Origin of the sequence: Streptomyces sp. NPDC048584 (assembly GCF_043199595.1) — a bacterium.
Taxonomy (GTDB): domain Bacteria; phylum Actinomycetota; class Actinomycetes; order Streptomycetales; family Streptomycetaceae; genus Streptomyces; species Streptomyces edwardsiae.
In genome coordinates, this window is record NZ_JBICWF010000018.1 from 1 (window position 1) to 114411 (window position 114411).

The following is a 114411-nucleotide window of genomic DNA, read 5'->3' on the forward strand; positions in this document are numbered from 1 at the left end:
CCGCTACGACAAGACGGCCACCATTTACCTGGCCGGACTGCACCTCGCCGCCATCTTCATCTGGTCGGCGAGGTGATCCGAAAGAAACGGCCTAGGGGGCGATCCCCGCGGCCTCCGGGACGGGTAGGGCGTGCGGAGCGTGAGGGGCGCACACAAGGTGACGAGTGCTCTGCTTTTTGCCTGGCCTTGACCGAAGCCCGTACAACCTTCCGCGACTTCCGTGCTGCCTCTGGCGCGCCTGTGACCTGCGGTCTTTCAATGGTCGGCACCATGGCTCTGATGGACGCGTTCACCCGGACCTCCCGGGGGCGAGGAAAGACGGCGGGCACCGCTCCCCCCGTCTCCGTCGTGCTGCCTCCCGACGACGAGGTGCTGCTCGACGCTCCCGACGACCTGCTGGGCCCGGCGCTGGTGGAGGCAGCCGGCGGTGACCCCGCGCCGGTCGCCGCACTGCTCGCCGCCACCCGGCGCGGCGGCTCCTGGGAGCAGCGGGACCGGTATGTGCGGCAGGTGGCCGCCTTCGCGCGTGCGCGGCCCGAGTGGCTGGATTTCTGGCGGGCCCGCGACCCGCGCGACCCCGACGGGCTGCTGGTGGACGCCCAGCGGGCGGTGGACCGCGCCTGGGAATCGCCGGCCCGGGCCGAACTGCTGCGTGAGGTGAGCCCGCGGATCACGGCCGCCGCGCGGGCGGACCACGGCGACCCGGTGCCATGGCGGCTCGCCCTGGACCACGCCCGTGGCGCGCGCGCCGGGCACACGTATTTCGAGGAGCTGTGGGAGGCGGCGGTCCGCCGCGCCCCGCACCACTACGGCTGCCATGTGGCGGCCCTGCGCTATCTGGCGGCCTCGTGGCACGGCTCGCACCGCGAGTGCTTCGACTTCGCCGATCTGGCCGCGCAGGACGCGCCGGAGGACTCGCTCACCCAGACGCTGCCGCTGCGGGCGGCGTTCGGCTATCTCACCGACCGCTGCGGTCCCGAGGTGCCGCGCGCCCGGCTGGACGTGGCCGCCGACCGCGCCGCCGCGCTGTCCGGCCGGCTGCCGGAGGGCCGGCCCTCACTGGCCGAGCCGCGCAATCTGCTGACGTACGTCCTGGTGCGGCTGGAACGCCGGCGGGACGCCCTGGAGCAGCTGAGGCTGACGGGACCGTACGCCACGTCCTTCCCCTGGGACCGGGAGGCGGACGATCCCCTGGGCCGATTCCTGGAGGTCCGGCAGAACGTGCGGGCGGCGGTCGCGTCGGGCTGTCCCGAGCGGGGTTCCGGCGCCCCGCCGGCGGCCTTCGACCGGCCGGGGAGTGAGTGGGGCGGTCGACTCCGCTTCGGCGCCCATTAGGCTCTTGGTTCGTGACGACCGTCCGGCTCCCGCTCTTCCCCCTGAACACGGTGCTGTTCCCGGGGCTCGTGCTTCCGCTCAACGTCTTCGAGGAGCGCTATCGCGCCATGATGCGCGAGCTGCTGAAGACCCCGGAGGACGAGCCGCGCCGGTTCGCCGTCGTGGCGATCCGCGACGGGCACGAGGTGGCGCCGAGCGCGCGCGGCCTGCCCGACCCGACGGCCGTGCCCGAGCGGGGCGCGGCGGCGGGCTTCGGCACGGATCCGCTGCGCGCCTTCCACAAGGTGGCCTGCGTCGCCGACGCGGCGACGGTCCGGGAGCGGGCCGACGGCACGTTCGAGGTGCTGGCGACCGGTACGACCCGGATCAGGCTGTTGTCCGTGGACGCCTCCGGGCCGTATCTGACGGCCGAGGCGGAGCCGCTGGAGGAGGATCCGGGCGACGAGGCGGGGGCGCTGGCCGAGGGGGTGCTGCGGTCCTTCCGCCAGTACCAGAAGCGGCTGGCGGGGGCGCGGGAGCGGTCGCTGACGTCCGGGGCGGACCTGCCGGACGAGCCCGGGGTCGTCTCCTACCTGGTCGCCGCCGCGATGATGCTGGACACGCCGACGAAGCAGCGGCTGCTGCAGGCGCCGGACACCGCGTCCCGGCTCCGTGACGAGCTGAAGCTGCTGCGGGCGGAGACGGCCGTCATCCGTCATCTGCCTTCACTGCCCGCGGTGGAACTGACAAGGGGGCCGACCAGCCAGAATTGACGCGAAACCGATGGGGTGCGCGGTGATCATCTGCCTAAGATCACTACGGCCATGATCATGGCCATGATCACGCGAATGCAGGAGGAACAACCCCATGAACCTTCGTAGCATCCTGACCGTCACCGCGGCCGTCGCGGCTGGTTCCGCACTGATGATCGCTCCCGCGCAGGCGTCCACGGGGGACGCCGTCCCGGCCTCGGAGACGGGCATCCAGGCCCGAGTCGAGTGCACGAGTCTGAGCAACGGCCAGCTCTGCATCTCCCTGGGCGCCGCCCCCCAGGACATCGCGGTCTTCTACACGAAGTCGGGCGGCTCGACGATCTCGGCGCAGCTGGGGTTCCGCAACTCCGCCGGAACCACCACCTGGGGACCGACCAAGAGCATCAGCGTGAACGAGCGGGCCAACAGCACGTGGACCATGAGCTACCCGTGCTCCCGTGACTACAAGGGCCTGATCAAGGTCTCCGGGCAGGGGACCTTCGAGACCCCCTGGGCGACCTGCTGACCCCGGGACGACCCCGGCGGTAGCACCCGCGGCCGCCTCCACCGGACACCTTTCCGGACGGAGGCGGCCGTCTCCCGTCGCGGCCCGTCTGGAAGGATGCGGCGGGTGGCGAAGAAGTCGAAGAAGCACCGGCGGGACGACGGCGCGCACGAAGCGCGCCCCCACACGGGGGGCGGCGGGCGACGGGCGGGAACGCCCGCGACGGTGGCGCTCACCACGGCCGGGGTGCCGTTCACGGTGCACTCCTACGACCACGATCCCGCCCACCCGTCCTACGGCGAGGAGGCGGCCGAGGCGATGGGCGTCTCACCGGACCGGGTCTTCAAGACACTGGTGGCGGACGTCGACGGCGCGCTGACGGTGGCAGTGGTCCCGGTGGCGGGGCAGCTGGACCTGAAGGCGCTGGCGGCGGCGGTGGGCGGCAAGCGGGCGTCGATGGCCGACCCGACCCTGGCAGAACGCACCACGGGCTATGTCCGGGGCGGCATCTCCCCCCTGGGCCAGCGCAAGAAGCTCCCCACGGTCGTGGACGAGTCGGCCACGGCCCACCCCACGATCTGCGTCTCAGCGGGCCGCAGGGGCCTGGAAGTGGAACTGACCCCCACAGCCCTGACCACCCTCACCGCAGCGACCCTGTCCCCGATCGCCCGCCCCTGACGGCCGCACTCCCCGCACCCCGCACTCCGCACTCCGCATTCCGCACTCCGCACTCCGCACTCCGCGGGCAATCGTGCCGCAGGGCGGCACGGGTGGGCGCGACGGCACCCCGTCAGCGCCGGGCCGCGCGAGCACCCCCCGCCCGGCACCGACACGCGGCACGCGACCCGACGCGCCCCGCCCCGACACGGCGCACCCGCCAGAGACCTACGCGCCCGGAATCTCGTACGGCCCCGCAGGGAACGGCTCAGGATCCCGGGGCCCGAACAACGCCGTCAGCCCGAGGTGCACCACCAACGCCCCGAACGGCCAGGCCAGCAACGCCCCCTTCGCCCCCAGCTTCAACGGCGCGTCGAACGTGACCCCCTTGCCCGCACTCCGCGCCTGCGCGACCACGTCGGACCCCGGCCCCAGCCACACCCCCAGCCGCCAGGCCAGCACCGACCCCAGCAGCCCCCCGACCGCCAGCGCCACCACCAGCGGCACACCTCCGCGCCGCCGCACCAGGAACACCACGACCGCGCTCACCGCCCCGAACGCCAGCGCCAGCAGCGAGAACGTCCCGTCCACGCCGATGCCCTGCTCGCCCTCGGAGTCCTTGAGGTAGACGACCCAGTTGCCGTCGAGCACCTCGCCCACCAGCGGCACGCGCGGCGCCAGCCACCACCACAGCACCCCGAGCAGCGCCCCGAGCGCCGCCACCGCCACCGCGGTCACGGCGGCCTCCCGCAACTCCGTCTTCATCCCGGGGCCGTCCTTCTCGTACCACCCGTCCTGCCGGGGGTATGCGGCGTGGCCGTTCCACCCGTACGGGGAGGAGGCCGCCGCCTGCTCGTGCGGAGGTGTCGGAGGCGTCGGTGGTGTCAAAGGAGCGCTCACCCCGCCATCGTGCCAGGCCCGGCTGTGTGGCGCGTCACCGGACGGCTGCCCTGCGGTACGCCCGGGTCGCGACGGCCAGCGAGAGCACGCCGACGACCCCGCACACGGCGAGGTCGGCGAGCACCCGCGTCCAGTCGGGGTGCGGTCCGAAGGTCCGTGCGAAGGCCTCGACGCCGTACGTCGACGGCAGCAGGTCCCGGGCGAGACGCACCACCTCCGGCATCCGCTCCGCGGGCAGGACGCCCAGCAGCAGCGCCGCCGACATGCCGAGCTGGCCCAGCAGTGTGGCGACCTCCGCGCGCGGCGCGAGCAGGCCGAGCGCCGCGCCGAGTCCGGCGAGCGCGGCCCCGGCGAGCGGGATCACGGCGGCGAGGACCCACAGGTTCGCCAGCGGCAGCCCGAACAGCACACAGCCGAAGACGGCGGTCACCACGGTCCCCGGCACGGTGAACGAGGCGTACGCGCCCGCCGCGCCGAGCACCACCGCCGCCGGCGGCACCGGCAGGGTGGCGTAGTGGTCGAGCCCGCCGCTGGCCCGCAGCTGCCCGAAGTACTGGGCGAGCAGGTTCAGCGCGACGAAGGCGACGACCAGGACCGCCGAGCCGGCGACCACGGCCTGCGCCTCGCCGCCGCCGTCGACGACCCCGCGCATCAGGATCATGATGCCGACCGACTGGAACGTGGCCACGAACAGCAGCGGGATCCGCGCGACCCGGGCCCGGGACAGCTGTGCCCGGTACACGGCGGCCATGGACGGCCACAGCCGCGCGCGGGGGCCGAGTCCGGCCGGCTCCGGCGCGGTCTCCTCCACGGCCAGGACACTGCCCGGCACGACTTCGGCGGGTACGACACTCACGTCGTGCTGCTCCCCTTCGTTCGGAGGTTCGCCCAAAACCACTGCGGCCCTGTTCCGTACGGATGCGGCGGACCGCGTGCTCACGCCTTCACCAGTCCCTGTCGTACGGCCCCGCCCAGGGCCAGGTAGACGTCCTCCAGGCTGGGCGTGGCGAGGGTGAAGTCGTCCAGGGCGGCGAAGGCGGCACCGCCGGTGACGGTGGCGACCACCGTACGGGCCTCCTCGGGCGCGAGCCGCAGGGTCCAGCGGCGGCCGGACTCGACGACGCGGTCGCGCAGCGCGGCGACCTCGGGTACGTGCAGGGGGGCCGCCTCGCGCCACACCAGGTCGACCCGGACCTCTCCGGCGACCTGTTCCTTGAGACCGGCCGGGGTGTCGCAGGCGATGACCCGGCCGCGGTCGAGGACGGCGACCCGGTCGAGGACGGTCTCGGCCTCGATGACGTTGTGGGTGACCAGCAGCACGGTGGTGCCGTGTTCGGCGCGGCGCCGGTCGACGGCGGACCAGACGGCGCGCCGGGCCACCGGGTCCATGCCGGTGGTGGGTTCGTCCAGGACGAGCAGGGGCCGCTCCCCCACCAGGGCGGCGGCGAAGCAGGCGAGCCGGCGCTGGCCGCCGGAGAGCTTCTTCAGGGGGCGTCCGGCGATCGGGGTGAGGCCCAGTTCTTCCAGGACGTCGTCCCGTTCCGCACGTGCCCGCCGGATGTCGAGTCCGCGCAGCCGGCCGGTGGTCTCGGCGGCGAGGGACACGGTCAGTTCGTCGAGGGCGCTGGACTCCTGCCCGAGGTAGGCGAGGATGCGGGCGGCGCGCTCGGGGTGGCGCACGATGTCGTGGCCGAGGATCTCGACGCTGCCGCGGTCGGGCCGCATCAGTCCGGTGAGCTGGCGGACGAGGGTGGACTTCCCGGCGCCGTTCGGCCCGAGCAGTCCGAAGATCTCACCGCGCCGGATGTCGAGCCCCACGTCATCGGTGGCCCGGACCTCGGGCGTCGCGGGCACCCCGCGCCGGCCGCGCACCGCCGGATACGTCTTGGTCAGCCCGCGCACCGCACACACGACGGCACCTCCGTGCCGAAACCCCTGTGCCGCGCGCATACTCACAAGCCCCGAGCCTACGGTGTCCCGCCCCCCACCCCACCCCCGGGTCACCCCACGGACCAAAGCCTCACTCCCCCGCGGGAGCCCTCTCCGTACCCGTACGGAGATCCAGCTCACGCCAGAACCCCGCCCGAATGGCGTAGCGATCCCGCTCATCGATCTGATCGTCCTTGTGCGCGAGCAGCCCGAACCGCGCCGCGTACCGCAACAGCTCCCCGTCCACCCGGTGCGGAATCCGCGGATACATCCCCGACAGCTTCTGGATCTGGCTCGGGTCCCCGAGCCGCTCCACCCACCGCCGCGCGAACACCTGGCCCACCTCGAAGGGATCCCCACCGACGGTGGTGATGTCCTCCTCCCGGTCCGCCCACCGCTGCTCCGCCGTGGTCAGTTGCGCGAGCGTCGGCATGGACGCCGCATCGGGCGGCTCCGCGGCCGGCCGGTCGACCCACCCCTTGTCGGACGACCACCGCAGCGTGGCGGAGGCCGGCTGCTGCGGCGGATGCGGCCCCCGCAGGGCGGCCAGGTCCTTCGGCGTGGGCACCCCCTTGCCCGCCCTCTCCGAGGTCCCGTTGTGCCCGGCGGCGGTGGGATGTTCGGGCTCCCGCACCGTCCGCTCCGCCGCCGCCCCCATCCCGGCGTCGGGCAGCGGCGCGGAGAGGATCGCGGCGATCTCCGGCCGGGGCACCGGCGGCGGCGCGCACACCCCGCCGAACTCCTTGGCCCGTACGGCCTGGGTGATCCACGCCCGGTCCAGCACCCGCCGCTCGTCGGCCTCGGCGACCAGATCCTCGGACTGGTTGTAGTCGCCGTCGGCGGCCTGCACGGCCCATAGGTGTACGGCGACGCCGTGCTCCTTCGCGGCCATCATGCCGGGCAGCAGATCACCGTCGCCGGTGACGAGCACGATGTCGGAACAGGCGCGGTTGCGGGCCAGTTCGGTCAGCTCGGCGTGCATGGCGGCGTCGACGCCCTTCTGCGCCCAGCGGCCGTCGCTGCGGGTCAGCGCGCCGAGCCGGACGGTGACCCGGGGCATCACGCGCAGCCTGCGGTGTTCGGGCTGCGGGACGCGGTCGGGGGCGCCGTCGAACCAGTAGATGCGCAGCAGCGGCTGCCGCGTGTCGGACTCGGCGCGCTCGCGCAGCCCTTGGATGAGAGCCGCGTGGTCGACGGTGATGCGGGACCGCGACGGCTCCCCGGCGAGGAGACTGGCGGCGGCCCCCAGCAGATACCCGGCGTCCACCAGGACGATGCAGCGGTCCACGCGATCCACCCTCTTTCCGGGAGGTTTGCTTCGGGCTTCCTTCGAGTCTGCCCGACCACACCGGGGTTAACGGCCGGAACTCGATCTTCGGCGTGGCGTTTCCACACTTCCTCCCCGATCACGCCGGTCACACACGGTAATTGTCCAACATGCGGCTGTGATTCGGCCGTGTGAATCTGGTCCCGGCCCTGGCCCCTAGTCCCCCTCAGGAGGCATCACCATGGCCAAGAACAAGAACCGTGAGCGTAAGCAGCCGCAGACCGAGCGCTCCCCGCGGTCGGCGCAGCAGTCGACGGTGGAGACGGCGGACGAGCACCGTCCCACCCAGGTCCTGCCCGGCGAGTCCGGCCAGGGCAGGGGCCGTCAGAAGCGCTTCGGCCACAACTGACCCGTAGCGGAACCCGGGCACACGACGAGGGGCGCACCCATCACAGGGTGCGCCCCTCGAGCGCGTCGGCCGGGCGCGGGTTCTCAGCCCGCCAGACAGGCCGGCCCGAGAAGGACCTTCAGATCGCCGAACAGGGCCGGGTCCGGCTTCACGCGGTGCCGGTCGAGGCGCAGCACGGTCGTCTTCGTCGGCCCCTGGAGCTTGATGCGGACCTCGCTGTCGCCCTTGTGGTGCGTGAGGATCTCGCCGAGCCGGCTGACCATGGGCGGGGTCACGCGGGTGGCCGGGATGGTGAGCACGACGGGCGCGTTGGTGCCGGCGTTGGACAGGTCGGGGACCATCAGTTCCATCGCGACCAGCCGCGGCACGTCCTCCCGCTTGTCGAGCCGGCCCTTGACGAAGACCACGGCGTCCTCGACGAGTTGTGTGGAGACGAGCTGGTACGTCGCCGGGAAGAACATGCACTCGATGGAGCCCGCGAGGTCCTCCACGGTGGCGATCGCCCAGGCGTTGCCCTGCTTGGTCATCTTGCGCTGGAGTCCGGAGATGATGCCGCCGATGGTGACGACCGCGCCGTCGCCGAAGTCGCCGCCGGTGAGCTGGGAGATGCCCGCGTCGGCCTTGTCGGACAGCACGTGCTCCAGGCCGAACAGCGGGTGGTCGGAGACGTAGAGCCCGAGCATCTCGCGCTCCTGGGCGAGCAGATACGTCTTGTCCCACTCCTCGGTGGTGAACTCCACGTCGAGTCCGAAGCCGGGCTCGTCGCTCGCCTCCTCGCCCATGCCTCCGAAGAGGTCGAACTGTCCCTCGGCCTCCTTGCGCTTGACCGCCACCACGTTGTCGATCATCGGCTCGTAGTGGGCGGTGAGGCCCTTGCGGGTGTGGCCCATCTCGTCGAAGGCGCCGGCCTTGATCAGCGACTCGGTGGTCCGCTTGTTGCAGGCGACGGCCTCGACCTTGTCGAGGTAGTCGGGGAAGGAGGCGTACTTTCCCTTGGCCTTGCGGCTCCTGATGATCGACTCGACCACGTTCGTACCGACGTTGCGCACGGCCTCCAGGCCGAAGAGGATCACGTCGTCGCCCTGGGCGGCGAAGTTGTGCACCGACTCGTTGACATTGGGCGGGAGGACCTTGATGCCCATGCGGCGGCACTCGTTGAGGTAGATCGCCGACTTGTCCTTGTCGTCCTTCACCGAGGTGAGCAGGGCGGCCATGTACTCGGCGGGGTAGTTCGCCTTGAGGTAGGCGGTCCAGTAGGAGACGAGTCCGTACGCGGCGGAGTGCGCCTTGTTGAAGGCGTAGCCGGCGAAGGGCACCAGGACGTCCCAGAGGGCCTGGATGGCTTCGTCGCTGTAGCCGTTCCTGCGGGCGCCGGCCTGGAAGATGGTGAAGTTCTTCGCCAGTTCCTCGGGCTTCTTCTTGCCCATCACACGGCGGAGGATGTCGGCCTCGCCGAGCGAGTAGCCGGCGATGATCTGGGCGGCCTTCTGCACCTGCTCCTGGTAGACGATCAGGCCGTAGGTGACCGCGAGGACCTCTTCGAGCGGTTTCTCGAGCTCCTTGTGGATCGGGGTGATCTCCTGGAGCTTGTTCTTGCGCAGCGCGTAGTTGGTGTGCGAGTCCATGCCCATCGGGCCGGGACGGTAGAGCGCGGAGACGGCGGAGATGTCCTCGAAGTTGTCCGGCTTCATCAGGCGCAGCAGGGAGCGCATGGGGCCGCCGTCGAACTGGAAGACGCCGAGGGTGTCGCCGCGCTGGAGGAGTTCGAAGGTCGTGGGGTCGTCGAGCGGCAGGCTCAGCAGGTCCAGGTCGACGCCCTTGTTGGCCTTCACCATCTTGACGGCGTCGTCCATGATGGTCAGGTTGCGCAGGCCGAGGAAGTCCATCTTCAGCAGGCCCAGCGACTCGCACTGGGGGTAGTCCCACTGGGTGATGGTCACGCCGTCGGTGTGCCGCACCCAGATGGGGGCGTGGTCGACGATGGGCTCGCTGGACATGATGACGCCGGCGGCGTGCACGCCCATCTGCCGCACCAGGCCCTCGACACCCTTGGCGGTGTCGATGACCTTCTTCACGTCCGGCTCGTTCTCGTACATCCCGCGGATCTCGCCGGCCTCGCCGTAGCGGGGGTGCGAGGGGTCGGTGATGCCGTTGAGGTCGATGCCCTTGCCGAGGACGTCGGCGGGCATGGCCTTGGTGAGACGATCGCCCATCGCGTACGGGTAGCCCAGCACGCGCGCGGAGTCCTTGATGGCGTTCTTCGCCTTGATCTTGCCGTAGGTGCCGATCATGGCGACCTTGTCGGCGCCGTACTTCTCCGTCACATAGCGGATCACCTCGACGCGCCTGCGCTCGTCGAAGTCGATGTCGACGTCGGGCATGGAGACGCGCTCGGGGTTGAGGAACCGCTCGAAGATCAGGCCGTGCGGGATGGGGTCGAGGTCGGTGATGCCCATGGCGTACGCGACGATCGAGCCGGCCGCGGAGCCGCGGCCGGGGCCGACCGCGATGCCGTTGTTCTTGGCCCACATGATGAAGTCGGCGACGACGAGGAAGTACCCCGGGAACCCCATCTGGATGATGACGTCCATCTCGTAGTCCGCCTGCTTCTGGCGGTCCTCGGGGACCTGGCCCGAGAAGCGGCGCTCCATGCCGCGGCGGACCTCCTCCTTGAACCAGCTGACCTCGGTGTAACCCTCGGGGATGTCGAACTTGGGCATCAGGTCGCGCTTCTCGAACATGCCCGTCGTGTCGACCATCTCGGCGATCAGGCGGGTGTTGGCGCAGCCCTGCTGCCAGGCGTCCGAGGAGTCGATGGCGTACATCTCGTCGGTGGACTTGAGGTAGTAGCCGGTGCCGTCGAACTTGAAGCGGTCGGGGTCGGAGAGGTTCTTGCCGGTCTGGATGCACAGCAGCGCGTCGTGGGCGGTCGCCTCGTGCGCGTATGTGTAGTGGGAGTCGTTGGTGACCAGGGGCGGGATGCCGAGCTTCCGGCCGATCTCGAGGAGGCCGTCGCGGACCCGGTGCTCGATCTCGATGCCGTGGTCCATCAGCTCCAGGAAGTAGCGGTCCTTGCCGAAGATGTCCTGGTAGTCGGCGGCGGCCTTGAGGGCCTCGTCGAAGTGGCCGAGGCGCAGCCGGGTCTGGACCTCGCCGGAGGGGCAGCCGGTGGAGGCGACGATGCCCTCGGACCACTGGCTGATGGTCTCCTTGTCCATCCGGGGCCACTTCTGCAGCCAGCCCTCGGCGTACGCGTCGGAGGAGAGCCGGAAGAGGTTGTGCAGACCGGTGCTGTTCACCGCCCACATCGTCTTGTGGGTGTAACCGCCGGAACCGGAGACGTCGTCCCGCTTCTGGTGCGGCTGGCCCCACTGGATCTTCCGCTTGTTGCGCCGGGACTCGGGCGCGACATAGGCCTCGATCCCGATGATCGGGGTGACTCCGGCCTTCTGGGCGGAGTGGAAGAAGTCGTACGCCCCGTGCAGGTTGCCGTGGTCGGACATGGCGATGTGCGACATGCCCATCTCGTTGCAGGCGTCGAACATGTCCTTGAGCCGCGCGGCACCGTCCAGCAGCGAGTACTGGGTGTGGACGTGCAGGTGCGTGAACGGCGGCTTCGACACGGTGCGGCCTCCAAGGAGAACGGTCGGCGACGGGGGAGCGGACAGTCCGGGGGACAGCGTCGAAGTCTATGCCCCGGCACTGACACTCCGGGCGTCCGCGGACGTACCTTCGGGCGGGGCGCGGGCACTCCCGCGCACCGTCACACGTTAGGCAGGCGACGGATCAGCCGTCCCGCAGACTTTTGGCACCAGGAGGCACTCAGCGATGTCGGTACCGCAGCTCAACGACGAGCACCGCGGTGAGGAGATCCTCGCCGTTCTCGACACCGCGTTCGGCGAACTGCTGGCCGCCGACCCGGCCGCGTTCCGCGTGAAGTTCCGCAAGATGGCGGCCTCGGCGTTCGCCTTCTACCGCGGTACGGCGTGCCTCTTCTACCACGACCTCACCATGTCCGGTCAGTTCGGCTCGAAGCGGGGCGGACCGTACCTGGACGACCGCACCTCGCGCGTGTGGATCCACGGCGATCTCCACGCGGAGAACTTCGGTACGTACATGGATTCGAACGGCCGGCTGGTCTTCAACGTCAACGACTTCGACGAGGCCTATGTCGGCCCCTTCACCTGGGACCTCAAGCGCTTCGCGGCCTCCGTGGCGCTGATCGGCTACGCGAAGGCCCTCAGTGACGAGCAGATCACCGAGCTGGTCACGATCTACACGGCCGCCTACCGGGAGCGGATCCACGCGCTGGCGACGGGCGCGAAGAGCGACGAGGTGCCGCCGTTCACGCTGGACACCGCGCAGGGGCCGCTGCTCGACGCGCTGCGCGACGCGCGTTCGCTGACCCGGTTCGGGCTGCTGGACTCGATGACGGTGATCCGTGACTTCGAGCGCCGGTTCGCCTCCGGCGGCGGCGCGGTCGAGCTGGACGCCGCGACCCGTTACAAGGTGCTCGCGGCCTTCGACGGCTATCTGGAGACCCTGCCGGACTCCTCGCTGGCCCGCCCGGACTCCTACCGGGTGAAGGACGTCGTGGGCCGCCGGGGCATCGGCATCGGCTCGGCGGGGCTGCCGTCGTACAACATCCTCCTGGAGGGTCACAGCGACGCCCTGGAGAACGATGTGGTGATCTACATCAAGCAGGCCCAGACCCCGGCCGTCTCCCGGCACATCACGGACCGGGCGATCCAGGAGTACTTCCGGCACGAGGGGCACCGCACGGTGATCTCCCAGCGCGCCCTCCAGGCGCACGCCGACCCGTGGCTGGGCTGGACCGAGCTGGACGGCGCGGGCCAGCTGGTCGCCGAGGTGTCGCCTTACGCCGTGGATCTGGACTGGGGCGACATCGACGACCCGGAGGAGATCGCCCTGGTCGTCGCCGACCTCGGCCGGGCGACGGCGACGATGCACGCGGCGGCGGACGACACGTCCGGCGAGTCCCTGGTGCCGTTCTCCACCGAGCGCGCCATCGACGCCGCGATCGCCGCGGACGAGGAGTCCCTGGTCCCCCTCCTGGTCGAGTTCGCGCACGACTACGGGGCCCGCGCGCGCGGCGACCACCAGATCTTCCTGGACCTGTTCCGCAACGGCAGGATTCCGGGCCTGTAACCATCCGCACATCCACAGGAACCCTTTAGGGATCCCTTACCGGAGCACGTGACACACTCGTTCCCGCCATGGACATATCCGGAACCCAGCTCAGAGCCGTTCGCGCGGCGCTGTTCACGGCCGTCGTCGTGACGCTCAGCGCCGCGTCGCACGTGCTGCTGTCCGGGGTTCCGCTGCCGCTGAACACGGTGGCCGTGATCGCCGCCGCCGTGTTCGCACTGGCGTACGCCCTGGCGGGGCGGGAGCGTTCCTTCGGGCGGATCGCCGCCCTGCTGATCCCGCTGGAACTGGCCGCCGACACCGTCTTCACCACCGGCCAGCACGTCTGTTACGGCCGGATGGGCGGCCCGGTCGCGGGCCCGCTGCGTTCCTTCGGCCTCGACGTGCTGTGCGGTGACGGAACCGGGGTGGGCGTGCCGCTCGCCCAGGTCACCGGCTCCGCCGCCGGGGGCGGCGACCGCCTGGCGGTGCTCCTCGCCCAGGCCGACCCGGCGGTCGCCTGGGCGCTGCTGGGCGCGCACATCGGGGTGGGGCTCTTCGCCGCCGCGTGGCTGCGCCGTGGCGAGCGGGCGCTGGTGCAGGTGCTGAGCGCGGTGGCGGCCACGGCTTCGACGGCGGTCCGGCCGCTGCTGCTGGCGGTCGCGGCGGTGACCGTGCGCCGCGCCCCCGAGGTCCGCCGTCCGGCCCGGACCCCGGCCCGTACCGCCACGGCGCGGACCCTGGTCCTCGCCCACTCCCTGGGACGCCGCGGACCGCCGTGCTCCGTCACCTTCGCCTGAGGCGCTCCCGCCCCGGCGAACACCCCGAGCACCAGCAGTCCCCCCTTACGTCATCCCGCACACGACCCGTGTGCGCGTCCCCGTGGAGACATCACCATGAGCAAGCGGAACAGCCAGGCGGCGAAGTCGGCGGCCCGAGAGCGGCTGCGCGTGGAGCGCGAGCGCCAGGCGAAGAAGTCGAAGATCAAGCGGCAGCTCGTCGTCGCCGCGTCGGTCGTCGGTGTGCTGGCCGCGGCCGGCGGCATCGGCTACGCGGTCGTCCAGGCCAACAAGCCGGACTACTGGGAGGCGGCGAAGAACGACAAGCTCGTCAAGCCGGCCAACACCAGCGGTGAGAACGGCACGACCGTCGTCGTCGGCAAGTCCGACGCGAAGAAGACCCTGGAGCTGTACGAGGACCCGCGGTGCCCGGTCTGCGCCTCGTTCGAGCAGACGGTCGGCAAGACCATCGAGAAGGACGTCGAGGACGGCAAGTACAAGATCCGCTTCATAGGCGCCTCGTTCCTGGACCGCGGCCTGACCGGTGAGGGCTCCAAGAACGCCCTGAGCGCGCTGGGCGCCGCGCTGAACGTCGGCCCCGACGCGTTCCTCGCCTACAAGAGCGCGCTCTACTCGGCCGAGTACCACCCCGAGGAATCGGACGACAAGTTCGCCGACGACGCGTACTTGATCAAGGTCGCCGACACGGTCGACGCCCTGAAGAACAACAAGGCCTTCCAGACGGCCGTGAAGGACGGCACCTACGACAAGTGGGCGCTGGAGATGTCCGACGTGTTCGACAACACCGAGGGCGTCCGGGGCACCCCGACGCTGATGATGGACGGCAAGAAGGTCACCGGCTCCGACGGGGAGAACGCGCCCATGACGGTGGACGAGTTCAACACGGCCGTCGACGCGGCGCTGAAGGCCTGAACCCCGGCCGTTCGACCGTGTGACGGTTCCCTGGTTCAGTCGTCCAGCGAGTCGAGGAAGCCGAGCGCCACCCGCCAGGTGGCCTCGGCGGCCTCCTCGTCGTAGTCCGGCAGATCGGAGTCCGTGTAGAGGTGCCCCGCGCCCGCGTACCGGTACACCTCGACGTCCGCGCCGGCCCGGCCCATCCGCAGATACCAGGCGCTCAGCCAGTCGTCGGTCTCGAACGGGTCCGGCTCGGCGACGTGCAGCTGCACCGGCAGTTCGTCCACCGAGGCGGTCTCCGCGATGTCCGACGTCCCGTGCAGAAGCAGCAGTCCGCGCGCCTTGCCGTCGCCCAGAGCCAGCGTCTGCGCCACGGCGGCGCCCAGGGAGAAGCCGGCGTACACCAGCCCGCGCTCCGAGTAGGGCGCGGCGGCCAGCACGGCCCGCTTCAGCAGCTCCTCCTTGCCGATCCCGTCCTTGTACGCCCTGGCTTCCTCGACCTCGTCGAACGTGCGGCCCTCGAAGAGGTCGGGCGTCCACACCTCGTGTCCGGCGGCACGCAGCCGGTCCGCGGCCCGGTGCACCGCGGGCCGCAGACCGAAGGTCGAGTGAAAGAGCATGATGTTCATGAGGCCATGGTGCCAGCCCGGTGTGACGGGGACGGATCGCGGCACTACCCGGGATCGTGCGGAAGTCACATGTTCAGACCCGGCCCGGGGCGGTTACGTTCGGGGGCATGGATGACGTGCTCCGCCCATTGATCGTGGTCGGCGGCTCGGTCGTGCTCACCCTGCTGCTCGGCTGGGCCACCGACCTGCTGCTGCGCAAGGCCGACGAACGCCACCACGAGACCCCGCTGTGGGGCCTGCTGCGCCGCGGCCGGATCCCCTACCAACTGGTGCTGTTCGCGGCGCTGCTGAGAGGTTCGTACGACGAGGCACAGCTGCTGGAGGACCACGAGGCAGGCCTCGGGCGTGCCCTGACGCTGGTGCTGATCGGATCGGCCGCCTGGCTGGCGATCAGGATCGCGGCCGCCGTCGTGGAGACCACGTACACGCGCTACGCCAGCAACCACCGCGAACGCGATCCCGCCCGGGTCCGCCGGGTGCGCACCCAGGTGACGCTGATCCGGCGGGTGGTCTCCGCCGTCGTCGGTGTGGTGGCGGTGGCCGCGATGCTGCTGACCTTCCCCGCGATGCGCGCGGCCGGGGCCTCGCTGCTGGCCTCGGCCGGAATCCTCGGCATCGTCGCCGGTGTGGCCGCCCAGTCCACGCTGGGCAATATGTTCGCCGGGCTGCAGATCGCCTTCGGCGACATGGTGCGCATCGGCGACACGGTGGTCGTGGACGGCGAGTGGGGCACGGTCGAGGAGATCACGCTGACCTTCCTGACCGTGCGCACCTGGGACGAGCGCCGGATCACCATGCCTGTGTCGTACTTCACGTCCCAGCCGTTCGAGAACTGGTCGCGCGGGACACCGCAGATGACGGGCACCGTCTTCTGGCATCTCGACCACTCGGCCCCGCTGGACGCGATGCGCGTAAGGCTCCGGGACATCCTGCGGGAGTGCCCGGCCTGGGACGGCCGCGCGTTCAACCTGACCGTGACGGACAGCACCCCCAGCACCATGGAGGTGCGGGCGCTGGCGACGGCCAAGGACGCGGACGACATCTGGACGGTACGGGTCACGGTCCGCGAGCAGATGCTCCGCTGGCTGGCCGCCGAACACCCCTACGCCCTGCCCAAGGTCAACGCGTCCGACGCGGTGCCGCCGCCCGGCCGGCGGGAACACCGCTCGTCCGACGGCGTACCGGCGGCCCGCCGCGTGCACCCGCATCCGCGGGAGCGCTGACCGCCGCTCAGTGTCCGCGTTCGGCGCCGCCGTTGACCTGAATGATCTGCGAGGTGATGTGTCCGGCGCCCGGGGAGGCGAGCCAGTGCAGGGTCGCTGCGACGTCCCCGGGCGTTCCCGCGCCCCCTTCTCGAGCGGCCGAGACGGGCGGTGCGGGGGGGAGAGAGAACCCCCGGAAAGGATCAGCGCAAGCTGCGCACATCCAGATGCCGCAGCACCCGGTCGACGACCTCCGGATCCGCCCCCGCCTCACTGCGCGCCGCGAGCACCTCGTGCCGCGCCGCGCTCAGCATCTCCCGCTGAATCTCCCGCACCCGCTTCAGCCGCCGCGCCCGCTGCCGGTGCGCCTCCCGCCGTTCGTCCGCCGCGAGGTCGGGGCTGATCCGCACTCCGATGTCGAACGCGCTGCGCAGCATCTGCTCGGACAGATCCTCCGGCAGGTCCTCGACCTCCTCGATCTCCCGCAGCCTGCGTTTCGCAGCCTTGGCCGCCCTTACGGCCAGGTCGTGCTCGAACTCCTTCTCGCGCCCGGAGTCGGCGCGCACGCCCAGCTTCCCCACCAGCCACGGGAGGGTCAGCCCCTGCACCAGCAGGGTCGCCATGATGACGCCGAACGCGATGAAGACGATCTCGCCCCGGCCGGGGAAGTCCGCTCCGGCGTCGGTCTCCAGCGGGATGGCGAGCGCCAGTGCGACCGAGGCCACCCCGCGCATCCCGGCCCACCACATCACCACCGTCTCGCGCCAGCTCACCGGGATCTCCTCGGCGGTGTCCCGCGCGGCGTGCAGCCGTTGCGTCAGCCAGGTCGCCGGCAGCAGCCACAGCAGCCGTACCAGGACGACCACGCCCACGATCGCGGCCGCCCAGGCCAGCAGTTCGCCCCAGTGGCCGGCCGCGGTCTTCACCGCGTTGTGCAGTTCGAGCCCGACCAGCCCGAACGCGACGCCGGTGACCAGGGTGTCGACGATGTCCCAGAAGGTGTGCCCGGCGAGCCGGGTCATGACGTCGTCGGCGTCGGTGGCGTACTCGACGAGGAACAGCGCCGTGGTGAGCACGGCCAGCACACCCGAGCCGTGCAGCTCCTCGGCCAGCACGTAGGAGGCGTACGGCACCAGCAGGCTGAGCCCGATCTGCAGGGTCGCGTCCCCGAGGAGGTCCATCAGCTTGTTGGCGCCCCAGCCCAGCGCGAGCCCGACCGCCACCGCCACCACGGCCGAGAGCACCAGGTCGAGTCCGGCGTCCCAGGCGGAGAAGCTGCCGCCGACGGCGGCGGCGATCGCCACGTTGTAGAGGACGATCGCCGTGACGTCGTTGAACAGTCCCTCGCCCTCGAGGATCGACACCAGCCGGCGGGGCAGTCCCAGCTTCCCGGCGACGGCGGTCGCCGCGACCGGGTCGGGCGGCGCGACCAGGGCGCCGAGGGCGAAGGCGGCGGCGAGCGGCAGCCCCGGCACGATCGCGTGGGCGACGGCGGCCACGCACAGCATGGTGACGAAGACCAGCGCCACCGCGAGCAACAGGATCGGTCTGACGTTCGCCGCGAACTGCCGCCAGGAGGTCCGCCGTACGGCGGCGTAGAGCAGGGGCGGCAGCAGCAGCGGGAGGATCAGGTCGGGCGGGATGTCGACGTTCGGTACGAACTCCACCAGCGCCAGTACGGCCCCGAGGACCGTCATCAGCACCGGCGCGGGCAGCCCGAGCCGCTCCCCGACCGGGACACTCACCACGGCCCCGAGCAGCAGGGCGAACAGCAGGGTCAACTGATCCACGGTGAGGTCTCCGGGCGGATCGACGGACGGCGGGCGGATCTCCAGCGTGCCATGCCGACGCCCCCGCCCGGCCGTTCGCGCCCTCCGCTACAGAACGCGCCGCATCGCCCGGTGCGGCATCCCCGCGTCCGGGAACTCGGGCCCGTAGGCCTTGTAGCCCAGCCGCTCGTAGAAACCGAGGGCGTGGGTCTGGGCGTGCAGGTCCACGGCGGTGAGGCCCCGCGCGCGGGCGGCCTCCTCGATGGCGCGCACCAGCGCCGCGCCGACGCCCAGGCCGCGCGCCTCGCGGGTCACCGCGAGCCGGCCCAGCGAGCCGACGGCCGGGTCGCCGCCGTTCTTCGCCGCGGCGGCCTCACCGTGCAGCAGCCGGCCGGTGCCGAGGGGGATGCCGTCCTCCCCCATCGCCAGCACATGGACGGCGTCGGCGTCGTGGGCGTCGTACTCGATGTCCTCGGGGACGCCCTGCTCGGCGACGAAGACGTCCTTGCGGACCGCGAAGCAGGCCTCACGGTCGGCGGGCGCCCCGGCCACACGGACGGTGTAGGTCCCGCTCACGCGTAGGTCTCCTCGCGGACCTGGTCCAGCGCCTGCCGCAGGTCGTCGGGGTACTCGCAGGAGAACTCCACCCACTGGCCGTCGCCGGGGTGCTCGAAGCCGAGCCGTACGGCGTGCAGCCACTGGCGGGTCAGGCGCAAGCGCTTGGCGAGGGTCGGATCGGCGCCGTAGGTCAGGTCGCCGACGCAGGGGTGCCGGTGGGCGGCCATGTGGACGCGGATCTGGTGGGTGCGGCCGGTCTCCAGCTTGACGTCGAGGAGGGACGCGGCGCGGAACGCCTCGATGAGGTCGTAGTGCGTGACGGACGGCTTGCCCTCGGCGGTGACCGCCCACTTGTAGTCGTGCTGCGGGTGGCGGCCGATGGGGGCGTCGATGGTGCCGCTGGTCGGGTCCGGGTGGCCCTGGACGAGGGTGTGGTAGCGCTTGTCGACCGTGCGCTCCTTGAACTGGCGCTTCAGCGACGTGTACGCGCGCTCCGACTTGGCGACGACCATCAGTCCCGAGGTGCCCACGTCGAGGCGGTGCACGATGCCCTGGCGCTCGGCGGCGCCGGAGGTCGAGATGCGGTACCCGGCTGCGGCGAGACCGCCGATCACCGTCGGGCCGTTCCAGCCGGGCGAGGGGTGGGCGGCGACGCCGACGGGCTTGACGATCACCACCACGTCGTCGTCGTCGTGCACGATCTCCATGCCCTCGACCGGCTCCGCGACGACCTGCACCGGCGCGGGTGCCTGCGGCATCTCCACCTCGAGCCAGGCGCCGCCGCTGACCCGCTCGGACTTGCCGACCACCGACCCGTCGACCGTGACCTTCCCCGCGGCGGCGAGTTCGGCCGCCTTGGTACGGGAGAAGCCGAACATGCGGGAGATGGCGGCGTCGACACGCTCGCCCTCCAGGCCGTCGGGCACGGGCAGGGTACGGATCTCGGGAATCGTGCTCACCCGTCGAGTATGCCGGACGGGCCGGACGGCGCCGTACGCGCGTTCAGTCCTTGTGGACGGTGCCGTCCGGATCGAGGCCCCGGAACGACAGCAGCACGATCAGGATGCCGCCGCACACGATCGCCGAGTCCGCCAGGTTGAACACGGCGAAGTGCTTGGGCGCGATGAAGTCGACCACCGCGCCCTCGAAGACGCCCGGCGAGCGGAAGATCCGGTCGGTGAGGTTGCCGAGGGCGCCGCCGAGCAGCAGGCCCAGCGCGATCGCCCACGGCAGGCTGTAGAGCTTGCGGGCGAGGCGGATGATCACCACGATCACGGACGCGGCGATCACCGTGAAGATCACGGTGAAGGCCTCGCCGAAGCCGAAGGCCGCTCCCGCGTTGCGGATCGCCTCGAACCTCAGCCAGTCGCCGACGATCTCGATGGGCTCCTGGTGCTCCAGCTCGGCCACCACGATCATCTTGCTGATCAGATCGAGGGCGTACGCGAACACGGCGACGGCGAACAGCACGGCGATCCGCCGCTTGCCGCGGGGCCGCGCGGTCTCCGCCGCCGTCTCCTGGGCGCCGGCGGCTTCCTGTTCCTCCCGGTCCGCGTCCGGGGTGTCCGGCGTACCGATGATGCGCTCCGCCTCTGCCACGTGAGTCCCTCAACCCTAGGTACCTGACTGAAGGACGAGGGTACGGCACGTCCCGCGCGTGCGCCGATCAGTACCGGCGCTCCTGCTTCTGCTTGCACTCGACGCACAGGGTGGCCCGGGGAAATGCCTGCATACGGGCCTTTCCGATGGGGTTGCCGCAGTTCTCGCAGAGGCCGTAGGTACCGGCGTCGAGGCGCTGCAGGGCGCGCTCGAACTGGCTGAGCATCTCGCGCGCGTTCGCGGCGAGCGCTAGTTCGTGCTCACGCGTGATGTTCTTGGTGCCGGTGTCGGCGTCGTCGTCGCCCGCGCCGTCGCCGGAGTCCCGCATCAGGCCGGCCAGCGACCGCTCGGAGGCGGCGATCTCCTCGCGCAGCCGCAGCACCTCGGAGGTCAGCTCGGCCCGCGCCTCCTCGACCTCGTCCGTGGTCCACGGATCCTCACCCGGACGTACCGCGAGGTCGCCGGGATCCACCACACCGATCCGGGCCTTGGGTACGGGGCTCTTCGCCGCCGTGGCCGTGCCAGGAGTCTTCTTCGCACTCACCGTCGTCGCTCCCGTCTGCGCCGCGGCATCCGCCGCGCCCGCGTCCTCGGCCGCGCTGTGCCCGGCCACATCCTGTACGCCCCCGCCCCGCCGCCCCGCCCCGGCCGCCTTCTCGGCGGCAGCCGTCCCGGCGGTGCCCTTCGTCGTTCCGCTCGCCCCTTCACCGGACGCTTCCGCCACCGCCTTCTTCGCGGACGCCTCCCGCGTGGGCGCGGTTCTCGCGGACGTCTTCTTCGCGGAGGTCTTCCCACGCGACGCCTCGCGCGCGGGCGCCCTCTCGGCGGGGGTCTCCCCGGCCTGTGCCTTGTCCGTCGGCGGGGTCCGCCGGGTGGGGGACCTCTTCGGCGCCGGCTCGGCGCCGGATGCCGCAGTCTCCAGTGGCACGTCCGGGCTTCCGGCCCCGCCGGTGTGAGCGGGTCCGGGCCTGCCGGACGGTGCCGGCTGCTGTACGGCGGGCTTCTTCGCCACCATGGCCGCGGCCCCTTCACATATTGTGATCTTGCACGCGAATCGTGCTGGGACGATAAATCGACTCGAGTCCCACGGCAACGGGGCGCACCGCCCGATTCCCCCTCCCCGCGGACGCCGCGCGGCGAGCATGCATGCGTTGTGCCCAGCTCCCCGCCGGGTATGCCGCCGAGGGGCACGTCCCGCCATTCGGGGCAGAATCCGGTCGGCCGCCGCCCGCGCCGCGCCGTACACTGGGCGGAGCGAAAAGCGTGGATGGGGACGAGTAGCGGCGTACGCAGCCCAGAGCGACCCGGGGACGGTGTGAGCCCGGGGGCGAGCGCGATGTGAAGATCACCCCGGAGCCGCCGGAGGAAACCCCTGCCCAGGGGCGTAGAACCGGTATCGCGACCCCAATGAGGGGGCTCACCGGAGCACACGACGCACCGGGGGGCCAAGGAGGGTGGTACCGCGGGAGCGCGCCGTCGGAGGCGCAGGATCGACACAGCTCTCGTCCCTCCGGACGGAAGGCAGCAAGTCCGCCGGAGGAAGCCCGCTGATGACAACGCCGACGTACCGCCAGGTACCCGCCCAGGTCGACCTGCCCGCCCTCGAGCACGCGGTGCTCGACTTCTGGCGCGAGCAGAAGATCTTCGCCAAGAGCCTGGAGCAGTCCGAGGGACGCCCCGAATGGGTGTTCTACGAGGGCCCGCCCACGGCCAACGGCATGCCCGGCGCCCACCACATCGAGGCCCGCGTCTTCAAGGACGTCTTCCCCCGCTTCCGCACCATGCGCGGCTACCACGTGGCCCGCAAGGCCGGCTGGGACTGCCACGGCCTGCCCGTGGAGCTGGCCGTCGAGAAGGAGCTCGGCTTCTCCGGCAAGCAGGACATCGAGGCGTACGGCATCGCCGAGTTCAACGCCAAGTGCCGCGAGTCGGTGACCCGCCACACCGACGCCTTCGAAGAGCTCACTACGCGCATGGGCTACTGGGCGGACCTCCAGGACCCGTACCGCACGATGGACCCGGAGTACATCGAGTCCGTCTGGTGGTCGCTGAAGGAGATCTTCGCCAAGGGCCTGCTGGTCCAGGACCACCGCGTCGCCCCCTGGTGCCCCCGCTGCGGCACCGGCCTGTCCGACCACGAGCTGGCGCAGGGATACGAGACGGTCGTCGACCCGTCCGTCTACGTCCGCTTCCCGCTGACCTCCGGCCCGCTGGCCGGCGAGGCCGCGCTCCTGGTGTGGACGACCACGCCGTGGACCCTGGTCTCCAACACGGCCGTCGCCGCCCACCCGGACGTCACCTACGTCGTCGCGACGAAGGGCCCCGGCGGGGAGAAGCTGGTCGTCGCCGAGCCGCTGGTCGCCAAGGCGCTCGGCGAGGACTGGGAGACCACCGGGCAGTCCTTCACCGGCGCCGAGATGGAGCGCTGGACGTACCGGCGCCCCTTCGAGCTGGTGGAGTTCCCGGAGCCGGCCCACTACGTGGTCAACGCCGAGTACGTCACCACCGAGGACGGCACGGGTCTGGTCCACCAGTCCCCCGCCTTCGGCGAGGACGACCTCAGGGTCTGCCGCGCCTACGGCCTGCCCGTCGTCAACCCCGTCCGCCCCGACGGCACCTTCGAGGAGGACGTCCCCCTGGTCGGCGGTGTCTTCTTCAAGAAGGCCGACGAGAAGCTCACCGCGGACCTCGACGAGCGCGGCCTGCTGTTCCGGCACATCCCGTACGAGCACAGCTACCCGCACTGCTGGCGCTGCCACACCGCGCTGCTCTACTACGCGCAGCCGTCCTGGTACATCCGCACCACGGCCGTCAAGGACGCGCTGCTGCGGGAGAACGAGAACACCAACTGGTTCCCGGACACGGTGAAGAACGGCCGTTACGGCGACTGGCTGAACAACAACATCGACTGGGCGCTGTCCCGCAACCGCTACTGGGGCACCCCGCTGCCCATCTGGCGCTGCGAGGACGACCACCTCACGGTCGTCGGCTCCCGCGCCGAGCTCACCGAGCTGACCGGCACCGACCAGTCGGGGCTGGACCCGCACCGCCCGTACATCGACGAGGTCACGTTCGCCTGCCGCCACGACGGCTGCGGGAAGACGGCCACGCGCGTGCCGGAGGTCATCGACGCCTGGTACGACTCGGGTTCGATGCCGTTCGCGCAGTGGGGCTACCCGTACAAGAACAAGGAGCTGTTCGAGGCCCGCTACCCGGCGCAGTTCATCTGCGAGGCCATCGACCAGACCCGCGGCTGGTTCTACACGCTGATGGCCATCGGCACGCTGGTCTTCGACAAGTCGTCGTACGAGAACGTCGTCTGCCTCGGTCACATCCTCGCCGAGGACGGCCGCAAGATGTCCAAGCACCTGGGCAACATCCTGCAGCCGATCCCGCTGATGGACCAGCACGGCGCGGACGCGGTCCGCTGGTTCATGGCAGCCGGCGGTTCCCCCTGGGCGGCCCGCAGGGTGGGCCACGGCACCATCCAGGAGGTCGTCCGCAAGACCCTGCTGACGTACTGGAACACGGTCGCCTTCCAGGCCCTGTACGCCCGTACGTCGAACTGGGCGCCGAGCGAGGCCGACCCGGCCCCGGCCGACCGCCCGGTCCTGGACCGCTGGCTGCTCTCCGAACTGCACGCCCTCACCGACCAGGTGACGCAGGCGCTGGACGGCTACGACACCCAGCGCGCCGGCAAGCTGCTGTCCGCGTTCGTCGACGACCTGTCCAACTGGTACGTCCGCCGCTCCCGGCGCCGCTTCTGGCAGGGCGACAAGGCCGCGCTGCGCACCCTGCACGAGGTCGTGGAGACGGTCACCAGGCTGATGGCCCCGCTGACCCCCTTCATCACGGAGCGGGTCTGGCAGGACCTGATCGTCCCGGTCACCCCGGGCGCCCCGGAGTCGGTGCACCTGTCCTCGTGGCCCCGGGCGGACCTGTCCGCGATCGACCCGGCGCTGTCCAAGCAGATGGTGCTGGTGCGCCGGCTCGTGGAGCTGGGCCGGGCCACGCGCGCCGAGTCGGGCGTGAAGACCCGCCAGCCGCTGAAGCGCGCGCTGATCGCGGCGGGCGGCTTCGGCACCCTCGGCCCCGAGCTGCACGCGCAGATCACGGAGGAGCTGAACGTCGAGTCGCTGGCGTCGCTGTCCGAGGTGGGCGGCTCGCTGGTGGACACCACGGCGAAGGCCAACTTCCGTGCGCTGGGCAAGCGGTTCGGCAAGCGGGTCCAGGACGTGGCCAAGGCGGTCGCGAACGCGGACGCCGCGGCCCTGTCGCTGGCGCTGCGCGAAGGCACGGCCTCGGTGGACGTCGACGGTGAGACGGTCGCCCTCGCTCCCGACGAGGTGATCATCACGGAAACCCCGCGCGAGGGCTGGTCGGTGGCGTCCGACGCCGGTGCGACGGTCGCGCTGGACCTGGAGATCACGGAGGAGCTGCGCCGGGCGGGCCTCGCGCGTGACGCGATCCGCCTCATCCAGGAGGCCCGCAAGAACAGCGGGCTCGATGTGGCGGACCGGATCGCGCTGCGCTGGACGGCCACGGACCCGGCGACGGTCGCCGCACTGTCGGAGCACTCCGCGCTGATCGCCGACGAGGTTCTCGCGACGGACTTCGCCCAGGGCGAGGCGGACGACGCATTCGGCACCCCGTTCACGGACGAGCCCCTGACCCTCACCTTCCAACTCCGCAAGGCATAACGCCGTCAAGGGGCGCGGGGCCGTATCGACATGCGGCTCCGCCGCGTGGGCGCGACCAGCCACACGCGACCCGCGGTCGCCCGGCCACCTGCCCCCCAGACGGGAAGGCGCACACACCGACGGCCGGGGTCCACCAAGAATCTTGGTGGACCCCGGCCGTCGGCATTGCGTACGTCGGACACAACACCCGGGCCCGAACAAACACCCCGAACCCGCCTCAACCAAGCGTAGCGAAAGGGCGGGGCCCCGGGTTCGTGAACCCGGGGCCCCGCTCCTGAACACTGCCGACTGCTACGCCGTACTCATGGCCACACGGCCGTCAGTTGTCGTCCTCGTCAATGAGGAACCCGCGCATCGGCGAGGGTGCCTGACCCATCGGCGACGGCCCCTGCGGACGCACGGGCGCCATCGGCTGGGTCATCGCCGGCTGCATCTGCTGCTGGCCGCCGTACGACGGGCCGGGCTGCCCGGGGCCGCCCATCCCCTGGTTGCCGCCGTAGGACGGCGCACCGGCGCCGGCCGGAGCCATCGAGGGCGCCGGGGACGGCGGCAGCGACGGCGCGGCGCTCGCGGGCTGACGCGGCGGGGCGAGCGAGTCGTCCGCCTGCGTCTCCAGCTGGCGCAGCTGCGACTCCAGGTAGGACTTCAGGCGCGTGCGGTACTCGCGCTCGAAGCCGCGCAGGTCCTCGACCTTGCGCTCCAGCGTGGCGCGGGCGGACTCCAGGGAGCCCATCGCGACGCGGTGCTTCTCCTGCGCGTCCCGCTCCAGGGCGTCGGCCTTGGCACGGGCGTCCCGCTCCAGACCCTCGGCACGCGAACGCGCCTCGCCCACGATCTTGTTGGCCTCGGAACGGGCCTCCGCGATCGCCTGGTCGGCCGTCTGCTGGGCCAGCGACAGAACGCGCGCGGCGCTGTCGCCACCGGGGCCGCCCTGACCGGGACCGCCCATGGGGCCGCCCTGACCGGGTCCGCCCATGGGACCGCCCATGGGACCACCCATCGGGCCGCCAGGGCCCATCTGCCCCTGCATCGGGCCGCCATGGCCCATCGGCCCGTGGCCCTGGCCCATGGGGCCGGGACCCTGCGGGCCGCCCTGTCCGCCGGGGCCGGCGGGCAGTTGAGGAGCACCGCTCGGCAGCTGGGGCGGGCCACCCATGGGGCCACCCATCTGCTGCTGCGGCGGGCCCGATATGCCGGCGGGCACAGGAGCGCCGGGACCTCGCATGCCCTGCTGCGGCATGCCCTGCTGCGGCATCCCCTGTCCGGGCATCCCCTGCTGGGGCATCCCCTGCTGAGGCATGCCCTGCTGGGGCATCCCCGGGGGCGGGCCCTGCTGTTGCTGCTGGTCCTGAGGCTCGGGGGGCTTGCGCATGTTCTGCTGGTTCTGGGCAGCGGCGCGCGTGGCCGCGGCCAGCTTGGCGCGCAGGTCCTCGTTCTCGCGGAGCAGGCGCGTCAGTTCGGCTTCGACCTCATCGAGGAAGGCATCGACCTCGTCCTCGTCATAGCCTTCTCGGAGGCGGACGGTCGTGAACTGCTTGTTCCGCACGTCCTCGGGGGTCAACGGCATCTCTTCACCTCAACGTAGTCATCGGCAGTCGGCAAGACCGTATCGTCCACAGTCACCCCACGAACTTGCCCACGAGCATGATCAGGATGTAGACGATGATCATCAGGACGAAGAACGACAGGTCGAGCGCCACGCCCCCGAGACGCAGCGGCGGGATGAACCGCCGCAGAAGCTTCAGCGGTGGATCGGTGACAGTGTAGGTGGCCTCCAGGACGACCACCATCGCCTTGCCGGGTTGCCATGAGCGGGCGAACTGGAACACGTAGTCCATGACCAAACGGAAGATGAGCACGATGAGGAACACCATCAGCGCGATGTAGATCACCTGCGCGAACACGCTCATGGCCTGCTTTTCCCTCTCCCCTGTACTGCTGCGTCCGGTCCTGCGTCTCAGCTCTGGTTGAAGAACCCGCCCTCTGCGATGCGGGCCTTGTCCTCCGCCGTGACATCGACGTTAGCAGGAGACAGCAGGAACACCTTCTGCGTCACCCGCTCGATACTGCCGTGAAGACCAAACACCAAACCCGCCGCAAAGTCGACAAGTCGCTTCGCGTCCGTGTCATCCATCTCGGTCAGATTCATGATCACCGGAGTGCCCTCACGGAAGTGTTCCCCGATGGTACGGGCCTCGTTGTAGGTCCGGGGGTGAAGTGTGGTGATCCGGTACGGCTCTCGTTCCGACACGACCTTGGGCATGATCACCGGTGCGTTCTTCTCCAGGCTGGCACGTTCTTGTGTGATGGATGCCACGGGCGCGATCCGCGCCGGGCGTGGCGATTCCGCGGGGAGCGAAGCGGATCGGGCGATCGGCTCGCGCGGCGCGGGAGGATGGGCGACTCGTGCCTCTTCGCCCCTTTGGGACTGATGTGAGATGTGTGCCTGATGTGACGGCTCGTGCCGCCGGTGGTCCCGCTCGGGCTCCGGGTCGAGTTCGGGTTCAAAGTCGTCGTCTGGGTCGAATCCGCGGCCGTCGTACCCATCGTCCTCCACGAGGCCGAGGTAGACCGCCATCTTGCGCATCGCGCCGGCCATGCTCCGAGTCCTCCGCTCTGTGGTGGATCCGCTGACGACCGCCAAGTGCCCGCGATCCACTAGGTCTTTATGTCCGCTGTTCGGCGGAACTGACCATATTTTCTGCTGTGGTCCGACTTCTTGGCGACGTTACCCGAGCCCGGGGCGGACTCCGAGTACCGCACTGCCGACGCGCACATGTGTCGCTCCGGCGGCAACGGCCTGTTCGAGGTCCGCACTCATTCCCGCGGAGACCATGTTCGCAGCAGGATGGGTCCGGCGCAGGTCGGTCGACAAATCCATCAACCGCCCGAACGCCGCCTGTTCGTGCCCGGCGTACTCACCGGTGAGCGGGGCGACGGTCATCAGCCCGCCGAGCCGCAGCCCTTCGGAGCCCGCGACCAGGTCCGCCAACTCCGCGACGCCGCCGGGCGCGACGCCGCCGCGTTCCCCCCGGCCGCCCTCGCCGGCGTCAAGGGCCACCTGGATCAGACAGCCGATCTCGCGCCCGGCCCGCACGGCCTCCCTGGACAGGGCCGTCACCAGTCGGGGCCGGTCGACGGACTGTACGAAATCGGCATAACCCACCACGGAACGTACCTTGTTGGTCTGAAGTTGACCGACGAAGTGCCAGGTGAGGGGCAGATCCGCACATGCGGCCGCCTTGGGGGCGGCGTCCTGGTCCCGGTTCTCCGCCACATGGCGCACCCCGAGTCCGGACAGGATCCGTACATCGCTCGCCGGGTAGGTCTTGGTGACCACGATCAGGGTCACCTCGTCCCGGCCACGGCCGGCGGCCGCGCACGCGGCGGCGATCCGGCCCTCAACTTTCGCCAGGTTCGCGGCGAGTTCGTTCTTACGGTCCGTCATGCCCCATCAGTCCAGCCACACATAGCCCGCGAGACGCCCGGTGGCGTGGTCGCGGCGGTACGAGAAGTGATCAGCCGACTCCCGCGTGCACACGGGCGACCGCTCCCGGTCGCGCACCCCGAGCCGTTCGAGCTGCGCGTGCACGCCCGCGGCCACGTCGACCGCCGGGGTGCCCCAGCTCGTCTCGGCGTACGCCGCGGATTCGACGGCGGCCACCTCGGCGCGCATCGCCTCCGGCACCTCGTAGCACCGGCCGCAGACGGCGGGTCCGGTGCGGGCGACGATCCGCGCGGGGTCGGCGCCGAGTCCGGCCATGGCCCGTACGGCGGCGGGGACGATCCCGGCGGTCATGCCGGGCCGGCCCGCGTGGGCCGCGGCCACGACTCCGGCGACGGGGTCGGCGAGCAGCACCGGCACACAGTCGGCGGTGAGCACCGCGAGGGCGAGTCCGCGCCGCGCGGTGACGACCGCGTCCACCTCGGGGACCGGACGGTCGCCCCAGGGTGCGTCCACCACGACCGCGTCGGCCCCGTGCACCTGGTTCATCCAGACCACCCGCTCCGGGTCCACGCCGAGGGACTTGGCCGCCAGTTCACGGTTGGCGCGTACGGCGCCCGGGTCGTCGCCGACGGCACCGCCGAGGTTGAGCTCGGCATGAGGAGCGGCGCTCACCCCGCCCCACCGGTCGGTGAAGGCGAAGTGGGCGCCGCTCACGCTCTCGCGCGGTCCTATCACTTGAGGAAGTCCGGCACGTCCAGTTCCTCGGCCGCGCTGTCGTAGGTCCGCGACGGCGGGACCGGGGGCTGGGGGGCCGGGATGTCGTGCACCGGCTCCGGGATCACCGGTTCCGGGTCCTCCTTCGGCGTGACGCTGCCGAGGGAGCCGAAGGACGGGCGGCTCTCGGACTGGCGGACCGGGGCGGGCTCCTCGCGCTTGGCGGAGGAGGAACCGAGGACGTTGTCCCGCTTGGCGGGCGGCTGGCCGCCGTCGAAGCCGGCCGCGATCACGGTGACCCGGACCTCGTCGCCGAGGGCGTCGTCGATCACGGCGCCGAAGATGATGTTGGCCTCGGGGTGGGCGGCCTCGCTGACCAGCTGGGCCGCCTCGTTGATCTCGAACAGGCCGAGGTCGGAGCCGCCGGAGATGGAGAGCAGGACGCCGCGGGCGCCGTCGATGGAGGCTTCGAGGAGCGGCGAGGAGATGGCCATCTCGGCGGCGGCCACCGCGCGGTCGTCGCCGCGCGCCGAGCCGATGCCCATGAGGGCGGAACCGGCTTCCGACATGACCGACTTGACGTCGGCGAAGTCGAGGTTGATGAGGCCGGGGGTGGTGATGAGGTCGGTGATGCCCTGGACACCGGAGAGCAGTACCTGGTCCGCCGACTTGAAGGCGTCGAGAACCGACACCTGGCGGTCCGAGATGGACAGCAGCCGGTCGTTCGGGATCACGATGAGGGTGTCGACCTCTTCGCGGAGTTCGGCGATGCCGTCCTCGGCCTGGTTCGCGCGGCGCCGCCCCTCGAAGGTGAACGGGCGGGTGACCACACCGATGGTGAGGGCGCCGAGCGAGCGGGCGATGTTGGCCACGACGGGCGCGCCGCCGGTGCCGGTGCCGCCGCCCTCACCGGCCGTCACGAAGACCATGTCGGCCCCCTTGAGGACCTCCTCGATCTCCTCGCGGTGGTCCTCCGCGGCCTTGCGGCCGACGGCCGGGTTGGCTCCGGCGCCGAGGCCGCGGGTGAGTTCACGGCCGACGTCGAGCTTGACGTCGGCGTCGCTCATCAACAGGGCTTGCGCGTCGGTGTTGATGGCGATGAACTCGACGCCCTTGAGACCGACCTCGATCATCCGGTTGATGGCATTGACACCACCGCCGCCGACACCGATGACTTTGATGACTGCGAGGTAGTTCTGCGGTGCTGCCACGTCGAAGGCCTCTCGCCTCGAGTTACGTGTCGCCCGACCGCTGAAGCACTGCTGCCCCGCGATCCGACGACTGATGCCGAATGGGACGGTCCGTAGCGCCGACCCGAACCCTAACGTTGAAGTTTAGGGTTACCAGTGTGTCTGTTCCCTGAAGTCTTCTGAACAGGACACTAAGTCGACAAGTGGCGCCCGTTCAACGAACACGCCGAACCTCCCGTTTTTCTTTTCACCCTATGTGATCAGCCGTAGCGCTGCCCAACCAGGGTGCTGGCCTGCGCTGATGTGCGTCAACTCCCGGCTGACGCGGGGGCAGTGGGAACGCTGACGTCGAAGTGCCGCGCGCCGGGCTCCGCTTTCATCAGTGCGGTGAGAGCACGGCTCTTCTCCGCGCCTTTCTCACTGCTGCCCCAGTCGACCGTGCGCCCGTCGGTCAGTTCGAGCGAGATGTCGTCGTAGGAACGGACCTTGACGCTGCGGGTGACCTGCGCGACGGAGGCCGGAATCGCGCCGGCCACCCGCACCGCCTCCCGGGTCAGCCGGTCCTCTGGGAAGCGGCGCAGGCTCGCCGCCGCGGAACCCGTCCGGGAAACGGCCAATTCCAGCGCCGGGACGCCTTTCGGCGCCTTGGAGACCGTGGCGAACCGGACACCCTCGTCGTCGACTTCGACGAACTTCCCGCCCTTGTGGACGAGCAGGACGGCGGTACGCTCCGTCACCTTCAGCGTGATTCCGTGCGGCCAGGAACGGGATACGTCGACCGTGTCGATCCGGGGCAGCCGGGAGGCCAGCCGCGCCTCGATGGCGTCGGTGTCGACGGAGACCAACTGTTCCCCGAGGGGGACGTCTGCGGCCTCGCGCACCTGCGCGGGCGTCAGCTCGCGGGTCCCGGACACCGATACGCGCTCCACCCGGACCAGATCGGAGCCGTACAGCAGCCAGAAGGTGCCGCTGCCGAGGAAGGCCAGCACCACGGCCGATGCGATGATCCGATGAACCTGTCGTCGCCCGAACCGCCGGACGGGCGGCGGCGGGCCGGACCACTCCCGCTCGCGTTCACCACGCTCGGCGGTGGTCGATCCGGCCATGGTGCCTGCCTCCCGTCATACGCCTCTAGTGATGGGCACGGGCGGCGATCGCCTCGTACACCATGCCGACGAGCAGATCGTCGGCGTCCCGGCGGCCGAACTCGGCGGCGGCGCGGGACATCTCGTACAGCCGGTGCGGATCGGCGAGCACGGGCAGCACGCTCTGCTGCACCCACTCGGGCGTCAGCTCCGCGTCGTCGACCAGCAGTCCGCCGCCGGCCTTGACCACCGGCTGGGCGTTGAGCCGCTGTTCGCCGTTGCCGATGGGCAGCGGGACATAGGCGGCCGGGAGCCCGACGGCGGAGAGTTCGGCGACGGTCATCGCGCCCGCGCGGCAGAGCATCATGTCGGCCGCGGCGTACGCGAGATCCATCCGGTCCAGGTAACTTACCGGGATGTAGGGGGGCATCCCCGGCATCTGGTGGACCTGAGGCAGTTCGTTCTTCGGGCCGACCGCGTGCAGGATCTGGATACCGGCCTGCTGCAGCCACGGAGCGACCTGCTGCACGACCTCGTTGAGCCGGCGGGCGCCCTGCGAACCGCCGGAGACCAGCAGCGTGGGCAGATTGGGGTCGAGGCCGAACGCGGCGCGCGCCTCGGGCCGTACGGCGGCCCGGTCCAGGGTGGAGATGGAGCGGCGCAGCGGGATGCCGATGTAGCGGGCGCCGCGCAGCTTGCTGTCGGGCGTGGAGACGGCGACCTGGGCGGCGTACCGGGAGCCGATCTTGTTGGCCAGTCCGGGCCGGGCGTTGGCCTCGTGGATGATGATCGGCACGCCGAGCCGCTTGGCCGCGAGATAGCCGGGCAGGGCGACATAGCCGCCGAAGCCGACCACGGCGTCCGCCTTGGTGCGCTCAAGGATCTGCTCGGCCGCCTTGATCGTGCCGCGCAGCCGGCCCGGAACGGTGATCAGTTCGGGAGTGGGCTTGCGTGGCAGCGGTACGGCGGGGATCAGCGCCAGTTCGTACCCGCGCTCGGGTACGAGCCGGGTCTCCAGGCCGCGTTCCGTGCCCAGGGCCGTGATGCCCACGGTCGGATCCTGCCTGCGCAGGGCGTCCGCGAGGGCGAGCGCGGGCTCGATGTGGCCCGCGGTTCCTCCGCCGGCGAGTACGACATGCACCGAAATTCACCGCTCTCCGGACGGACGCGCCACCGGGGCGCGCCGTCGCATCGTGTTCCATCTCCGGGGCCGCTGTGAACCCCCGTTCCGCTTTCTACCAAAGCGGGGTTGCCGCATGGCAAGCGCCATCCGTGCAGCGGGGTCCTCACGCGCGAAGGCGATCAGCAGCCCGATGGCGAACATGGTCGGCAGCAGGGCGGATCCTCCGTAGGAGAACAGCGGGAGCGGGACTCCGGCGATCGGCAGCAGACCGAGCACCGCACCGATGTTGATCACGGCCTGGGCCGTGATCCAGGTGGTCACGCCTCCCGCGGCATACCTGACGAAGGGGTCCTCCGTGCGTCCGGCCACGCGGATACCCGCATAGCCTAGAGCCGCGAACAGGGCGAGGACCGACAGCGTGCCCGCAAGGCCCAGTTCCTCACCGGTGACGGCGAAGATGAAGTCCGTGTGAGCTTCTGGCAGTTGGCCCCATTTCTCCACGCTCGCGCCGAGTCCGGAACCGAAGATCCCGCCGGAGGCGAGGGCGTAGATCCCGTGCACGGCCTGCCAGCAGTCGGCCGGTCCCGTCTGCGGCTCGGTGGCGCCCAGGCAGGCGAGCCGGGCCATGCGGTTGGGGCTGGTGCGGATGAGGATCGCGCCGAGCAGGGCGGCGATGGACAGCACGCCGACGAACAGCCGCGTGGGCGCCCCCGCCAGCCACAGCAGGCCGAACAGGATCGCCGTGAGGATGATCGCCGTACCCATGTCCCCGCCGAGCATGATCAGGCCGAGCAGCATGAAGGCGGCCGGGACGAGCGGCACCAGCATGTGCTTCCACTGGGACAGCAGCCGCTTGTCCTGTTTGCGGGCCAGGAGGTCGGCGCCCCAGAGCACCAGGGCGAGTTTGCCGAACTCGCTGGGCTGGAGCTGGAAGGTGCTGCCGAGGGCGATCCAGTTCTGGTTGCCGTTGACCGCGACCCCTATCCCGGGCACCTGCACCAGGGCCATCAGGAAGACGGCGCCCGCGAGGATCGGGTAGGCGAGGGCGCGGTGCAGCTTCACCGGCATCCTGGAGGCCGTCAGCAGCAGTACGGTGCCGATCGTGGCGGCCAGCAGCTGTTTGCGGAAGAAGTAGGAGCCCGGCAGCGACATCTGCAGCGCCGTGATCTGGGAGGCCGAGTAGACCATCACAAGGCCCAGCACGGTGATCAGCGCACTGCCGCCGAGGATCAGGTAGTAGGCGGTCAGCGGCCGGTCCCAGGCCCTGCGCGCCCGGATGATCAGGGTGCGCAGTGGGTTCTCACCCGACGGACCGGGTACGACGGGCCGGCGCACGGCCCGCTGCACGGGCGGGCGGCCGGTGCGGCTACCGCTCATCCGGGCCTCCGCTGTACGCCGTCGACGGTCCCACGCGTCCCTCCCAAGGTCGCCCGGCGCCAGGCGGCCGGGGTCAGGCGCCGAGCTCGCGCACCGCCTGTGCGAACGCGTCACCGCGCTTGTTGTAGTTGGTGAACATGTCCATCGAGGCGCAGGCCGGGGCCAGCAGTACCGTGTCGCCGGGCCGGGCGAGCCGCTGAGCCTCCTGGACGGCCTGGAGCATCGCCCCAGTGTCGGTCCGGTCGAGGTCGACGACGGGTACTTCCGGGGCGTGTCGCGCGAGGGCTTCGCGGATCAGGGCGCGGTCCCGGCCGATCAGCACGGCACCGCGCAGCCGCTTCGCCGCGCCGGTGACCAGTTCGTCGAAGGTGGCGCCCTTGGCGAGCCCGCCGGCGATCCACACGACGGGCTCGTAGGCCGCCAACGAGGCCTGTGCCGCGTGTGTGTTGGTGGCCTTGGAGTCGTCGACGTAGGCGACGCCGTCCACGTCGGCGACGTGCGCGATGCGGTGGGCGTCCGGGGTGAAGGCCCGCAGGCCGTCCCGTACGGCGCTCGCGGGCACGCCGTACGCCCGCGCGAGGGCCGCCGCGGCAAGGGCGTTGGCGATGTTGTGCGGGGCGGGCGGGTCGACGTCGGAGACCTCGGCGAGCTCCTGGGCGTTCTTCTGCCGGTTCTCCACGAAGGCCCGGTCGACCAGGATGCCGTCGACCACACCGAGTTGGGACGGGCCGGGGGTGCCGAGGGTGAAGCCGACGGCGCGGCAGCCCTCCTCGACGTCGGCCTCGCGGACCAGGTCCTCGGTGGACGGTTTGCCGGTGGCGTCCGTGTTGTAGACGCAGGCGACGCGATTGCCCTCGTAGACGCGGCCCTTGTCCCTGGCGTACGCCTCCATGGAGCCGTGCCAGTCGAGGTGGTCGGGAGCGAGGTTGAGGACGGCGGCCGAGTGGGCGCGCAGGGAGGGCGCCCAGTGGAGCTGGTAGCTGGACAGCTCCACGGCGAGCACGTCGTACTCCTCCTCGCCGAGTACGGCGTCCAGGAGGGAGACGCCGATGTTGCCGACGGCGGCGGTCCGCAGGCCGGCCGCCCCGAGGATGGAGGCGAGCATCCGGACGGTGGTGGTCTTGCCGTTGGTGCCGGTGACGGCGAGCCAGTCGGCCGCGCCGGGCCTCCTGAGCCGCCAGGCGAGTTCGACGTCGCCCCACACCGGCACCCCGGCCGCGTCCGCCGCCGTGAACAGCGGCTTGTCCGGCTTCCAGCCGGGGGCCGTGACGACGAGTTCGGTGCCTTCCGGCAGGGTCGCCCCGTCGCCGAGGCGCACGGTGACACCGAGCGCCTCCAGTTCGGCGGCCTGCTCCCGCGCGCGGGCGTCGTCGCCGTCGTTGACGACGGTGACGCGCGCGCCGAGCCCGTGCAGCACCTTGGCCGCGGGGACGCCCGAGACACCGAGTCCGGCGACGGTGACGTGCTTGCCCTGGAATTCGAAAGGCACCGAGGAGGTCACTTGTCCGCTGCCCATCCCGCGTAGAAGAGGCCGAGTCCGACGATCACACAGATGCCCTGGATGATCCAGAAGCGGACCACCACAAGGACCTCGGACCAGCCTTTGAGTTCGAAGTGATGCTGGAGTGGTGCCATCCGGAAGACCCGCTTACCGGTGAGCCGGAACGAGCCGACCTGGATGACCACCGACATGGTGATGAGGACGAACAGACCGCCCAGGATGGCGATGAGCAGCTCGGTGCGGGAGCAGATCGCGAGACCCGCGAGCACGCCGCCGAGCGCCAGTGAACCGGTGTCGCCCATGAAGATCTTGGCCGGCGAGGTGTTCCACCACAGGAAGCCCAGACAGGAACCCATCAGTGCGGAGGCGACGACCGCGAGGTCCAGCGGATCGCGCACCTCGTAACAGGCGCCCGGGTTGGTCAGCGTGTCGCCGTTGGCGCAGGACTCCTGGAACTGCCAGACACCGATGAAGGTGTAGGCGCCGAAGACGAGGACGGAGGCGCCGGTGGCCAGACCGTCCAGACCGTCCGTCAGGTTCACGCCGTTCGACATGGCGAGGATCATGAACAGCGCCCAGACCACGAACAGCACCGGGCCGATGGTCCAGCCGAAGTCCGTGATGAACGACAGCTTCGTGGAGGCCGGGGTCTGCCCGCGGGAGTCCGCGAACTGCAGTGAGAGCACCGCGAAGGTGATGCCGACGATCAGCTGGCCGGCCATCTTCGCCTTGGCCCGCAGTCCCAGCGAACGCCGCTTGACGATCTTGATGTAGTCGTCCAGGAAACCGACCATGCCCATGCCGACCATGAGGCCGAGCACCAACAGCCCCGAGAAGGTCGGGGGTTTACCGGTGATCACCTTGGACAGGAAGTAGGCGGCGAGCGTCGCGAGGATGAAGGCGATACCGCCCATCGTCGGCGTACCGCGCTTACTGGCGTGCTCGCGCGGGCCGTCGTCCCGGATGTACTGCCCGTAGCCCTTGCGGGCGAGCAGCTTGATCAGCAGCGGAGTGCCGACCAGGGTCAGGAAGAGGCCAATGACTCCCGCGAAAAGGATCTGATTCATCATCGGGTGACGACCTCACCCTCGGCACCGGTCTCGAGCAGCGCCTGCGCCACGCTCTCGAGCCCGACCGACCGGGACGCCTTCACGAGAACGACGTCTCCCGGGCGCAATTGGCTGCGCAACAGGTCGACCGCCGCCTGTGCGTCGGACACGTGCACCGACTCCTCACCCCACGAACCCTCGTTATATGCGCCCAGTTGCAGCCAGGCGGCTTCCCTGCCCCCGACCGCGACGAGCTTGCTGACGTTGAGCCGGACGGCAAGCCGCCCGACCGCGTCGTGCTCGGCGAGCGCCTCGTCCCCCAGCTCGGCCATCTTGCCGAGCACCGCCCACGTACGGCGTCCCTTGCCCATGGCCGCCAGCGCGCGCAGCGCTGCCTTCATGGACTCGGGGTTCGCGTTGTAGGCGTCGTTGACGACCGTCACGCCGTCCGGGCGCTCGGTGACCTCCATCCGCCAGCGGGAGAGGGAGCCCGCTTCGGAGAGCGCGGTGGCGATCTCGTCTGCGGACATGCCCAACTCGTGGGCGACGGCGGCCGCGGCGAGCGCGTTCGACACGTGATGCTCACCGTACAGGCGCATGGTCACATCGGATGCACCGGAGGGTGTGTGAAGCCTGAAGGAAGGCTGTCCGCTGTCCGTGAGTCGCACGTTCTCGGCGGAGACGTCCGCTTCGTCGGACTCTCCGAAAAGGATCACCTTCGCCTTCGTACGGGATGCCATGGCCCGTACGAGGGGGTCGTCCGCGTTGAGGATCGCGGCGCCGCCCTCCTCGGCCGGGGGCAGGGACTCGACCAACTCGCCCTTGGCCTGGGCGATCTGCTCCCGGCCGCCGAACTCGCCGATGTGGGCGGAGCCGACGTTCAGGACCAGTCCCACCTTCGGCGGCGTCAGACCGGTGAGGTAGCGGATATGGCCGATTCCGCGCGCCCCCATCTCCAGGACGAGGAACTTCGTCTCCTCGGTGGCGGTGAGCGCGGTGAGCGGCAGCCCGATCTCGTTGTTGAGCGAACCGGGGGTGAAGACGGTCGGCGCCTTGCGCCGCAGGACCTGCGCGATGAGGTCCTTGGTGCTGGTCTTGCCGGCCGAACCGGTCAGCGCGACGAGGGTGGTGCCGAGCCGGGCGACGACGTGCCGGGCGAGGGCGCCGAGGGCCGCCTGGACGTCGTCCACGACGATCGCGGGGACCCCGACGGGCCGGGAGGCCAGCACGGCGGCCGCGCCCGCCCCGACGACCTGGGCCGCGTAGTCGTGGCCGTCCACGCGCTCGCCGACGAAGGCGGCGAACAGGCTGCCGGGACCCGCCTCCCGTGAGTCCCGGACGACCGGTCCGGTGACCTGGACGGACGGGTCCGGTATGTCGTGCGTCTGCCCGCCGACGACTTCTGCGATCTCGGCGAGGGAGAGGGCGATCACAAGTTCATCCCTGGGTTTTCTTGATGGCTTCCCGGAGCACCTGGCGGTCGTCGAAGGGACGCACCACCCCGGCGATGTCCTGTCCCTGCTCATGACCCTTGCCGGCGACCAGCACCGTGTCACCGGGCCGCGCCCGGGCGACGGCGGCGGCGATCGCGGCGGCCCGGTCCTCGAAGACCTGCACCTCGCCCCGCTCGTGGGCGGGCACGGAGGCGGCGCCGTGGAGCATGGTGGCGAGGATCGCGAGGGGGTCCTCGGAGCGGGGGTTGTCGGAGGTCAGTACGGCGGTGTCGGCGAGCCGCGCGGCGGCGGCGCCCATGGGCACCCGCTTGGTCTTGTCCCGGTCGCCGCCGCACCCCAGCACGACGTGCACCCGGCCCTCGGTGACCTTGCGCAGGGCGCGCAGCACCGACTCCACGGCGTCGGTCTTGTGGGCGTAGTCGACCACCGCGAGATACGGCTGTCCGGCGTCCACGCGCTCCAGCCGGCCCGGCACGCCCGGTACGGCGGCGACGCCGTCGGCGGCGGCCTGCGGGTCCAGCCCGGCGGCGGCGAGGGCGACGATCGCGCTGAGGGTGTTGGCCACGTTGAACGGGCCCGGCAGCGGTGAACGGGCGGTGATCCGCTCGCCCTTGGGGCCGATGACGGTGAACGTCGAGTCCATCGGGCCGACCTCGACGTCCTCGGCGCGCCAGTCGGCGTCCGGGTGGCCCTCGGCGGAGAAGGTGACGACCGGGACGCCGGCCTCCTTGGCGAGCCTGCGGCCGTACTCGTCGTCCGCGTTGACCACGCCGAGCCTGCTGCGTTCCGGTGTGAACAGCTGCGCCTTGGCCTGGAAGTAGTCCTCCATGCCGGAGTGGAACTCCATGTGCTCCGGGCTGAGGTTGGTGAAGACGGCGATATCGAAGACACAGCCGTCGACCCGGCCGAGGACCAGGGCGTGGCTGGAGACCTCCATGGCGACCGCGTCGGTGCCGCGCTCGCGCATGACGGCGAACAGGGCCTGGAGGTCCGTGGCCTCGGGTGTGGTGCGCTCGGACTTGATGCGCTCGTCGCCGATGCGCATCTCCACGGTGCCGATCAGTCCCGTGCTGCGGACGGTCTTCAGGCCGCCCTCGACGAGATAGGCCGTGGTGGTCTTGCCGGAGGTGCCGGTGATGCCGATCTGCAGCAGATCGCGGCCCGGGTGGCCGTAGATGGTGGCCGCCAGCTCGCCCATGCTCGCGCGCGGGTCGTCGGCCACCAGCGCCGGCAGTCCGGCCGCGGCGACGCGTTCGGCGCCGGCCGGGTCGGTCAGTACGGCGACGGCGCCCAGGCCCGCGGCCTGGTTGACGAAGTCGGCGCCGTGGGCGCGGGCGCCCGGGAGGGCGGCGTACAGGTCGCCGGGGCGGACGGCGCGCGAGTCATGGGTGATCCCCGTGATCTCGGCGGCCTGCTCCGGTGCGGGGGCACCCAGCTGGCCGGCGAGTTCCGCGAGGGATGTGGCGGAGACCTGAACCGGACGGGGCGGTCCCGGATATGTCACGGGGTGGCCCTTCTGGGTGGTTTGGGACTGATCAGCGTGTGGCACGGCGGTGAGCGTACCCGGCTCACCGGTTGAGGGGCCAAGCGAGGCTCGGGACGGCTTCTGGTTCCCGGGATCGGGAGTGATCGTTGTCACGGGGTGGTTCCTGGTGGCTCGGTGCTCGGTACTGGTCAGGGTGCGAAGGTGACCGGGAGGTCGGCGGGGGCGGCGCCGGTCGGCGGCACCTGGAGGGTCTTCAGGGCGAACTCCATGACCTGCTTGTACACGGGTCCGCAGATCTGGCCGCCGAAGTAGCTGCCCTCGGTGGCGTTCTGGATGGCGCAGTAGACGGTGATCCTGGGCTTGTCGGCGGGGGCGAAGCCGGCGAAGGACGAGGTGTAGCCGTGGTACTTGCCGGTGGCCGGATCCACGCGGTTCGCCGTACCCGTCTTGCCCGCGACCCGGTAACCGGGGATGCGTGCCTTGGTGCCGGTGCCCTCCTCGTCGTCGACGACCGACTCCAGCATCCGGGCGAGCGTCTTCGCCGTCTTCTCGCTGACGACCCTGGTCTTCGCGGGTTCCGGGGCGGGGGTGAAGCTTCCGTCGGGGCCCTTGGCGCCGCGCACCAGGGTGGGTTCGACGCGGACGCCGCCGTTGGCGATGGTCGAGTAGATGGAGGCGGCCTGCATGGCGTTCACGGAGACGCCCTGGCCGAAAGGAATCGTGTACTGCTGCGAGGTGGACCAGGCGTCCGGGGCGGCGAGGATGCCCTTGGTCTCGCCGGGGAAGCCGAGGCCGGTGTGGCTGCCGAGGCCGAATCTGCGCAGGTAGTCGTAGAGGACCTTGTTGGCCCGCGCCTGGGTGCTGCCGAGCTGGCCGGTGGCGAGGATCGTGCCGATGTTGCTGGACTTGGCGAGGACGCCGTTGAGCGTCAGGTACCAGGTCGGGTGGTCGATGTCGTCCTTGAACAGCCGGTCGCCGCGGTGCAGCCGGTTGGGCACGACGACGTGGGTGCCGGGGGTGGCGGCGTTCTCCTCGAGGACCGCCGCCATGGAGAGCACCTTGGCGGTGGAACCGGGTTCGAAGGCGTCCTGGACGGCCGCGTTGCCCAGCGCCTGCGGATCGGCCTCGGAAAGGTCGCCCGGGTCGAACCCGGGCGCGTTGGCCATCGCGAGGACCTCCCCGGTGCGGGTGTCCTGGACGATGACGTAGCCGCGGTCCGCCTGGGACTCCTCGACCTGCTTGCTGATGGCGTTCTGCGCGGCCCACTGGATGTCGCGGTCGATGGTGAGCTCGACGTCGTCGCCCGGCACGGCCGGGGTCTCGGTGGAGCCCGCGGTCGGCACGAGACGGCCGCCGGACTGGGCGTAGCGGATGTTGCCGTTCTCGCCGGCCAGCCGCTTGTCGAGCTGGAGCTCGATGCCGCCGCCGCCCTTGCCCTCGGCGTCGACCCAGCCCAGTATCCCGGCGGCGAGCTCGTTGTTGGGGTACACGCGCTTGCTGGTGGGCACGGAGAAGACGCCGGCCAGGGCGTTGGTGGTGGACTTGTCGGTCTCGGCCTTCTTGGCGAGCGCGGCCTTGAGGTCCTTGATCTGCTTCCAGGTCTGAGGGGTCTGGCGGCCGGCGAGTTTGACGTACCGCAGGGCCTTGTTCTCCGGCCGCAGCTTCTCGACCAGCTTGTCCTGGTCCTGGCCGAGGATCGGGGCGAGGAGGGCGGCGGCCTGCTCGGGGCCGTCGGTGATCTCCAGCTCGTCCGGGGCGAACAGGGTGGGGTCGGCGGTGATGTCGTAGGCGTCCTCGGTGGTCGCCAGGGCCACGCCGTGGCGGTCGGTGATGCCGCCGCGCTCTGCCTCCAGGACCTGGCCGACGTAGCGGTTCCGGTCGGCCTTGGCGGCGTAGGTGCTCGCGTCGACGGCCTGCACCTGGAACAGGCGTACGACGAAGGCGAGCAGGACGAGGGTCAGGGTCACGCCGACCAGGCGGAGCCGGGGGCGGGGGCTGCCCAACCGGATGGCCTTCGGGGGCGCGGGGCGGGCGCCCGCGGGCCGGCGGGCGGGGCGGGCGCCGGGTCCGGGGCGCTGTCCCGGGGCCCGGCGCTGCTGTCCGGAGGCCGGCCGGGCGGGGCCGGGCACCCGGCGGCGGGGCGGTTCCCTGTCGGACACTTCCGTCACCTGCCGGGGGTCGGGGTCGATGCGGAGGGCTTGGGTGTGGCGGCGGGCGGGGCCGTCGCGGTGACCAGTGCCTCGGGGGCGAGGACCAGGGGCGCGCGGGCTGCGGAGGCGGGGGTCGGTACGCCCTTGACCTTGCCGTCGGGGGCGAGGAAGGCGGGGTCGCCGCCGGGCACCATGGCGAGTTCGCGGGCGCGGCGCTGGAGGGCGTCGGGGGCGGAGTACGCGTCGATGTCCCGTTGCAGGGCCTGCTCCTCGTCGGTGAGGTTCTTGGTCTCCCGCTGGAGGTCGTCGAGCTGGAAGGCGCCCTCGCTGAGCGCGGAGTTCAGCACCAGGAGGCCGATCAGTCCGCCGCCGAGGAGGACGACGACCAGGAGGACGAACGGGGTGCGCGCGGCCTGGGCGCGCCCCGTGGGCAGGAGCCGGGTGAGCCGGGCCGCCCTCCCCCTCAGCTCGGGCCGCCCCTTCGGTTCGGGTTTCCTACTCACTCACGCTCCCCTGAGTTCGCTGTTCCCACCCGCACGTCCGGCCGTCCGTCACCCGCCTCGTACGCCGTCCGTGCCTCGCCGTCCGTGCCTCAGCCGACGTCCTCCCGGATCCGCTCGGCGCCGCGCAGCCGCGCGGGGGCCGCCCGCCGGTTCTCCGCGATCTCCTCCTCGGTGGGAAGTTCGGCACCGCGCGTGAGCAGCTTGAGCCGGGGCTGGTACTGCTCGGGGACGACCGGGAGTCCGGGCGGGGCGGTGGTGGCGGCGCCGGCCGCGAACACCTGCTTGACGAGGCGGTCCTCCAGGGAGTGGTACGACAGCACGGCGATCCGTCCGCCGACCTCGAGGGCCTTCACGGCGGCCGGTACCGCCCGCTCCAGCACCGACAGTTCGCCGTTGACCTCGATCCGCAGGGCCTGGAAGGTGCGCTTGGCCGGGTTGCCTCCGGTGCGCTTGGCGGCCTGCGGGAGCGCGTCCCGGATCAGCTCGACCAGGCGCGCGCTGTTGGTGAACGGCTCCTTCTCGCGCTCGCGCACGATCGCGGAGACGATGCGCTTGGCCTGCTTCTCCTCGCCGTAGGCGCGCAGGATGCGCACGAGTTCGCCGGGCGGGTAGGTGTTGAGGACCTCGGCGGCGCTCACTCCGGTCGTCTGGTCCATACGCATGTCGAGGGGGGCGTCCCGGGCGTAGGCGAAGCCGCGGCCGGCCTCGTCCAGTTGCATGGAGGACACCCCGAGGTCGAACAGGACGCCCCGCACACGCGGGAGGCCGAGCCGGGCGAGGACGTCGGGGAGTTCGTCGTAGACGGCGTGGACGAGGGCGGCCCGCTCGCCGAAGGGCGCGAGCCGTTCGCCGGACAGGCGCAGGGCCTCCTTGTCGCGGTCCAGGGCGACGAGCCGTGCCTCGGGGAACCGCCGGAGGAGGGCCTCGCTGTGGCCGCCGAGACCGAGGGTGCAGTCGACCACCACCGCACCCGGCCGCTCCAGGGCGGGTGCCAGCAGATCCAGGCACCGCTGGAGCATCACGGGAACGTGTCGGGTCTCGCTCAACTGGCCCTCTCAGGTCCGGCACGGCGCTTCACGCACCGCCGGGTTCCCGCCCTCCCCCCGGTGAAGGGGCGGCCGGCGCCTTCGGGTGCCGGCGGCGGGAGGAGAGCCGAGCCGTGCGTACGCGCCGCGCACGCGGGGTGATCCCCGGGCCGTAGCCGGGTATCCAGGGGACATCGGTGCGGGCGACGATCACGTCTCCCGCTTCGCGTCACTTTAGTCCACGGTGTCGCCCGGTCAATCAACCGGTCTGCGCGTCGCGGCCCCCGCGACGGGTCAAGGGGTGCGACCGGCGAATCACCCGCGGGAGGGGGCTCACACCACTCCTATGGGTTACCTCACACCAAGGCTCATGGACGTTCTTTGTCGTCTCTCACAACGGGCTCGATCCCCATGTGACCAGTACCGTCATGGGTATGACGACATCCGCATCGGTTCCCACCGGCCCCCAGAACGCCACTGCCGACAAAGGCACGGTCACCGACCGTCTGGTCGACGCCAACGAGCAGTACGCGGCCGCCTTCGCCGACCCCGGCATGGACGCCCGACCGGTACTCAACGTCGCCGTCGTGGCCTGCATGGACGCCCGTCTCGACCTGCACGCCGCGCTCGGCCTCTCGCTCGGCGACTGCCACACCGTCCGCAACGCGGGGGGCGTCGTGACCGACGACGTGATCCGCTCGCTCACCATCAGCCAGCGGGCCCTGGGCACCCGCAGTGTGGTCCTCATCCACCACACGAACTGCGGCCTGGAGTCCATCACCGAGGAGTTCCGGCACGAGCTGGAGATGGAGGTGGGCCAGCGCCCCAACTGGGCCGTGGAGGCCTTCCGGGACGTCGACCAGGACGTACGGCAGTCGATGCAGCGGGTGCGCACCTCGCCGTTCCTGCTGCACACCGATGATGTGCGCGGGTTCGTCTTCGACGTGAAGACCGGCATGCTGCGGGAGATCGACCCGGCCTGACCGGGGCGGACCCGGGCGCCCTCCCCGGAGAATCCCGGACTCCGGATTTTGATCATCAACGTAAAACCTGACATACCGCTGTCAGTTATCCACAGGCGAGTGACACGAATCGGTAACGGCGGCAAGAATGCGGGAGTGGTGCCACGCGGAACTTTTCCCGCGTGGTGTCCGTGATTCGGGGTGGGCCGGTCCGCACAGCACGGCGCCGGCCCAGGACATTTGGGGTCCTCCGCTCCACGAGAGCGCGGGGAAAGGCCGAGGAGGGCCGGGTGACGACCTATGACGATCGAGCGAGCCTCACTGATCTGACCGCCGTGGTGGAACGCGTGCGGGAGTCTGTGGAAGGCGTGATCGAGGGAAAGCCCGAGGTCGTACGGCTCTCGCTGACCGTGCTGCTCGCCGAGGGACATCTGCTCATCGAGGATGTCCCGGGAGTCGGCAAGACGATGCTCGCCAAGGCGCTGGCGCGGTCCATCGACTGCTCGGTGCAGCGGATCCAGTTCACACCGGACCTGCTGCCCTCGGACATCACCGGTGTGTCCATCTGGGACCAGCAGCGCCGTGACTTCGAGTTCAAGCCGGGCGCCATCTTCGCGCAGGTGGTGATCGGCGACGAGATCAACCGCGCGTCGCCGAAGACCCAGTCCGCGCTGCTGGAGTCGATGGAGGAGCGGCAGGTCACCATCGACGGCAAGACCTACGAACTGCCCAGCCCGTTCATGGTCGTGGCGACGCAGAACCCGGTCGAGATGGAGGGCACGTACCCGCTGCCGGAGGCCCAGCGCGACCGTTTCATGGCCCGCGTCTCGGTCGGCTACCCGAGCGCGGACGCCGAACTGCGGATGCTGGACGTGCACGGCGGCGTCTCCCCGCTGGAGGACCTCCAGCCGGTGGCGCACGCGCACGAGATCCTCAAGCTCGTCGAGGCGGTCCGCGACGTGTACGTGGCCGAGCCGATCCGCCGGTACGTGGTGGACCTGGTCGCCGCCACGCGTACGCACCCCGATCTCAGACTCGGTGCCTCCCCGCGGGCGACGCTGCACCTGCTGCGCGCGGCGAAGGCGGCCGCCGCCCTCGGCGGCCGGGACTACGCGCTGCCGGACGACGTCCAGGCTCTCGCCGTGGCCGTCCTCGCGCACCGGCTGCTGCCCACCGCGCAGGCCCAGCTCAACCGCCGTACGTCGGAGCAGGTGGTCCAGGAGATCCTCCAGCGCATCGCCGTGCCCGCGGACCGCTCCCAGGCACCCGCGGGCGCCCCCCGGCCGGGCGGTGTCGGCCAGCAGCCGCCCCGGAGGCTGTGATGAGCACCGCCGGCGCCGTCCACGCGGACGGCGACACGGGCGACCGGAGCGGTGTCAGGACGGCCCTGGCGGGCCTCACCACCCGCGGGCGTTCCTTCCTCGCGGCCGGCGTGGCCGCGGCGGTCTGCGCGTATGTCCTCGGGCAGAGCGATCTGCTGCGGGTCGGGCTGCTGCTCGCTGTGTTGCCGCTGGTGTGCGCGGCGGTGCTCTACCGCACCCGCTACCGGGTCGCGGGCAGCCGCCGGCTCTCCCCCGGCCGGGTGCCGGCCGGTTCCGAGGCGCGGGTGCATCTGCGGATGGAGAACGTCTCGCGGCTGCCCACGGGCCTGCTGATGCTCCAGGACCGGGTGCCCTACGTGCTCGGGCCGCGCCCGCGGTTCGTCCTGGACCGGGTGGAGGCGGGCGGGCGCCGCGAGGTGTCCTACCGGGTCCGCTCCGATCTGCGCGGCCGCTATCCGCTGGGCCCGCTGCAGCTGCGCCTGTCCGACCCGTTCGGGATGTGCGAACTGACCAGGTCCTTCTCGACGCACGACACGCTGACGGTGATCCCGCGCGTGGTGCCGCTGCCGTCGGTGCGGCTGAGCGGCGAGGCCAAGGGGTACGGCGACGGGCGGCAGCGCGCGCTGGCCCTGGCCGGCGAGGACGACGTGATCCCGCGCGGCTACCGCTACGGCGACGATCTGCGCCGGGTGCACTGGCGCTCCACCGCCCGCTACGGCGAGCTGATGGTGCGCCGCGAGGAGCAGCCGCAGCGCGCGCGGTGCACGGTGCTGCTGGACACCCGGGGTGTCGCCTACGCGGGGGCCGGGCCGGACTCGGCGTTCGAGTGGGCGGTGTCGGGCGCGGCCTCCGTGCTGGTGCACATGCTGGAGCGGGGCTTCTCGGTGCGGCTGCTCACCGACACCGGGAACTCGGTGCCGGGCGAGGGGTCCGACGGGTTCGCGGGCGCCAGCCAGGAGTCGGCGGACGCGGCCGGACTGATGATGGACACCCTCGCCGTGGTGGACCACTCCGACGAGGAGGGCCTGTCCCGCGCCTACGACGTGGTGCGCGGCGGGAACGAGGGGCTGCTGGTCGCCTTCCTCGGCGACCTGGACGAGGAGCAGGCCGCGGTGCTCGCCCGGATGCGGCAGCGCAGCGGGGCCGCGCTCGCCTTCCTGCTGGACAGTGACACCTGGCTGGGAGAGCCGGCCGAGGTGCCCGGCGCGCCGGACAGGCGTGAGGAGCGGCTGAGGATGCTGCGGGAGGCGGGCTGGACGGCCCTGGGGGTGCCGCGGGGCGCCCCGCTGGACGAGCTGTGGCGACAGGCGGACCGGGAGCGTTCGGGCCTGGCCGCGGCAAGCGGTGGGGAGGGTCCGTGATCAGCGGGCGGGCGAGGCTGGCCATCTGCGCGTGGGCGGCCACACTGACGGCGGCGTGCGCCCTGTTGCCGTTGGTCGAACCGTCGACCTGGTTCGTGCAGGCGGCGTTCCTGCTGGCGGTCCAGTCGGGTGTGGGCGCCGCGGCGCGGCGGGTGCCGCTGGCGCGTCCGCTGACGGTGGCGGCGCAGGCTGTGGTCACGCTGCTGACGCTGACCCTGGTGTTCGCGCGGGAGCAGGCCCTCGCCGGGCTGATACCCGGCCCGGACGCCCTGGGCCACTTCGCCGACCTGCTGCGACAGGGCGGTGACGACGTCAGCCGGTTCGCGATTCCGGCGCCGCTGTCCGACGGCATCCGGCTGATGCTGATCGGCGGCGTGCTGGTGATCGGGCTGCTGGTGGACACCCTCGCGGTGACGTTCCGCAGCGCGGCCCCGGCCGGACTTCCGCTGCTCGCCCTGTACTCGGTGGCGGCGGGACTGTCCGACAACGGCACCGACTGGCTGTGGTTCCTGCTGGCGGCGGCCGGCTATCTGATGCTGCTGCTCGCCGAGGGCCGGGACCGGCTCTCGCAGTGGGGGCGGGTGTTCGGCGGGGCGCCGGGTCCCGGCGGGGACTCGCCCGGAGCCGTCGCGCCGGTGCGCACCGGACGGCGGATCGGCGCGGTCGCGCTGGGGATCGCCCTGGTGGTGCCGCTGGCACTGCCCGCGATGAACGGCGGCCTGCTGGACCCCACCGGCAGGGGGGTCGGTTCGGGCGCCGGCGGGGGCGGCACCATCTCGGCGGTGAATCCGCTGGTGTCGCTGCGTAACTCGCTGAACGTGGACGAGGACCGCCAGGTCATGTCCCTGCGGTCCGAGCTGACGGATGTGTCGGACCTGTATCTGCGGATCGTGTCGCTGGACGACTTCGACGGCACCTCGTGGAAGCCGTCGAAGCGGTCCATCACGAAGGTGCCGGACGGTGTCTTCCCGACTCCGCCGGGTCTCGGCCCGGAGGTCGGGCGCACGGAGTTCATCACGACGATCTCGACCGCCGGCTCGTTCGGGCAGCAGTGGCTGCCGATGCCGTACCCGCCGAGCGGGGTGAGCATCCGGGGTGACTGGCGCTACGAACCCGTCGGGATGACGCTGGTCGGCGACCACGGGCAGAACACCCGGGGTCTGACGTACGAGGTGCGCAGCCTTCGTGTGCAGCCCACGGCGGAGCAGCTGGCCGCAGCGCCCGAGCCGCCGCCGGCGCTGCTGCGCGAGTACACCGAGCTGCCGGACTCGCTGCCGGAGGTGGTGTCGAGTACGGCACGCGAGGTCACCGCGGGTGCGGACAACGCCTACGACCAGGCGGTCGCGCTCCAGGAGTACTTCACGCTGAACGGCGGCTTCGAGTACGACACCGAGGTCGACGTCGGCAGCGACGCGCAGGCCATCGCCCGTTTTCTGCGGGACAAGCAGGGCTTCTGTGTGCACTACTCCTTCGCGATGGCGTCGATGGCGCGTTCGCTGGGGATACCGGCGCGGATCGCGGTGGGCTTCGCGCCCGGCACCCCGCAGGCGGACGGCACGGTCACGGTGGGGCTGCGGGACGCGCACGCGTGGCCGGAGCTGTACTTCGAGGGGGTGGGCTGGACCCGGTTCGAGCCGACGCCGACGCGTGGTGCGACGCCGTCGTACACGGTGCCGGACGCGGTGGACAGCTCGCAGCCCGATCCGGCGCGGCCGTCGCAGGCGGCGCCCTCGGAGCCGTCGGCGGAGCCCTCGGCGAGCGAGAGCTGTACGCCGGAGCGCAGGAAGCTCGGGGCGTGCGAGAGCGATTCGCCGCAGGTGGCGCTGGACTCGGGCGGTGACGGGCCGAAGTGGTACGGACTGGTGGGCTGGGCGCTGGCCGGTCTGGGGGTCCTGGTGCTGCTGCTGGCGCCGATGCTGTGGCGGGTGCGGACCCGGGCGGTGCGGCTGGGCGGGCACGGCCGGTCGGAGGCGGAGGCGGCGCCGTTCATTCTGGGCGTCTGGGACGAGCTGACCGATACGGCGTGGGACCACGGGATCGCGCCGGACGAGTCGCTGACGCCGCGTGGTGCCGCGGAGCGGATCGTACGGCTGGGGCGGCTGGGCGCGGGGGCCGCGGCGTCGGTGCACCGGGTGGCCGGCGCGGTGGAGCAGGTGCTGTACGCGCCCCGGCCTCGGCCGGCGGTGGGGCTGGCGGAGGATGTGCGGGGGGCCGTGGCGGGGCTGCGGGGCTCTGCGGGGCGGCGGGCTCGGGTGCGGGCGGTGCTCTTGCCGCGGTCGGGTGTGCGAACGCTGTGGGCTGTGTCGGGGTGGTGGGGGCGGGTGCGGGAGCGTATGCCGGCGCTTCGGCCTGCCTGGCGGTGGCCTTCGCGGCAGCGGGGCTGAGGTCTGGGCTGTCGGGCGGGGCTGCCACCCCGAGCGGGTGGCGGCCTGCCCCGGGTGAGGGCTGGGCGGGGGCGTTCGCGCGGCCCGGCGCTTGCGGGGTGCCGTCGCGCCCACCCGTGCCGCCCTGGGGGTACCTCCCCGGCCTTCGAGGCACTGAGGGAGGCACGACTGCCCGCGGATCGCGGAGGGCCGCCGATCGCGGGGACGGCAAAGCTTCGGGGGCGACCACCGTTGGTGGTCGCCCCCGAGCTTCGGAGTGTGGTGCTAGTGGCCGCCCTGCTCGTCCCGGCGGCGTTGCCAGCGTTCTTCGATGCGGTCCATGACCGAGCGGCGTTGTCTGGTCTGGCGGGTCGACTGGGGTTGGCCGGGGGTGGTCGGGGGCTGCTCGCCCGGCTTGGGGGCCTTGCGCCAGCCGGTCACCGCGAGGACCGCGCAGCCCAGCATCACGAGGAATCCCACAACGCTGAGCCAGACGAGCTGGGCGACCATACCGGCCATGAGGAGCGCAATACCCACGAGGAAGCCCGCGACCGCCTGGTAGACCCGTCGCCGGGTGTACGTACGCAGCCCGCTTCCCTCGAGCGCCGTCGCGAACTTGGGATCTTCGGCGTACAGCGCTCGCTCCATTTGCTCGAGCATGCGCTGCTCGTGCTCCGAGAGCGGCACGGAGTCCTCCTCATCGTGCAGTCGCCGGGGCGACCCGGGGGGTCCCTTCAGGATAGGCAGGGAATCGCCCCCGTGAAACCCGCCCCTCTGCGCCAATTGGCCAACCGGTACCAGCCATCACGTCCCGGCCCGCCTGAGCGTTCTCATTCCCCGGCGGCCGGCCCGTCATGCCGGGCGGTCTCCCTCGATCATACGGCGCCCCGCCGCCATTCGGGGGGCCTGTGGCGCACTCCATGTACGCCAGGGGTCACCGAACGCGTCGCTGATCAGCGACGCGCCACGGACGGCCGCTCAGACCCCCGGGGTCCGACGCGTCTCACCGAGCACATGAAGTTGGGTGGCCACGGAGTGGAACGCGGTGAACTCGGCCGCCGCGGCCTCCAGCTTCAGAAGCGCCTCCAGGGCCCCCGGCTCGGTGTCCACGAGCACGCCGGGGACGAGGTCGGCGAAGACCCGCACCCCGTGCACGGCGCCGACCCGCAGACCCGCGCCCTCCACGAGCGCGGTGAGCTGGTCGGCTGTGAAGCGGTGCGGCACGGGGTCGGCGGCGCCCCATCGGCCGTTCGGGTCGTCGAGGGCCTGCCTGGCCTCCGTGAAGTGCCCGGCGAGGGCGCGGGCGAGCACGGCGCCGCCGAGGCCCGCGGCGAGCAGGCTGAGGACGCCGTCGGGGCGCAGGGCCGCCACCACGTTGCGTACGCCCTCGGCGGGGTCGTCGACGTACTCCAGGACGCCGTGGCAGAGCACGATGTCGTAGCCGCCGCGCTCGGCCACGTCGAAGAGGCCGAGCGCGTCGCCCTGGACGCCTCGCACCCGGTCGGCGACGCCGGCCTCGGCGGCGCGGCGCTCCAGGGCGAACAGCGCGTTGGGGCTGGGGTCGACGACGGTGACCCGGTGGCCGAGGCGGGCGAGGGGTACGGCGAAGTTGCCGCTGCCGCCGCCGGTGTCGAGGACGTCCAGTGCCGGCCGTCCGGTCGCCTTGACCCGGCGTTCCAGGGCGTCCTGGAGGACCTCCCAGACCACGGCGGTACGGAGGGCGGCACGGGGCCGCATCGGGTCCGACACGGTGTTGTCTCCTCGGCGCGAGCGGGAATCAGGCGGTGTCCACCCTATGGCCTGCGGCCGGCAGGGACGGGGGCGGTGGGGCCGGGCCCTGTGATTCGCCCCCGCCGCACCTCTACTCGGCCCCGCGCCCTTGTCCCGGTCCCTGGGAAGGCAGGACGGGTTGCGCGAGCAGGGTGCGTTCCACCAGGCGCAGGAACATCGCCGCGTCCCTCATGAGGTCGTCCGCGTCGCGGACCGTGGCCGCGCCCTGGATTCCTGCCTCTGCCCGGGCTCTGCGGGGGGCGCCCGAGGCGAACAGGGCGCTCCATTCGGTGAGCTCGGGGGCTATTTCGGGGAGGACTTCCCAGGCGCTGCGTATCTTGGCGCGGGCGCGCGGGGAGGTCTCCGGGCGGCCTCGGGCCGCGAGGACCGCGGCCGCTGTGCGCAGGGCCGCGAGGTGGGCCGTCGCGTAGCGCTCGTTGGGTGTGTCGAGGACGGCGGCCTCTTCGAGCCCGGCACGTGCCTGGGCGAGCAGGTCGAGGGCGGCGGGCGGGGCCGTGGCGCGGCGCAGCACGGGGTGGATGTCGCTCGCCGGGCCGTTCAGTGAGGGGGCAGGGCCGGTGGCGCGGCGCCGGTGGGCGGCGGCTGCGGACGAGTGGGCCATGACGAACCTCCTGTCGTCTGGTGACGGCACCTCCGAGAGATGCCGTATGTGCACATCGTGAGGTATGGCACTGACAATCCGTTCTGACCTGGGCTTTTGCTTCGAGCGGGCGTTCGGGCTAGTTTTTGCACTGACCAGTCAGTTCAAAAACAGTCGGTGCAAGAACAGCCGGTGCAGGAACAGCCGGTTCAAGAACAGGGGGAAACCGTGGACGGTCCGCCCGGACTCGCCGTCACCGCCCGCGACTTCGGCCTCAGGGGCCCGCGGGGCTGGGTGTTCCGCGGGGTGTCGGTCGACGCGGAACCCGGCTCACTGATCGCGGTGGAGGGGCCGTCCGGGTCGGGCCGTACCTGCCTGCTGCTCGCCCTCACCGGCCGGATGCGGCCCACGGAGGGCCGGGCCGAGGTCGGTGGGCTCGAACTGCCGAGGCGCATGTCCGCCGTACGCCGCCGCAGCGCGCTCGCGCACGTCAGCGGTGTGACCGATCTCGACCCCGCTCTCACCGTCGGCGAGCATCTGCGCGAACAGGCCCTGCTGCAGCGCCGTTTCGGCGGCCCGCCGCGTCCGTGCGCCGACCCGGCGCCGGCCACCGTCGGGCTGGACCTCGCCTCCCTCCCCAAGGCGGAGCGGACCGCCGTACGGGATCTGGAGCGGCTGGAGGCGCTGCGGCTGTCGCTCGCGCTGGCGCTGCTGGGGCGGCCCCGGCTGCTCGCCGTGGACGACACCGACCTGAAGCTCTCACCGGCCGAACGGGACGACGTCCGCCGCCTGCTGGAGTCCGTCACCGAGGCCGGCACCACCGTGCTGGCGGTGTTCGGCGAGGCACCGCGCGGCGCGGTGGTCGTCCGCACCGAGACCGGCACGCACGACGACGACGACACGAAGGAGGCGGCGGCCGATGCGCTCGCCGGGACTGGCCGCTCTTGAGCTCCGGCGCTTCGGCCGGGGCAAGCTGCCGCGTGCGGCCCTGGTCGCCCTGCTGGTGCTGCCACTGCTGTACGGCGCCCTGTACCTGTGGTCGTTCTGGGACCCGTACGGCAGGCTGGACCGGATCCCGGTGGCGCTGGTGAACGACGACGAGGGGGCGAGCGCCGACGGGGAGCGGATCACCGCCGGGGACGACATCGCCGGGGGGCTGCGCGACAGCGGCACCTTCGACTGGCGCGAGGTGAGCGCGGAGGAGGCCCGGCGGGGTGTCGAGGACGGCACGTACTACCTGTCGCTGACGGTGCCCGCCGACTTCAGCCGCCGCATCGCCTCCAGTTCGGGCGACTCGCCCGAGGCGGGCGCGCTCCGGGTGCGGACGAACGACGCCAACAACTACATCGTCGGGCAGATCTCCCGCACGGTCTTCGGCGAGGTGCGCCGGGCCGCGTCCACGAAGACCTCGCGTTCCTTCCTGGACCGGATCTTCGTCTCGTTCTCGGATCTGCACGGCGAGACGGTGAAGGCGGCCAAGGGGGCCGACAAGCTGAACGGCGGCATCGGGAAGGCGGAGAAGGGCTCCCAGGATCTCGCCGACGGCCTGACGGACGCCCGCGAGGGGAGCGGCAAGCTGTCCAAGGGGCTCAAAGGCCTTCACGAGGGCGCCGGTGACCTCCAGGACGGCTCGAGGAAGGTCGCGGACGGCACGCGTGCCCTCGCCGGCCGGGTGACCGCGGCCGCCGCGCAGGCGGGTCCGTTCCTGGAGAAGAACGAGAAGGCCATCGGCGACACCGCGCGGTTCGTCGCGGACTCGGCCAAGACGCTCCGTGAGGACCTCACCACTCTGGAGGAGGAGGCGCCGGCCGCCGCGAAGGACGCCCGCGCGGCGTCCGGCACGATGGACGGCGTCCACCGCGCGCGCTGCGAGGACCCCGCGCTGCCCGACCCCGCCTGCCCCGACCTGGAGAAGGCCCGGGTCGCGGCGGCCGAGGCGGCGGCCGTCGCCGAGGACGTCGGCGCCCTGGTCACCGGCCACCGCGACGACCTGAAGAAGCTCGACGGGCATCTCGTCACCCTGGAGAAGCAGGCGCGGACGCTCGCCGCCCGCGCCCCGCACCTCTCGGAGGACCTCGATGACACCGTCACCAGGATCAACAAGCTGGACGCGGGGGCCGCGAAGGTCGCCGCCGGCGCGAAGAGGCTCACCAAGGGCCTCGGCACCGCCGAGACCGGCGCCTCGGACCTGGACAAGGGCGTCGGCGAACTGGAGACCGGCGCGGACGATCTGAACGGCGGTCTCCTCAAGCTCGTCGACGGCTCGGGCGAGCTCGCCGGCGGTCTGCACGAGGGCGCCGGGAGGATCCCCGACTACGACGAGCGGGACCGCGACCGGCGCACCGGGGTGATGGCCGACCCGGTCCGGCTGGTCTCCCACGACCTGCACAGGGCGCCCGACTACGGCACCGGCTTCGCCCCGTACTTCATCCCGCTGTCGCTGTGGGTGGGCGCGATGGTGGCGTACATGCTGATCGCGCCGATGAACCGGCGCGCGCTCGCGGCCGGCGCCTCCGCCTGGCGGATCGCGCTGGCGGGCTGGCTGCCGGTGGTGGCGATCGGGGTGGCGCAGACGCTGGCGCTGATGTCGGTGCTGCACTGGGCGCTCGGACTGCAGATGGCGCGGGCGGCCGGGACGGTCGGCTTCCTGTTCCTGGTGACCGCGTGCTTCGCGGCGATCGTGCAGTGGCTGAACGCGCGCTTCGGCGCGGCCGGCCGGATCCTCGTCCTCGCGCTGCTGATGCTCCAGCTGACCTCGGCGGGCGGCACGTACCCCGTGCAGACCAGTCCCGGCTTCTTCAACGCGCTGCACCCGTTCCTGCCGATGAGCCACGTCGTCGACGCGCTGCGGCGGCTGATCACGGGCGGGGGTCTGGGGCCGGTGTGGCAGGCGTGCGCCGTGCTGGCGGCCTTCACCGCGGGCGCCCTCGCCCTGACCGCGCTGTCGGCGCGCCGCCGCCAGGTGTGGACGATGGACCGGCTGCACCCGGAGCTGACCTTGTGAGCGGGCGGGCCGGCGGCCCTGTGACAATCGGGGCCATGGAAAGCAGCAGCACCACGCCGGGCGGCAGCGCCCGCCGCGAGGCCACCCGGCAGAAGCTCTACGAGGCGGCCGTCACCCTCATCGCCGAACAGGGCTTCTCCGCCACCACCGTGGACGAGATCGCCGAGCGCGCGGGGGTCGCGAAGGGCACGGTCTACTACAACTTCGCGAGCAAGTCGGTCCTCTTCGAGGAGCTGCTGCGGCACGGGGTCGGCCTGCTGACCGCCTCGCTGCGGGAGGCGGCCGGGCGGACCGCGCGCGAGGGCGGCAGCCGGGTCGACGCCCTGGACGCGATGATCCGCGCGGGGCTCGTCTTCATCGACCGCTACCCGGCCTTCACCCAGCTGTACGTGGCCGAGCTGTGGCGCACCAACCGGGCGTGGCAGTCCACGCTGCTGGTGGTGCGGCAGCAGGCGGTGGCGGTGGTCGAGGACGTGCTGCGCGAGGGCGTGGCGAACGGCGAGTTCAGCGAGGAGATCGACGTCCCGCTGACGGCGGCGGCGCTGGTCGGCATGGTGCTGGTGGCGGCGCTGGACTGGCAGTCGTTCCAGCCGGAGCGCTCCCTGGACGAGGTGCACGCGGCGCTGTCCCGGCTGCTGCAGGGCAGGGCCGGCGGCCACCGCTGACGCTCGGCGGCGTACGAAAAACGCCGGTTCGGTGGTGGCCGCGTCCCCCGCGGGCCACCGGCCGGACCGGCGCCTTCCGCATTCCCCCGTACGTCCCCCGTACCTCCCCCGCGGACCCCCGTCGCGGTCGCCCCCGGGTTCCCCCGTGCCTCGCTCCCGCCGACGGTGCCGGCGGAAGGAGCGGATCGCGGGCCCCTGCCGTTCCGGCGCCCCGTGTCGCCGGTTCCGGGAGCCGAGCCCCTCTCCGTGGTCTCCACTCTCCCGTTCCCGCAGGTCGGCCCCCATCCGCGCGCGTACTCAACTCGCCCACTAGGTACGGGTACTCAGTGCTGCGCACGCGCGCCCACATCCCCGCGCCGCCGTCTGGGGCCCTGGGCGGGGGCTCCGGTGCTCGGGTACGGGTTGTCGGTGGCGGCGGATAAGGTCCCTGGCATGGCACGGATTGCGGTGATCGGCGCCGGGATGGGCGCGATGGCGGCCGCCGCCCGGCTGGCCGTCGCGGGCCACCGGGTGACGGTGTACGAGCGGACGGACACGTACGGCGGTGCGGTGCGCCGCCTGGAGCGGGACGGGTTCGCCTTCGACACCGGTCCGGGTCTGCTGCCGTTGCCGGCGGTCTACCGGGACCTGTTCGTGAAGACGGGCAGGGAGCCGCTGGAGGAGTGTGTCGAGCTGGTCCAGGTCGACCCGTCGTCGCACCACGTGTTCGCGGACGGCACCCGCGTGTCGCTGCCGAACGCCTCCCGCGCGGGGGTCGTCGCCGCTCTGGACAGGGCCCTCGGGGCGGAGCCGGCCAGGCGCTGGGGCGACTTCCTGGTCCGGGCCCGGGAGGCCTGGGATCGCACGCGCCGGCCGCTGCTCGAGGAGCCGCTGTGGCCCAACTGGCGGACGCTGGCCGAGCGTGAGCCGTATCCGGCGGTCCCCCACAAGAAGCTGCTGCGCACGCGCAGGGCGGGCACGCTCGCCGAGGTCGGTGCGTGGGAGCTGCGTGATCCCCGGCTGACCGCCCTGCTGGAGAGCCACGCGCTCGCGTACGGCCTCGACCCGCGCCGGACCCCGGCGAGCGCGGCGGTGCTGCCGTACATGGAGCACGCCTTCGGGCTCTGGTACGTGCGCGGCGGCATGCGGGAACTGGCGCGCGCGGTGTACGAGCGGTGTCTGGCCCGCGGGGTCGAGTTCGTCTTCGGTGCCGAGGTCATACGGATCGTGGAGAAGGACGGCCGGGCGGCGGGCGTCGGCTTCCGCGACGGCATGGTGGCCGGGGCGGACCATGTGGTGGCGGGCGTGGACCACCACCGGCTGGGGTTCCTGGCCGAGCACCGGCTGTACGACGACGGGGATGTGCGGCCCGACGTCCGCGGGGAATGGGCGCCTCCCGGGCGGTTCGGCGTGCTGCTGGCGCTGCGCGGCCCGCGTGAGCCGGACGCGCCGCACCGCACGGTCGTGCACACCACCGGCCGCGAGGCCGAGCTGGACTTCCTCAGCGTCGGCACCGACGCCCCGGCACCACCCACGGTGACCGTGCTGCGGCCGGACGACCCCGCCCTGCGCCCCGACGCGGAGCACGAGTCCGTGGTGGTGTCCGCCGTGGTGCCGTCGGACGCGCAGTGGGGTGAGGGCGACCTCGACGAGCGGTACGCGGACCTGGTCGTCGAAGCGGCCGAACGGGCCCTTCCCGGCCTGCGCGAGCGCGTCCTGTGGCGGGAGGTGTACACGCCCGACCACGCCGACGAGGAGACGGGCGCCGAGTTCGGGGGCGTCCCCGCCCCGTCCCTGGCGGGGGGCGGCGTCGGGTTCCTGCGTCCGGCCAATGTCACCGCGCTGCCGGGGCTCTACCGCGTCGGGGGCTGGTCGCATCCCGGCGGCGGGCTTCCGCGCGCCGGGATGTCGGGGGCGCTGGTCGCCGGACTGATCGTGGAGGGGCCGGAGTTCCGCGGGTCGCAGTGACCGCGCTCAGTAGCGGTACTGCTCGTCGTACCCGGTGCCGTTGCCGTGTGTCTGTCCGTCGCCCTGGTAGGGGTACTGCTGCTGCTCCGGCGGGAGTTCACCGCCGTACCCGTCGTCGGCGCCGCGCTGCTGCGGGACCCAGAGGCCGCCGGCCGGGGTCTCGCCGCCGCCGTAGCCCTGCTGGGCGTACGGGTCCTGGGTGTAGCCCTGCTGGGCGTACTGCTGCTGGTCGGTGTAGCCGGTGTCGTACGAGGTGTTCCCGTAGGCCGTGTTGTCGACGTACGGGTCGGAGTAGGCCGCGTACTGCTGCTGGCCCGTGGTGTCGTAGCCCTGCTGCTGGCCGTAACCGGAGTAGTCGTAGGCGTAGTTCGGGTCGGCGCCCTGGGCGGTCGCCGCGTACTGGTCCTGGGAGGGGGCCGCGTAGCCGTGCTCGCCGCCGTAGACGCCGTAGGAGCCGGTGTCGTCGGGCATGGGCTGCGGCTCGTAGACGGCGGTGCTCTCGGCGTCCGCGGGCTGGTCGGGGCGGGCGGCGGGGGTGAACACGTCGTCGCGGTCGTAGTCGTCGTCCGCGCGGTAGGCGGCCCGCTCGCGGTGGCCGCCGTCGCCCTGGTCGCCGCCGGACGGCTCCAGGTCGGAGACCTCCAGGGTCGGCTCCTCGCGTCCGCGGTCGCCCCGGCGGCCCTTGGCGGCGGCGAGCATCGGCGCGTTGACCGCCCAGCCGGCCGCGAAGCCGCGGCGGAACGACAGCGTGACGTAGGTCTGGCCGACGGCGAAGGCCGCGGCGCCCAGTCCGATGACGACGACGGACGGGATCAGCACACCGAGCACGACACCGAGGAAGCCGCCGAAGGCGAGCAGCCGCCAGCGCAACCGTGCCTTGTACTGCAGCAGCACCTCACCCAGCAACCACAGCGCGACGATGCCGAACGCGATGTAGAGGACCGTCCAGCCCATGTACGCCCCTCTCCCAGTGGTCGCTACGCAGTGTGTCGTATATCCGTGCGACCGGTCTAGGCCCGCGGTGGGTGGTGCAGGCCCAGGTTCTCGTAGATTTCCAGGGTCGCCGTGGAGTTGTTGAGCGTGATGAAGTGCAGTCCGGGCACTCCCTCGGCCAGCAGCCGGGCGCAGAACTCGGTGGCGAACCCGATTCCGATCGAGCGTACCGCCGCCGGATCGTCCTTCGCTGCGAGGATCCGCTCTTTCAGCGCCTCGGGGAACGAGGCGTTACTCAGCTTTGGCAACCTCTCCAGCATCTTCACGCTGGTCACGGGCATGATCTCGGGAATCACCGGGGTCGCGCAGCCCGCCGCGTCGACTCGGTCACGCAGGCGCAGATAGGACTCGGGCTGGAAGAACATCTGGGTGATCGCGTAGTCGGCGCCGGCCCGGCACTTGTCGACGAAGCGGGCGACGTCGCTGTCCCAGTCGGCCGAGCGCGGGTGCATCTCGGGGAAGGCGGCGACGCCGACGCAGAAGTCGCCCGACTCCTTGATGAGCCGCACGAGTTCGGCCGCGTATGTCAGTCCCTGCGGGTGCGCCACCCAGTCGCCCATGGGGTCGCCGGGCGGGTCGCCGCGCACCGCGAGCATGTTGCGGATCCCGGCGTCGGCGTACTGGCCGATGATGTTGCGCAGCTCGGCGACGGAGTGGTCGACGGCGGTGAGGTGGGCGACCGGGGTGAGAGTGGTGTCGGAGACGATCTGCTCGGTCTCCTTGACCGTGCCGGCCCGCGTGGATCCGCCCGCTCCATAGGTCACGGAGACGAAGTCGGGCGCGACCGCCTCGACCCTGCGCAGCGCGCTCCACAGGTTCCGCTCGCCCTTGGGCGTCTTCGGCGCCGAGAACTCGAAGGAGTACGTCGTCTTGCCTGCGGCGAGCATGTCACGCACGGTGCGTGCGCGATCAGTCCTGGTCGATGCGGTTCCGAGGGCCATACCGGCAGGTTAGCCAGGGGGCGGCGGTCCCCCAACCGGATGCGGGATATTTGTCTGAAATGCCGACTTGCTGTCCACCCCTTGGACAAACCTGAGACGTGCGGGGTCATTCCGCGGCCGCGGGCGCCGCCTGCCGCAGCCGCTCGGCGAACTCGGCCGCCGCCGCGCCGGGGTCGTCCGCCTCGGTGACGGCCCGTACGACGACGACCCGGCGGGCACCGGCGTCGAGCACCTCGTCGAGGTTGCCGAGGTCGATGCCGCCGATGGCGAACCAGGGGCGCCCGGCGTCGAGGGCCGCGGCGTACCGGACGAGGTTTAGGCCGGGGGCGTGGCGGCCGGGCTTGGTGGGGGTGGGCCAGCAGGGGCCGGTGCAGAAGTAGTCCACACCGGGCTGGACGGCCGCGGCGGCGGCCTCGGACTCGGCGTGGGTGGAGCGGCCGATCAGGATGTCGTCGCCGAGGATCGCGCGGGCTGCGGGGACGGGCAGGTCGCCCTGGCCGAGGTGGAGGACGCCGGCGCGGGCGGCGTGGGCGACGTCCGCGCGGTCGTTGACCGCGAGCAGCTTGCCGTGCCGGGCGCAGGCGTCGGCGAACACGGCGAGGTGCTCCAGCTCCTCACCGGCCTCCATGCCCTTGTCCCGCAGCTGCACGATGTCGACCCCACCCGCCAGTACGGCGTCCAGGAACTCGGGGAGATCGCCCTGCCGCTTGCGGGCGTCGGTGCACAGGTAGAGCAGGGCGCCGTCGAGCCGGGCGCGAGCGGTGGCGGTCATTCGAGGGTCCCCCCCGGGGATGTCGGCGGCGCACGGACCCGGCGGGCCCGAGATGTCACGGGCGGACACTCCGGGCCGCGACGACCGGCGAGACACACCCGGACGGACCTTATGCCGCCGCTCCAGCGGCCGCGAGAGCCCCCTCCCGGGAGGACGGCGACGGGGCACGGCGATGCCCGCGCCCGGGCACGCACCCGCCCCGGGCCGGCGGCCCGAGAACGGCCACACGCACCCGGCCCGCCGCGTGCGGGGCCGCGGCGGCCGAAGACCCGGCCGCCGCGGCCCCGGCGAACGCTGGGGGCCGCGTCACGCGACCGGGTCTTCGGCCGCTCCGGGTGCCGTGGCACGGCGTCCGGGGCGGGCGTGAGACCTCCCGCGTCGGACACGGCGGTCAGGCGGACTGCCGTGGCCGGGGCTCGGGGCCCCGGTCACGGGTGGTCGGGGGCGGTCAGACCGCGAGGGCCTGGGCTCGGCGTTTCACCTCCGTGCCGCGGTTCTCGCTGAGGGCCTGGGCCGGGGTGCCCGGCAGGGTGGGGTCGGGGGTGAACAGCCACTCGAGCATCTCTTCGACCGTGAAGCCGTCGTCCCGCAGGAGCGTCAGGGTCCCGGTCAGGCCCTTGACGACCTTGTCCTCGTCGATGAAGGCGGCGGGGACGTGCAGTGCGCGGTTCTCACCCCGGCGTACGGCGATGAGCTGGCCCTCCTTGACCAGCTGCCGGACACGCGTCACCTCGATATCGAGCATTTCGGCGATATCGGGCAGAGTGAGCCAGGCGGGGACGAGAGCATCGATCTTTGCGTCAATCTCGGTCACGGGACAAGCCTGCCATCTGCCACTGACAGGAGGAAGTCAGCCCCGCCCACCTGCGCCGACGCGGCGTGCCGGAACCCTCAGACGGTCGCCGCCTTCAGCGGCCGTCCCGGGTCCGCCAGCAGCTCCGCGTCCATCGCCGTGCCCGCCTCGATCAGTCTGCGCCCCTGCGCCAGATCCCGGGGCCGCCCGACCGCGAGCAGGGCGACCAGGCGGGACTCCCGCAGCCAGCAGACGCTCCACGCCGGCCCGGCGGGGTCCCCGCGCCACACGGTCCGGTCGGCGTCCGCGTGATGCCCGGCGTACTGCACGAATCGCCCGAACTGCTCGGACCAGAAGTACGGCACCGGGTCGTACACCGCCGGCTCCCGGCCGCTGAGGGCTCCTAGGATGTTCCCGGCGACCGTGCGCGGCCCCTGGAGGGCGTTGTCCCAGTGGTGGACCAGCAGCCGCTCGCCGTAGCGCCCGGACGGGAAGGACGCGCAGTCACCGACCGCGTACACGTCCGGCAGGGAGGTCGCCAGATGACGGTCGGCGACGATCTCGCCGTGCGCGCCGAGCCCGATCCCGGAGCCCGCGAGCCAGGCGGTGGCGGGCCGGGCCCCGATGCCGACGACCACGGCGCCGGCGGGCAGCCGCGAGCCGTCGTCCAGGACCACGGCGCCGGGCTCGACGCGCTCCACGCGCGTGCGGGTGCGCAGCGCGACGCCGGCCTCGGCGTACCAGGCGGCCATCGGGGCGGCCACCTCGGCGGGCAGCGCCTCCACCAGCGGACGCTCCTCCGCCTCCACGACGGTGACCGCGCAGCCCGCCTCGCGGGCCGCCGTGGCGAACTCCGCGCCGATCCAGCCGGCCCCGACCACCACGACGTCGTGCTGCCGTGCGAGCACCGGCCGCAGCCGCGCGGCGTCGTCCAGGGTGCGCAGCAGATGCACACCGGGCACGCCCTCGGCGCCGGGCAGCCGGACCGGTTCCGCCCCGGTGGCGACCACCAGCACGTCGTACGGGACGGGCCCGGCCTCCGTGTCCAGTGCGTGGTCACCGGCGCGCAGGCCGAGGGCCTCACAGCCGAGCCGCAGTTCGATGCCGGCGTCCTCGAAGTCGACGTCGAAGGCGGAGTCCTCGGCCTTGCCTAGCAGCACCGCCTTGGACAACGGGGGCCTGTCGTAGGGCTGGTGGGGTTCCGCGCCGATCAGCGTCACGGTGCCGGTGAAGCCCTGTTCGCGCAGGGCGAGGGCGGTCTGCACGCCGGCCATGCCCGCGCCCGCCACGACCACCCGCCGCGGATCGGACGGTCCCGGTTGCTGCGTCTGCTCAGTCACCCGATCACCTTAGACAGCTGACGCGGCATCACCCGGCCGGGTGCTCGACCTGTTCCACGACGCTCGTCCCGCTGCCCGGCTGGGACTCCCACTCCCAGCTCTCCTCCAGCCGCACCCGCCCGTCGGGCAGTTCGACGACCGTGGACACGCAGTGTCCCGAGGAGGTGGTGCCGTCCCGCTTGAGCTGCGCGTACCGGAAGTCCAGCCGGTCTCCCGCGCGGGTGCCCACCAGATGCCCGCGGACGACGTCGCCGCCCCCGTACTCGGCCCAGATCTCGCCGTCCCGCTCGTGGTAGACGAACCGGGTGCGGGTGCCGACCTGGCCGGGGGCCTGGTCGGCCACGGGGGCGAGGACGAGTCCGTCGAGCGATGGTGCCACGCGGGAGGCTCCCTTACAGGGTCGGTGGGGCGGGGGATACGCTGGCCAACGTACAAGCACTCGCGGGAGCCCGGACGCACCGGGCTGAGAGGGAGGCTGGCGGCCTCCGACCGTACGAACCTGATCCGGGTCATGCCGGCGAAGGGAGGGGCTGGACGCCCATGTCGCCCACACGTACCTCGGACGTCCTCGTCGTCGGGGGCGGAATCATCGGACTGGTCACGGCCTGGCGGGCCGCGCAGCGCGGTCTCTCCACGGTCGTGGTGGACCCCGAGCCGGGCGGCGGGGCCGCCCGGGTGGCCGCCGGGATGCTGGCCGCCGTCACCGAGCTGCACTACGGCGAGGAGACCCTGCTCGGTCTGAACCTCGCCTCCGCGCGGCGTTATCCCGCCTTCGCGGCCGAGCTGACCGAGTTCACCGGCCACGACCTCGGCTACCGCGCGTGCGGCACGCTCGCCGTGGCACTGGACGCCGACGACCGCGCCCATCTGCGGGAACTGCACGCCCTCCAGGAGCGGTCGGGGCTTCGGTCGCAGTGGCTGTCCGGGCGGGAGTGCCGGCGCCTGGAGCCGATGCTCGCGCCGGGGGTGCGCGGGGGGCTGCGGGTGGACGACGACCACCAGATCGACCCCCGGCGGCTGGCGGCCGCACTGGTCACCGCCTGTGAGCGGGCCGGCGTGACCCTCCACCGGGCGTGGGTGGAACGGCTCGTGGTGACCGGGGAGCGGGCGACGGGTGTCGTCACGGCCGACGGCACCGAGCTGGCCGCCGGGCGGACGGTGCTCGCGGCGGGCAGCCTCAGCGGGCGGCTGGCGGGCGTACCGGCGGACGTGCTGCCTCCCGTGCGTCCCGTGAAGGGACAGGTCGTACGGCTGACGATGCCCGAGCGGCACGGCCCGTTCCTGAGCCGGACCGTACGGGCCGTGGTGCGCGGCAGCCATGTCTATCTGGTGCCGCGCGAGAACGGCGAGCTGGTGATCGGGGCGACCAGCGAGGAGCTGGGCTGGGACACCACCGTCACCGCGGGCGGCGTGTACGAGCTGCTGCGCGACGCCCACGAGCTGGTTCCCGGGATCACCGAACTGCCGCTCACCGAGACCCGCGCGGGACTGCGCCCCTGCTCCCCCGACAACGCGCCGCTGCTCGGCCCGACGGAGCTCGAGGGGCTGCTCCTGGCCACCGGCCACCACCGCAACGGCGTCCTGCTGACGCCGGTCACCGGCGACGCCATGGCGGATGCCCTGACCGGCGGGACGCTGCCGGACGTGGCCCGCCCGTTCACCCCGCGGCGCTTCGGCGCCGCCGTCCTCACGGAGCAGTCCGCATGAACGTCTCGGTCAACGGGGAGCGGCGGGAGTTCGCGCCCGGCACCGCTCTCGACCTCGTCGTGAAGTCGCTCACCGCGGCGCCCTCGGGGGTGGCCGCCGCCCTCAACGAGACCGTCGTCCCGCGTGCGCAGTGGCCGGTCACCCCCCTGTGTGAGGGCGACCGGGTGGAAGTCCTGACCGCCGTCCAGGGAGGCTGACCATGGCCGACGATCCGTTCCTCCTCGGCGATACGTCCTTCACGTCCCGTCTGATCATGGGCACCGGCGGGGCGCCGAGCCTCGACGTGCTGGAGCGGGCGCTGGTGGCGTCCGGGACGGAGCTGACCACCGTCGCGATGCGGCGGGTGGACCCGTCGGTGCACGGGTCCGTGCTGTCGGTACTGGAGCGGCTGGGCATCCGGGTGCTGCCGAACACGGCGGGGTGCTTCACCGCCGGGGAGGCGATCCTCACCGCGCGGCTCGCGCGGGAGGCGCTCGGCACGGACCTCGTCAAGCTGGAGGTCATCGCCGACGAGCGGACGCTGCTGCCGGACCCGGTCGAGCTGCTGGACGCGGCCGAGACGCTGGTCGACGACGGGTTCACGGTGCTGCCGTACACCAACGACGATCCGGTGCTGGCGTGGAAGCTGGAGGACGTGGGGTGTGCGGCGGTCATGCCGCTGGGGTCGCCGATCGGGTCGGGGCTGGGGATCCGTAATCCGCACAACTTCGAGTTGATCGTGGAGCGGGCGGGGGTGCCGGTGATCCTGGACGCGGGGGCGGGGACGGCGTCCGATGTGGCGCTGGCGATGGAGCTGGGGTGTGCGGGGGTGATGCTGGCGTCCGCGGTGACCCGGGCGCAGGTGCCGGTGCTGATGGCCGCCGCGATGCGGTCGGCTGTGGAGGCGGGGCGGGGGGCTCGGCTGGCGGGGCGGATTCCGCGGCGGTGGTTCGCGGCGTCGGCGTCGTCTCCCGCGGAGGGGCTGGCCGAGCTGGACCCGGAACGCCCGGCGTTCCAGCCCCCACCTCCGTGAACCCGGACACCCCACCCAGGCCCCGTCCCGGCGTCCCGGCGTCCCCGTCCCGCCCGGTCGCGGGCAGGCGTGCCGCACGCGGCTGGGCGGGGCGGGGACGTCACAGGTCCGCTGCAACAGGGGTTGGGCGGGTCTGGGGTGTCGGTGGGGGCTTGTAGATTTAAGGGGTGGACACGACCCTTCAGGACCCTCTGGTCGGGCAACTGCTCGACGGCCGGTATCGCGTCGAGGCGCGGATCGCGGTCGGCGGGATGGCCACGGTCTACCGGGCCGTGGACACCCGCCTCGACCGCATCCTCGCCCTCAAGGTGATGCACCCCTCCCTCGCGGCGGACGGCTCGTTCGTCGAGCGGTTCATCCGCGAGGCGAAGTCGGTCGCCCGTCTGGCCCACCCGAACGTGGTGCAGGTCTTCGACCAGGGCACCGACGGGGCGTACGTCTACCTGGCGATGGAGTACATCGCGGGCTGCACCCTGCGTGACGTGCTGCGTGAGCGCGGCGCGCTGCAGCCGCGGGCCGCGCTGGACATCCTGGAGCCCGTACTGGCCGCGCTCGGCGCCGCGCACCGGGCCGGGTTCGTGCACCGCGACATGAAGCCCGAGAACGTGCTGATAGGAGACGACGGCCGGGTCAAGGTCGCCGACTTCGGGCTGGTCCGCGCCGTGGACTCGGTGACGAACACCACGGGCACGGTGCTGGGCACGGTCTCGTACCTGGCCCCGGAGCAGATCGAGAACGGCATCGCGGACACCCGCGTGGACGTGTACGCGTGCGGCATCCTGCTGTACGAGATGCTGACCGGCGAGAAGCCGCACGACGGCGACTCCCCCGCGATCGTGCTGTACAAGCATCTGCACGACGACGTGCCGGCCCCGTCGGCCGCCGTACCCGGCATGGCGTACGAGCTGGACGAGCTGGTCGCGTCGGCGACCGCGCGCAACCCCGAGCTCCGTCCGCACGACGCGGTGGCGCTGCTCGCGCAGGTCCGCGCGGGACGTGGCCGGCTCACCGACGGGCAGCTCGACGCGGTTCCCCCGCAGGCGCTGACGGCGGAGCACGACAACGCCGAGGACCGTACGAGCGTCATCCCCCGCTCGCTCGGCATCCCCCGCCCGCTGCCCGTGAACGAGGACGAGGGCCCGGACCCGGTGCGTCTCACCAGCCGTTTCCAGTCCCCGCCGCCGCTGCCGCCCCGGCGCCGGACCGCGCTGCGGCGCGGGCCGATGGCGATCGTCGTGGCCGTGCTCCTGGTCCTCGGGGTCGGCTCGGGGATCTGGTACATCAACTCGGGCCAGTTCACCAAGGTCCCGCCGCTGCTGGCGAAGACCGAGAAGGAGGCCCGGGACCGGCTGGCGACGGCCGGTCTCGGCGTCGGCGAGGTGACGGAGGCGTTCAGCGACAGCGTGGAGCGGGGCAGGGTGATCAGCACCGACCCGAAGGCGGGCGCCCGCATCCGCGGCAACGACTCGGTGTCGCTGACCGTCTCCAGGGGCCCGCAGACCGTGCGGGTGCCCGACCTCGACGGCTACCCACTGGACAAGGCGCGTGACGTGCTGAAGGACGACGGTCTGGAGCCGGGCATGGTCACCCGCGAGTTCAGTGACTCGGTGACCCGGGGCTCGGTGATCTCCACGGAGCCCGGCAAGGGCACCAAGGTCCGCGCGGGCTCGGCGGTGGCGCTGACCGTGAGCAAGGGCCGCCCGGTGGAGGTGCCGGACGTGACCGGCGACGGCCTGGAGGACGCGCGGGCCGAGCTGGAAGAGGCCGGACTCAAGGTGGAGGTCGCCGCCGAACGGGTGAACTCGGAGTTCGACGCCGGCCAGGTGGCCCGGCAGAACCCGGGCGAGGGCGGCCGGGCCGCCGAGGGCGACACCGTGACGCTGACCCTGTCCAAGGGCCCCGAGATGATCGAGGTGCCGGACGTGGTCGGCGACAGTGTGGACGAGGCCAGGCAGAAGCTGGAGGACGCCGGGTTCCAGGTGGACGAGGACCGCGGAATCCTCGGCCTGTTCGGCGACACGGTCAAGGGCCAGTCCGTGGACGGCGGGGGCACCGCGCCCAAGGGGTCGACGATAACCATAGAGATCCGCTGACCGGCGGCCCCCGCGCGCATGACACCCTTGACGGGTGAAGAGTCACCAGTCCGGCCCCGTCCGCAACCCGGTCGGCGGCCATGTCCCCGTGGCCGGCGGCCTGCACTCCGTCGGCCTGTCCTACGCCCGTGAGCTGCGGGCGGAGACCGTGCAGGTCTTCGTCGCCAACCCGCGCGGCTGGGCCACCCCGCCCGGCAACCCTGAGCAGGACGAGGCCTTCCGCGCCGCCTGCGCGGAGGGCTCGGTCCCGGCCTACGTACACGCCCCGTACCTGATCAACTTCGGGTCGCACACCGAGGCGACCGTAGAGCGGTCCGTGGAGTCGCTGCGCCACTCGCTGCGGCGCGGCCGGGAGATCGGCGCGCTGGGCGTGGTGGTGCACACGGGCAGCGCCACGGGCGGCCGGGAGCGGTCGGTGGCCCTGAAGCAGGTACGGGAGTACATGCTGCCGCTGCTGGACGAGCTGACCCATGACGACGACCCGTTGCTGCTGCTGGAGTCCACGGCCGGCCAGGGCTCCTCGCTGTGCTCACGGACCTGGGACTTCGGACCGTACTTCGAGGCGCTGGACGCCCATCCGAAACTGGGCGTCTGCCTGGACACCTGCCATGTCTTCGCGGCCGGCCACGATCTGACCGGGCCGAGCGGCATGCACCAGACGCTGGACCTGCTGGTGGACACGGTCGGCGAGGGCCGGCTGAAGCTGATCCACGCCAACGACTCCCAGGACGTGGTCGGCGCGCACAAGGACCGTCACGCCAACATCGGCGCGGGCCACATAGGCGAGGACCCGTTCCGGGCGCTGATGAGGCACCCGGCGACCGAGGGCGTACCGCTGGTCATCGAGACGCCCGGCGGCAAGGAGGGCCACGCCGCGGACGTGGAGCGGCTGAAGCGGCTGCGGGACGCCTGAGACCGTACGACGGTCAGAGCTCGGGGCCGTCCCCGGGCTCCTCCTGGTAGGAGTAACGCTGCTCCTGCCAGGGGTCGCCGAGGTTGTGGTAGCCGCGCTCCTCCCAGAAGCCCCGGCGGTCGGCGGTCATGTACTCCACACCGCGCACCCACTTGGGTCCCTTCCAGGCGTACAGATGGGGGACGATCAGGCGCAGCGGGAAGCCGTGCTCGGCGGTGAGCAGCTCGCCGTCCTTGTGGGTGGCGAAGAGGGCGCGTTCGGAGGTGAAGTCGGCGAGCCGCAGGTTGGAGCTGAAGCCGTACTCCGCCCAGACCATCACATGGGTGACGTCCGGGGCGGGCGGGGCGAGGTCCACGACCGTGCGCGCCGGGATGCCGCCCCACTCGGCGCCCACCATGCTGAACTTGGTCACACAGTGCAGATCGGCCTCGACCGTGGTGTACGGCAGGGCGGTGAACTCCTCGTGGTTCCAGCAGCGTTTCTCACCGTCGGCGGTGGCGCCGAAGACCCGGAACTCCCAGCGTTCGGGCCGGAACTTCGGGACCGGCCCGTAGTGGGTGACCGGCCAGCCCTTCTGCAGCCGCTGCCCCGGCGGGAGCTCGGACCGCGCCGCTCCTTCTGCTGTGCGCTCCCCCGCTTCGCGTTCCGCCGGCTGACCCATGTCTCCATCCTGACAGACCGAGGGCCATGCCCCTGAACCGGGACCGGCAGATTCGGTCAAACAGGTACATAGCCGACCGGGCATGGACTTACTTACTAAGTCCAGACTTACTGGACGATCTTCTCCGCCGGTGCAATCATGCGGCCCAACCTGCCAGTTCCCCCGCGCGGAAGGAGCCCATGCGATGCAGGGCGACCCCGAGGTCATCGAATTCCTGAACGAGCAGCTGACCGCCGAGCTCACGGCGATCAACCAGTACTTCCTGCACTCGAAGCTGCAGGACCACAAGGGCTGGACGAAACTCGCCCAGTACACGCGCGCCGAGTCGTTCGACGAGATGCGCCATGCCGAGGTGCTCACCGACCGCATCCTGCTCCTCGACGGCCTGCCCAACTACCAGCGGCTGTTCCACGTCCGGGTCGGCCAGACGGTGACCGAGATGTTCCAGGCCGACCGGGAGATCGAGCTCGAGGCGATCGACCGGCTGCGCAGGGGCGTGGAGGTCATGCGCACCAAGGGCGACATCACGTCGGCCAATGTCTTCGAGGCGATCCTGGCCGACGAGGAACACCACATCGACTACCTGGACACCCAGCTGGAGCTGATCGAGAAGCTGGGTGAGTCGCTGTACCTGTCCACGGTCGTGGAACAGTCCCAGCCGGACGCGTCGGGTCCGGGGACGGGCGGCTTCTCCACCCACTAGACCGTTCAGGCGGCTTCGGGAAGCTCCGTCGTGAGCGGCGGCTCGCCCTGGTCGATGAGCCGCCGGCGCGGACAGGAGCCGCGGCCGAGCAGTGCCTGGATGCGCCGTACGCAGCCACCGCAGTCGGTGCCCGCCTTGCAGGCGGAGGCGATCTGCCGGGGTGTGCACGCTCCGGCGTCCGCGTGGCTCCTCACCTGTTCCTCGGTCACACCGAAGCAACTGCAGACGAACACGCGGTTCACCTCCCGACGGAGTACTGGGTCGTGCCGTACCGACCCTTGATCGGTGAGGCTAACCTAACCTTACCTGTCGCCCGAAAGACACAGAAGAGGGGTGGGGCGCGATCCCCTGTGATACGCGCCCCACCCCGAAGCCGGCCGGTCGTTACTGGTCGCGGTACATCTCCGCGACGAGGAACGCCAGGTCCAGCGACTGGCTGCGGTTGAGCCGGGGGTCGCAGGCCGTCTCGTAGCGCTGGTGCAGATCGTCGACGAAGATCTCGTCGCCGCCGCCCACGCACTCGGTGACGTCGTCACCCGTGAGCTCCACATGGATGCCGCCCGGGTGGGTGCCGAGCTCCTTGTGGACCTCGAAGAAGCCCTTCACCTCGTCGAGCACGTCGTCGAAGCGGCGGGTCTTGTGACCGGAGGCCGCCTCGAACGTGTTGCCGTGCATCGGGTCGGTCACCCAGGCCACGGTGGCGCCGGACGCGGTGACCTTCTCGACCAGCTCGGGGAGCTTGTCGCGGATCTTGTCCGCGCCCATCCGGACGATGAAGGTCAGCCGGCCGGGCTCCCGCTCGGGGTCGAGACGCTCGATGTACTGCAGCGCCTCCTCGGCCGTCGTCGCCGGGCCGAGCTTGATGCCGATCGGGTTGCGGATCTTCGAGGCGAACTCGATGTGCGCGTGGTCCATCTGCCGCGTGCGCTCGCCGATCCACACCATGTGCCCGGAGACGTCGTACAGCTGCCCCGTGCGGGAGTCGACGCGGGTGAGCGCGGACTCGTAGTCGAGCAGCAGCGCCTCGTGCGAGGAGAAGAACTCGACGGTCTTGAACTCCTCCGGGTCGGTGCCGCAGGCCCGCATGAAGTTCAGCGCGTTGTCGATCTCCCGGGCGAGCTGCTCGTAGCGCTGGCCGGACGGGGACGACTTCACGAAGTCCTGGTTCCAGGCGTGCACCTGGCGCAGGTCGGCGTAGCCGCCGGTGGTGAAGGCACGCACCAGGTTCAGCGTGGACGCCGACGCGTGGTACATGCGCTTCAGCCGCTCGGGGTCCGGGATCCGGGCCTTCTCGGTGAAGTCGAAGCCGTTGACGGAGTCGCCGCGGTAGGTGGGCAGCGTCAGACCGTCGCGGGTCTCGGTCGGCTTGGAGCGCGGCTTGGAGTACTGGCCGGCGATCCGTCCCACCTTCACGACGGGCACGGAGGCGGCGTAGGTGAGGACGGCGCCCATCTGGAGGAGGGTCTTCAGCTTCGCCCGGATGTGCTCGGCGGACACCGCGTCGAAGGACTCGGCACAGTCACCGCCCTGGAGCAGAAACGCCTCGCCTCGCGCGACGGCCGCCATACGCGCGCGCAGCTGGTCACATTCGCCGGCGAACACCAGCGGGGGATACGTCTCGAGCTCCGCGATCACATCGCGCAGAGCCTCGGCATCCGGGTACTCGGGCTGCTGCGCCGCAGGCAGGTTTCGCCAGGTCGCCTGAGCGGCGACGCTTTGAGAATCAGCGTTTACGGTCACACGACCCACAGTACGCGGTCGAATCGGCCGTCCATTCCGGCGCTCAGCAAATGAGACGGGGGCCGCACGCGTCACGTCTCGCATCGTGTAGCGTGCCTGCCATGTTCGCGCACTCGACCCAGAACTGGTGGTGGCCCGCTTCTCCGGCGGCCCACTGACTGCGCGTACGCAAGACTTCGCGAAGGCCGCCCGAGGGGCGGCCTTCGGTGTTTCCCGGGGTCGTTCCTCACGCTCATGACAGCGACGAGACGAGGGACCCCCACCATGGATCTGGCACAGCTCCCGCACGACGACCGCCCCTTCGCCCTGCTGCGCCGCCGCACGCCGGGCCACGACCACGACGTGGTCGAGCTGCTGATCGGCCCGGTCGGCACACGGGACCTCCTGGCCGACCTGCCCGACGAGTGTCTGGCCGTCGTCCCCTTCCGGCAGATCCGCGAGCGCGGCTTCGACGTCCGTGACGACGGCACCCCGCTGCTGGTGCTGACGCCCGAGGAGCGGTACGAGATCCCGCTCGCCGAGGCCCTCGACCGGCTCCCCGCCCATGACGTGCGGGTGACGGGCGGCGGCTTCGACGTGGACGACGAGGAGTACGCGCGGATCGTCGGGCGGGTCCTGGACGAGGAGATCGGGCGGGGCGAGGGCGCCAACTTCGTGATCCGGCGGACGTACGAGGGTGAGGTCCCGGGGTTCGGACGGGCCGACGCGCTGGCGCTGTTCCGGCGGCTCCTCGAGGGCGAGCGGGGCGCGTACTGGACGTTCGTCGTCCACACCGGAAGCGAGCAGGGACCCGAAGAGCCTGCCTCGGAGGGGCGGGCGACGGGCGGGCGGACGCTGGTCGGGGCGAGCCCCGAGGTCCATGTCAGAGCCTCGGGCGGGACGGTCGTGATGAATCCGATCAGCGGTACCTACCGCTACCCGGCCGAGGGGCCGAGCCCCGAGCATCTGCTGGGGTTCCTCGCCGACGGCAAGGAGATCGAGGAGCTGTCGATGGTCGTCGACGAGGAGCTCAAGATGATGTGCACCGTCGGCGACATGGGCGGCGTCGTCGTCGGCCCCCGGCTGAAGGAGATGGCGCACCTCGCCCACACGGAGTACGAGCTGCGTGGCCGGTCCTCCCTCGATGTGCGCGAGGTGCTGAAGGAGACGATGTTCGCGGCGACCGTCACCGGCTCACCGGTGCAGAACGCCTGCCGGGTGATCGAGCGGCACGAGGTGGGCGGGCGCCGCTACTACGCGGGCGCGCTCGCCCTCCTCGGCCGCGACGAGGGCGGCGCCCAGACGCTGGACTCCCCCATCCTGATCCGCACCGCCGACATCGACGCGGCCGGGCGGCTGCGGGTGCCGGTCGGGGCGACCCTGGTGCGCGGCTCGGACCCGGCGGGCGAGGTCGCGGAGACCCACGCCAAGGCGGCCGGGGTGCTGGCCGCGTTGGGCGTACGGCCGGGACGCCCGCGCGAGGAGTCCGTACGGCCGAGGCTGGCCGACGACCCGAGGGTGCGGGCGGCGCTGGACGGACGGCGGGCGTCGCTCGCGCCGTTCTGGCTGCGGATGCGGGAACGGTCGGACGCGCTGACCGGTCACGCGCTGGTCGTCGACGGGGAGGACACGTTCACCGCGATGCTCGCCCATGTGCTGCGGGCGGCCGGGCTGGACGTGACGGTACGGCGGTACGACGAGCCGGGGCTCCGGGAGGCGGTCCTGGCGCACGAGGGGCCGCTGGTGCTGGGTCCCGGCCCCGGTGACCCGTCCGACACGGCCGACCCGAAGATGCGGTTGCTGCGCGGCCTGACCGCCGATGTCCTCCGGGCGAACCGGCACGGTGTCCTCGGCGTCTGTCTCGGCCATGAGCTGATCGCGGCCGAGCTGGGCCTGGAGATCGTACGGAAGGAGGTCCCCCACCAGGGGGCGCAGACGGAGATCGACCTGTTCGGGCGGCCGGAGACGGTCGGCTTCTACAACAGCTTCGTGGCGCACTGCGACGACGACACCGCGCGGGAGCTGGCCGCGCACGGCATCGAGGTCAGCCGCACGGCGGGCGGCGAGGTGCACGCGCTGCGGGGGCGCGGGTTCGGTGGGGTGCAGTTCCACCCCGAGTCGGTGCTGACCCTGAACGGGGCGGCGATCGTCGGGGAGCTGGTGGGTCAGCTGCGGGGGACGAGCACGTTCTCCGAGCGGCGGCCGGCGGTGTAGTCGAGGACGTTGTCCACCGTGGTCGCGACGATCTGTCCCACGGCGTCCACGGTGTAGTACGCCTGGTGGGACGTGACCAGCACGTTCGGGAACGTGACGAGGCGGGCCAGGGTGTCGTCGTCGACGGCCTCCAGGGACCTGTCGAGGAAGAACAGTCCCGCCTCCGCCTCGTACACGTCCAGGCCGACGCCCGTGAAGCGGCCCTCGCGCAGCTCGGCGACGAGGGCCGCGGTGTCGATGAGGCCGCCCCGGCTGGAGTTCACCAGGATGGCGTCGTCCCGCATGGTCTTCAGGGCGTCGGCGTCGATGAGGTGCTGGGTGGCGGGGAGCAGCGGGACGTGCAGGCTGATCAGGTCGGACTCGGCGAGAAGCTGCTCCTTGGGGACGTAGGTCATGCCGAGGTCCAGGCAGGCGGGGTTCTCGGAGACGTCCCAGCCGAGCAGGCGCATGCCGAAGCCGTGGGCGATCCGGGCGAACGCCTCGCCGATCTTTCCGGTGCCGAGGATGCCGGCGGTGCGGCCGTGCAGGTCGCGGCCCATCAGTCCGTCGAGCCGGAAGTCGAAGTCGCGGGTGCGGGTGGAGGCGCGGACGATCCGGCGGTTGACGGCCATGGCGAGGGTCCAGGCGAACTCGGCGACCGAGTAAGGGGAGTAGTACGAGACCCGGGCGATGGTGAGGCCGAGGCGTTCGGCGACGTCGAGGTCGATGTTGTTGAAGCCGGTGGAGCGCTGGGCGACCATGCGGGTGCCGCCGGCGGCGAGGGTCTCGAGTACGGCGGGGCCGAGGTCGCAGTTGACGCTGGTGGAGATGATCTCGTGGCCGGCGGCGATGGGGGCGGTGTCGGGGGTGAGGAAGACGTCCACGGCGTGGATGTCGTGGTGGCCCTCGAAGGCTCGCTCGATGAGGGGTTTCTCGTCGGTTTGGGCGCCGAAGGCGAGGATCTCCACGGGGTCCCTCCGGGGGTGGGCCGGGCCGGGTGTTGGTGCCGTGGTGGTGAATATACGGGTGCGGGTGGGGGTGGGCTTGGGCCCAGTGGGGTAGTCCGGGAGCGTTTTGGCTGGGCGGGGGGTGTTCGCGCGGCCCGGCGCTCGCGGGGTGCCGTCGCGCCCACCCGTGCCGCCCTGCGGCACGCCTGCCCGCGGAGGCGGAGCGCGGAGGCGGAGGGTGGAGCGCGGAGGCGGAGGTGGAGGCGGAGGGTGGAGGCGGAGGGTGGAGGTGGGGGTTAGCCGAAGAAGACCTCTGTCTCCTTGTAGAGGGTCGGGTTCACTGTTTTCAGGCGGGCTGTGGCGGCGGCCATCGGGACGCGGACTATGTCCGTGCCGTTCAGGGCGACCATCTTGCCGAAGTCGCCGTCGCGTACGCAGTCGATGGCGTGGAGGCCGAAGCGGGTGGCGAGCCAGCGGTCGAACGCGCTGGGCGTGCCGCCCCGCTGGACGTGCCCCAGGACCGTGGTGCGGGCCTCGTTGCCGGTCCGTTTCTCGATCTGCTTGGCCAGCCACTCCCCGACCCCCGACAGCCGGACGTGTCCGAAGGAGTCCAGGGACTGGTCCTTGAGCACCATGTCGCCGTCCCTCGGCACGGCCCCCTCGGCGACGACCACGATCGGCGCGTACGACGCCCGGAACCGCGAGGTCACCCACGCGCACACCTGGTCGACGTCGAAGGGCTGCTCGGGGATGAGGATGACGTTCGCGCCGCCGGCGAGCCCCGAGTGGAGCGCGATCCAGCCGGCGTGACGGCCCATCACCTCCACCACGAGGACCCGCATATGTGATTCCGCGGTGGTGTGCAGCCGGTCGATGGCCTCGGTGGCGATACCGACGGCGGTGTCGAAGCCGAAGGTGTAGTCCGTGGCGGACAGGTCGTTGTCGATGGTCTTGGGCACGCCCACGCACGGGATGCCGTACTCGTCGGTGAGGCGGGTGGCGACGCCGAGGGTGTCCTCGCCGCCGATGGTGATGAGGGCGTCCACGCCCAGCGCGGCGAGGTTGTCCTTGATCCGGCGGACGCCGTTCTCCTCGTTCAGCGGATTGGTCCGGGAGGAGCCGAGGACGGTGCCGCCGCGGGGCAGGATGCCGCGCACCGCGGGGATGTCGAGGGGGATCGTGCGCCCGTCGAGGGGGCCGCGCCAGCCGTCCCGGAATCCGGTGAAGTCGTACCCGTACTCCTGGACGCCCTTGCGGACGATGGCCCGGATGACGGCGTTGAGCCCGGGGCAGTCGCCGCCTCCGGTCAGTACTCCGACCCGCATGGAAGTGTCCCTTCGCCATGGTTGCCGAAATGCCGTTCGTTCCCACCTGGCACGGTAAGGGTGATCCGGGTCACATCAACATGGCCGGGACGGTCAATTCCTCAGCGGAAAGGGGTTGTTGGCCCTATGCGTCGTCGAGGCCGCGCTCGATGGCGTAGCGGACGAGTTCGACGCGGTTGTGCAGCTGCAGCTTGCCGAGGGTGTTCTGCACATGGTTCTGCACGGTGCGGTGGGAGATGACGAGGCGTTCGGCGATCTGCTTGTAGCTGAGACCCTTGGCGACCAGGCGCAGCACCTCGGTCTCGCGGTCGGTCAGCCGGGGCGCGCCCGGTTCGCCGTGGCCGGGGGCGGCACCGGCCGGTTCGGAGGCGAGGCGGCGGTACTCGCCGAGGACCAGTCCGGCGAGGCCGGGGGTGAACACCGGGTCGCCGGCCGCCGTACGGCGTACCGCGTCCCGCAGGTCCTCGGTGGAGGCGGACTTCAGCAGATAGCCGGTGGCACCGGACTTGACGGCCTCCAGGACGTCGGCGTGCTCCCCGCTGGCCGACAGCACCAGCACCCGTACGGCGGGGCCGGCGGCGACGACCTCCTTGCAGACCTGGACGCCGGGCTTCCCGGGCAGGTTGAGGTCGAGGACGAGGACGTCGGGTGCGACGGCCTTGGCGCGGCGCACCGCCTGCTCGCCGTCGCCCGCGGTGGCGACGACCTCGAAGCCGGACTCGGACAGGTCGCGGGCGACGGCGTCGCGCCACATGGGGTGGTCGTCGACGACCATGACCCTGATGTTCTCGCGCTCCCCTGTGGTGTCCGTCATCGCCGTTCCGCCTTCCCCCGCCGTGTGTCCGTTTCCGGCTGATTCCTGGGCAGTCTCAGTTCGACCTCCGTGCCCTGCCCCGGTACGGAGATCAGTTCGGCGCCGCCGCCGAGGTCGCGCAGCCGGCCCCGGATGGAGAGGGCCACGCCGAGCCGGCCCTCGCCCTCGGCCTGGGCGAGCCGGCCGTCGGGGATGCCGGGTCCGTCGTCGCGGACGGTGACGATCACCTCGTCCGGTTCGTCCTCGACGAGGATCCAGGCACGGGCTTGCTCCCCCGCGTGCGCGCGGACGTTGTCCAGAGCGGCTCCCACGGCGGCGGCGACCTCCCGCGCGGCGGGCGACGGCAGCCGGACCGGCGCTCCGGGCTCGGCGAGGCTGACCAGGGCCCCGGCGTAGGGGGCTAGGAGGACCCGCAGGTCGACCGGCTCGTCACCGGTGCTGTCGTCCTCGTCGACGGCCCGTACGACGGCCCCCTGGGCGGTGTCCTCACAGGCGCGGGAGACGGGGACGAGCCCGCCGGAGACCAGGGTGCGCAGGGCGACCTCCTGCTCGCCGGCCATCCGGCCCAGCTCCGCCGCCTCACCGCCGATCACCGCGCCGCGCCGCTGCACCATCGCCAGGACCTGGAGCACGCTGTCGTGGATGTCCCGCGCGAGCCGCTCGCGTTCCCTGGTCGCCGCCTCGATCTCCAGGGCGCGGGCGAGGGTGCGCTCGGAGGCGCGGGCGACCTCGACGACGTAGCCGATGGCGATGGCGGCGACCCAGACGAGGATCACGTTGTGCACGGTGTCGCGGGCGGGGCCGCCGCGTTCGATCAGGTTGGCCACGGCGACGAGGGTGGAGGCGAGGGCCGCCCAGCGCCAGCCGCCCTTGATGGCGAAGGCGAGCACCGATCCGGCGGTCCAGATCGACGGCAGGGTCGGGCCGCCCGCCTCGACGCGTGCGGGCGCGTCGGCGATCGGGGTGAGCAGGATGCCGGTGAGCGCGATGGTCAGATCGGCGGTGAGGAAGCGTTTGGTGCAGGCGGCGGCACTCGCGGTCCTGGGCAGGGTGGCCAGGGTCCAGCCCGCGAGGACGGTGTAGTAGCCGACGGCGATCCAGGGGCGGGGGAACGTCTCGTAGGCGGTGGCGAACAGGCCGATCGCGTAGAGGAGGGTGAGGATCCGGTAGCCGGTGAGCGCACGCCACAGCGGCTGCTCGACCGACATGCGCATGACTCGTTCGCGCCTGGTCATGTCCCCCACTCCCCCGAGCCCACGTCTACGGGCCGGACGGTCTCCCGTCCCGCTCCCGGCCTGTCTGCTCCATCGCGGCCTTCAGTTTGTCGGCCTGTTCCTTCTCCGCGCGGGCGAGTGCGGCCTTCGCCGCCTTCTCCGCTTCCTTCTCGGCCCTGGCCGCCTCCGTGAGCTGACGCTTCATGGCGGTGGCGTACATGTCGACGTACTCCTGGCCGGACAGCTTCATGATCTCGTACATGACCTCGTCGGTCACCGCGCGCAGGACGAAACGGTCGTGCTCCATGCCCTGGTAGCGGGTGAAGTCCAGCGGCCTGCCGATCCGGATGCCGGGCCGCATCAGCTTCGGCATGACCTGTCCGGGCGGCTGGATCTTCTCCGTGTCGATCATCGCGACCGGGATCACGGGCGCCCCGGTGGCCAGCGCCACACGCGCGAGACCGCCGGGCTTGCCCCGGTAGAGGCGGCCGTCGGGCGAGCGGGTGCCCTCCGGGTAGATGCCGAACAGCTCGCCGCGCTCCAGCACCTCTATGCCGCTCTTGATCGCGGCCTCACCGGCACCGCGCGCGCCGGACCGGTCCACCGGGAGCTGACCCGCGCCCTTGAAGAAGGCGGCCGTCAGCCGGCCCTTCATCCCCGGTGTGGTGAAGTACTCGGCCTTGGCGATGAAGGTGACCTTGCGGTGCAGTACGGCCGGCAGGAAGAAGGAGTCGGAGAACGACAGGTGGTTGCTGGCCAGGATGGCCGGTCCGTCGGCGGGGATGTTCTCCAGGCCCTCCACCCAGGGCCTGAAGGCGAGCTTCAGCGGCCCTCCGATGGCGACCTTCATCGTGCCGTACAACAACCGAGTGCCTCCCGTGCGTGTTGGTCAGACCATATCCCGGAGCACCGTCAAAGGGCCCGACGGCCCTGGTCGGTGTCAGTGCGGTCGCGTACGGTGAAGGTCCTGCACCCCTTGTGCGGCGCGTGCCGCGATCACCGTGACGTGCCAGACCTTCCTACGAACAGGAGGCCGAAGGTGCCGCTCCTGCCCGGAGCCGAGCCGTTCCGCCACGAGGGCGGGGAGACCGCCGTCCTCCTCTGCCACGGCTTCACCGGTTCGCCTCAGTCGCTGCGCCCGTGGGCGAAGCATCTCGCCGCCCGCGGTCTGACCGTCTCACTGCCGCTGCTGCCCGGGCACGGCACCCGCTGGCAGGACCTCGGGGTCACCGGCTGGCAGGACTGGTACGCGGAGGTGGACCGCGAACTGCGGCTGCTGCTGGAGCGCCGTGAGCGGGTCTTCGTCGCCGGTCTGTCGATGGGCGGCGCGCTGGCGCTGCGGCTGGCGGCACGGCACGGTGACGCGGTGAGCGGGGTGATGGTCGTCAACCCCGCCAACAAGGTGCACGGGGTGGCCGCGCACGCCCTCCCCGTACTGCGCCATCTCGTCCCGGCGACGAAGGGCATCGCGAGCGACATCGCGAAGCCGCAGAGCAGGGAGCTCGGCTACGACCGGGTGCCGCTGCACGCGGCGCACTCGCTGCGGAACTTCTTCCGGCTGGTCGACGGCGAGCTGCCCCAGGTCACCCAGCCGTTGCTGCTGCTGCACAGCCCGCAGGACCATGTGGTGCCGCCCGCGGACTCGGCGCGGATCCTCGGCCGGGTGTCGTCGACGGACACCACGGAGATCCTGCTGGAACAGAGCTACCACGTGGCGACGTTGGACTATGACGCGGAGCGGATCTTCGAGGAGAGCACCGCGTTCATCGGCCGGCTGACGCCCGGCACCGTCAGGGAGCCGGGTCTCGGCAAGGAAGGGACGACCGCAGGTGGCTGAGCACGACTCGGACCGCGAGGACCGCGAGGGCCGTGAAGGCCGTGAAGGCCGTGAAGGCCGTGAGCCGGAGGAGAAGGGGGTCCCCTTCGACGAGTCCGCCGCGTGGGAGGCGATCGTCGCCGGGTACGGCGACGAGCCGCCGGACCCGCCGGGCGCCAAGCCGTTCAAGTCCGTCGAGGATCTGGCCCTGCTGGAGCCGGAGACCAACGACGGCGAGGCGGGGACGACGACGACACGGAAGGCCGAGGAGAAGCCGGCCAAGCCGCTGGGCGGCTCCGTCTCCTTCGCGCCCGGGGTCGGCGGCCCGCGCGACTACAGCGTGCCGGAACCCTCGGACGACGACCTCGACGAGACCGACGAGGGCCACTTCGTCCCGCCGGAGCCTCCCCCGCTGCCGGACGTCGACGTCACGTCGAGGTTCGCCTGGCTGGGGGTGCTGGGCGGTCCGCTGCTGCTTCTGCTGGCGGTACTGCTCGGCTGGGAGATGTCCTGGTGGCTGACCACCCTGTGCATCGGCGGCTTCCTGGGCGGCTTCGTCACCCTGGTGACGCGGATGCGCACGGACGACGAGGACGGGGACGACCCGGGGCGCGGCGCGGTGGTCTGACGCCGGTCAGACGGCGGGCACCCGGAGGGCGGCCAGCACCGGAAGGTGGTCCGTGGCCGCCGCGAGGTCGCTCTCCCTCACCCCGGGCTGCCCGACCGGCACCCCGCACCCCAGGACCTCGACGCCCTTGCTGACGAACAGGGCGTCGATCCGCCGGTGCGGTTCGTCGCGGGTCCAGGTGTGCTCACCGCCCCAGGGCGCGGCGTCCCAGCAGTCGGTGAGCGACTCGGTGAGCCGCCGGAAGGTGGGCCCGCCCGGCCACTCGTTCAGATCACCGCCCACGACGGCGTGCTCGGCGCCCATCCCGGCGAGCCGGTCCAGCAGCATCCCGCCCTGCGCGTACCGCTCGCTCTTCTCCAGCGACAGATGACAGCTCAGCACCCCGACCCGCGCACCCCCGAACCGTACGACGGCGGTGGCGAACCCACGCCGGTGCTGCCCCGGTGTGAGCGGCAGCAGCACATCCTCGGTCCGCTCGACGGTGGCCCGCAGCGAGCACAGGATCGCGGGCCCTGCGGCGGTGGCACCCCCGGAGAGGATCACCAGCCCCGTCTCGGAGGCGAGCCGGGCCAGCTTCTTCCGCCAGCGGAAGAACCGCGGCGCCTCCTGCACGAGCACCAGATCGGGCGCACAGGCACCGATCACCCGGGCCAGCGCGTGGGTGTCGTCCCGCATCGAGCGGATGTTGTAACTCAGCACCCGGACAACGGCCGAACCGTCGGACTCCGTGTGGGAGTTGGGCAGCGGCTCCATGCCGGTCAATGTACGCCCCATGACGCGGGGCGCGGGGGTCATGTGCGACTGCCGGTGGTTCGTGGCTCGTCGCGCAGATCCCCGCGCCCCCTCAGCGGCGTGCGCCGCGGCCGTACGTCAGGACGTGGTCCTCACATCACCGGGTCGGGCTCGCGGGCCAGGTCCGCCGCGCCGACCAGACCTGCCTTGTTGCCCAGTTGCGCGGCGAGGACTTCGGCGACGGGGCGCCAGTTGCTGCCCACCAGCCAGCGCTTGTAGGACTTGCGGATCGGGCCGAGGACCAGTTCGCCCTCGTCGGAGAGGCCGCCGCCGATGATGAACGCGGAGGGGTCGAAGAGGGAGGCCAGGTCGGCGAGGCCGGCGCCGACCCAGCGGGCCAGCTCGCGGTAGGAGTCGACGGCGACCCGGTCGCCCTGGCGGGCGGCCATGGAGATGTGCTTGCCCTCGATGCCGTCGGGCGTGCCGTCGCCGAGGGAGAGCAGCGTCTCCGCGTTCTCCGGGGTGGCGTTGGCGCGCTGCTTGGCGTAGCGGACGAGGGCGCGGCCGGAGGCGTACTGCTCCCAGCAGCCCTGCGAGCCGCAGCCGCACAGCAGGCCGTCGGGCACCATGCGGATGTGGCCGAACTCGGCGGCCACGCCGAAGTGGCCGCGGCGCAGCTTGTTGCCGATGATGATGCCGCCGCCGAGGCCGGTGCCGAGCGTGATGCAGATGACGTTGCGGTGGCCGGCGCCCGCGCCGAACTTGTACTCGCCCCAGGCGGCGGCGTTGGCGTCGTTCTCCACGACGACCGGGAGACCCGTGCGGGCCTCGACCTTCTCCTTGAGCGGCTCGTTGCGCCAGTGGATGTTGGGGGCGAAGTAGACCTCGGAGCGCTGGCGGTTGACGTATCCGGCCGCGCCGATGCCCACGCCGACGATGTCGTGCCCGGCGCGCGCTCCCTCCACCGCGGAGGCGATGGCGTCCACGATGCCCTCGGGCGTACCCGGTGTCGGCACCTTGTGGGTCGAGAGGATGTTGCCTTCCTCGTCGACCACGCCGGCCGCGATCTTCGTGCCGCCGATGTCGACGCCGATGGTGAGTCCCATGAATCCCTCAGTTTCGGTCGAGCCCCGCTACCGCCAACGGTACCCGAGGCGCTGCCCAGGAGGGCCGTGCGTCCGTACGGTGAGCGGTCCGGCGGGATCATGGGAACCCCGCCGGGGACCGCGGTGTCAGTCCAGGTCGATGCGCTCGCCGGGGCCCGTTCCGGGGTCGTCGCCCCGGTCCCGGCGCTCGTCGGGGTCGCGGGGGCCGGACTCGCGGGCCGTCCAGCGGCGCTCCTGGTCCTGTACGGCGGAGCGGTAGGCGGCGAGCAGTTCGGTGCCGGCGGCGGCGAGGTGGTCGAAGACGTCCGGGTTGCGTTCGATGACGGGTTCGACGGCGGCCTTCGCCTGCTGGACGACCTGCCGGACCACCTGCTGCGCGGCCGGCCCGGCGACCGCGCCGAGCAGCGGGGACTGCAGACCGGAGAGCTTGTCCGCGATCGTGTCGACGAGCTTCCTCAGCTCCTCGGCGGCGGAGCCGGGGGGCGGTCCGTACTCGGCGCGGCGGCGGGCCTTCTCCGCCTCCAGGTCCTCGGCGGCGGCGGTCGCCCAGGCGTCGGCGTGGGTCTCGGCCGCGGCCTCGGCTTCCGTGGGGGCCTCCCGTACGTCCTCCGCCGGCTTCTCGACGATCTCGTCCCCTGCGTCGTCGGACGGGGGGAGCTGTTCGCTCATGACGGGCTCCTGACTGCGGGTGGCACTGTCGACGGTACCCGAACGGCCGGTGTCGGTTCAGCGGGTGCGCGGCCACAGTGCCGGATCCGGACGGAACCGGATACGGAGTTCGCCGTCGCGCAGGGCCGCGCCGGCGACGGTGCAGCGGCGCAGTGCGGAGGGCAGCGGGACGGTGCGGCGGAACGGTCCCGCGGTCACGACGATCTCGTCGCCGCGCCGGACCAGATCGAGTTCGTCGCGGCGGGCGCCGGGGAGGGGGAGGTGCCAGACCAGGACGCCGTCGTCGGCGAGGTGGTCGGTGACCGGCCAGGTGACGGTGCCGGGCCCGGTCGGGGCGGGGGGTACGGCGAGGGCGGCGAGGTCGTCGGCGCCCCGGGGGTCGCGGCCCAGGTGGGCGACCGGGTGGACGTCGTACGACTGACGCCACTCGTCCAGGGTCTTGCGCTGCTGGGCGACGGGGCCGGCGAGCCAGCTGTCCGGGTCGCTCTCCGGGAGGACGCGGTTCGCGATCAGCGCGTCCGTGCGCAGACCGCGCAGGGCGAGGCCGAGGGTGGCGACGCGTACGGCGCCGGCGCCGGCCGGGCCCGGTTCGGCGACCAGGCGTACGACGGTGTCGCGGTCGGCGAGTACGGCCTCGACGGCGGCGAGTTGGAGGTCGAGGCGGGCTGCCGTCTCGTACAGCCACTCGGCGGGCATGGGGACGCCGGCGAGGCGGCCGAGCATGGGGCGCAGGGCGCGGGCGGCCTGGCGCTCGGGCGGGAGGAGACGGCGGAGGTAGCGGCGGAGCTCTTCGGGGAGCGCGAGGAGGGTGAGGGCGCGGGGGGTGGGCGGGAGGTCGACGACGAGGAGGTCGTAGGAGTCGTCGAGTGCGGCGTCGCGCAGGGCGCGGAGGATGGCGAGTTCCTCGGCGCCGGGGAGGGGGGTGAATTCCTCGGGGTCCAGGCGGGGGGTGCCGAGGAGGTCGAGGGCGGGGGCGGCTCGGGCCTGGAGGGCGGTGAGGTCTTCTCTGGCGGTGGTGTCGGGGTCGATGCGGCGGGTGGTGAGGCGGGGGGTGGTCTCGGCGCCCAGTGCGGTGGGGAGGGTGTCCGCGGGGTCGGTGCCGAGGAGCAGGGTGCGGGTGCCCTCGCGGGCTGCGGCCAGCGCGGTGGCGGCGGCGGTCGTGGTGCGGCCGCTGCCGCCGGGGCCCGTGATCAGGAGGGTGCGCATGGGGGTGAACGGTAGTGGAGGAGGGGCGGGGGATGTTGTGCGGCCCGGCGAGTGCGGGGTGCCGCCGCGCCCGCCCGTGCCGCCGCGCCCGCCCGTGCCGCCCCGGCGGCACGACTGCCCGCGATGACGGGGCGCGGCGGGCGGCGCGGTTACTTCGAGCCGGACTCCACTCGTTTCTTCAGGCCTGCCAGGGCCCGGTCGATGATGACCTTTTCCGCCTTGCGTTTGATCATGCCGAGCATGGGGATCTTGACGTCGACCGTGAGGCGGTACGTGACCTCTGTGGTGCCCGGGGTGGTGGGGGTGAGGATGTAGGAGCCGTCCAGGGAGCGGAGCATCTGGGACTTCACCAGGGTCCAGGCGACCTCGTGCGCGCCGGTCCAGGTGTAGGCGAGGGTCTGGTCGTCCTTGATCGCGCCGGCGTCCATGACGAGGCGCACCTGCTCGGCGCGGCCCTCGGCGTCGGTCGCGAGGACCTCCGCCTCCTTCACCTCACCCGTCCAGTCCGGGTAGCGGGCGAAGTCGGCGATCACCCCCATCACATCGGCCGCCGCCGCCTCGATCGTGATGCTCGAGCTGGTGTGTTCCGCCATCGCCGTGGCTCCTCCAGATGCGGGCCGGTAGTCGTCGTGCGGGGGAAGGCTATCGCGCGCCCGACCGGCGCAACGCACCCGACCTGGGGCATCGTCACCATTCCAGCCGCCAGGGCCGCCCGCGGCTCGCGAAGTGGCCCACGTTGACACACTCGGTGGCGCCGATCCGCATCCGCCGTACCAGCGGCTGGTGGACATGTCCGAACAGGGAGTAGCGGGGCCGGGTGCGGCGGATGGCGTCCAGCAGGGCACGGCTGCCGCGTTCGAAGCGGCGCGCGACGGTGTCGTAGACCAGCTCGGGCACCTCCGGCGGGATGTGCGTGCACAGCACGTCGACCTCGCCCACGGCCTCGATCTTCGCCGCGTACTCCTCGTCACCGATCTCGTACGGCGTCCGCATCGGCGTGCGCAGCCCGCCGCCGACGAAGCCGAAGGTCCAGCCGCCGATCTCCACCCGCTGTCCGTCCAGCACGGTGGTGCCGGGGCCCGCGTACTCGGGCCACAGGGGCGGCATGTCGACATTGCCGTAGGTCGCGTACGTCGGGGTGGGGAACGCGGCGAACAGCTCGGCGTACTGCTTGCGCACCGCCTTCTCGACGGCCGCGGCCCTGTCCATGCCGATGCCCTCCCACAGCCCGCGCTGGAACTCGCGCGCCTCCTCGAAGCGCCGGGCGGTGCGCAGCTCCACGATGCGGTCGGCGTTCTCCCGGCCGAAGAGGTCGGGGAAGATGCCCCGGGAGTGGTCGGCGTAGTCCAGGAAGAGCACCAGGTCACCCAGGCAGATCAGGGCATCGGCGCCCTCGCCGGCCCGGGCGAGGTCACGGGCGTTGCCGTGGACGTCGCTGACCACATGGACGCTTCTTCGCCGGTTTCCGCCTGGTGTGGATGCCATGGCGATCAAGGGTAAGCGTGTGCGGCACGCGTGAACAATGGCGGGCCTACCTGCGGTTACTGGCCCGGCGGTTCAGGGGTGGACTACTGTGCGCGATGAAACACCAACCCGTGTGACGCAGCGAACATCTCGTGGGGACCCCCTGTCGTAGACGCCATACCGGCGGGTAACGTCCGGGCAGTCCAGTCGTGCTCAGGATTTCAACATGTGAATCCGCGAGCACCCGCCCGAGCCTTGGACCGCACCGTCGTCGCATTCGCACAACGTCGTGGCGCCGGCGCCCTAAGAGGAGCAGCAGTCTTGCGCGAGTTCAGCCTTCCGGCCCTGTACGAGGTCCCCGCGGACGGCAATCTGACCGACATCGTCCGCAGAAACGCCGCGCAGCACCCCGATGTCGCCGTCATCGCCCGCAAGGTGGGCGGGACCTGGCAGGACGTGACGGCGACCACCTTCCTGGCGGAGGTACGGGCGGCCGCCAAAGGCATGATCGCCGCCGGTGTGCAGCCCGGCGACCGGGTCGGCCTGATGTCCCGCACCCGCTACGAGTGGACGCTGCTGGACTTCGCGATCTGGAGCGCCGGCGCGGTGACCGTGCCGGTGTACGAGACCAGTTCGCCGGAGCAGGTGGCGTGGATCCTCAGCGACTCCGGCGCCACCGCCTGCTTCGTGGAGCTCGACGCCCACTCGGCGGACGTGGAGTCCGTACGCGACCGGCTGCCCGCGCTGAAGAACCTGTGGCAGATCGAGGCCGGCGCGATCGAGGAGCTGGGACGGCTCGGCCAGGACGTCACGGACGAGACGGTCGAGGAGCGCGGCTCCTTCGCGAAGGCGGACGACCCGGCGACCATCGTCTACACCTCCGGTACGACCGGCCGGCCCAAGGGCTGTGTGCTCACCCACCGCAGCTTCTTCGCCGAGTGCGGCAACATCGTGGAGCGGCTGCGGCCGCTGTTCCGTACGGGCGAGTGCTCGGTGCTGCTGTTCCTGCCGCTCGCGCACGTCTTCGGGCGGCTGGTGCAGATCGCGCCCATGATGGCCCCGATCAAGCTGGGCTGTCTGCCCGACATCAAGAACCTCACCGACGAGCTGGCCGCGTTCCGCCCCACGCTGATCCTGGGCGTGCCGCGCGTGTTCGAGAAGGTCTACAACTCGGCGCGGGCCAAGGCGCAGGCCGACGGCAAGGGCAAGATCTTCGACAAGGCGGCGGACACGGCGATCGCCTACAGCCGGGCGCTGGACACACCGTCCGGGCCGTCGGTCGGTCTGAGGGTCAGGCACAAGGTGTTCGACAAGCTGGTCTACGGCAAGCTGCGCGCGGTGCTGGGCGGGCGCGGCGAGTACGCCATCTCCGGCGGTGCCCCGCTGGGCGAGCGCCTGGGCCACTTCTTCCGCGGGATCGGCTTCAGCGTGCTGGAGGGCTACGGCCTCACCGAGTCGTGCGCGGCGACCGCGTTCAACCCGTGGGACCGGCAGAAGATCGGCACGGTCGGCCAGCCGCTGCCCGGGTCGGTCGTGCGGATTGCGGATGACGGCGAGGTGCTGCTGCACGGCGAGCACCTGTTCAAGGAGTACTGGAACAACCCGGCCGCGACCGCCGAGGCGCTGGCCGACGGCTGGTTCCACACCGGGGACATCGGCACCCTGGACGAGGACGGTTATCTGCGGATCACCGGCCGTAAGAAGGAAATACTGGTGACGGCGGGCGGCAAGAACGTCGCCCCGGCGGTCATCGAGGACCGGATCCGGGCGCACGCGCTGGTCGCGGAGTGCATGGTCGTGGGCGACGGGCGGCCGTTCGTGGGCGCGCTGGTCACCATCGACGAGGAGTTTCTGGGGCGTTGGTGCGCCGAGCACGGCAAGCCGGAGGGGTCGACGGCGTCGTCGCTGAGCAGGGACGCGGATCTGCTTGCCGAGATCCAGAAGGCCGTGGACGACGGCAACTCGGCGGTTTCCAAAGCGGAATCGGTGCGGAAGTTCCGGATTCTTCCGGCTCAGTTCACCGAGGAGTCGGGTCATCTGACGCCGTCGTTGAAGCTGAAGCGGAATGTCGTGGTCAAGGACTACGCTCACGAGATCGAGGCGATCTACTCCAAGTAGGGGCTTTTTGGCGCCGTGGGGGGGGCGGCTCTGGCGCCGTCGGCGGGTGCGGGTTGAGGGTGGCTGGTCTCGCAGTTCCCCGCGCCCCTGAGGGGGTTGGACTCGGCGGTGCCGGGAGAGCGAGCCTCGTCCCAGGGGCCGCGCCCCTGAAGGAGCTGCCGCCGGACGGCGTTTCCAGAGCACCCTCTCCGGAGCGGCCCCTTCAGAGAAGGTTCTTGAGGTGTTCGGCCAGTAGGTCCCAGCGCCATTTCTGTTCCACCCATTCCCTGCCTCGTTCGCCCATTCTGCGGCGGAGTTCCTTGTCGGCGAGGAGGGTTGTGACGCGGTCCGCTGTCTGGGCGGGGGAATGGCCGGGGACGACCCAGCCGGTCTCGCCGTCGAGGACCGCGTCGGGGGCGCCGCCGGAGTCGCCGGCGACGACCGGGAGGCCGGTCGCGGAGGCTTCCAGGTAGACGATGCCGAGGCCTTCGACGTCCAGGCCTCCGCGCCGGGTGCGGCAGGGCATGGCGAAGACGTCGCCGGCGCCGTAGTGGGCGGGCAGTTCGGACCAGGGGACGGGGCCGGTGAAGCGTACGGAGCCGGCGACGCCGGTGGCGGTGGCGAGCTTGCGCAGGTCCGGCTCGTAGGGGCCGCCGCCGACGATCAGCAGGACGGCGTCCGGTTCGGCGGACAGGATCGCGGGCATCGCCCGGATCAGCGTGTCCTGCCCCTTGCGCGGCACCAGCCGGGAGACGCAGACGACCACCGGGCGGTCGGTCAGCCCTAGGCGGGCGCGTACGTCGTCGCCGCCCGAGCCGGGGTGGAAGGTCTTCTCGTCGACGCCGGGCGGCAGTTGCACCATCCGGGAGGTCGCCTCGGGGGTGAGCGCGGTGGCGATCCGGGAGCGCGTGTACTCGCCCAGGTAGGTGATCGTGTCCGTGGACTCGCCGATACGGCGCAGGAGTCGGCGTGCGGCGGGCAGCTGGGCCCAGCCGGCCTCGTGGCCGTGCGTGGTGGCGACGATCCGCCGGGCGCCCGCGCGGCGCAGTGCCGGCGCCATCAGGCCGAGCGGCGCCGCCGCCCCGAACCACACCGACTGGCACCCGTGCTCGCGCAGCAGTCCCACGGCCCGCCGGGTGGCGGCCGGAGTGGGCAGCAGCATGGTCGTACGGTCGCGTACGACGGTGAAGGGCTGCTCGGCGTCGAAGGCGGCGGTCGCCTCGACACCCTCCCGGGAGCGCTTCCAGGTGGACGCGTAGACGACCACCCGCTCGGGGTCGAGCCGTAGCGCCATGTTGTGCAGGAACGCCTGGATGCCGCCGGGGCGGGGCGGGAAGTCGTTGGTCACGATCAAGGTCTTGTGCATCGCCGCCGACCCTACCGAACGGAGGGTACGCGTCCGCCACGGCGGCGCTCTGTGGCACGTGCACAGGAGTCCGGGACATCATGGCTGCGCACGGACCCCCACACCGGACGGGCAGGGAGCACATGAGGACGACGGCCGTACGGGGCTCCCTCGCCGGGCTGCTGCTTCTGTGGGGACTGACGCGGGCCGCGCTGCTGCTGTGCGTCCTGAAGGTGATCGCCTTCCCCGGGCCGGACGTCACCACCGACGTGTCGGTGATCTACCGGGGCTGGTACGACGTCCTGAGCTCCGGGACGTTTCCGCTGGAGGACGTCACCTGGCAGTATCCGCCCGCCGCGGCGCTGGCGATCCTCTCCCCCGGGCTGCTGCCGTTCCTGGAGTACGCCACCGCGTTCTTCGCGCTGGCGCTCGTCGCCGACCTGGTCACGCTGGCGTTGCTGCTGCACGGGGGGCGCGGGGCCGGGCGGTCGACGCGCGGGGCGTGGGTGTGGGTGGTGGGGGTGCCGCTGCTCGGGCCGACGGTGTACGCGCGCTACGACGTGATGGTGACCGCGGTCGCCGTGGCGGCGCTGCTGGCGGCCGTCCGCTGTCCACGGCTGGCGGGGGTGCTCGTGGGGTTCGGGGCCGTGGTGAAGGTGTGGCCGGCGCTGTTGCTGGTCGGCGTGCGGCGGTGGGGGGCGTGGGTGTGGGCGGCGGTGACCGGTGCGGGGGTGGCCGGGGTGTTCGCCGTGCTGATGCCGGGGGCGTTCGCGTTTCTCGGGTTTCAGCGGGACCGGGGGACGGAGGTGGAGTCGCTGGGGGCGCTGGTCTTTCATGTGGCCCGGCACCATGGGTGGGAGGGGCAGGTGCTGCTGAACTACGGCTCGGTGGAGTTTCTGGGGCCGTATGTGGGGTGGGTGAGTACGGGGGCGTTGTTGCTCAGCGGGGGTGCGTTGGGGTGGCTGGTGTGGTGGCGGGTGCGGGCCGGTCGGCTCGCCTCGTCCGGGGTGGCCGACGCGGCGTTCGTGGCGGTGCTGTTGTTCACGGCGACCAGTCGGGTGATCAGTCCGCAGTACATGGTGTGGCTGGTGGGGCTCGCGGGGGTGTGTCTCTGTTTTCGCGGGAGTCGGATGGGGGTGCCGGCTGTCCTCGTCCTGGGGGCTTCGCTGGTGACGGTGCTGGAGTTTCCGGTGTGGTTCGGGCATGTGGTGGCGAGCGATGCGCTCGGTGTCGCGCTGCTGGTGTCGCGTAATGGGTTGCTGGTGGCCGCGGCTGTTGTGGCGGGGCGGGTGTTGTGGTCTGCGACGGTTCCGGGGCGGGGGTCTTCCGTGCGGGCGGTCGCGCGTGCGGCGGAGTCGCCGGTGTCACCCTGACGCCGGCGTCGGTGCGGGCGGGGGGCTGGCGCCCCTGGGTTTGTGCGGTGCCGCGCGTCGGGGTGGGCCGGGGGGTGCTTGTGCGGTGCCGCGCGTCGGGGTGGGCCGGGGGGTGCTTGTGCGGTGCCGGGTGTTGGGGTGGGCCGGGGGGTCTAGTGCAGTGCCGGGTGTTGGGGTGGGCCGGGGGGTGTTCGCGCGGCCCGGCGCTTGCGGGGTGCCGTCGCGCCCACCCGTGCCGCCCCAGCGGCACGATTGCCCGCGGAGTGCGGAAGGCGGGGGGCGGAAGGCGGGGGGCGGAGGGGCGGGGGCGGGTTTGCCGGACCGGTGGGGCGGCTGCCCGCGGAGGGGGTCAGGGCAGGGTGGTTTCTATGTACTGGTGCCATTTGGCTGTGAAGGCTTCTCGGGTGGTGTCCAGGACGCTGTGCATGGCTGATTCCACCGCGCCTTCGCGGTCCTCGTGGGCGCCGACTGCCCGGTAGAAGTCGATCAGGTGCTGTTCGCTCCAGTGGGCCGCGATGAGGCGGCAGGCCAGCCAGCCGCTCTCGTACGCGCGGGCCAGGCGGTCCGCGTCGCCCGTGAAGCCGAAGTCCTCGTCCTCGGGGAGACCGGCCGGGACCTCGCCGCTGGTCACCGCGTGGGCGAGCTCCGGTGCGGTCTCGGCGGGGGTGCGGGCGCTGTCGCGGTAGCCGACCCAGTCGGCGAAGCCCTCGGACAGCCACAGCGGGGTCGCGGCGGAGGTGTGGGCGCGGGTGGCGACGTGGGTCGTCTCGTGGGTGAGGACGACCTGCCGGCCCGAGTCGCCGAGCAGTCCGAAGGCGTCCGGGTTGACGATGACCCGGTCCGCCGGTGCCGGGCCGTCCTCCCCGGTGGTGCCCGTGGTGACCGCCGCGATGCCCCGGTAGGAGGAGGGGGGCGAGCCCAGCAGGCCCGCCATGCCCTCCAGGGTCTCCGGGACGAGCACGACCACGCGCCCGGCCCACCGGGGCCCCCACGCGTCGGACACGGCGGGTACGGCGCGGTCGGCCAGCCCGGCGTACTCCCGCAGCGTGTCGTCGGGCTGCCCGACGCCCAGGACCAGGCTCCGCTCACCGCGTACCGCGCGGGCGGCGCCCTGGTCCCACAGCTGCTGGCCGGACTTCTGCGCGGGCCGGTCGGAGTCGACGTACCAGCGGCCGTCCCCGTCCCGGCTCAGGCTCAGTGAGCGGGCGGTGGTGACCGGGGACCCGTCGTAGCCCTCGACGCGGTAGCGCAGGTCGGCGGAGGCGGTGGCGGTGTCGCCGGTGCGGTCCAGGGCGGTGACCCGGTACGACCAGTCCGCGAGCGGCACGGCGCGCAGGTTGTCGAAGCCGGCCCGGGTGCCGGTACGGGCGTACGCGGCCGGGTCACGGTCGAGGACGGCCTCCGCGCGCCGGTCGAGGACGGCCTGGACCTCCGCGCGGGCGGCGTCGACGGCCGGTCCCGCCCCGCACCCCACGAGGGCGACGAGGAGCAGACACAGCGCCATCACCGACGCACCCGGCACCCGCCTTCGACCAGCCACCTTTCGAGGGTACGGGTGCCGGGCCGGTGCGGTCAGACCCTGGTGACCGACGAGACCGGCATCATCCCGACCGGGTCGTACCGCACCGGGGCGCCGGGATAGGGCGCGTGGATCACCTGGCCGTTGCCCATGTACATCCCGACATGGCTGGCGTCGGAGCGGTAGACGACCAGGTCACCGGGGCGCGCCTCGGACAGCGGGACCTGCCGGCCGGCGTACCGCTGGGCCTGCGAGGTGCGCGGCAGCGCGACCCCGGCCTGTGCGTACGACCACTGGGTCAGCCCGGAGCAGTCGAATCCGGTGGGGCCGTTGGCGCCCCATACGTAGGGTTTGCCGAGGGCGGAGCGGGCGGCGGCGACGGCGGCCGCCGCGCGGCCCGACGCGGGGACCGCGGGGCCGAGCAGGTCCGCGCGTGCGGAACGGGAGGCGCGGTCCCAGGCGGCGCGTTCACCGGCCGGGAGGGAGCCGAGCAGCCGGCGGGCCTCGGTGAGCTTGCGCTCGACGGCCCGCTTGTGCGCGGCGACGTCCTCACGGCTCTTCTCCAGCGCGCCGAGCTTCCCGGCCGCCTCCGCGCGGTCCTGGGCGAGGGAGCGCAGGGCGGCGCGCAGCCTCCTCAGCTCACCGGCCTGGTGGACGGTGATCCGGTCCAGGACGGCGGCCTTCTCCAGGTAGTCCTCGGGATCGTCGGAGAGCAGCAGGGTGAGCGCCGTGTCGAGGCCGCCGGAGCGGTACTGGGCGCCGGCGAGTGAGCCCAGCGACTCCCGCATGGTGTTGACGCGCTGCTGCTGCCGGGCGATGCCGTCCTGGGCGGCGGCGATCTGCCGGCGCAGTGCGTCGGCCCGCTCGTCGGCCTCGTTGTACGCCTCGGTCGCCTTCTCGGCCTCCCGGTACAGGCGGTCCACGTCGGCCCGGGTGACGTCGTGCGGTGCGGCCGTGGCCGGTACGGTGCCGAGGGCGGTGGCCGCCGCCGACAGCAGACCGAGGGCGACGACGGCGCCCCGGTCGGATCCGGACGAGGGTGCGGTACGGCGATGGGACCCCACGGGAAGCCGCGCTCCTTCCGCTGGCGGACAGGGAAACGCGGCAGACAGTAGCCGTCACGACGACGCCCGGAGCGTTGGCCGTGGCCGGTGCACACAGTGACGCCCCGCCTGTGACCTGCGTCAGAGGCGGGGCGCGGGGAAGATCGGCGTGGCTGCGAATCCCCCGTTCGGGGGCACGCGGACAGGTGTCAGACGCGGACGCCGAACATGAAGGGGCCGCCGATGGTGTTCATCGACTCGTAGCGGACGACGGTGCCGGTGCGGGGGGCGTGGATGATCTGGCCGTTGCCCGCGTAGAGGCCCACGTGGTGCAGGTCGTTGAAGAAGAACACCAGGTCGCCGACCTTGAGCTGGCTCACCGAGTAGATCCGGGTGCCCGCGCCGGTCTGCGCCTCGGACGTGCGCGGGATGCCGACACCGGCCTGCGCGTACGCCCAGGAGGTGAGGCCGGAGCAGTCGTAGGAGGACGGGCCGGTGGCGCCGTAGACGTACGGGGTGCCGAGCTTGCTCTGGGCGGCGGCGAAGGCGGCGGCGGCGCGGCCGGAGCCGGCCGGGACGTTCACCTGGAGGGCGTCGCGCTCGCTGGTGCGGGTGGCGCGGCTCTGCTCGTCGGCGAGCTGCTGCTTCTCCGCCGCGCTGAGCGTGTTGAGCAGCTTCTGCGCGGAGGACAGCTTGCCCTGGACTTCCTTCTTCTTCTTGCCCAGTTCGGTGCGGGTGGCGGAGAGGTCCTTGAGCTTCTCGGACGCCTCGGAGCGCTGCTGGGCGAGTTCGCGCTGCTTCGCCTGGATCTCCTTGAGCGCGTCGACCTGCTGGGTGCTCAGCTGGTCGAGCGTGGACGCCTTGTCGAGGTAGTCGTCCGGGTCGGCGGAGAGGAAGAGCTGGAGGGAGGGGTCGATGCCGCCGCTGCGGTACTGGGCGCTGGCCATCGAACCGAGGCCGTCGCGCAGCTCGTTGAGCTCCTGCTGGCCCTTGGCGACGTTGTCCTGGATCGTGGAGATCTCCTTCTGGAGCTTCTCCTGCTTCTCCTTGGCGCCGTTGTACTTCTCGGTGGCCTGCTCGGCCTGCTCGTAGAGCTTGTCGACCTTGGCCTTGACCTCGTCCTTGCTCGGCTTCTCGCTGGGCGCCGCGTTGGCGGCCTGCGAGCTCATGACGACGGCGGCAGCGGCAGCGGTGGTGAGCACAGTCACGCGTGCGCGGCTCGGCTGTTTGGGACGACGGTGGGACGCCACGGAGACGAGCTCCTTCTCGAGAGTGATCGCGCGAGCGAGGGTTCGAAGCCTGACCATAGTGATTCTCTTGTGATCAGTTCAAATCCCTGGGCACAAAATCTCCGTGACGGGGCGTTTATTCGGTCCCAACTCACCTGCAGTGACGTCTGCTTGACGCTACGTTGCGTGACGGTTCCGTCAATTCGGGCATAGATCCCGTACGTTGCACGGGTGACGGATGCGAAGGATGCGTGAGGTAAGCCGTGTGAGGGAGAGGGTTACGCGAGCCGCTTGAGGAGCATCGCGGAGGCGACCGGGCGCGCGCCGGCGCGGGCCACTCCGTCGGCGACCTCGCGGTCGGTGGAGGCGACGATGACGGGCCGGCCCGGCGGCTCCGCGCGCACCAGCCGGCGGATCAGCTCGTCGGCGGTGACACCGGGCTTGGAGAACAGCACCCGCACGCCGCGCGGCGGCGCGAGCAGCACCGGGGCGGCCAGTTCTGCGCCGTCGAAGACGCAGGTCACCTCGGCGCCGGTCTGGGCGGCGAGCTGGGCGAGCTGGCCCAGCAGCCGCAGCCGCTGCTTCTCGAGGGGCATCTGGGGGTAGCCGGTCTTGGTGACGTTGTAGCCGTCGACGACCAGATGGGCCTGGGGCAGCGCCAGCAGCTGGTCGAGGACGGCCGGGTCGTGCTCGGACAGCGCGCGGTTGGCGATGTCCTTCGGGGTCATCCGGCCGGGTTCGACGGCGTCCACGGTCTCGGCGGGCCGGACCGACACAGGGGGCAGCGCCAGCTCCCTGCGGAGCCCCTGGGCGGCGTCCAGGACGGTGTCGAGGAGCAGCCGGACCCGCATGTCCTCGACGCTGCGGCCCTCGCGGGCGGCCCGGCGGGCGGCCTCGAGGGCGGCCTCGGTCTCCCCGAGGCGGGCCTTGAGGCGCCGGCTCTCACTCTCGGCGGCCGACACCTGGGCATGGCCCTCGGCGCGAACGGTCTCCATCTCGCCGCGCAGCTTGCGCACCGCGGCCTCGCCGCGCTTGACGTCGCTGAGGGCGGAGCGCAGCTTGCGGTGCAGCGACTCGGCCTCCTTCTTCGCCGCGTCCAGCTCGGCGCGCAGCCGCTCGGTCTCGGACTTGGTGTGCTCGCGGGCGCGGGCGGCCTCGGCGCGCAGCCGCTCCAGCTCGGCCCGGGTCTCCTCGTCGGCGCGCTCGGCGTCGGCGCGCTGGGCCTCCTCGCCGGCGGCGGTGACGAGCTTGACCCAGCCGGGCGGGCGGAGCACATAGGCCGCGGCCGCCACGTCGAGCGGGTCCGCGGCCGGGGGCGGGGAGCCGGAGTCGAGGGCGCCGGTCAGCTCCGGCTGGGCTTCTCTGAGCTTCTCGCCGATGCGCTGCCGGAACAGCGGTTCGGTCTCCAGCGCGGCGGCCATGGCGTTGCCGGCGAACTTGGCGCGGCGGTTCGGGGCGAAGCGCGCGTACTGCCGCAGCTGGGCGGGCAGCTCGGCGACCGTGAGGCCGCCGAAGCCGTCGGCGACGATCTGTACGACCCTGCGGCGCACTCCGTCGGGCAGCGGACGGTCGAGCACCTCGGCGGCGCCGTCCTGCGGCCCCCCGCCCGTGGTCTCCACCATCCGTCACACCCCAATGTCTGTATGCGACCCCGTGCGCGGGGTCGGCGTCAGCGGGCCCTCCCCCGCTCTCGACTTCGCTCGAGCGGGAGGGACCCCCTTCGCTCAGGAGCCGGCACCCGGCCTGTCCACGAGTTCCACCTGGTCCACCGCGTTGCACCAGCGGCACCGCACCGTCTCAATGGTCTCATCGAGCACCTCGCGCTCCTCGACCTTGGGCTCTCCGGCCAGATCGAGGTGGACGTACTCGACAACCTTCGACGAGCGGGTCACGTCGAAGCGGGTGAGGTTGCCGCAGAGGGTGCAGCGCCACCGCGTCGAGGCGGTCGGCAGAGGAACCGTCATCGTGGCTGTTCGCCTTCCTTCCAGTGTCCGTGACACACCGGATCCCCGGTGCGTGTGGCTCGTAACCCTACGGCCTGGCGAGTCTTCGCCGCCCGCCCGTCCGGGGCGGCGAGGCGGTCTGTGCGGTTGCGTCCGGTTACGTCATGCTCTGTGTTCATGATCCGCAAGTGGAGCGGGGCGGCCGCCGGGGTGATCCGGGGGACGTCCGCGCCGGTCACCCACACCCTCATCGCGCTGTGCTGCCTGGTCTTCCTCATCGGACCGGCCTCGGGCCTGAACCCGGCGGACGGCAGCGGGGAGGAGCTGCTGGCTGCGCAAAGGGCCTATTTCCGGCGCTGGGGCGTCATTCCCGCAGACCTGTTCGATGGTTCCCCCGGGATCACCCCCGGGGCCCTCCTCACCCCCGCCACGGCACTGTTCGTGCACGGCAGCTGGGTGCATCTGCTCGGCAACATGCTGTTCCTCCAGGTCTTCGGGGCGATGGCCGAGGCCCGGATGGGCCGGGTGCGGTTCAGCCTCTGCTACGCCGGCTGCGGCTATCTCGCGCTGCTGGGGTACGCCGCCGCCAACGCCGGGTCCGAGCGGTCGCTGGTCGGTGCCTCGGGGGCGATCTCGGCGGTGCTCGGCGCGTTCCTCTTCCTGTTCCCGCGGGCGCGGGTGACCAGTCTGCTGCCGTTCCTGTTCTTCCTGCCGGTGCGGCTGCCTGCGTGGGTGGTGCTGCCGTTCTGGGCGGCGCTGCAGTGGGTGGCGGCCACGGGGCAGGCCGGTGAGGGGCCGGGGGTGGCGTATCTGGCGCATCTGATCGGGTTCGGGCTGGGGCTCGGCTACGCGTGGGTGCGGTTCGGGCGGGCGACTACAGTGAAGGGCACCCCTGCTCCGGCCCCCGAGGGAGAGAACCAGCCGTGATCACCGCGATCGTCCTCGTCAAGACCAGTGTGGACCGGATTCCCGAGATCGCGGAGGAGATCGCCGCGCTGGAGAGTGTGAGCGAGGTGTTCTCCGTGACCGGGACGTATGACCTGATCGCCATGGTGCGGGTGCGGGAGCACGAGGATCTGGCGGAGGTCATTCCGGGGCGGATCAGCAAGATCGCGGGGGTGGAGGGGACGGATACGCATGTGGCGTTCCGGACGTACTCCCAGCATGATCTGGAGGCCGCGTTCGCCATCGGGCTGGACAGTTAGGGGCGGGGCGCCGGGATTTTTTCGCCCCCGCCGCCCCTTCCCGTCCCGAACCTGGGGCTCCGCCCCGGACCCCGCTCCTCGAACGCCGGAGGGGCCGGCTTCCCTCAGACCAGCTCCCGTACCGCCCGCACGAAGCGCTCCACGTGCTCGTCGGGCGTACCCGCGCCGAAGCTGACGCGGATCGCCCCCAGCGAATCCGCGGACCCGCACTCCCCCTCCGCGCCGATCAGCACCCGCACCAGCGGATGCGCGCAGAACAACCCGTCCCGCACCCCGATCCCGTACGAGCCGGAAAGCGCCGCGGCGAAGGACGCGCTCTCCCAGCCCTCGACCACGAACGACAGCACGCCCACCCGCGCCGCGTCGTCCCCGAACAGCGACAGGAACCGCACCTCGGGCACATCCGCCAGCCCCTCCCGCACCACGCGGATCAGCCGCTCCTCACGGGCCCGCAACGCGTCGAACCCCGCCGAGCCGAGCGCCTTGCAGGCGGACGCGATGGCGTGGGCGCCGATGACGTTGGGCGAGCCGGCCTCGTGCCGGGCCACGCCCTCGTGCCACTCGACGTCCACTCCCCCGTCCTCCCGCCGGGCGACCCTACGGCTGGCGCCGCCGCCCGCCAGGTACGGCTCGGCCTCCCCCAGCCAGTCCGTACGGCCCGCCAGCACACCGGCCCCGAAGGGCGCGTACAGCTTGTGCCCGGAGAAGGCGACCCAGTCGACGTCCAGCTCCCGGACGCTCACCGGGTGGTGCGGAGCGAGCTGCGCGGCGTCCAGCACGATCCTCGCACCGTGCGCGTGCGCGACGGCCGCGAGTTCCCGTACGGGCCACAGCTCACCGGTGACGTTGGAGGCGCCGGTGACGCAGACGAGGGCGGGGCCGTGCGGGTCGCGGCCGGCGAGGGCGCGCTCCAGGGTGTCGACGGCCGCGCGGTGGCTGCGCGGGGCGTCGAGGAAGGTGACGCGGGCGTTCCGCCAGGGCAGCAGGGACGCGTGGTGCTCGGTCTCGAACACGAACACCTCGCAGCCGTCGGGGAGGGCGGTGGCGAGCAGGTTGAGCGAGTCGGTGGTGGACCGGGTGAACAGCACCTGGTCGCCGGTACGGCAGTCGAGGAACTCGGCGACGGTACGGCGGGCGTTCTCGAACAGGTCGGTGGAGAGCTGGGAGAGGTATCCGGCGCCCCGGTGGACACTGCCGTAGTACGGCGCGTACGCGGCCACGTCGTCCCACACCCGCTGGAGGGCGGGGGCGCTGGCGGCGTAGTCGAGGGCGGCGTAGGTGACCTCGCCGCCGGAGGCGAGGGGGACGGTGACGTCCAGTCCGAGGACGGGCAGCGGGGCGTGGACGGACGGGGCGGCGACGGCGGCGGTGGAGACGGCGGCGGTGGAGACGGACATGGCGGAACTCCCGTTGAGGCAGGCGGAATTCCCGTACGAGCGCGCGGCGCTCAAGCACGGAAGAAAAGGGAAAGGGGTGCGCGGAGGCGGGGCTCGGCGGCCCTATCGCATTCGCTTGCTCACGGGAGGCTCCTCGACGACCAGGACCCCTGGTGGGCGAGGGGTCCGCGCTTGCCGTGAGCCTTGCTGCCCACGGCCTGGTCTTCACCCGGGGCACCCCGCCACGGACGGAGGGTTGCCGGACAGCCGGCCGGGGCCTGATGGCTGTCACTCATGACCTGGACAGGAACGTACGCGAAATGATCGATGTCCCGCAACCCGTGTCCGGATCGCGGGACATGACGGCGTGGAACGGTTACGCGTTGCTGACCGTCACCCAGCGTTCCAGTACCCGCTTCGCCGCGCCGGAGTCGATCGCCTCGGCCGCCCGCGCCATGCCGGCCCGGATCTGGTCCGTCAGGGTGCCGGGGCCCGGCTTCAGGGCGACCAGGGCCGCCGCCGAGTTCAGCAGGACCGCGTCCCGTACCGGGCCGGACTCGCCGTCGAGGAGGCGGCGGGCGACCTCGGCGTTGTAGGAGGCGTCGGCGCCGCGCAGGGCCTCCACCGGGACCAGGTCGAGGCCGGCGTCGCGCGGGTCGAACGCCTCCTCGGTGACCTCGCCGTCCCGGACCACCCATACCCGGGAGGTGGCGGTGGTGGTCAGCTCGTCGAGTCCGTCGTCGCCGCGGAACACCAGCGAGGAGTGACCGCGCCCGGCGAACACGCCCGCCATGATGGGCGCCATCCGGGGGTCCGCGACCCCGACGGCCTGCGCCTTGACCTGCGCCGGGTTGGCCAGCGGGCCGAGGAAGTTGAACACCGTGCGGATGCCCAACTGGCCACGTGCGGCGGCGACATGGCGCAGCGCCGGGTGGAACTTCACGGCGAAGCAGAAGGTGATCCCGGCCTCCTCCGCGACCTCGGCGACCCGGCGCGGGGTCAGCTGCAGATTGACGCCGAGCTTCTCCAGGACGTCGGAGGCGCCGGAGGCGGAGGACGCGGCCCGGTTGCCGTGCTTGACGACCTTGGCGCCGGTGCCGGCCACGACGATGGAGGACATCGTGGAGATGTTGACCGTCTTGGCGCCGTCACCGCCGGTGCCGACGATGTCGACCGTCTCGCCCGGCACCTGGATCACGTTGGCGTGGTCGTACAGCGCCCGGACGCAGCCGGTGATCTCCTCTACGGTCTCGCCCTTGGCGCGCAGCGACACCGCGAAGCCGGCGATCTGCGCGTCGGTCGCCTCGCCGCGCATGATCAGGTCCATGGCCCAGGCGGTGTCGTCGGCGGACAGGTCATGGCCGTCCAGCAGACCGTTCAGCAGCGCGGGCCAGGACCGGCCCGCCGCGGTGTCGCCTCCAGCGGGGGTCACAGCGCTCATGGCCGCTCCTGATGGTCGTAGAAGAGTCCGGGATGCCGGGAGGGGTCCCGGGCTCCACCCTATCCAGGACCGGGGACGCCGAAGGGCCCCCGTCCGAAGAACGGACGGGGGCCCTTCGCCGTCGTGTGGCGACTGGGATGGTGCCTCGGGTGATCAGTGGTGGCCGTGGCCGCTCGTGATCTCCTTGTACTCCTCGACGGTCGGCTTCGGGATCTGGCCGTCGTCGCCGTAGTAGCCCTTGCTCAGCTTGGCGCGCAGCTTCTCCGTGGCCGGCACCTTGCGGCGGACGCCGTTCTCGTCGACCGCCGGGCCGATCTCGGCCGGCTGGTACTGCTCGTGCGCGGTGAGCGTGTGCAGCTGCTCCTGGCTGAGCGGCTCGTGGACCTCGATGAACTCACCGTGCGGCAGGCGCTTGATGATGCCCGACTCGCGGCCGTGCAGCACCTTGTCCTTGTCCCGGCGCTGCAGGCCGAGGCAGATCCGCTTGGTGACGATGAACGCCAGGACCGGCGCCACGAAGAACGCGATCCGGACGAACCAGGTGATGGCGTTGATCGACAGGTGGAAGTGCGTGGCCCACAGGTCGTTGCCACCGCCGACGAGGAGCACGAAGTACAGCGTGATCCAGGCGACGCCGAACGCGGTACGGGTCGGGACGTTGCGCGGGCGGTCCAGGATGTGGTGCTCGCGCTTGTCGCCGGTGACCCAGGACTCGATGAACGGGTACACCGCGATGGCCACCAGGACCAGCGGGAAGATCAGCAGCGGGATGAACACGCCCAGGACGAGCGTGTGACCCCAGAAGTTGATCTCCCAGCCCGGCATGACACGGATCAGGCCCTCGGAGAAGCCCATGTACCAGTCCGGCTGGGCGCCCGTGGAGACCATGTCCGGGCGGTAGGGGCCGATGGCCCAGATCGGGTTGATCGTGGCGATCGCCGCGACGGCCGCGAGCACACCGAAGACCAGGAAGAAGAAGCCTCCCGCCTTGGCCATGTACACCGGCATCAGCGGCATGCCGACCACGTTCTTGTTGGTCTTGCCGGGGCCCGCGAACTGCGTGTGCTTGTGGTAGACGACCAGGATCAGGTGCGCCACCACGAGGCCGAGCATGATGCCCGGCAGCAGCAGCACGTGGATCGAGAAGAACCTGGCCACGAAGTCGTCGCCGGGGAACTCGCCGCCGAACAGGAAGAACGAGATGTACGTGCCGACGATCGGCACGGACAGGATCGCGCCCTCCATGAAGCGGATACCGGTGCCGGAGAGCAGGTCGTCCGGGAGCGAGTAGCCGGTGAAACCGGTGAACATGCCCAGGACGAACAGCAGGAAGCCGAACAGCCAGTTGATCTCACGCGGCTTGCGGAACGCGCCGGTGAAGAACACCCGCATCATGTGGATGAACATGCCGGCCAGGAAGACCAGCGCGGCCCAGTGGTGGATCTGCCGGATCAGCAGACCGCCACGGACGTCGAAGCTGATGTCCAGCGTCGACTTGTAGGCCTCGCTCATCAGCTGTCCCTGCATCGGGACGTAGCTGCCGTGGTACTCCACCTCGTTCATCGACGGGTGGAAGAACAGCGTCAGATACACACCCGTGAGGATGATGATCAGGAAGCTGTAGAGGCAGATCTCACCCAGCATGAACGACGGGTGGTCGGGGAAGATCTTCCGCATGTTGGCCTTGGCCAGGGAGTAGATCCCCAGCCGGCCGTCGGCCCAGTCGGCGACGCGTTCACCGGCCGGCGCCTTCCCGCGTGAGCGGGACTCGGGGGTCGTCGTAGTACTCATCCGCGCTCCCAGAAGGCAGGACCGACGGGCTCGTCGAAGTCGCCGAGCGCTTCGAGGTAGCCCTCGTCGTTCACGCCGATGCGCAGCTGCGGCAGGGCGTGACCGGCGGGACCGAAGATCACCCGGGCTCCGTCGGAGAGGTCGAAGGTGGACTGGTGGCAGGGGCAGAGCGCGTGGTGCGTCTGCTGCTCGTACAGGGAGATCGGGCAACCGACGTGGGTGCAGATCTTCGAGTACGCGACGATGCCCTCGTGCGACCACTCGAGCTGGCGCTTGTCCTTGATGTCGTCCGGCTTGATCCGGACCAGCATCAGGGCGGCCTTGGCGATCTGGGTCTGGAATTCGTGGTCGTGCTCCTCCAGGCCCTCGGGCTTGGCGAAGGTCAGCGAGCCCACGATGATGTCGGACGGCCGCATCGGCTCGTTCGTGTTCATGTTGACCAGCAGCTTGCCCTTGGACCACAGGGTGTGGCGCAGCTTGGTCCCGGGCAGCGGCCCGAGGTCGCGCAGCAGCACCACACCGGAGAGCGGGAACAGGGCGAGCGCGCCGAACATCGTGTTGCGGATCAGCTTGCGGCGGCCGAGCGCGGACTCCTTGGCACCCTGCCGGAAGTCGTCCATGACCTGCGCCTTGGTCTCCGGGGAGGCCTCGACCGGGTGGCGCTCGTCGGTGAGTTCCTGGTCGGACATCAGCGTGCGGGCCCAGTGGACCGCGCCGGCGCCGATGGCGAACAGGGCGACACCGAGCGTCATGCCGAGCGCGAAGTTCAGCGCGCCGATGTGACCGAGCGGGAAGATGTAGACCGACTGGTCGACCGGGATCGTCACGTACGAGGCGATGAAGCCGACGGTGGCCAGCATCGACAGCGTGAACAGCAGGGCGACCGTGCGCTCGGACCGCTTGGCGGCCCGCTCGTCGATGTCCTGGATCCGGTGCTCGTGGGGCGGCAGCCCCGGGTCGGCGAACGGGTTCCGCTCGTCCGCGAGCTTCACCGCGCCGTGGGGGGTGTCCTGCGCGTCGGGCAGGTTCTCTTCGGGGATGTCGTGGCTACTCATGACTTCTTGGCCTTTGCGGTCCGAGCGGCGACCCAGACGGCGGCCGCGATCAGCGCGCCGAGTCCGAAGACCCACGCGAACAGACCCTCGGAGACCGGGCCGAGTCCACCGAGCGTCAGTCCGCCGGGGCTCTCCGTCTCCTCACCGTTGACCGCGTTCAGGTACGCGATGATGTCCTTCTTGTTCTGCTCCGACAGCGTGGTGTCGGGGAAGGAGGGCATGTTCTGCGGGCCGGTGAGCATGGCCTCGTAGAGGTGCTTGGGGGCGACGCCGTCCAGGCTCGGGGCGTACTTGCCGTGCGTGAGCGCACCGCCCTTGCCGGTGAAGTTGTGGCACTGCGCGCAGTTGTTGCGGAACAGTTCGCCGCCCTTGGCGATGTCGGCGCCCTCGGGGCCGTACTGCGCCTCGGTGGGAACGGCCGGGCCGGCGCCCAGGGAGGCGATGTACGCCGCGAGCTGGTCGATCTCGGCCTGGTTGTAGATGGCCTTCTTGCGCGGGACCTGAGCGCCCTGCGAGGTGGCGGCCGGCATACGGCCGGTGCTCACCTGGAAGTCCACGGCCGCGGCGCCCACGCCCACCACGCTCGGGCCGTCGGAGGTGCCCTGACCGCCGGTGCCGTGGCAGCTGGCGCAGCCGACCGTGTAGAGCTTCTTGCCCTCCTCGATCGTGAGGGTCTGGGCGGACTCGTCGGCCTGCGCCTTGTCCGCGGGTGCGAACACGGCGTACAGCCCCCCGGTGCATGCCAGCGCCAGGAGTAGGACGACGAGCGCCGCCAGCGGATGGCGTCGTCGTGCGGAGAGCTTTTTCACGGATTACCCCGGTGTCAGGATCTTCTGCGTCGATGCTTCTGGTTGGTGCGCTCCTGCGGAGCGCGCGGGTACGGGCCCGCCTACTTGATCATGTAGATCGTGGCGAAGAGTCCGATCCAGACGACATCGACGAAGTGCCAGTAATAGGACACGACGATCGCCGCGGTCGCCTGCTCGTGAGTGAACCTCTTGGCCGCGTAGGTCCGGCCCAGGACCAGCAGGAAGGCGATCAGGCCGCCTGTCACGTGCAGGCCGTGGAAACCGGTGGTCAGGTAGAAGACCGAGCCGTATGCGTCGGAGGAGAGGGACAGGCCCTCGTGCTTGACCAGCTCGGTGTACTCGAAGACCTGACCGCCGACGAAGACCGCGCCCATGATGAAGGTGACGATGAACCACATCCGGAGCTTCTTCACGTCACCGCGCTCGGCCGCGAACACGCCGAGCTGGCAGGTGAGGGAGGAGAGCACCAGGATCGTGGTGTTCGTCGCCGAGAACGGGAAGTTCAGGGCGTCGGCCTTCTCCGACCAGAAGTCGGGTCCGGTCACCGATCGCAGGGTGAAGTACATCGCGAAGAGGGCCGCGAAGAACATCAGCTCGGAACTCAGCCAGATGATGGTTCCGACGCTGGTGAGGTTCGGTCGGTTGACCGACGGGTGCGCGTGCCCGGTATCTACTGTCGTTGCTGTCGCCACGCCGACATTATGTCGGTCGCTTATCCCGCCCTCACTCCCGGGGGTGCCGTTCGGTGTGTTCGGCCCTCCTGGACTGCCCGGATGGCCCATGCGCGGCGCGTTGCGGACGGGTCTCGAAGGCGTGTCCGAACCAGTGTTGACAAGCGGTCGGAGGGGGTAGCATCCGCGCCATCGGTACCCGAAGTTCCCGACAGAGCCGTGCCCTCTCTCTTACGCGTGGAGGAACAATGCAGGCGACCGCCACGGTGCTGGTCTACAGCGACGACGCCAACACCCGGGAGCAGGTGCGGCTCGCCACGGGGCGACGGCCGGCGCCGGACGTGCCCGTCGTGGAGTTCGTGGAGTGCGCGACCCCGGCGGCGGTGCTGGCGGAGTTGGACCGGGGAGGCATCGACGTGTGTGTGCTGGACGGTGAGGCCGTGCCGATGGGGGGCATGGGGGTGTGCCGGCAGATCAAGGACGAGGTGTTCAACTGTCCGCCGGTGCTTTTGCTGATCGGCAGGCCGCAGGATGCGTGGCTGGCCACGTGGAGCCGGGCCGAGGCCGCGGTCACCTTGCCGGTGGAGCCGGTGGAGTTCGCCTCGGCGTTGGCCTCCCTGCTGCGGCGTAAGGCTCTCGCGGGGGCGTAAGGCTCTTCGCGAGGGCCCAGGAGCTCGGTTCCGGCCGTGGTTCGGCGACCGCGGGCCGGTGGGGGTTGGTCGCGCGGTTCCCCGCGCCCCTGAGGGTGCTGCCGGCCGCGGCGTGTTCGAGCGGGGCGTGTGGCCGGGCCCCGGGGGTGCTGCCGGCCGCGCTGGCCCGCAGCACCCCCGGGGGGTCAGGCCGCCGTCGGCCGGAGGCGTGCACCTTGTTGGGTGTTCGGGGTCTTCTGCGCGGTCAGGGCGCTGCCCGACTGCCATTGTTGCCAGTCGAGGTTCCAGTCGCCGTAGCCGTTGCCGAAGGGTTCCATCGTCTCGCCGGCCGAGTTCTCGACCTTGACGATGTCGCCCTCGCGGACGGTGTCGAAGAACCACTCCGCGTTGTCGGTGCTCATGCCGACGCAGCCGTGGCTGACGTTGTCGTAGCCCTGGGAGTCGACGGACCAGGGGGCGGCGTGCACGTACTCGCCGCTCCAGGTCACCCGGGTGGCGAAGCGGACGTCGAGGTCGTACGACTCGGAGGAGCCCTCGGCGATGCCGACGGTGGTACTGCGCATACGTACGAAGGGCTCCTTGCCGAGGACGACCTTGACGCCGTTGCGGGTCTCGAAGCCGGACTTGCCGGTGGTGACCGGGATCTCCTTGATCGCCTCGTCGTTCTTGAAGACGGTCAGCTGGTGCGTGGCCGCGTCGGTGACGGCTATCACCCGGTCGCCGGTACGGATGGTCAGCGGCTCGGTCCTGCCGCCCCGCAGCCGGTCGTTGACCTTGATGCCCTCCAGGATGCTGCGCACGCTGATGGTGGCGTGGGCGGGCCAGTAGTCCCGGGGACGGTAGTGCAGCTTCTTGTCGTCCACCCAGTACCAGGTGCCGGCCACGGCGGGCGTGGACTCGACCTTCAGCGAACGCTCCACCACGGCGCGCTGGGCGCGGTCCTTGACGGGTTCGCTGAGCTCCGCGGTGAGGGGCTGGCCGACGCCGTATGTGCCCGCCCTGGGGCCGAAGGTGACGGCCAGCCGCTTGGCGGTGCCCGGCTTGCCGGTGGTGAAGGTGAGGACCTTGCGACCGGACGCCCCGTCCTCGTCCTCGGTGCTCACCCGGACCGTGTACTGGGCGTCGGCGGCCAGCGGGGAGGTGCTGTGCCAGCGGCTGCCGTCGGCGGCCAGTTCGCCCGCCACGTGGCGCCCGGAGGCGTCCACGGCGGTGACGTCCGTGATACGGCCGTCGGAGTCCTTGGCGACCACTTCCAGGGGCTTGTCGGGGTCGGCCTTCTCGCCTGCCTCGATGGAGCCGCTGAAGGAGATCCGGTCCGCCGCGTCGTAGGGCTCGGCGGACAGCGGGCTGCCGTCCGAGGAACAGCCGGCGACGCCCGCGCCGAGGGCGATCACCAGCAGGGCGCGGCCCACGACACGGCTTCGCCCGGTGCCCGCGCCACGAGGAGGCTCTGTGCGTCTCATGTCCTCACGCTAGGAACCCGCCAGGGCGTCGGCTCACTGGACGGCCCGAACGGGTGAGGCCACGACGAAGGGCCCGGACACCCCCGATGGCGTGTCCGGGCCCTTCGTCGTGCTGGTTACTGGGTGCGGCTCTCACCGCGGTAGTACTCGAAGACCCAGCCCCACAGGCCGATCAGGAGCACCGGCAGCGAGAAGTAGAGCAGCCACCAGCCGATCGCGATGCCCATGAAGGCCAGGGCGCCGCCCACGGCCAGGGCGAGCGGCTGCCAGCTGTGCGGGCTGAAGAACCCGACCTCGCCGGCTTCGTCGGCGACGTCCGCCTCCTTGTCGTCCTGCGCGCCCGCGTCGACCCGCCGGGCCGTGAAGCCCAGGTAGAAGCCGATCATGATGCTCAGGCCGAAGGCCAGGAAGAGAGCGGTGGTGCCGGCCGGCTCCTTCGACCACACGCCATAGACACACGCCATGACGAGGAGGAAGACGCTCAGCCACATGAACATCTTGCCCTGGATCTTCACTTGCCGGCCTCCTTGCCACCCGAGAGGGCCTTCTCGCCGTGACCGGCGTTCTGGAGCTCGTCGAGCGCGGCGATCTCCGGGTGATGCAGGTCGAACGCCGGGGATTCACTGCGGATCCGCGGCAGGGTGAGGAAGTTGTGCCGCGGCGGCGGGCAGGAGGTCGCCCACTCGAGGGAGCGGCCGTAGCCCCACGGGTCGTCCACCTCGATCTTCTTGCCGTACTTGGCCGTCTTCCAGATGTTGTAGAAGAACGGCAGGATCGACAGACCGAGCAGGAACGAGGCGATCGTGGAGACGGTGTTCAGCGCGGTGAAGCCGTCGGCGGCGAGGTAGTCCGCGTACCGGCGCGGCATGCCCTCGGCACCCAGCCAGTGCTGGACGAGGAAGGTGCCGTGGAAGCCGGTGAACAGCGTCCAGAAGGTGATCTTGCCGAGGCGTTCGTCGAGCATCTTGCCGGTGAACTTCGGCCACCAGAAGTGGAATCCGGCGAACATCGCGAACACCACCGTGCCGAAGACGACGTAGTGGAAGTGCGCCACCACGAAGTACGAGTCCGACACGTGGAAGTCCAGCGGCGGCGAGGCCAGGATGACACCGGTCAGACCACCGAAGGCGAAGGTGATCAGGAAGCCGGTGGCCCACAGCATCGGCGTCTCGAAGGACAGACTGCCCTTCCACATGGTGCCGATCCAGTTGAAGAACTTCACACCGGTCGGGACCGCGATCAGGAAGGTCATGAAGGAGAAGAACGGCAGCAGCACACCGCCGGTCACGTACATGTGGTGCGCCCACACCGTCACCGAGAGACCGGCGATCGCGATCGTCGCGCCGATCAGACCCATGTAGCCGAACATCGGCTTGCGGGAGAAGACCGGGATGATCTCGGAGACGATGCCGAAGAACGGCAGGGCGATGATGTACACCTCTGGGTGTCCGAAGAACCAGAACAGGTGTTGCCAGAGCAACGCCCCGCCGTTGGCCGAGTCGAACACATGGGCACCGAACTTGCGGTCCGCCTCCAGGGCGAACAGCGCGGCGGCCAGCACCGGGAAGGCGAGCAGGACCAGCACACCGGTCAGCAGCACGTTCCAGGTGAAGATCGGCATACGGAACATCGTCATGCCGGGCGCGCGCATGCAGATGATCGTGGTGATGAAGTTGACCGAGCCGAGGATGGTGCCGAAGCCGGAGAAGGCCAGACCCATGATCCACATGTCGGCGCCGATGCCCGGCGAGCGGACCGCGTCCGACAGCGGCGAGTAGGCGAACCAGCCGAAGTCGGCCGCGCCGTCCGGGGTGAGGAAGCCACCGACCGCGATGAGCGAGCCGAACAGGTACAGCCAGTAGGCGAACATGTTCAGCCGCGGGAACGCCACGTCGGGCGCGCCGATCTGCAGCGGCATGATCCAGTTCGCGAAGCCGGCGAACAGCGGCGTCGCGAACATCAGCAGCATGATCGTGCCGTGCATCGTGAACGCCTGGTTGAACTGCTCGTTCGACATGATCTGCAGGCCCGGACGGGCCAGCTCGGCACGCATCACGAGCGCCATCACGCCACCGATGACGAAGAAGGCGAACGACGTCACCAGATACAGCGTGCCGATCGTCTTGTGGTCCGTGGTCGTCAGCCACTTCACCACGACGTTGCCGGGACTCTTGCGCCGTACCGGCAGCTCGTTCTCGTACGAGTCCTCAGCTGCGGCGGCACCCTGGGGTTCGTTGAGGATGCTCACAGGTTGTTCGTCTCCCGGTTCTTCTCGTGGCTCGTCTGCGCGATGCCGGCGGGAACGTAACCGGTCTGCCCCTTCTTCACGAGGTCCTTGAGGTGCTGCTCGTAGCGCTCGGGGGAGACGACCTTCACGTTGAACAGCATCCGGGAGTGGTCGACGCCGCACAGCTCCGCGCACTTGCCGAGGAAGGTGCCCTCACGGCTGGGGGTCACCTCGAAGGCGTTGGTGTGGCCCGGGATGACGTCCTGCTTCATCAGGAACGGCACCACCCAGAAGGAGTGGATGACGTCGCGCGAGGTCAGCACGAAGCGGACCCGCTTGCCCTCGGGCAGCCACAGGGTGGGGCCCGGGTTGTTGGTCTGCGGGTTCCGCGTGCCGGGCGTACCGCAGTCGTAGACACCGCCGGCGTCGGCCGGGAAGGCGTCCTTGTAGCGGTCCGGGATCGCCTCGAGTTCCTTGGACTTCTTGGCGTCGCCCGTGGAACCGTCGACGTTCTCGACGTAGTTGAAGCACCAGCTCCACTGGAAGCCGACCACGTTGACCGTGACATCGGGGTTCTTCTCGAGCTTCATCAGCTCGGATTCGTCACGGGCGGTGAAGTAGAAGAACACCGAGACGATGATGAGGGGGACCACGGTGTACAACGCCTCGATGGGCATGTTGTACCGGGTCTGCGGAGGTACTTCGACCTTGGTGCGGCTGCGCCGGTGGAAGAAAGCACTCCACAGGATCAGGCCCCACACCAGCACGCCGACGGCGAGCGCGGCAGCCCAGGACCCCTGCCACAGGGAGAGGATCCGCGGAGCCTCTTCCGTGGTCGGGGTGGGCATACCGAGGCGGGGGAAGTCCTCCCATGTGCAACCGGTGGCGGTCGCAAGGACCAGGCCCGCGGTCAGTGCCTGCAGCAGCTTCCGCCGCATGGGGCGCCGCGGCTTGGGGGTACCGCCCACGCCCTTCAGGCCGTGGGGGAGGTCGGAGCCGTTGGGACTCACGTAGCGCCTTCCCGAGAGTCTCGCCCGCGCTGTTTGGCTGCGGCCTGCCTTCTCGCTGGTCGGTCGCCGCCCTGCGTCGGGCAGGGGTTTGGATGTTTATGCGGACCAAACCCTAGCCGACGCCCTCCGGGGGGTTACGGGGAGGGGGGCCTACTGGGTGGAGGGGTTCGCTTATTTGGCGGGTGCGGGCCGTGGGTCGCTGGTCGCGCGGTTCCCCGCGCCCCTGGGGGAGCTGTCCTGATCCGGGTTTAGCGTTGCCTCATGCCCTACTTCGATGCCGCTTCCGCCGCTCCCCTGCACCCTGTCGCCCGGCAGGCGTTGTTGGCCTCTCTGGACGAGGGGTGGGCGGATCCGGGGCGGCTGTACCGGGAGGGGCGGCGGGCCCGGTTGTTGCTGGACGCCGCTCGGGAGGCGGCCGCCGAGGTGGTGGGGTGCCGGGCGGACGAGTTGGTGTTCACCGGGTCCGGTACCGGGGCGGTGCACTCGGGGATCGCGGGGGCGCTGGCGGGGCGGCGGCGCACCGGGTCTCACCTGATCGTGTCAGCGGTCGAACACTCTTCTGTACTCCATGCGGCGGAAGTTCACCGGGACGGCGGAGGATCGGTCACCGAGGTCGCGGTGGAGCGTACGGGTGCCGTGCGTCCGTCCGGTTACGCCGAGGCCCTTCGGCCGGACACCGCGCTGGCGTGTCTGCAGTCGGCCAACCATGAGGTGGGGACGGTGCAGCCGGTGGCCGAGGTGGCCGAGGTGTGCCGGGCGGCGGGGGTGCCGTTGCTGGTGGACGCGGCGCAGTCGCTGGGGTGGGGGCCGGTGGAGGGCGGCTGGTCGCTGCTCGCGGCGAGCGCGCACAAGTGGGGCGGTCCGTCGGGGGTGGGGCTGCTCGTCGTACGCAAGGGGGTGCGGTTCGCGCCCCAGGGGCCCCGGGACGAGCGGGAGTCGGGGCGGGCGGCCGGGTTCGAGAACCTGCCGGCGATCGTGGCGGCGGCGGCTTCGCTGCGGGCGGTACGGGCGGAGGCGGCCGAGCAGGCGGTACGGCTGCGGGAACTGACGGAACGGATCCGGGCGCGGGTGCCCGGTCTTGTGCCGGACGTGGAGGTGGTCGGGGACCCGGAGCGGCGGCTGCCCGGGATCGTCACGTTCTCCTGTCTCTACGTCGACGGGGAGACGGTGCTGCACGAACTGGACCGGGCCGGCTTCTCGGTGTCGTCCGGGTCGTCGTGTACGAGCAGCACGCTGACGCCGAGCCATGTGCTGAGGGCGATGGGGGTGCTCAGCGAGGGCAATGTCCGGGTGTCGCTGCCGTCGGGCACACGGGAGGAGGACGTCGAGCGCTTCCTGTCCGTGCTGCCGGAGGTGGTGGCGGGGGTGCGGGAGAAGCTGGGCGCACCGGTGTCCCCGCCCCCCGCCCCGGCGGAGGACGGGACCACGACCCTGGTGATCGACGCGGTGGGCCGCCGCTGCCCGATCCCGGTCATCGAACTGGCCAAGGCCATCGGAACGGTCCCCGTCGGTGCCACGATCCGCGTCCTGGCGGACGACGAGGCAGCCCGCCTGGACATCCCGGCCTGGTGCGACATGCGCGACCAGGAGTACCGGGGCGAAGAACCGGCCCCCCAGGGAACGGCCTACCTGATCCGCAGAACCAGCTGACTCCCCTGGACCCCCAGGGAAACGGCACACCTTCAGGGGCTGGCCGCGCCCCCCAGGGGCGCGGGGAACTGCGCGAGCTTTTCAGGGGCGCGGGGAACTGCGCGAGCTTTTCAGGGGCGCGGGGAACTGCGCGACGTCCAGAGAAGCGAGGCCCAGCCTCACCAGGGGGCGCGGGGGACGGCGCGTCCTTCAAGGGGCGCGGGGAACTGCGCGACCAACCAGCCCCCCGCACACCCGCCCGCTTCAGCCGAGGTGCCCCCGGACCTCCTCCGCCGCCTCATCCCCGTACGCCTTCATGAACCGCTCCATGAAGTGCCCCCGCCGCAACTGATACTCCTGCGTCCCCACCGTCTCGATGACGAGAGTCGCCAGCATGCACCCCACCTGCGCCGCCCGCTCCAGCGAAACCCCCCACGCCAGCCCCGACAGGAACCCCGCCCGGAACGCGTCACCGACACCCGTCGGATCGGCCTTGCGCTCCTCGTCCGGGCACCCGACCTCGATCGGCTCCTCGCCCGCCCGCTCGATACGGACGCCGCGCGCCCCGAGCGTGGTGACCCGGTGGCCGACCTTGCCCAGGATCTCCTCGTCGCTCCAGCCGGTCTTCGTCTCGATGAGCCCCTTCTCGTACTCGTTGGAGAAGAGGTAGGTCGCCCCGTCCAGCAGTATCCGGATCTCCTCGCCGTTCATCCGGGCGATCTGCTGGGAGAAGTCGGCGGCGAAGGGGATGCCGCGCGAGCGGCACTCCTCGGTGTGCCGGAGCATGCCCTCCGGGTCGTCGGCGCCGATGGAGACCAGGTCGAGGCCGCCGACCCGGTCGGCGACGGTCTTCAGCTCGATCAGCCGGGCCTCGCTCATCGCGCCCGTGTAGAAGGAGCCGATCTGGTTGTGGTCGGAGTCCGTGGTGCACACGAAACGGGCGGTGTGCAGCGTGTCGGAGATCCGGACGGACTCGGTGTCGACGCCGTGCCGGTCCAGCCAGGCCCGGTACTCGTCGAAGTCGAAGCCGGCGGCGCCGACGAGGATCGGCCGGGTGCCGAGCTGGCCCATACCGAAGGCGATGTTCGCGCCCACGCCGCCCCTGCGCACGTCGAGGTTGTCGACCAGGAAGGACAGCGAGACCGTGTGCAGCTGGTCGGCGACGAACTGGTCGGCGAAGCGCCCGGGGAAGGTCATGAGGTGGTCGGTGGCGATGGAGCCGGTGACTGCGATGCGCACGGCGTCGATACTCCTGAGGGAGGGGGTCTGACCCTTCACGCTACCGGCTGGGACGGGCCCGTAGAAGCAGCCGGAACTACCCGATAGTAGGTCTTTCTTCGTGACCTTGGACGTGCATACGGTGCCGGTATGACGAACCTCAAGGTCCACTCCCCCGCTCCCGGGGACCTCGAAGGCGGCCTGGCGTCGCTGCGCGGCGACTGTGCGCGGATGGCCCCCCACTGGGCGGCCCCCGACCGGGTGACCGCCCGGCCGGTCCCCCCGTCCTCGATCCATGGCGTGACCGTGCCGCCCGGATCGGCGCGGCTGCTGGACGCGATGTCGGAGTACGGCGACTGAGGCGTCGCGGCCCCCGGGGAACCGTGCGCTCCTTCGCTGCGTCCCATCGCTGTCCCCCGTAAAGGGGATGCGGGATACGACCCCGAGCAGTCCCGGCACGACCGGGAAAGGGTCCTTCCGGGACAGCTGCGCAGCCGAAGGAGCGATGCGGTGAACACCGAGCGACCCGACAACGACGACGAGGCGCGCCCGCCCACGGGCGGCGCGCCCGGTTCCGGGGGCGCATCGGAGGAGCCGACGGCGACCGGACCCGAGCCCGAGCCGAACCGGCCCGACGCCTCCCGGCCCGGCGCCGAGGGCGCTGGTGGGAAGCGGAAGGAACAACAGGACCCGGTGGCGACCGGGCACGACCCGGACGCGGCCCCGGCCTCCGACCAGCCCCACGACGCCGCCGCCGACACCCCGGCCGAGCCGGCGGCCCGGGGATCCCGTGCCGTCGACGGGCGTCGCGGTGACTCCCGCGAAGACACCGAGCCGCCCTCCCCCAACGGGCCCCACGACGCCACACCCGACCCCGCCGCCGACACCCCGGCCGAGCCGGCGGCCCAGGGATCCCATGCCGCCGACGGCCATCCCGGTGACCCCGGCGAAGACACTGAGTCGCCCTCCCCCAACGGGCCCCACGACGCCACACCCGCCGCCGCCGACACCCCGGCCGAGCCGGCGGCCCGGGGATCCCGTGCCGCCGACGGGCGTCGCGGTGACTCCCGCGAAGACACCGAGCCGCCCTCCCCCGACGGGCCCCACGACGCCACGCCCGGCCCCGAGGCCGGCCCCGGGCCGGACCCGGCACCCGACGAGCCGGTGGTCGGGGCGTCCCCCGTCCCCCGCCCGGACAGGGCCGAGCCGTCCGCCCGGCGCCGCTCCCCCGTCCTCATCGCCTCCGTCGCCGCCGCCGTACTGCTGGTCGGAGGGGGCGGGGCCTATCTCGCCGCCGGTGCCTCCGGTGGTTTCGACGGTTCCGGCGGCGGTACGACGCCGGGGGCGAACGGTGACACCTCTCCCCCGCCGCTCGCCCTGGACGGCTACTCCGAGGACGCCCCGAACGGGATCGCGCCCGGCGAGCCCAACCCGTACGGCGCCGTCTACCGCGCCGACGGCACGCTCCCGGACGGTCCCGGCGCGGCGCCGGTGTACCGGATCCGGGGGCAGGTGTCCCAGGAGCGGGTGGTGACGCTGGCGCAGTCCCTCGGGCTGGAGGGCGAGCCGGTCGCGGAGGGCGGGTCCTGGCGGATCGGCGGCAAGGACGGTTCCGGGCCCACGCTGCGGGTCGACCGGGACGCCCCGGGCGCCTGGACGTTCAGCCGGAACACTCCCGGCACCGACAACTGCAAGGGCGCGACCTGCAAGGCCCCGTCCGGCGGGGACGGACCGGTGGTGAGCGAGGACGCCGCGAAGAAGGCCGCCGCGCCCGTGCTGAAGGCGGCGGGCCAGGACGAGGCGAAACTCGACGCGGGCCAGGTCATGGGCGGCACGCGTGTGGTGAACGCCGATCCGCAGGTCGGCGGGCTGCCCACATACGGCTGGACGACCGGAGTGGTCGTCGGCGCCAAGGGCGAGGTGGTCGGCGGCAACGGCCGGCTCGGGGAGCCCCTGAAGGGCGACAGCTATCCGGTGGTGAGCGCCGCCGACGCGCTGAAGCGGATGAACGAGGCGCCGGGCGCGGGCGACCGCGCGGAGATCGGCGGCTGCGCGAGCCCCGTACCGCTGGGCGGGGAGTCGTGCGCGACGCCCGAGCCGCCGAAGGGCGACACCGTCACGGTCGGCGACGCGGTGTTCGGGCTGGCCTCGCACTCGGTGGACGGGCGTCCGGCGCTCGTACCGTCCTGGCTGTTCGAGGTACGGCCGGAGGGCACGGAGAACACCTTCACGGTGACGTATCCGGCGGTCGACCCGGAGTTCCTGGCGCCGCCGGCGGGGTCCGGTGAGGCCAGCCCGGCGCCCACGAAGCCCGGTGACGAGCCGACAGCGGCCCCGTCGGCCCGGGACGTCGACGTCGAGGGCTACACCGCCGAGGGCGACGAGCTGACCGTGACCTTCACCGGCGGTGTGTGCGCCGACTAC

The 114411-nt window shown here is 71.6% G+C and carries 103 protein-coding genes, 1 pseudogene and 2 riboswitches (1 of these 106 only partly in view); of the genes and pseudogenes, 36 read left to right on the forward strand and 68 right to left on the reverse strand.

The annotated features are described in order from the left end of the window. Nucleotides 1-258: 258 nt before the first annotated feature. The 4 genes from ACGFR9_RS31160 to ybaK all read left to right on the forward strand — a co-directional run bounded on the left by ACGFR9_RS31160 (nt 259) and on the right by ybaK (nt 3249). Nucleotides 259-1335: a hypothetical protein gene (locus ACGFR9_RS31160; protein WP_393215158.1), complete on the forward strand. Its 1077-nt coding sequence runs from the start codon at nt 259-261 to the stop codon at nt 1333-1335. Nucleotides 1336-1346: 11 nt separating this feature from the next. Next, a complete protein-coding gene (locus ACGFR9_RS31165) occupies nt 1347-2087 on the forward strand; it encodes an LON peptidase substrate-binding domain-containing protein (RefSeq protein ID WP_393215161.1) in 741 nt (246 codons plus the stop codon). A gap of 94 nt (nt 2088-2181) precedes the next feature. Beyond that, complete coding sequence (locus ACGFR9_RS31170) at nt 2182-2592, forward strand: hypothetical protein (protein ID WP_030228343.1); 411 nt, start codon at nt 2182-2184, stop codon at nt 2590-2592. Between the two features lie 105 nt (nt 2593-2697). Beyond that, complete coding sequence (gene ybaK / locus ACGFR9_RS31175) at nt 2698-3249, forward strand: Cys-tRNA(Pro) deacylase (protein ID WP_393215163.1); 552 nt, start codon at nt 2698-2700, stop codon at nt 3247-3249. Between the two features lie 207 nt (nt 3250-3456). Here the strand turns inward: ybaK and ACGFR9_RS31180 are convergent, their stop codons facing one another. The 4 genes from ACGFR9_RS31180 to ACGFR9_RS31195 all read right to left on the reverse strand — a co-directional run bounded on the left by ACGFR9_RS31180 (nt 3457) and on the right by ACGFR9_RS31195 (nt 7345). Next, nucleotides 3457-4128 (reverse strand): AAA family ATPase, encoded by a 672-nt coding sequence (locus ACGFR9_RS31180; protein WP_393215166.1) that lies wholly within the window; start codon nt 4126-4128, stop codon nt 3457-3459. A gap of 34 nt (nt 4129-4162) precedes the next feature. After that, the gene (locus tag ACGFR9_RS31185; protein ID WP_393215169.1) at nt 4163-4984 is read right to left on the reverse strand and encodes an ABC transporter permease; all 822 of its coding nucleotides are present in this window, start codon (nt 4982-4984) and stop codon (nt 4163-4165) included. An 80-nt stretch (nt 4985-5064) separates the two neighbouring features. Further along, a complete protein-coding gene (locus ACGFR9_RS31190) occupies nt 5065-6039 on the reverse strand; it encodes an ABC transporter ATP-binding protein (RefSeq protein ID WP_393215171.1) in 975 nt (324 codons plus the stop codon). A 109-nt stretch (nt 6040-6148) separates the two neighbouring features. After that, entirely contained in the window at nt 6149-7345 is a 1197-nt protein-coding gene (locus ACGFR9_RS31195) for an NYN domain-containing protein (protein WP_393215174.1), read from the reverse strand. A gap of 220 nt (nt 7346-7565) precedes the next feature. Here ACGFR9_RS31195 and ACGFR9_RS31200 point away from each other — a divergent pair, with 220 nt between their 5' ends. Continuing rightward, complete coding sequence (locus ACGFR9_RS31200) at nt 7566-7733, forward strand: hypothetical protein (protein ID WP_393215177.1); 168 nt, start codon at nt 7566-7568, stop codon at nt 7731-7733. Between the two features lie 83 nt (nt 7734-7816). Here ACGFR9_RS31200 and dnaE read toward each other — a convergent pair whose 3' ends face one another. After that, nucleotides 7817-11356 carry a DNA polymerase III subunit alpha gene (dnaE, locus tag ACGFR9_RS31205; RefSeq protein WP_030228326.1) on the reverse strand — a complete coding sequence of 1180 codons (3540 nt, stop codon included), beginning with the start codon at nt 11354-11356 and terminating at the stop codon, nt 7817-7819. 205 nt (nt 11357-11561) lie between these two features. On the opposite strand from dnaE, the gene ACGFR9_RS31210 reads away from it, so the two are divergent. The 3 genes from ACGFR9_RS31210 to ACGFR9_RS31220 all read left to right on the forward strand — a co-directional run bounded on the left by ACGFR9_RS31210 (nt 11562) and on the right by ACGFR9_RS31220 (nt 14593). Further along, nucleotides 11562-12902: a DUF2252 domain-containing protein gene (locus ACGFR9_RS31210; RefSeq protein WP_393215180.1), complete on the forward strand. Its 1341-nt coding sequence runs from the start codon at nt 11562-11564 to the stop codon at nt 12900-12902. A 68-nt stretch (nt 12903-12970) separates the two neighbouring features. Next, nucleotides 12971-13681: a hypothetical protein gene (locus tag ACGFR9_RS31215; RefSeq protein ID WP_393215183.1), complete on the forward strand. Its 711-nt coding sequence runs from the start codon at nt 12971-12973 to the stop codon at nt 13679-13681. A gap of 96 nt (nt 13682-13777) precedes the next feature. After that, nucleotides 13778-14593: a DsbA family protein gene (locus ACGFR9_RS31220; protein WP_393215186.1), complete on the forward strand. Its 816-nt coding sequence runs from the start codon at nt 13778-13780 to the stop codon at nt 14591-14593. Between the two features lie 35 nt (nt 14594-14628). On the opposite strand, the gene ACGFR9_RS31225 is transcribed toward ACGFR9_RS31220, so the two are convergent. Further along, nucleotides 14629-15204 carry a dienelactone hydrolase family protein gene (locus tag ACGFR9_RS31225; RefSeq protein WP_393215189.1) on the reverse strand — a complete coding sequence of 192 codons (576 nt, stop codon included), beginning with the start codon at nt 15202-15204 and terminating at the stop codon, nt 14629-14631. A 107-nt stretch (nt 15205-15311) separates the two neighbouring features. Between ACGFR9_RS31225 and ACGFR9_RS31230 the strand changes: the two genes are divergently transcribed. Then, entirely contained in the window at nt 15312-16427 is a 1116-nt protein-coding gene (locus ACGFR9_RS31230; protein WP_393215192.1) for a mechanosensitive ion channel family protein, read from the forward strand. A gap of 7 nt (nt 16428-16434) precedes the next feature. Here ACGFR9_RS31230 and ACGFR9_RS31235 read toward each other — a convergent pair. From ACGFR9_RS31235 to ACGFR9_RS31260, 6 genes and pseudogenes are all read right to left on the reverse strand, one after another. Next, a pseudogene (locus ACGFR9_RS31235) lies at nt 16435-16554 on the reverse strand (oxidoreductase); the annotation flags it as partial. Between the two features lie 55 nt (nt 16555-16609). Beyond that, nucleotides 16610-18196 carry a Na+/H+ antiporter gene (locus tag ACGFR9_RS31240; protein WP_393215195.1) on the reverse strand — a complete coding sequence of 529 codons (1587 nt, stop codon included), beginning with the start codon at nt 18194-18196 and terminating at the stop codon, nt 16610-16612. Between the two features lie 87 nt (nt 18197-18283). Continuing rightward, a complete protein-coding gene (locus ACGFR9_RS31245) occupies nt 18284-18751 on the reverse strand; it encodes a GNAT family N-acetyltransferase (protein ID WP_393215198.1) in 468 nt (155 codons plus the stop codon). Continuing rightward, a complete protein-coding gene (locus ACGFR9_RS31250; RefSeq protein WP_393215201.1) occupies nt 18748-19692 on the reverse strand; it encodes an RluA family pseudouridine synthase in 945 nt (314 codons plus the stop codon). The genes ACGFR9_RS31245 and ACGFR9_RS31250 overlap by 4 nt, the downstream gene beginning before the upstream one ends. A 43-nt stretch (nt 19693-19735) precedes the next feature. Then, a complete protein-coding gene (lspA, locus tag ACGFR9_RS31255) occupies nt 19736-20332 on the reverse strand; it encodes a signal peptidase II (protein ID WP_393215204.1) in 597 nt (198 codons plus the stop codon). 67 nt (nt 20333-20399) lie between these two features. Continuing rightward, entirely contained in the window at nt 20400-21347 is a 948-nt protein-coding gene (locus tag ACGFR9_RS31260; protein ID WP_393215207.1) for a TraR/DksA C4-type zinc finger protein, read from the reverse strand. A gap of 535 nt (nt 21348-21882) precedes the next feature. On the opposite strand from ACGFR9_RS31260, the gene ileS reads away from it, so the two are divergent. Further along, the gene (gene ileS / locus ACGFR9_RS31265; protein ID WP_393215210.1) at nt 21883-25032 is read left to right on the forward strand and encodes an isoleucine--tRNA ligase; all 3150 of its coding nucleotides are present in this window, start codon (nt 21883-21885) and stop codon (nt 25030-25032) included. Between the two features lie 319 nt (nt 25033-25351). Here the strand turns inward: ileS and ACGFR9_RS31270 are convergent, their stop codons facing one another. The 16 genes from ACGFR9_RS31270 to rsmH all read right to left on the reverse strand — a co-directional run bounded on the left by ACGFR9_RS31270 (nt 25352) and on the right by rsmH (nt 43158). Beyond that, entirely contained in the window at nt 25352-26599 is a 1248-nt protein-coding gene (locus ACGFR9_RS31270; protein WP_393215213.1) for a DivIVA domain-containing protein, read from the reverse strand. A 52-nt stretch (nt 26600-26651) separates the two neighbouring features. Then, nucleotides 26652-26942: a YggT family protein gene (locus ACGFR9_RS31275; protein ID WP_030228292.1), complete on the reverse strand. Its 291-nt coding sequence runs from the start codon at nt 26940-26942 to the stop codon at nt 26652-26654. Between the two features lie 47 nt (nt 26943-26989). Continuing rightward, the gene (locus tag ACGFR9_RS31280; RefSeq protein WP_030228291.1) at nt 26990-27631 is read right to left on the reverse strand and encodes a cell division protein SepF; all 642 of its coding nucleotides are present in this window, start codon (nt 27629-27631) and stop codon (nt 26990-26992) included. Nucleotides 27632-27760: 129 nt separating this feature from the next. Further along, nucleotides 27761-28480 (reverse strand): YggS family pyridoxal phosphate-dependent enzyme, encoded by a 720-nt coding sequence (locus ACGFR9_RS31285; RefSeq protein ID WP_393215216.1) that lies wholly within the window; start codon nt 28478-28480, stop codon nt 27761-27763. Between the two features lie 6 nt (nt 28481-28486). Then, a complete protein-coding gene (pgeF, locus tag ACGFR9_RS31290; RefSeq protein WP_393215219.1) occupies nt 28487-29215 on the reverse strand; it encodes a peptidoglycan editing factor PgeF in 729 nt (242 codons plus the stop codon). Beyond that, nucleotides 29212-30405 carry a cell division protein FtsZ gene (gene ftsZ / locus ACGFR9_RS31295; protein ID WP_393215222.1) on the reverse strand — a complete coding sequence of 398 codons (1194 nt, stop codon included), beginning with the start codon at nt 30403-30405 and terminating at the stop codon, nt 29212-29214. Before ftsZ ends, pgeF begins: the two co-directional genes overlap by 4 nt. Before the next feature lie 287 nt (nt 30406-30692). Then, nucleotides 30693-31490 carry a cell division protein FtsQ/DivIB gene (locus tag ACGFR9_RS31300; protein ID WP_393215225.1) on the reverse strand — a complete coding sequence of 266 codons (798 nt, stop codon included), beginning with the start codon at nt 31488-31490 and terminating at the stop codon, nt 30693-30695. Nucleotides 31491-31515: 25 nt separating this feature from the next. Further along, on the reverse strand, nt 31516-32610 hold the full coding sequence (gene murG / locus ACGFR9_RS31305) for an undecaprenyldiphospho-muramoylpentapeptide beta-N-acetylglucosaminyltransferase (RefSeq protein ID WP_030228282.1): 1095 nt from the start codon (nt 32608-32610) through the stop codon (nt 31516-31518). Between the two features lie 6 nt (nt 32611-32616). Then, nucleotides 32617-33969, reverse strand: coding sequence for a putative lipid II flippase FtsW (gene ftsW / locus ACGFR9_RS31310; RefSeq protein ID WP_030228279.1), 1353 nt, complete (start codon nt 33967-33969; stop codon nt 32617-32619). A 73-nt stretch (nt 33970-34042) separates the two neighbouring features. Continuing rightward, nucleotides 34043-35485, reverse strand: a complete 1443-nt coding sequence (murD, locus tag ACGFR9_RS31315) for a UDP-N-acetylmuramoyl-L-alanine--D-glutamate ligase (protein WP_393215228.1) — start codon at nt 35483-35485, stop codon at nt 34043-34045. Continuing rightward, the gene (gene mraY, locus ACGFR9_RS31320) at nt 35467-36540 is read right to left on the reverse strand and encodes a phospho-N-acetylmuramoyl-pentapeptide-transferase (protein WP_030228272.1); all 1074 of its coding nucleotides are present in this window, start codon (nt 36538-36540) and stop codon (nt 35467-35469) included. The genes murD and mraY overlap by 19 nt, the downstream gene beginning before the upstream one ends. Continuing rightward, complete coding sequence (gene murF, locus ACGFR9_RS31325; RefSeq protein WP_393215231.1) at nt 36537-37952, reverse strand: UDP-N-acetylmuramoyl-tripeptide--D-alanyl-D-alanine ligase; 1416 nt, start codon at nt 37950-37952, stop codon at nt 36537-36539. Before murF ends, mraY begins: the two co-directional genes overlap by 4 nt. A gap of 4 nt (nt 37953-37956) precedes the next feature. Next, nucleotides 37957-39477 carry a UDP-N-acetylmuramoyl-L-alanyl-D-glutamate--2,6-diaminopimelate ligase gene (locus ACGFR9_RS31330; RefSeq protein WP_393215535.1) on the reverse strand — a complete coding sequence of 507 codons (1521 nt, stop codon included), beginning with the start codon at nt 39475-39477 and terminating at the stop codon, nt 37957-37959. Between the two features lie 170 nt (nt 39478-39647). Next, entirely contained in the window at nt 39648-41618 is a 1971-nt protein-coding gene (locus ACGFR9_RS31335; protein ID WP_393215234.1) for a penicillin-binding transpeptidase domain-containing protein, read from the reverse strand. Nucleotides 41619-41623: 5 nt separating this feature from the next. Continuing rightward, nucleotides 41624-42112 carry a hypothetical protein gene (locus ACGFR9_RS31340; RefSeq protein ID WP_393215237.1) on the reverse strand — a complete coding sequence of 163 codons (489 nt, stop codon included), beginning with the start codon at nt 42110-42112 and terminating at the stop codon, nt 41624-41626. 89 nt (nt 42113-42201) lie between these two features. Continuing rightward, entirely contained in the window at nt 42202-43158 is a 957-nt protein-coding gene (gene rsmH, locus ACGFR9_RS31345; RefSeq protein WP_393215240.1) for a 16S rRNA (cytosine(1402)-N(4))-methyltransferase RsmH, read from the reverse strand. A gap of 413 nt (nt 43159-43571) precedes the next feature. Here rsmH and ACGFR9_RS31350 point away from each other — a divergent pair, with 413 nt between their 5' ends. From ACGFR9_RS31350 to ACGFR9_RS31365, 4 genes are all read left to right on the forward strand, one after another. Continuing rightward, on the forward strand, nt 43572-44120 hold the full coding sequence (locus tag ACGFR9_RS31350; RefSeq protein WP_393215243.1) for a beta-class carbonic anhydrase: 549 nt from the start codon (nt 43572-43574) through the stop codon (nt 44118-44120). A 269-nt stretch (nt 44121-44389) separates the two neighbouring features. Then, entirely contained in the window at nt 44390-45421 is a 1032-nt protein-coding gene (locus ACGFR9_RS31355; protein WP_393215245.1) for an AAA family ATPase, read from the forward strand. After that, the gene (locus ACGFR9_RS31360) at nt 45421-46782 is read left to right on the forward strand and encodes a DUF58 domain-containing protein (RefSeq protein ID WP_393215248.1); all 1362 of its coding nucleotides are present in this window, start codon (nt 45421-45423) and stop codon (nt 46780-46782) included. Before ACGFR9_RS31355 ends, ACGFR9_RS31360 begins: the two co-directional genes overlap by 1 nt. Further along, the gene (locus ACGFR9_RS31365; protein ID WP_393215251.1) at nt 46779-49166 is read left to right on the forward strand and encodes a transglutaminaseTgpA domain-containing protein; all 2388 of its coding nucleotides are present in this window, start codon (nt 46779-46781) and stop codon (nt 49164-49166) included. The genes ACGFR9_RS31360 and ACGFR9_RS31365 overlap by 4 nt, the downstream gene beginning before the upstream one ends. Before the next feature lie 264 nt (nt 49167-49430). Here the strand turns inward: ACGFR9_RS31365 and ACGFR9_RS31370 are convergent, their stop codons facing one another. From ACGFR9_RS31370 to ACGFR9_RS31380, 3 genes are all read right to left on the reverse strand, one after another. Then, nucleotides 49431-49832 (reverse strand): DUF3040 domain-containing protein, encoded by a 402-nt coding sequence (locus ACGFR9_RS31370; RefSeq protein WP_393215254.1) that lies wholly within the window; start codon nt 49830-49832, stop codon nt 49431-49433. Nucleotides 49833-50123: 291 nt separating this feature from the next. Continuing rightward, nucleotides 50124-50894 carry a methyltransferase gene (locus ACGFR9_RS31375; RefSeq protein ID WP_393215256.1) on the reverse strand — a complete coding sequence of 257 codons (771 nt, stop codon included), beginning with the start codon at nt 50892-50894 and terminating at the stop codon, nt 50124-50126. A 112-nt stretch (nt 50895-51006) separates the two neighbouring features. Beyond that, nucleotides 51007-51537 (reverse strand): SAV_6107 family HEPN domain-containing protein, encoded by a 531-nt coding sequence (locus ACGFR9_RS31380; RefSeq protein WP_393215259.1) that lies wholly within the window; start codon nt 51535-51537, stop codon nt 51007-51009. A 207-nt stretch (nt 51538-51744) separates the two neighbouring features. On the opposite strand from ACGFR9_RS31380, the gene ACGFR9_RS31385 reads away from it, so the two are divergent. The 4 genes from ACGFR9_RS31385 (at nt 51745) to ACGFR9_RS31400 (ending at nt 57132) form a co-directional block, all read left to right on the forward strand. After that, nucleotides 51745-52464, forward strand: coding sequence for an ATP-binding cassette domain-containing protein (locus ACGFR9_RS31385; RefSeq protein ID WP_393215262.1), 720 nt, complete (start codon nt 51745-51747; stop codon nt 52462-52464). Then, nucleotides 52436-54520: a YhgE/Pip family protein gene (locus tag ACGFR9_RS31390; RefSeq protein ID WP_393215265.1), complete on the forward strand. Its 2085-nt coding sequence runs from the start codon at nt 52436-52438 to the stop codon at nt 54518-54520. Before ACGFR9_RS31385 ends, ACGFR9_RS31390 begins: the two co-directional genes overlap by 29 nt. 35 nt (nt 54521-54555) lie before the next feature. Further along, entirely contained in the window at nt 54556-55185 is a 630-nt protein-coding gene (locus tag ACGFR9_RS31395; protein WP_393215268.1) for a TetR/AcrR family transcriptional regulator, read from the forward strand. A gap of 432 nt (nt 55186-55617) precedes the next feature. Next, entirely contained in the window at nt 55618-57132 is a 1515-nt protein-coding gene (locus tag ACGFR9_RS31400) for a phytoene desaturase family protein (RefSeq protein ID WP_393215270.1), read from the forward strand. A 6-nt stretch (nt 57133-57138) separates the two neighbouring features. Here the strand turns inward: ACGFR9_RS31400 and ACGFR9_RS31405 are convergent, their stop codons facing one another. The 6 genes from ACGFR9_RS31405 to ACGFR9_RS31430 all read right to left on the reverse strand — a co-directional run bounded on the left by ACGFR9_RS31405 (nt 57139) and on the right by ACGFR9_RS31430 (nt 62350). Further along, on the reverse strand, nt 57139-58086 hold the full coding sequence (locus tag ACGFR9_RS31405; protein ID WP_393215273.1) for a hypothetical protein: 948 nt from the start codon (nt 58084-58086) through the stop codon (nt 57139-57141). Nucleotides 58087-58142: 56 nt separating this feature from the next. Then, nucleotides 58143-59066, reverse strand: coding sequence for a methylenetetrahydrofolate reductase [NAD(P)H] (gene metF, locus ACGFR9_RS31410; protein WP_393215276.1), 924 nt, complete (start codon nt 59064-59066; stop codon nt 58143-58145). Between the two features lie 106 nt (nt 59067-59172). After that, complete coding sequence (gene thiE / locus ACGFR9_RS31415) at nt 59173-59838, reverse strand: thiamine phosphate synthase (protein ID WP_393215279.1); 666 nt, start codon at nt 59836-59838, stop codon at nt 59173-59175. Between the two features lie 448 nt (nt 59839-60286). Beyond that, entirely contained in the window at nt 60287-60652 is a 366-nt protein-coding gene (locus ACGFR9_RS31420) for an Rv2175c family DNA-binding protein (RefSeq protein WP_393215282.1), read from the reverse strand. Nucleotides 60653-60729: 77 nt separating this feature from the next. Further along, nucleotides 60730-61971, reverse strand: coding sequence for an NAD(P)/FAD-dependent oxidoreductase (locus ACGFR9_RS31425; protein WP_393215285.1), 1242 nt, complete (start codon nt 61969-61971; stop codon nt 60730-60732). Nucleotides 61972-61999: 28 nt separating this feature from the next. Next, nucleotides 62000-62350 carry a hypothetical protein gene (locus ACGFR9_RS31430; protein ID WP_393215288.1) on the reverse strand — a complete coding sequence of 117 codons (351 nt, stop codon included), beginning with the start codon at nt 62348-62350 and terminating at the stop codon, nt 62000-62002. Between the two features lie 52 nt (nt 62351-62402). Further along, nucleotides 62403-62514: riboswitch (TPP riboswitch) on the forward strand. Here ACGFR9_RS31430 and thiO point away from each other — a divergent pair. The 5 genes from thiO to ACGFR9_RS31455 all read left to right on the forward strand — a co-directional run bounded on the left by thiO (nt 62512) and on the right by ACGFR9_RS31455 (nt 67696). Next, entirely contained in the window at nt 62512-63678 is a 1167-nt protein-coding gene (thiO, locus tag ACGFR9_RS31435) for a glycine oxidase ThiO (RefSeq protein ID WP_393215291.1), read from the forward strand. It overlaps the preceding riboswitch by 3 nt. Continuing rightward, entirely contained in the window at nt 63675-63875 is a 201-nt protein-coding gene (gene thiS, locus ACGFR9_RS31440) for a sulfur carrier protein ThiS (protein ID WP_393215294.1), read from the forward strand. The genes thiO and thiS overlap by 4 nt, the downstream gene beginning before the upstream one ends. 2 nt (nt 63876-63877) lie before the next feature. Further along, on the forward strand, nt 63878-64690 hold the full coding sequence (locus ACGFR9_RS31445; protein ID WP_393215296.1) for a thiazole synthase: 813 nt from the start codon (nt 63878-63880) through the stop codon (nt 64688-64690). Between the two features lie 167 nt (nt 64691-64857). Further along, complete coding sequence (gene pknB / locus ACGFR9_RS31450) at nt 64858-66783, forward strand: Stk1 family PASTA domain-containing Ser/Thr kinase (RefSeq protein ID WP_393215298.1); 1926 nt, start codon at nt 64858-64860, stop codon at nt 66781-66783. A 34-nt stretch (nt 66784-66817) separates the two neighbouring features. Continuing rightward, nucleotides 66818-67696, forward strand: coding sequence for a deoxyribonuclease IV (locus ACGFR9_RS31455; protein WP_393215301.1), 879 nt, complete (start codon nt 66818-66820; stop codon nt 67694-67696). A 13-nt stretch (nt 67697-67709) separates the two neighbouring features. Here the strand turns inward: ACGFR9_RS31455 and ACGFR9_RS31460 are convergent, their stop codons facing one another. Then, nucleotides 67710-68357 (reverse strand): sulfite oxidase-like oxidoreductase, encoded by a 648-nt coding sequence (locus ACGFR9_RS31460; protein WP_393215304.1) that lies wholly within the window; start codon nt 68355-68357, stop codon nt 67710-67712. 184 nt (nt 68358-68541) lie between these two features. On the opposite strand from ACGFR9_RS31460, the gene bfr reads away from it, so the two are divergent. After that, complete coding sequence (gene bfr, locus ACGFR9_RS31465) at nt 68542-69060, forward strand: bacterioferritin (protein ID WP_393215306.1); 519 nt, start codon at nt 68542-68544, stop codon at nt 69058-69060. Nucleotides 69061-69065: 5 nt separating this feature from the next. Here the strand turns inward: bfr and ACGFR9_RS31470 are convergent, their stop codons facing one another. Together ACGFR9_RS31470 and ACGFR9_RS31475 are read right to left on the reverse strand one after the other, a co-directional pair. Beyond that, nucleotides 69066-69302, reverse strand: coding sequence for a bacterioferritin-associated ferredoxin (locus tag ACGFR9_RS31470; protein ID WP_393215309.1), 237 nt, complete (start codon nt 69300-69302; stop codon nt 69066-69068). 142 nt (nt 69303-69444) lie between these two features. Then, nucleotides 69445-70800, reverse strand: coding sequence for a class II 3-deoxy-7-phosphoheptulonate synthase (locus tag ACGFR9_RS31475; RefSeq protein ID WP_393215312.1), 1356 nt, complete (start codon nt 70798-70800; stop codon nt 69445-69447). Between the two features lie 101 nt (nt 70801-70901). On the opposite strand from ACGFR9_RS31475, the gene ACGFR9_RS31480 reads away from it, so the two are divergent. Further along, nucleotides 70902-70958, forward strand: coding sequence for a trp operon leader peptide (locus tag ACGFR9_RS31480; RefSeq protein ID WP_107062014.1), 57 nt, complete (start codon nt 70902-70904; stop codon nt 70956-70958). 106 nt (nt 70959-71064) lie between these two features. Next, complete coding sequence (locus tag ACGFR9_RS31485; protein WP_393215314.1) at nt 71065-72993, forward strand: anthranilate synthase family protein; 1929 nt, start codon at nt 71065-71067, stop codon at nt 72991-72993. Here ACGFR9_RS31485 and ACGFR9_RS31490 read toward each other — a convergent pair. From ACGFR9_RS31490 to ACGFR9_RS31510, 5 genes are all read right to left on the reverse strand, one after another. Then, entirely contained in the window at nt 72945-73940 is a 996-nt protein-coding gene (locus tag ACGFR9_RS31490) for a 2-hydroxyacid dehydrogenase (protein ID WP_393215317.1), read from the reverse strand. The genes ACGFR9_RS31485 and ACGFR9_RS31490 overlap by 49 nt on opposite strands. Before the next feature lie 275 nt (nt 73941-74215). Further along, nucleotides 74216-75244 (reverse strand): 6-phosphofructokinase, encoded by a 1029-nt coding sequence (locus tag ACGFR9_RS31495; protein WP_393215320.1) that lies wholly within the window; start codon nt 75242-75244, stop codon nt 74216-74218. 124 nt (nt 75245-75368) lie between these two features. Next, nucleotides 75369-76058 (reverse strand): response regulator, encoded by a 690-nt coding sequence (locus ACGFR9_RS31500; RefSeq protein ID WP_393215323.1) that lies wholly within the window; start codon nt 76056-76058, stop codon nt 75369-75371. Beyond that, entirely contained in the window at nt 76055-77293 is a 1239-nt protein-coding gene (gene macS, locus ACGFR9_RS31505) for a MacS family sensor histidine kinase (protein ID WP_393215326.1), read from the reverse strand. The genes ACGFR9_RS31500 and macS overlap by 4 nt, the downstream gene beginning before the upstream one ends. A gap of 25 nt (nt 77294-77318) precedes the next feature. Next, nucleotides 77319-78122, reverse strand: a complete 804-nt coding sequence (locus tag ACGFR9_RS31510) for a lysophospholipid acyltransferase family protein (protein WP_393215538.1) — start codon at nt 78120-78122, stop codon at nt 77319-77321. Nucleotides 78123-78311: 189 nt separating this feature from the next. Between ACGFR9_RS31510 and ACGFR9_RS31515 the strand changes: the two genes are divergently transcribed. Both ACGFR9_RS31515 and ACGFR9_RS31520 read left to right on the forward strand, forming a co-directional pair. Then, nucleotides 78312-79109 carry an alpha/beta hydrolase gene (locus tag ACGFR9_RS31515; RefSeq protein ID WP_393215329.1) on the forward strand — a complete coding sequence of 266 codons (798 nt, stop codon included), beginning with the start codon at nt 78312-78314 and terminating at the stop codon, nt 79107-79109. After that, nucleotides 79102-79716, forward strand: a complete 615-nt coding sequence (locus tag ACGFR9_RS31520) for a hypothetical protein (RefSeq protein ID WP_393215332.1) — start codon at nt 79102-79104, stop codon at nt 79714-79716. Before ACGFR9_RS31515 ends, ACGFR9_RS31520 begins: the two co-directional genes overlap by 8 nt. A gap of 6 nt (nt 79717-79722) precedes the next feature. Here the strand turns inward: ACGFR9_RS31520 and ACGFR9_RS31525 are convergent, their stop codons facing one another. The 6 genes from ACGFR9_RS31525 to ACGFR9_RS31550 form a co-directional block, all read right to left on the reverse strand. Next, a complete protein-coding gene (locus ACGFR9_RS31525; RefSeq protein WP_393215335.1) occupies nt 79723-80469 on the reverse strand; it encodes an endonuclease/exonuclease/phosphatase family protein in 747 nt (248 codons plus the stop codon). A gap of 131 nt (nt 80470-80600) precedes the next feature. Then, on the reverse strand, nt 80601-81554 hold the full coding sequence (locus ACGFR9_RS31530; protein ID WP_030228167.1) for an ROK family glucokinase: 954 nt from the start codon (nt 81552-81554) through the stop codon (nt 80601-80603). A 126-nt stretch (nt 81555-81680) separates the two neighbouring features. Continuing rightward, on the reverse strand, nt 81681-82223 hold the full coding sequence (locus ACGFR9_RS31535; RefSeq protein WP_393215338.1) for a DUF5304 domain-containing protein: 543 nt from the start codon (nt 82221-82223) through the stop codon (nt 81681-81683). Between the two features lie 57 nt (nt 82224-82280). Continuing rightward, nucleotides 82281-83429: an ArsA family ATPase gene (locus tag ACGFR9_RS31540; RefSeq protein ID WP_393215340.1), complete on the reverse strand. Its 1149-nt coding sequence runs from the start codon at nt 83427-83429 to the stop codon at nt 82281-82283. A gap of 149 nt (nt 83430-83578) precedes the next feature. Then, nucleotides 83579-84022, reverse strand: coding sequence for an SRPBCC family protein (locus tag ACGFR9_RS31545; protein ID WP_393215343.1), 444 nt, complete (start codon nt 84020-84022; stop codon nt 83579-83581). Between the two features lie 94 nt (nt 84023-84116). After that, nucleotides 84117-84914, reverse strand: coding sequence for a metallophosphoesterase (locus tag ACGFR9_RS31550; protein WP_393215346.1), 798 nt, complete (start codon nt 84912-84914; stop codon nt 84117-84119). A gap of 300 nt (nt 84915-85214) precedes the next feature. On the opposite strand from ACGFR9_RS31550, the gene ACGFR9_RS31555 reads away from it, so the two are divergent. Continuing rightward, nucleotides 85215-87011, forward strand: a complete 1797-nt coding sequence (locus ACGFR9_RS31555) for an AMP-dependent synthetase/ligase (protein ID WP_393215350.1) — start codon at nt 85215-85217, stop codon at nt 87009-87011. A gap of 202 nt (nt 87012-87213) precedes the next feature. Here ACGFR9_RS31555 and ACGFR9_RS31560 read toward each other — a convergent pair whose 3' ends face one another. Continuing rightward, nucleotides 87214-88356, reverse strand: coding sequence for a glycosyltransferase family 4 protein (locus ACGFR9_RS31560; protein ID WP_393215353.1), 1143 nt, complete (start codon nt 88354-88356; stop codon nt 87214-87216). Between the two features lie 122 nt (nt 88357-88478). Here ACGFR9_RS31560 and ACGFR9_RS31565 point away from each other — a divergent pair, with 122 nt between their 5' ends. Further along, complete coding sequence (locus tag ACGFR9_RS31565) at nt 88479-89708, forward strand: glycosyltransferase 87 family protein (RefSeq protein WP_393215356.1); 1230 nt, start codon at nt 88479-88481, stop codon at nt 89706-89708. A 349-nt stretch (nt 89709-90057) separates the two neighbouring features. On the opposite strand, the gene ACGFR9_RS31570 is transcribed toward ACGFR9_RS31565, so the two are convergent. The 5 genes from ACGFR9_RS31570 to ACGFR9_RS31590 all read right to left on the reverse strand — a co-directional run bounded on the left by ACGFR9_RS31570 (nt 90058) and on the right by ACGFR9_RS31590 (nt 95463). Continuing rightward, nucleotides 90058-91248 carry a hypothetical protein gene (locus tag ACGFR9_RS31570; RefSeq protein WP_393215359.1) on the reverse strand — a complete coding sequence of 397 codons (1191 nt, stop codon included), beginning with the start codon at nt 91246-91248 and terminating at the stop codon, nt 90058-90060. Nucleotides 91249-91280: 32 nt separating this feature from the next. Then, nucleotides 91281-92291 (reverse strand): NlpC/P60 family protein, encoded by a 1011-nt coding sequence (locus ACGFR9_RS31575; RefSeq protein ID WP_393215362.1) that lies wholly within the window; start codon nt 92289-92291, stop codon nt 91281-91283. Nucleotides 92292-92479: 188 nt separating this feature from the next. After that, nucleotides 92480-93520: an NlpC/P60 family protein gene (locus tag ACGFR9_RS31580; protein WP_393215365.1), complete on the reverse strand. Its 1041-nt coding sequence runs from the start codon at nt 93518-93520 to the stop codon at nt 92480-92482. A 257-nt stretch (nt 93521-93777) separates the two neighbouring features. Continuing rightward, a complete protein-coding gene (locus ACGFR9_RS31585) occupies nt 93778-95121 on the reverse strand; it encodes an NYN domain-containing protein (protein ID WP_393215367.1) in 1344 nt (447 codons plus the stop codon). A gap of 102 nt (nt 95122-95223) precedes the next feature. Beyond that, the gene (locus tag ACGFR9_RS31590; protein WP_393215370.1) at nt 95224-95463 is read right to left on the reverse strand and encodes a hypothetical protein; all 240 of its coding nucleotides are present in this window, start codon (nt 95461-95463) and stop codon (nt 95224-95226) included. A 156-nt stretch (nt 95464-95619) separates the two neighbouring features. On the opposite strand from ACGFR9_RS31590, the gene ACGFR9_RS31595 reads away from it, so the two are divergent. Both ACGFR9_RS31595 and ACGFR9_RS31600 read left to right on the forward strand, forming a co-directional pair. Beyond that, nucleotides 95620-96369, forward strand: a complete 750-nt coding sequence (locus ACGFR9_RS31595; protein ID WP_393215373.1) for a rhomboid family intramembrane serine protease — start codon at nt 95620-95622, stop codon at nt 96367-96369. Then, nucleotides 96366-96647, forward strand: a complete 282-nt coding sequence (locus ACGFR9_RS31600) for an Lrp/AsnC family transcriptional regulator (RefSeq protein WP_030228131.1) — start codon at nt 96366-96368, stop codon at nt 96645-96647. The genes ACGFR9_RS31595 and ACGFR9_RS31600 overlap by 4 nt, the downstream gene beginning before the upstream one ends. A 104-nt stretch (nt 96648-96751) precedes the next feature. Here the strand turns inward: ACGFR9_RS31600 and ACGFR9_RS31605 are convergent, their stop codons facing one another. From ACGFR9_RS31605 to ACGFR9_RS31630, 6 genes are all read right to left on the reverse strand, one after another. After that, nucleotides 96752-98044, reverse strand: coding sequence for an aminotransferase class V-fold PLP-dependent enzyme (locus ACGFR9_RS31605; RefSeq protein ID WP_393215376.1), 1293 nt, complete (start codon nt 98042-98044; stop codon nt 96752-96754). A gap of 162 nt (nt 98045-98206) precedes the next feature. Continuing rightward, a riboswitch (SAM riboswitch) is annotated at nt 98207-98323 on the reverse strand. A gap of 76 nt (nt 98324-98399) precedes the next feature. Continuing rightward, entirely contained in the window at nt 98400-99464 is a 1065-nt protein-coding gene (gene trpD, locus ACGFR9_RS31610; RefSeq protein WP_393215379.1) for an anthranilate phosphoribosyltransferase, read from the reverse strand. Between the two features lie 153 nt (nt 99465-99617). Further along, entirely contained in the window at nt 99618-101255 is a 1638-nt protein-coding gene (locus tag ACGFR9_RS31615) for a cytochrome bc complex cytochrome b subunit (RefSeq protein ID WP_393215381.1), read from the reverse strand. Then, nucleotides 101252-102310 carry a Rieske 2Fe-2S domain-containing protein gene (locus ACGFR9_RS31620; protein ID WP_393215384.1) on the reverse strand — a complete coding sequence of 353 codons (1059 nt, stop codon included), beginning with the start codon at nt 102308-102310 and terminating at the stop codon, nt 101252-101254. The genes ACGFR9_RS31615 and ACGFR9_RS31620 overlap by 4 nt, the downstream gene beginning before the upstream one ends. Further along, complete coding sequence (locus tag ACGFR9_RS31625) at nt 102307-103119, reverse strand: c-type cytochrome (RefSeq protein WP_311648220.1); 813 nt, start codon at nt 103117-103119, stop codon at nt 102307-102309. The genes ACGFR9_RS31620 and ACGFR9_RS31625 overlap by 4 nt, the downstream gene beginning before the upstream one ends. A gap of 80 nt (nt 103120-103199) precedes the next feature. Next, nucleotides 103200-103811: a heme-copper oxidase subunit III gene (locus ACGFR9_RS31630; protein ID WP_030228102.1), complete on the reverse strand. Its 612-nt coding sequence runs from the start codon at nt 103809-103811 to the stop codon at nt 103200-103202. Nucleotides 103812-104038: 227 nt separating this feature from the next. Between ACGFR9_RS31630 and ACGFR9_RS31635 the strand changes: the two genes are divergently transcribed. Beyond that, complete coding sequence (locus ACGFR9_RS31635) at nt 104039-104440, forward strand: response regulator transcription factor (RefSeq protein WP_030228101.1); 402 nt, start codon at nt 104039-104041, stop codon at nt 104438-104440. 185 nt (nt 104441-104625) lie between these two features. Here ACGFR9_RS31635 and ACGFR9_RS31640 read toward each other — a convergent pair whose 3' ends face one another. The 4 genes from ACGFR9_RS31640 to coxB form a co-directional block, all read right to left on the reverse strand. Then, a complete protein-coding gene (locus ACGFR9_RS31640) occupies nt 104626-105903 on the reverse strand; it encodes an Ig-like domain-containing protein (RefSeq protein ID WP_393215389.1) in 1278 nt (425 codons plus the stop codon). Between the two features lie 116 nt (nt 105904-106019). Further along, a complete protein-coding gene (locus tag ACGFR9_RS31645) occupies nt 106020-106418 on the reverse strand; it encodes a cytochrome c oxidase subunit 4 (protein WP_393215392.1) in 399 nt (132 codons plus the stop codon). Continuing rightward, on the reverse strand, nt 106415-108151 hold the full coding sequence (gene ctaD, locus ACGFR9_RS31650; protein WP_393215395.1) for a cytochrome c oxidase subunit I: 1737 nt from the start codon (nt 108149-108151) through the stop codon (nt 106415-106417). Before ctaD ends, ACGFR9_RS31645 begins: the two co-directional genes overlap by 4 nt. After that, nucleotides 108148-109140 (reverse strand): cytochrome c oxidase subunit II, encoded by a 993-nt coding sequence (gene coxB / locus ACGFR9_RS31655; RefSeq protein ID WP_393215398.1) that lies wholly within the window; start codon nt 109138-109140, stop codon nt 108148-108150. The genes ctaD and coxB overlap by 4 nt, the downstream gene beginning before the upstream one ends. A gap of 261 nt (nt 109141-109401) precedes the next feature. Between coxB and ACGFR9_RS31660 the strand changes: the two genes are divergently transcribed. Then, nucleotides 109402-110790 carry a cysteine desulfurase/sulfurtransferase TusA family protein gene (locus ACGFR9_RS31660; protein WP_393215401.1) on the forward strand — a complete coding sequence of 463 codons (1389 nt, stop codon included), beginning with the start codon at nt 109402-109404 and terminating at the stop codon, nt 110788-110790. A gap of 243 nt (nt 110791-111033) precedes the next feature. Here ACGFR9_RS31660 and ACGFR9_RS31665 read toward each other — a convergent pair whose 3' ends face one another. Continuing rightward, the gene (locus tag ACGFR9_RS31665; protein ID WP_030228939.1) at nt 111034-112008 is read right to left on the reverse strand and encodes a carbohydrate kinase family protein; all 975 of its coding nucleotides are present in this window, start codon (nt 112006-112008) and stop codon (nt 111034-111036) included. Between the two features lie 129 nt (nt 112009-112137). On the opposite strand from ACGFR9_RS31665, the gene ACGFR9_RS31670 reads away from it, so the two are divergent. Together ACGFR9_RS31670 and ACGFR9_RS31675 are read left to right on the forward strand one after the other, a co-directional pair. Then, nucleotides 112138-112347: a hypothetical protein gene (locus ACGFR9_RS31670; protein ID WP_393215404.1), complete on the forward strand. Its 210-nt coding sequence runs from the start codon at nt 112138-112140 to the stop codon at nt 112345-112347. 804 nt (nt 112348-113151) lie between these two features. Further along, nucleotides 113152-114411: the 5' portion of a hypothetical protein gene (locus ACGFR9_RS31675; protein ID WP_393215541.1), read on the forward strand. It continues 213 nt past the right edge of the window; the window shows 1260 of its 1473 coding nt (coding positions 1-1260); it begins with the start codon at nt 113152-113154; its stop codon lies beyond the right edge, outside the window.

Bases quoted from the DNA above. Each gene is read 5' to 3' on its own strand.
- ACGFR9_RS31485 (WP_393215314.1), top strand. From the start codon at position 71,065: ATGGATCTGGCACAGCTCCCGCACGACGACCGCCCCTTCGCCCTGCTG.
- thiS (WP_393215294.1), top strand. From the start codon at position 63,675: ATGAACGTCTCGGTCAACGGGGAGCGGCGGGAGTTCGCGCCCGGCACC.
- ACGFR9_RS31640 (WP_393215389.1), bottom strand. From the start codon at position 105,903: ATGAGACGCACAGAGCCTCCTCGTGGCGCGGGCACCGGGCGAAGCCGT.
- ACGFR9_RS31590 (WP_393215370.1), bottom strand. From the start codon at position 95,463: ATGACGGTTCCTCTGCCGACCGCCTCGACGCGGTGGCGCTGCACCCTC.
- ACGFR9_RS31560 (WP_393215353.1), bottom strand. From the start codon at position 88,356: ATGCACAAGACCTTGATCGTGACCAACGACTTCCCGCCCCGCCCCGGC.
- ACGFR9_RS31285 (WP_393215216.1), bottom strand. From the start codon at position 28,480: ATGACGGACCGTAAGAACGAACTCGCCGCGAACCTGGCGAAAGTTGAG.
- macS (WP_393215326.1), bottom strand. From the start codon at position 77,293: ATGACCAGGCGCGAACGAGTCATGCGCATGTCGGTCGAGCAGCCGCTG.
- ACGFR9_RS31270 (WP_393215213.1), bottom strand. From the start codon at position 26,599: ATGCCGTTGACCCCCGAGGACGTGCGGAACAAGCAGTTCACGACCGTC.
- trpD (WP_393215379.1), bottom strand. From the start codon at position 99,464: ATGAGCGCTGTGACCCCCGCTGGAGGCGACACCGCGGCGGGCCGGTCC.
- ACGFR9_RS31350 (WP_393215243.1), top strand. From the start codon at position 43,572: ATGACGACATCCGCATCGGTTCCCACCGGCCCCCAGAACGCCACTGCC.
- bfr (WP_393215306.1), top strand. From the start codon at position 68,542: ATGCAGGGCGACCCCGAGGTCATCGAATTCCTGAACGAGCAGCTGACC.
- ACGFR9_RS31615 (WP_393215381.1), bottom strand. From the start codon at position 101,255: ATGAGTACTACGACGACCCCCGAGTCCCGCTCACGCGGGAAGGCGCCG.
- ACGFR9_RS31230 (WP_393215192.1), top strand. From the start codon at position 15,312: ATGGATGACGTGCTCCGCCCATTGATCGTGGTCGGCGGCTCGGTCGTG.
- ftsW (WP_030228279.1), bottom strand. From the start codon at position 33,969: ATGAGCGGTAGCCGCACCGGCCGCCCGCCCGTGCAGCGGGCCGTGCGC.
- thiE (WP_393215279.1), bottom strand. From the start codon at position 59,838: ATGACCGCCACCGCTCGCGCCCGGCTCGACGGCGCCCTGCTCTACCTG.
- ACGFR9_RS31225 (WP_393215189.1), bottom strand. From the start codon at position 15,204: ATGAACATCATGCTCTTTCACTCGACCTTCGGTCTGCGGCCCGCGGTG.
- ACGFR9_RS31595 (WP_393215373.1), top strand. From the start codon at position 95,620: ATGATCCGCAAGTGGAGCGGGGCGGCCGCCGGGGTGATCCGGGGGACG.
- ACGFR9_RS31660 (WP_393215401.1), top strand. From the start codon at position 109,402: ATGCCCTACTTCGATGCCGCTTCCGCCGCTCCCCTGCACCCTGTCGCC.
- ACGFR9_RS31360 (WP_393215248.1), top strand. From the start codon at position 45,421: ATGAGCACCGCCGGCGCCGTCCACGCGGACGGCGACACGGGCGACCGG.
- ileS (WP_393215210.1), top strand. From the start codon at position 21,883: ATGACAACGCCGACGTACCGCCAGGTACCCGCCCAGGTCGACCTGCCC.
- ACGFR9_RS31445 (WP_393215296.1), top strand. From the start codon at position 63,878: ATGGCCGACGATCCGTTCCTCCTCGGCGATACGTCCTTCACGTCCCGT.
- mraY (WP_030228272.1), bottom strand. From the start codon at position 36,540: ATGATGAATCAGATCCTTTTCGCGGGAGTCATTGGCCTCTTCCTGACC.
- ACGFR9_RS31170 (WP_030228343.1), top strand. From the start codon at position 2,182: ATGAACCTTCGTAGCATCCTGACCGTCACCGCGGCCGTCGCGGCTGGT.
- ACGFR9_RS31635 (WP_030228101.1), top strand. From the start codon at position 104,039: ATGCAGGCGACCGCCACGGTGCTGGTCTACAGCGACGACGCCAACACC.
- murD (WP_393215228.1), bottom strand. From the start codon at position 35,485: ATGGGCAGCGGACAAGTGACCTCCTCGGTGCCTTTCGAATTCCAGGGC.
- ACGFR9_RS31510 (WP_393215538.1), bottom strand. From the start codon at position 78,122: ATGAAGGTCGCCATCGGAGGGCCGCTGAAGCTCGCCTTCAGGCCCTGG.
- ACGFR9_RS31395 (WP_393215268.1), top strand. From the start codon at position 54,556: ATGGAAAGCAGCAGCACCACGCCGGGCGGCAGCGCCCGCCGCGAGGCC.
- metF (WP_393215276.1), bottom strand. From the start codon at position 59,066: ATGGCCCTCGGAACCGCATCGACCAGGACTGATCGCGCACGCACCGTG.
- ACGFR9_RS31565 (WP_393215356.1), top strand. From the start codon at position 88,479: ATGAGGACGACGGCCGTACGGGGCTCCCTCGCCGGGCTGCTGCTTCTG.
- ACGFR9_RS31390 (WP_393215265.1), top strand. From the start codon at position 52,436: ATGCGCTCGCCGGGACTGGCCGCTCTTGAGCTCCGGCGCTTCGGCCGG.
- ACGFR9_RS31500 (WP_393215323.1), bottom strand. From the start codon at position 76,058: ATGACGGACACCACAGGGGAGCGCGAGAACATCAGGGTCATGGTCGTC.
- ACGFR9_RS31585 (WP_393215367.1), bottom strand. From the start codon at position 95,121: ATGGTGGAGACCACGGGCGGGGGGCCGCAGGACGGCGCCGCCGAGGTG.
- thiO (WP_393215291.1), top strand. From the start codon at position 62,512: ATGTCGCCCACACGTACCTCGGACGTCCTCGTCGTCGGGGGCGGAATC.
- ACGFR9_RS31495 (WP_393215320.1), bottom strand. From the start codon at position 75,244: ATGCGGGTCGGAGTACTGACCGGAGGCGGCGACTGCCCCGGGCTCAAC.
- ACGFR9_RS31275 (WP_030228292.1), bottom strand. From the start codon at position 26,942: ATGAGCGTGTTCGCGCAGGTGATCTACATCGCGCTGATGGTGTTCCTC.
- ACGFR9_RS31550 (WP_393215346.1), bottom strand. From the start codon at position 84,914: ATGGCATCCACACCAGGCGGAAACCGGCGAAGAAGCGTCCATGTGGTC.
- ACGFR9_RS31220 (WP_393215186.1), top strand. From the start codon at position 13,778: ATGAGCAAGCGGAACAGCCAGGCGGCGAAGTCGGCGGCCCGAGAGCGG.
- ACGFR9_RS31605 (WP_393215376.1), bottom strand. From the start codon at position 98,044: ATGTCCGTCTCCACCGCCGCCGTCTCCACCGCCGCCGTCGCCGCCCCG.
- ACGFR9_RS31210 (WP_393215180.1), top strand. From the start codon at position 11,562: ATGTCGGTACCGCAGCTCAACGACGAGCACCGCGGTGAGGAGATCCTC.
- ACGFR9_RS31300 (WP_393215225.1), bottom strand. From the start codon at position 31,490: ATGGCCGGATCGACCACCGCCGAGCGTGGTGAACGCGAGCGGGAGTGG.
- ACGFR9_RS31280 (WP_030228291.1), bottom strand. From the start codon at position 27,631: ATGGCCGGCGCGATGCGCAAGATGGCGGTCTACCTCGGCCTCGTGGAG.
- ACGFR9_RS31620 (WP_393215384.1), bottom strand. From the start codon at position 102,310: ATGAGTAGCCACGACATCCCCGAAGAGAACCTGCCCGACGCGCAGGAC.
- ACGFR9_RS31215 (WP_393215183.1), top strand. From the start codon at position 12,971: ATGGACATATCCGGAACCCAGCTCAGAGCCGTTCGCGCGGCGCTGTTC.
- ACGFR9_RS31260 (WP_393215207.1), bottom strand. From the start codon at position 21,347: ATGGTGGCGAAGAAGCCCGCCGTACAGCAGCCGGCACCGTCCGGCAGG.
- ACGFR9_RS31200 (WP_393215177.1), top strand. From the start codon at position 7,566: ATGGCCAAGAACAAGAACCGTGAGCGTAAGCAGCCGCAGACCGAGCGC.
- ACGFR9_RS31670 (WP_393215404.1), top strand. From the start codon at position 112,138: ATGACGAACCTCAAGGTCCACTCCCCCGCTCCCGGGGACCTCGAAGGC.
- ACGFR9_RS31525 (WP_393215335.1), bottom strand. From the start codon at position 80,469: ATGGAGCCGCTGCCCAACTCCCACACGGAGTCCGACGGTTCGGCCGTT.
- ACGFR9_RS31405 (WP_393215273.1), bottom strand. From the start codon at position 58,086: ATGGGCTGGACGGTCCTCTACATCGCGTTCGGCATCGTCGCGCTGTGG.
- ACGFR9_RS31535 (WP_393215338.1), bottom strand. From the start codon at position 82,223: ATGAGCGAACAGCTCCCCCCGTCCGACGACGCAGGGGACGAGATCGTC.
- ACGFR9_RS31540 (WP_393215340.1), bottom strand. From the start codon at position 83,429: ATGCGCACCCTCCTGATCACGGGCCCCGGCGGCAGCGGCCGCACCACG.
- ACGFR9_RS31460 (WP_393215304.1), bottom strand. From the start codon at position 68,357: ATGGGTCAGCCGGCGGAACGCGAAGCGGGGGAGCGCACAGCAGAAGGA.
- ACGFR9_RS31545 (WP_393215343.1), bottom strand. From the start codon at position 84,022: ATGGCGGAACACACCAGCTCGAGCATCACGATCGAGGCGGCGGCGGCC.
- ACGFR9_RS31380 (WP_393215259.1), bottom strand. From the start codon at position 51,537: ATGGCCCACTCGTCCGCAGCCGCCGCCCACCGGCGCCGCGCCACCGGC.
- ACGFR9_RS31160 (WP_393215158.1), top strand. From the start codon at position 259: ATGGTCGGCACCATGGCTCTGATGGACGCGTTCACCCGGACCTCCCGG.
- ACGFR9_RS31400 (WP_393215270.1), top strand. From the start codon at position 55,618: ATGGCACGGATTGCGGTGATCGGCGCCGGGATGGGCGCGATGGCGGCC.
- ACGFR9_RS31530 (WP_030228167.1), bottom strand. From the start codon at position 81,554: ATGGGACTCACCATCGGCGTCGACATCGGCGGCACGAAGATCGCGGCC.